Source organism: Paenibacillus sp. 01T442, assembly GCF_056398345.1.
Window position 1 is genome coordinate 115344 of sequence record NZ_JBFTPF010000004.1, and the last position, 115343, is coordinate 230686.

Annotated in this window: 92 protein-coding genes, 1 pseudogene and 1 riboswitch (2 of these 94 cut by a window edge); of the genes and pseudogenes, 74 read left to right on the forward strand and 19 right to left on the reverse strand. The window is 46.7% G+C overall.

Annotated features, from left to right (window positions below; translation table 11 throughout):
- Positions 1 to 89: the 5' portion of an S-layer homology domain-containing protein gene (locus tag AC1DLM_RS06030; protein ID WP_441989387.1), read on the reverse strand. It extends 1393 nt beyond the left edge of the window; the window shows 89 of its 1482 coding nt (coding positions 1–89); the start codon lies at positions 87 to 89; the stop codon falls past the left edge of the window.
- A gap of 209 nt (positions 90 to 298) precedes the next feature.
- On the opposite strand from AC1DLM_RS06030, the gene AC1DLM_RS06035 reads away from it, so the two are divergent.
- The 11 genes from AC1DLM_RS06035 to AC1DLM_RS06085 all read left to right on the forward strand — a co-directional run bounded on the left by AC1DLM_RS06035 (position 299) and on the right by AC1DLM_RS06085 (position 12567).
- Positions 299 to 1153 carry a helix-turn-helix domain-containing protein gene (locus tag AC1DLM_RS06035; RefSeq protein WP_441989388.1) on the forward strand — a complete coding sequence of 285 codons (855 nt, stop codon included), beginning with the start codon at positions 299 to 301 and terminating at the stop codon, positions 1151 to 1153.
- Positions 1154 to 1236: 83 nt separating this feature from the next.
- The gene (locus tag AC1DLM_RS06040) at positions 1237 to 2634 is read left to right on the forward strand and encodes an ADP-ribosylglycohydrolase family protein (protein WP_477569417.1); all 1398 of its coding nucleotides are present in this window, start codon (positions 1237 to 1239) and stop codon (positions 2632 to 2634) included.
- 5 nt (positions 2635 to 2639) lie between these two features.
- A complete protein-coding gene (locus tag AC1DLM_RS06045; RefSeq protein ID WP_477569418.1) occupies positions 2640 to 2909 on the forward strand; it encodes a hypothetical protein in 270 nt (89 codons plus the stop codon).
- 234 nt (positions 2910 to 3143) lie between these two features.
- Positions 3144 to 4271 (forward strand): amidohydrolase family protein, encoded by a 1128-nt coding sequence (locus AC1DLM_RS06050; protein WP_477569419.1) that lies wholly within the window; start codon positions 3144 to 3146, stop codon positions 4269 to 4271.
- Entirely contained in the window at positions 4268 to 4648 is a 381-nt protein-coding gene (locus AC1DLM_RS06055; protein WP_477569420.1) for a Rieske (2Fe-2S) protein, read from the forward strand. The genes AC1DLM_RS06050 and AC1DLM_RS06055 overlap by 4 nt, the downstream gene beginning before the upstream one ends.
- 123 nt (positions 4649 to 4771) lie before the next feature.
- Positions 4772 to 5656, forward strand: coding sequence for an AraC family transcriptional regulator (locus AC1DLM_RS06060; RefSeq protein ID WP_477569421.1), 885 nt, complete (start codon positions 4772 to 4774; stop codon positions 5654 to 5656).
- Positions 5653 to 7404, forward strand: a complete 1752-nt coding sequence (locus AC1DLM_RS06065; RefSeq protein WP_477569422.1) for a sensor histidine kinase — start codon at positions 5653 to 5655, stop codon at positions 7402 to 7404. The genes AC1DLM_RS06060 and AC1DLM_RS06065 overlap by 4 nt, the downstream gene beginning before the upstream one ends.
- Complete coding sequence (locus AC1DLM_RS06070) at positions 7385 to 8986, forward strand: response regulator (protein ID WP_477569423.1); 1602 nt, start codon at positions 7385 to 7387, stop codon at positions 8984 to 8986. Before AC1DLM_RS06065 ends, AC1DLM_RS06070 begins: the two co-directional genes overlap by 20 nt.
- Positions 8987 to 9152: 166 nt before the next feature.
- The gene (locus tag AC1DLM_RS06075) at positions 9153 to 10103 is read left to right on the forward strand and encodes an ABC transporter permease (protein WP_477569424.1); all 951 of its coding nucleotides are present in this window, start codon (positions 9153 to 9155) and stop codon (positions 10101 to 10103) included.
- A 24-nt stretch (positions 10104 to 10127) separates the two neighbouring features.
- Positions 10128 to 10994: a carbohydrate ABC transporter permease gene (locus tag AC1DLM_RS06080; RefSeq protein WP_477569425.1), complete on the forward strand. Its 867-nt coding sequence runs from the start codon at positions 10128 to 10130 to the stop codon at positions 10992 to 10994.
- 55 nt (positions 10995 to 11049) lie between these two features.
- Positions 11050 to 12567, forward strand: a complete 1518-nt coding sequence (locus tag AC1DLM_RS06085) for an extracellular solute-binding protein (RefSeq protein ID WP_477569426.1) — start codon at positions 11050 to 11052, stop codon at positions 12565 to 12567.
- Positions 12568 to 12645: 78 nt separating this feature from the next.
- Here AC1DLM_RS06085 and AC1DLM_RS06090 read toward each other — a convergent pair whose 3' ends face one another.
- Entirely contained in the window at positions 12646 to 13260 is a 615-nt protein-coding gene (locus tag AC1DLM_RS06090) for a biotin transporter BioY (protein ID WP_477569427.1), read from the reverse strand.
- A gap of 141 nt (positions 13261 to 13401) precedes the next feature.
- Between AC1DLM_RS06090 and AC1DLM_RS06095 the strand changes: the two genes are divergently transcribed.
- The 3 genes from AC1DLM_RS06095 (at position 13402) to AC1DLM_RS06105 (ending at position 17528) form a co-directional block, all read left to right on the forward strand.
- Positions 13402 to 14274 carry an energy-coupling factor ABC transporter ATP-binding protein gene (locus AC1DLM_RS06095; protein WP_477569428.1) on the forward strand — a complete coding sequence of 291 codons (873 nt, stop codon included), beginning with the start codon at positions 13402 to 13404 and terminating at the stop codon, positions 14272 to 14274.
- Positions 14265 to 15905 carry an ATP-binding cassette domain-containing protein gene (locus AC1DLM_RS06100; RefSeq protein WP_477569429.1) on the forward strand — a complete coding sequence of 547 codons (1641 nt, stop codon included), beginning with the start codon at positions 14265 to 14267 and terminating at the stop codon, positions 15903 to 15905. The genes AC1DLM_RS06095 and AC1DLM_RS06100 overlap by 10 nt, the downstream gene beginning before the upstream one ends.
- 579 nt (positions 15906 to 16484) lie before the next feature.
- Entirely contained in the window at positions 16485 to 17528 is a 1044-nt protein-coding gene (locus tag AC1DLM_RS06105) for a polysaccharide deacetylase family protein (RefSeq protein WP_441989393.1), read from the forward strand.
- A gap of 81 nt (positions 17529 to 17609) precedes the next feature.
- On the opposite strand, the gene AC1DLM_RS06110 is transcribed toward AC1DLM_RS06105, so the two are convergent.
- From AC1DLM_RS06110 to AC1DLM_RS06120, 3 genes are all read right to left on the reverse strand, one after another.
- A complete protein-coding gene (locus AC1DLM_RS06110) occupies positions 17610 to 18071 on the reverse strand; it encodes a hypothetical protein (RefSeq protein WP_477569430.1) in 462 nt (153 codons plus the stop codon).
- 196 nt (positions 18072 to 18267) lie between these two features.
- Entirely contained in the window at positions 18268 to 18783 is a 516-nt protein-coding gene (locus tag AC1DLM_RS06115) for a hypothetical protein (protein WP_441989395.1), read from the reverse strand.
- 28 nt (positions 18784 to 18811) lie between these two features.
- On the reverse strand, positions 18812 to 20938 hold the full coding sequence (locus AC1DLM_RS06120) for an ABC transporter transmembrane domain-containing protein (RefSeq protein ID WP_477569431.1): 2127 nt from the start codon (positions 20936 to 20938) through the stop codon (positions 18812 to 18814).
- Between the two features lie 234 nt (positions 20939 to 21172).
- Here AC1DLM_RS06120 and AC1DLM_RS06125 point away from each other — a divergent pair.
- Together AC1DLM_RS06125 and AC1DLM_RS06130 are read left to right on the forward strand one after the other, a co-directional pair.
- Positions 21173 to 21379 (forward strand): annotated as a pseudogene (locus AC1DLM_RS06125) (iron chaperone); the annotation flags it as partial.
- Positions 21380 to 21466: 87 nt separating this feature from the next.
- Positions 21467 to 22231 (forward strand): EcsC family protein, encoded by a 765-nt coding sequence (locus tag AC1DLM_RS06130; protein WP_477569432.1) that lies wholly within the window; start codon positions 21467 to 21469, stop codon positions 22229 to 22231.
- Between the two features lie 110 nt (positions 22232 to 22341).
- Here AC1DLM_RS06130 and AC1DLM_RS06135 read toward each other — a convergent pair whose 3' ends face one another.
- Complete coding sequence (locus tag AC1DLM_RS06135) at positions 22342 to 22914, reverse strand: GbsR/MarR family transcriptional regulator (RefSeq protein WP_477569433.1); 573 nt, start codon at positions 22912 to 22914, stop codon at positions 22342 to 22344.
- Positions 22915 to 23132: 218 nt separating this feature from the next.
- On the opposite strand from AC1DLM_RS06135, the gene AC1DLM_RS06140 reads away from it, so the two are divergent.
- The 4 genes from AC1DLM_RS06140 (at position 23133) to AC1DLM_RS06155 (ending at position 27526) form a co-directional block, all read left to right on the forward strand.
- Complete coding sequence (locus AC1DLM_RS06140) at positions 23133 to 24335, forward strand: quaternary amine ABC transporter ATP-binding protein (RefSeq protein ID WP_441989399.1); 1203 nt, start codon at positions 23133 to 23135, stop codon at positions 24333 to 24335.
- On the forward strand, positions 24332 to 25162 hold the full coding sequence (locus AC1DLM_RS06145) for an ABC transporter permease (RefSeq protein ID WP_441989400.1): 831 nt from the start codon (positions 24332 to 24334) through the stop codon (positions 25160 to 25162). Before AC1DLM_RS06140 ends, AC1DLM_RS06145 begins: the two co-directional genes overlap by 4 nt.
- A gap of 5 nt (positions 25163 to 25167) precedes the next feature.
- A complete protein-coding gene (locus AC1DLM_RS06150; RefSeq protein WP_477569471.1) occupies positions 25168 to 26055 on the forward strand; it encodes a glycine betaine ABC transporter substrate-binding protein in 888 nt (295 codons plus the stop codon).
- A 241-nt stretch (positions 26056 to 26296) separates the two neighbouring features.
- Positions 26297 to 27526 carry an NAD(P)/FAD-dependent oxidoreductase gene (locus AC1DLM_RS06155; protein WP_477569434.1) on the forward strand — a complete coding sequence of 410 codons (1230 nt, stop codon included), beginning with the start codon at positions 26297 to 26299 and terminating at the stop codon, positions 27524 to 27526.
- Between the two features lie 64 nt (positions 27527 to 27590).
- Here AC1DLM_RS06155 and AC1DLM_RS06160 read toward each other — a convergent pair whose 3' ends face one another.
- Entirely contained in the window at positions 27591 to 29882 is a 2292-nt protein-coding gene (locus AC1DLM_RS06160; RefSeq protein WP_477569435.1) for a helix-turn-helix transcriptional regulator, read from the reverse strand.
- A 287-nt stretch (positions 29883 to 30169) separates the two neighbouring features.
- Between AC1DLM_RS06160 and AC1DLM_RS06165 the strand changes: the two genes are divergently transcribed.
- The 4 genes from AC1DLM_RS06165 to AC1DLM_RS06180 are packed head-to-tail and all read left to right on the forward strand — an operon-like array spanning position 30170 to position 34593.
- Entirely contained in the window at positions 30170 to 31117 is a 948-nt protein-coding gene (locus AC1DLM_RS06165) for an ABC transporter permease (protein WP_477569436.1), read from the forward strand.
- A gap of 14 nt (positions 31118 to 31131) precedes the next feature.
- Positions 31132 to 32034, forward strand: coding sequence for a carbohydrate ABC transporter permease (locus tag AC1DLM_RS06170; protein ID WP_171637220.1), 903 nt, complete (start codon positions 31132 to 31134; stop codon positions 32032 to 32034).
- A 34-nt stretch (positions 32035 to 32068) separates the two neighbouring features.
- A complete protein-coding gene (locus tag AC1DLM_RS06175) occupies positions 32069 to 33709 on the forward strand; it encodes a type 2 periplasmic-binding domain-containing protein (protein ID WP_441989405.1) in 1641 nt (546 codons plus the stop codon).
- Positions 33710 to 33735: 26 nt separating this feature from the next.
- Positions 33736 to 34593: an MBL fold metallo-hydrolase gene (locus tag AC1DLM_RS06180; protein ID WP_441989406.1), complete on the forward strand. Its 858-nt coding sequence runs from the start codon at positions 33736 to 33738 to the stop codon at positions 34591 to 34593.
- Between the two features lie 43 nt (positions 34594 to 34636).
- Here AC1DLM_RS06180 and AC1DLM_RS06185 read toward each other — a convergent pair whose 3' ends face one another.
- Positions 34637 to 36079 carry an MFS transporter gene (locus AC1DLM_RS06185; protein ID WP_477569437.1) on the reverse strand — a complete coding sequence of 481 codons (1443 nt, stop codon included), beginning with the start codon at positions 36077 to 36079 and terminating at the stop codon, positions 34637 to 34639.
- A 154-nt stretch (positions 36080 to 36233) separates the two neighbouring features.
- Between AC1DLM_RS06185 and AC1DLM_RS06190 the strand changes: the two genes are divergently transcribed.
- The 5 genes from AC1DLM_RS06190 (at position 36234) to AC1DLM_RS06210 (ending at position 41481) form a co-directional block, all read left to right on the forward strand.
- Positions 36234 to 36680: an N-acetyltransferase family protein gene (locus tag AC1DLM_RS06190; protein ID WP_477569438.1), complete on the forward strand. Its 447-nt coding sequence runs from the start codon at positions 36234 to 36236 to the stop codon at positions 36678 to 36680.
- A gap of 234 nt (positions 36681 to 36914) precedes the next feature.
- A riboswitch (cyclic di-AMP (ydaO/yuaA leader) is annotated at positions 36915 to 37064 on the forward strand.
- A 100-nt stretch (positions 37065 to 37164) separates the two neighbouring features.
- A complete protein-coding gene (locus AC1DLM_RS06195; protein ID WP_477569439.1) occupies positions 37165 to 39000 on the forward strand; it encodes an APC family permease in 1836 nt (611 codons plus the stop codon).
- A gap of 45 nt (positions 39001 to 39045) precedes the next feature.
- Positions 39046 to 39306 carry a YqkE family protein gene (locus tag AC1DLM_RS06200; protein ID WP_056612190.1) on the forward strand — a complete coding sequence of 87 codons (261 nt, stop codon included), beginning with the start codon at positions 39046 to 39048 and terminating at the stop codon, positions 39304 to 39306.
- Positions 39307 to 39317: 11 nt separating this feature from the next.
- Entirely contained in the window at positions 39318 to 40286 is a 969-nt protein-coding gene (locus tag AC1DLM_RS06205) for a polysaccharide deacetylase family protein (protein ID WP_477569440.1), read from the forward strand.
- A 100-nt stretch (positions 40287 to 40386) separates the two neighbouring features.
- Complete coding sequence (locus AC1DLM_RS06210) at positions 40387 to 41481, forward strand: polysaccharide deacetylase family protein (RefSeq protein ID WP_441989411.1); 1095 nt, start codon at positions 40387 to 40389, stop codon at positions 41479 to 41481.
- A 54-nt stretch (positions 41482 to 41535) separates the two neighbouring features.
- Here AC1DLM_RS06210 and AC1DLM_RS06215 read toward each other — a convergent pair whose 3' ends face one another.
- Positions 41536 to 41751 (reverse strand): hypothetical protein, encoded by a 216-nt coding sequence (locus AC1DLM_RS06215; protein ID WP_056612196.1) that lies wholly within the window; start codon positions 41749 to 41751, stop codon positions 41536 to 41538.
- A gap of 150 nt (positions 41752 to 41901) precedes the next feature.
- Here AC1DLM_RS06215 and AC1DLM_RS06220 point away from each other — a divergent pair, with 150 nt between their 5' ends.
- Entirely contained in the window at positions 41902 to 43314 is a 1413-nt protein-coding gene (locus AC1DLM_RS06220) for a hypothetical protein (RefSeq protein ID WP_477569441.1), read from the forward strand.
- A gap of 459 nt (positions 43315 to 43773) precedes the next feature.
- On the opposite strand, the gene AC1DLM_RS06225 is transcribed toward AC1DLM_RS06220, so the two are convergent.
- Entirely contained in the window at positions 43774 to 44145 is a 372-nt protein-coding gene (locus tag AC1DLM_RS06225) for an iron chaperone (protein ID WP_441989413.1), read from the reverse strand.
- A 181-nt stretch (positions 44146 to 44326) separates the two neighbouring features.
- On the opposite strand from AC1DLM_RS06225, the gene AC1DLM_RS06230 reads away from it, so the two are divergent.
- From AC1DLM_RS06230 to AC1DLM_RS06245, 4 genes are all read left to right on the forward strand, one after another.
- On the forward strand, positions 44327 to 44461 hold the full coding sequence (locus AC1DLM_RS06230; RefSeq protein ID WP_441989414.1) for a hypothetical protein: 135 nt from the start codon (positions 44327 to 44329) through the stop codon (positions 44459 to 44461).
- 159 nt (positions 44462 to 44620) lie between these two features.
- On the forward strand, positions 44621 to 45400 hold the full coding sequence (locus tag AC1DLM_RS06235) for a sporulation protein (RefSeq protein ID WP_441989415.1): 780 nt from the start codon (positions 44621 to 44623) through the stop codon (positions 45398 to 45400).
- Positions 45401 to 45573: 173 nt separating this feature from the next.
- On the forward strand, positions 45574 to 46155 hold the full coding sequence (locus tag AC1DLM_RS06240) for an NUDIX hydrolase (RefSeq protein ID WP_056612210.1): 582 nt from the start codon (positions 45574 to 45576) through the stop codon (positions 46153 to 46155).
- Entirely contained in the window at positions 46152 to 46574 is a 423-nt protein-coding gene (locus AC1DLM_RS06245; protein WP_441989416.1) for a DUF1284 domain-containing protein, read from the forward strand. The genes AC1DLM_RS06240 and AC1DLM_RS06245 overlap by 4 nt, the downstream gene beginning before the upstream one ends.
- Before the next feature lie 31 nt (positions 46575 to 46605).
- Here the strand turns inward: AC1DLM_RS06245 and AC1DLM_RS06250 are convergent, their stop codons facing one another.
- Together AC1DLM_RS06250 and AC1DLM_RS06255 are read right to left on the reverse strand one after the other, a co-directional pair.
- Entirely contained in the window at positions 46606 to 47253 is a 648-nt protein-coding gene (locus tag AC1DLM_RS06250; RefSeq protein ID WP_441989417.1) for an SOS response-associated peptidase, read from the reverse strand.
- Positions 47254 to 47381: 128 nt separating this feature from the next.
- A complete protein-coding gene (locus AC1DLM_RS06255; protein ID WP_441989418.1) occupies positions 47382 to 48494 on the reverse strand; it encodes a GGDEF domain-containing protein in 1113 nt (370 codons plus the stop codon).
- 153 nt (positions 48495 to 48647) lie between these two features.
- Between AC1DLM_RS06255 and AC1DLM_RS06260 the strand changes: the two genes are divergently transcribed.
- The 17 genes from AC1DLM_RS06260 (at position 48648) to AC1DLM_RS06340 (ending at position 74625) form a co-directional block, all read left to right on the forward strand.
- The gene (locus AC1DLM_RS06260; protein WP_441989419.1) at positions 48648 to 50852 is read left to right on the forward strand and encodes an ATP-binding protein; all 2205 of its coding nucleotides are present in this window, start codon (positions 48648 to 48650) and stop codon (positions 50850 to 50852) included.
- 223 nt (positions 50853 to 51075) lie between these two features.
- On the forward strand, positions 51076 to 51654 hold the full coding sequence (locus AC1DLM_RS06265) for a Pvc16 family protein (protein WP_441989420.1): 579 nt from the start codon (positions 51076 to 51078) through the stop codon (positions 51652 to 51654).
- A 13-nt stretch (positions 51655 to 51667) separates the two neighbouring features.
- Complete coding sequence (locus AC1DLM_RS06270; protein WP_441989421.1) at positions 51668 to 52471, forward strand: carboxypeptidase-like regulatory domain-containing protein; 804 nt, start codon at positions 51668 to 51670, stop codon at positions 52469 to 52471.
- Positions 52472 to 52597: 126 nt separating this feature from the next.
- Complete coding sequence (locus AC1DLM_RS06275; RefSeq protein ID WP_441989422.1) at positions 52598 to 54331, forward strand: phage tail sheath family protein; 1734 nt, start codon at positions 52598 to 52600, stop codon at positions 54329 to 54331.
- A gap of 41 nt (positions 54332 to 54372) precedes the next feature.
- Entirely contained in the window at positions 54373 to 54807 is a 435-nt protein-coding gene (locus AC1DLM_RS06280) for a phage tail protein (protein ID WP_056612231.1), read from the forward strand.
- Between the two features lie 201 nt (positions 54808 to 55008).
- A complete protein-coding gene (locus AC1DLM_RS06285) occupies positions 55009 to 55380 on the forward strand; it encodes a hypothetical protein (protein WP_068664310.1) in 372 nt (123 codons plus the stop codon).
- Between the two features lie 20 nt (positions 55381 to 55400).
- Positions 55401 to 55574: a DUF6760 family protein gene (locus AC1DLM_RS06290; RefSeq protein ID WP_477569472.1), complete on the forward strand. Its 174-nt coding sequence runs from the start codon at positions 55401 to 55403 to the stop codon at positions 55572 to 55574.
- 17 nt (positions 55575 to 55591) lie between these two features.
- Entirely contained in the window at positions 55592 to 56041 is a 450-nt protein-coding gene (locus AC1DLM_RS06295) for a phage tail protein (RefSeq protein ID WP_441989423.1), read from the forward strand.
- Positions 56042 to 56294: 253 nt separating this feature from the next.
- Positions 56295 to 61841, forward strand: a complete 5547-nt coding sequence (locus AC1DLM_RS06300; protein WP_477569442.1) for a hypothetical protein — start codon at positions 56295 to 56297, stop codon at positions 61839 to 61841.
- A gap of 144 nt (positions 61842 to 61985) precedes the next feature.
- Entirely contained in the window at positions 61986 to 62612 is a 627-nt protein-coding gene (locus AC1DLM_RS06305) for a CIS tube protein (protein WP_441989425.1), read from the forward strand.
- 4 nt (positions 62613 to 62616) lie between these two features.
- A complete protein-coding gene (locus AC1DLM_RS06310) occupies positions 62617 to 63705 on the forward strand; it encodes a phage late control D family protein (RefSeq protein WP_441989426.1) in 1089 nt (362 codons plus the stop codon).
- Complete coding sequence (locus tag AC1DLM_RS06315; protein WP_441989427.1) at positions 63705 to 64430, forward strand: phage baseplate assembly protein V; 726 nt, start codon at positions 63705 to 63707, stop codon at positions 64428 to 64430. The genes AC1DLM_RS06310 and AC1DLM_RS06315 overlap by 1 nt, the downstream gene beginning before the upstream one ends.
- Positions 64431 to 64463: 33 nt before the next feature.
- Positions 64464 to 64865 carry a GPW/gp25 family protein gene (locus AC1DLM_RS06320; RefSeq protein WP_441989428.1) on the forward strand — a complete coding sequence of 134 codons (402 nt, stop codon included), beginning with the start codon at positions 64464 to 64466 and terminating at the stop codon, positions 64863 to 64865.
- A gap of 49 nt (positions 64866 to 64914) precedes the next feature.
- Positions 64915 to 67989 (forward strand): baseplate J/gp47 family protein, encoded by a 3075-nt coding sequence (locus AC1DLM_RS06325; protein ID WP_477569443.1) that lies wholly within the window; start codon positions 64915 to 64917, stop codon positions 67987 to 67989.
- Between the two features lie 59 nt (positions 67990 to 68048).
- Positions 68049 to 70283 (forward strand): putative baseplate assembly protein, encoded by a 2235-nt coding sequence (locus AC1DLM_RS06330; protein WP_441989430.1) that lies wholly within the window; start codon positions 68049 to 68051, stop codon positions 70281 to 70283.
- A gap of 498 nt (positions 70284 to 70781) precedes the next feature.
- Positions 70782 to 72899: a phage tail protein gene (locus AC1DLM_RS06335; protein WP_441989431.1), complete on the forward strand. Its 2118-nt coding sequence runs from the start codon at positions 70782 to 70784 to the stop codon at positions 72897 to 72899.
- A 37-nt stretch (positions 72900 to 72936) separates the two neighbouring features.
- Complete coding sequence (locus AC1DLM_RS06340; protein WP_441989432.1) at positions 72937 to 74625, forward strand: hypothetical protein; 1689 nt, start codon at positions 72937 to 72939, stop codon at positions 74623 to 74625.
- A 372-nt stretch (positions 74626 to 74997) separates the two neighbouring features.
- Here the strand turns inward: AC1DLM_RS06340 and AC1DLM_RS06345 are convergent, their stop codons facing one another.
- The 3 genes from AC1DLM_RS06345 to AC1DLM_RS06355 form a co-directional block, all read right to left on the reverse strand.
- Positions 74998 to 78129: a S8 family peptidase gene (locus AC1DLM_RS06345; protein WP_477569444.1), complete on the reverse strand. Its 3132-nt coding sequence runs from the start codon at positions 78127 to 78129 to the stop codon at positions 74998 to 75000.
- Between the two features lie 108 nt (positions 78130 to 78237).
- The gene (locus AC1DLM_RS06350) at positions 78238 to 79638 is read right to left on the reverse strand and encodes an MFS transporter (protein ID WP_441989434.1); all 1401 of its coding nucleotides are present in this window, start codon (positions 79636 to 79638) and stop codon (positions 78238 to 78240) included.
- Positions 79639 to 79701: 63 nt separating this feature from the next.
- Positions 79702 to 80301 carry a TetR/AcrR family transcriptional regulator gene (locus AC1DLM_RS06355; RefSeq protein ID WP_441989435.1) on the reverse strand — a complete coding sequence of 200 codons (600 nt, stop codon included), beginning with the start codon at positions 80299 to 80301 and terminating at the stop codon, positions 79702 to 79704.
- A gap of 321 nt (positions 80302 to 80622) precedes the next feature.
- Here AC1DLM_RS06355 and AC1DLM_RS06360 point away from each other — a divergent pair, with 321 nt between their 5' ends.
- The 8 genes from AC1DLM_RS06360 to AC1DLM_RS06395 all read left to right on the forward strand — a co-directional run bounded on the left by AC1DLM_RS06360 (position 80623) and on the right by AC1DLM_RS06395 (position 95797).
- Positions 80623 to 84549: a polysaccharide lyase family 8 super-sandwich domain-containing protein gene (locus tag AC1DLM_RS06360; protein ID WP_477569445.1), complete on the forward strand. Its 3927-nt coding sequence runs from the start codon at positions 80623 to 80625 to the stop codon at positions 84547 to 84549.
- A 138-nt stretch (positions 84550 to 84687) separates the two neighbouring features.
- Entirely contained in the window at positions 84688 to 87000 is a 2313-nt protein-coding gene (locus tag AC1DLM_RS06365; protein WP_441989437.1) for an AraC family transcriptional regulator, read from the forward strand.
- Positions 87001 to 87202: 202 nt separating this feature from the next.
- Positions 87203 to 88195: an ABC transporter permease gene (locus tag AC1DLM_RS06370; RefSeq protein ID WP_441989438.1), complete on the forward strand. Its 993-nt coding sequence runs from the start codon at positions 87203 to 87205 to the stop codon at positions 88193 to 88195.
- Position 88196: 1 nt separating this feature from the next.
- Positions 88197 to 89075, forward strand: a complete 879-nt coding sequence (locus tag AC1DLM_RS06375; protein WP_171632160.1) for a carbohydrate ABC transporter permease — start codon at positions 88197 to 88199, stop codon at positions 89073 to 89075.
- Positions 89076 to 89171: 96 nt separating this feature from the next.
- The gene (locus AC1DLM_RS06380) at positions 89172 to 90719 is read left to right on the forward strand and encodes a type 2 periplasmic-binding domain-containing protein (RefSeq protein ID WP_441989439.1); all 1548 of its coding nucleotides are present in this window, start codon (positions 89172 to 89174) and stop codon (positions 90717 to 90719) included.
- Positions 90720 to 90797: 78 nt separating this feature from the next.
- The gene (locus AC1DLM_RS06385; protein WP_441989440.1) at positions 90798 to 93128 is read left to right on the forward strand and encodes a glycoside hydrolase family 95 protein; all 2331 of its coding nucleotides are present in this window, start codon (positions 90798 to 90800) and stop codon (positions 93126 to 93128) included.
- Between the two features lie 13 nt (positions 93129 to 93141).
- Positions 93142 to 94323, forward strand: coding sequence for a metallophosphoesterase family protein (locus AC1DLM_RS06390; protein ID WP_477569446.1), 1182 nt, complete (start codon positions 93142 to 93144; stop codon positions 94321 to 94323).
- A 40-nt stretch (positions 94324 to 94363) separates the two neighbouring features.
- On the forward strand, positions 94364 to 95797 hold the full coding sequence (locus AC1DLM_RS06395; RefSeq protein ID WP_477569447.1) for an alpha-L-fucosidase: 1434 nt from the start codon (positions 94364 to 94366) through the stop codon (positions 95795 to 95797).
- 64 nt (positions 95798 to 95861) lie between these two features.
- Here the strand turns inward: AC1DLM_RS06395 and AC1DLM_RS06400 are convergent, their stop codons facing one another.
- From AC1DLM_RS06400 to AC1DLM_RS06410, 3 genes are read right to left on the reverse strand one after another with little or no spacing between them, the layout of a single operon-like run.
- Positions 95862 to 96680 carry an alkaline phosphatase family protein gene (locus tag AC1DLM_RS06400; RefSeq protein WP_477569448.1) on the reverse strand — a complete coding sequence of 273 codons (819 nt, stop codon included), beginning with the start codon at positions 96678 to 96680 and terminating at the stop codon, positions 95862 to 95864.
- A 16-nt stretch (positions 96681 to 96696) separates the two neighbouring features.
- Positions 96697 to 97560 carry an EamA family transporter gene (locus AC1DLM_RS06405; RefSeq protein ID WP_441989444.1) on the reverse strand — a complete coding sequence of 288 codons (864 nt, stop codon included), beginning with the start codon at positions 97558 to 97560 and terminating at the stop codon, positions 96697 to 96699.
- Positions 97561 to 97586: 26 nt separating this feature from the next.
- Positions 97587 to 98528 (reverse strand): metallophosphoesterase family protein, encoded by a 942-nt coding sequence (locus tag AC1DLM_RS06410; RefSeq protein ID WP_441989445.1) that lies wholly within the window; start codon positions 98526 to 98528, stop codon positions 97587 to 97589.
- 233 nt (positions 98529 to 98761) lie between these two features.
- Between AC1DLM_RS06410 and AC1DLM_RS06415 the strand changes: the two genes are divergently transcribed.
- The 3 genes from AC1DLM_RS06415 to AC1DLM_RS06425 all read left to right on the forward strand — a co-directional run bounded on the left by AC1DLM_RS06415 (position 98762) and on the right by AC1DLM_RS06425 (position 101861).
- Positions 98762 to 99532, forward strand: a complete 771-nt coding sequence (locus tag AC1DLM_RS06415; RefSeq protein ID WP_441989446.1) for a DeoR/GlpR family DNA-binding transcription regulator — start codon at positions 98762 to 98764, stop codon at positions 99530 to 99532.
- Between the two features lie 66 nt (positions 99533 to 99598).
- Positions 99599 to 100471, forward strand: coding sequence for an AraC family transcriptional regulator (locus AC1DLM_RS06420; RefSeq protein ID WP_441989447.1), 873 nt, complete (start codon positions 99599 to 99601; stop codon positions 100469 to 100471).
- Between the two features lie 112 nt (positions 100472 to 100583).
- The gene (locus tag AC1DLM_RS06425) at positions 100584 to 101861 is read left to right on the forward strand and encodes an FAD-dependent oxidoreductase (protein WP_441989448.1); all 1278 of its coding nucleotides are present in this window, start codon (positions 100584 to 100586) and stop codon (positions 101859 to 101861) included.
- Between the two features lie 143 nt (positions 101862 to 102004).
- Here AC1DLM_RS06425 and AC1DLM_RS06430 read toward each other — a convergent pair whose 3' ends face one another.
- The gene (locus AC1DLM_RS06430; RefSeq protein WP_477569449.1) at positions 102005 to 102925 is read right to left on the reverse strand and encodes an AraC family transcriptional regulator; all 921 of its coding nucleotides are present in this window, start codon (positions 102923 to 102925) and stop codon (positions 102005 to 102007) included.
- A gap of 173 nt (positions 102926 to 103098) precedes the next feature.
- Between AC1DLM_RS06430 and AC1DLM_RS06435 the strand changes: the two genes are divergently transcribed.
- The 12 genes from AC1DLM_RS06435 to AC1DLM_RS06490 all read left to right on the forward strand — a co-directional run.
- A complete protein-coding gene (locus AC1DLM_RS06435; protein WP_477569450.1) occupies positions 103099 to 104883 on the forward strand; it encodes a glycoside hydrolase family 35 protein in 1785 nt (594 codons plus the stop codon).
- A gap of 216 nt (positions 104884 to 105099) precedes the next feature.
- On the forward strand, positions 105100 to 106527 hold the full coding sequence (locus AC1DLM_RS06440) for a spore germination protein (protein WP_441989451.1): 1428 nt from the start codon (positions 105100 to 105102) through the stop codon (positions 106525 to 106527).
- Positions 106524 to 107597, forward strand: coding sequence for a GerAB/ArcD/ProY family transporter (locus AC1DLM_RS06445; RefSeq protein ID WP_477569451.1), 1074 nt, complete (start codon positions 106524 to 106526; stop codon positions 107595 to 107597). The genes AC1DLM_RS06440 and AC1DLM_RS06445 overlap by 4 nt, the downstream gene beginning before the upstream one ends.
- A complete protein-coding gene (locus tag AC1DLM_RS06450) occupies positions 107594 to 108712 on the forward strand; it encodes a Ger(x)C family spore germination protein (protein WP_477569452.1) in 1119 nt (372 codons plus the stop codon). Before AC1DLM_RS06445 ends, AC1DLM_RS06450 begins: the two co-directional genes overlap by 4 nt.
- 124 nt (positions 108713 to 108836) lie before the next feature.
- Positions 108837 to 109385 carry an NADPH-dependent FMN reductase gene (locus AC1DLM_RS06455; protein ID WP_477569453.1) on the forward strand — a complete coding sequence of 183 codons (549 nt, stop codon included), beginning with the start codon at positions 108837 to 108839 and terminating at the stop codon, positions 109383 to 109385.
- A 166-nt stretch (positions 109386 to 109551) separates the two neighbouring features.
- Entirely contained in the window at positions 109552 to 110097 is a 546-nt protein-coding gene (locus tag AC1DLM_RS06460; RefSeq protein WP_477569454.1) for a nucleoside/nucleotide kinase family protein, read from the forward strand.
- 114 nt (positions 110098 to 110211) lie between these two features.
- On the forward strand, positions 110212 to 110973 hold the full coding sequence (locus tag AC1DLM_RS06465; protein WP_436238771.1) for a sulfite exporter TauE/SafE family protein: 762 nt from the start codon (positions 110212 to 110214) through the stop codon (positions 110971 to 110973).
- Positions 110974 to 111063: 90 nt separating this feature from the next.
- Entirely contained in the window at positions 111064 to 111207 is a 144-nt protein-coding gene (locus AC1DLM_RS06470; RefSeq protein ID WP_171632188.1) for a hypothetical protein, read from the forward strand.
- Between the two features lie 106 nt (positions 111208 to 111313).
- Positions 111314 to 113245: an ABC-F family ATP-binding cassette domain-containing protein gene (locus AC1DLM_RS06475; protein WP_477569455.1), complete on the forward strand. Its 1932-nt coding sequence runs from the start codon at positions 111314 to 111316 to the stop codon at positions 113243 to 113245.
- 292 nt (positions 113246 to 113537) lie between these two features.
- Entirely contained in the window at positions 113538 to 114236 is a 699-nt protein-coding gene (locus AC1DLM_RS06480) for a hypothetical protein (RefSeq protein ID WP_477569456.1), read from the forward strand.
- A gap of 104 nt (positions 114237 to 114340) precedes the next feature.
- A complete protein-coding gene (locus AC1DLM_RS06485) occupies positions 114341 to 115039 on the forward strand; it encodes a pirin family protein (protein WP_477569457.1) in 699 nt (232 codons plus the stop codon).
- 33 nt (positions 115040 to 115072) lie between these two features.
- Positions 115073 to 115343, forward strand: partial view of a hypothetical protein gene (locus AC1DLM_RS06490; RefSeq protein WP_441989459.1) — the 5' portion only. It continues 59 nt past the right edge of the window; 271 of the gene's 330 nt are visible here — the first part of the coding sequence; its start codon is at positions 115073 to 115075; its stop codon lies beyond the right edge, outside the window.

Sequence of the window (115343 nt, forward strand, 5' to 3'; positions counted from 1 at the left end):
GCTGCTAGGGCATGGTAAGGAAGAATGGCGGATATTAGGGCAGTTGCTGAAATCGTGAGAGCGGCAAGAACTTTTTGTTTATTTTTCATCGAGAAACACTCCTCAAGTGGATTGGATTTGTTTGTTGCGCTGTTGTCTACAGGACTAATCTTACTAATTCAAGCATAACAATCGCATAAAAATGAGGAGTGAGACATTACAATTTCGTAAAAATGAGTAGCGGCATTTTTATTTTCCACAACATTTTTGCTAATGGTAAAATAGAGCTATCTTAATTTCGAAGGTGGACTGAAACCAATTGAAGCAGAAGATCGAATATGACAATCTCATTCCAATTAATGCGTATCTTTGGTGTCCAAAACCGTATCCACAACCTCTTCATTTCCATTCTAGCTTGGAAATTGGCTTTTGCCGGGGAGGGAGAGGGCAATTTATTTTTGAAAATAAACGATACGAAGTTCGCAAAGGCGATGTCTTTATTGTCAATAATACGGAGCTTCATATTGCTCAATCCGCACAGCACGATCCAAGCCAATATATTTTTCTGAATTTCGATCCGAGTCTCCTTTTTGAAGAAGATGAACGATTATTACTGCCATTTGCCTATCGTTCTGAGAGATTTGAGAACCATATTGGGGCTGGAACACCGCTTGCGGGGCAAATCGGGGTACTCATTCAACAGATTTATGAGGAGCTTGATGCAAAGGCTGAGGGTTATCTAACGCTTACTCGTTGCAAATTGCTAGAGTTGGGGGTTATCTTACTTCGCCATTACAGGAGTGCTTTCAGCAATGAGCAATGGAAGAATATGTCCAATTCGCAGCGCGAGATCAAAGAAGTGATGCTTTTTGTGAAAGAACGGTATCAAGAGCCCCTTCAACTTACCGATGTTGCTGAGCATCTAGGCTGGAGCACCGCGCGGACAAGCCGCCTTTTTAAGGAGCATACTGGCATCAGCTTTATTGCTTATATGACGCAGCTGCGCATTAGCGAAGCTAAGAAACAGCTTGTCACGAGCCTCGATAGTATCGCAGACATTAGCTTTTCCAGTGGGTTTCAGAGCTTGGCCTCCTTCTATCGAGCCTTTAATTTGGATGCCGGACTATCTCCTCAAGAATATCGTAAACAATTTGGCGTGAAGCAATTATTTTGAGAAGTGCGAAAGAAATTGAGAAGATTCGCTAAAGCCAAATTCGTATAATCAGCTTAAAATCTTATATTAAAGGTGGTTTTACGATGGCTGGCTGGGAAAAATTAAAGGGAATTGTACATGCGGAAATCAAACAAAGGGGAGAAGAGGGCTGCGATGTCAGCGGATTTCTAGACAAGTGGGCTGCAGCCGGAGATGACGAAGCGAGGCTGATGGCGGTTTATCACCAGTTGATGGAGCTTGAAATTAGCGCTGATTTTACATATACAGAGCCTTCAGATCTACCTGGCATTCTTGCGTTACGACCTGAAGGACCTAGACAACTAACAGTTGATAAATCCGAAGCCGAATGGCTCAACCAATTCCACGGTGCGTGGCTTGGCAGGAGTATTGGATGCGCATTAGGCAAACCGCTGGAAAATGGTCATTTTATGTACGGCAGTGGTGGGAGACACGGATGGAAAAATATCGAGCTATGGTTCAAAGGAGCAGATGCTTGGCCAATTAGCGGTTATACCCCAGGGAGTTCGCGGGCGTCTGCCGAGTACGGTTTGAATTTGAATGAGTGGTGCCATAAAAGCTTGAAAGAACGTATTCAGTTTATGGAAACCGACGATGATATCCGTTACACCGTGTTAGGCTTGATTCTTCTAGAGGAAAAAGGTTTGGATTTTGATAGCTGGGATATTGGCAAACTGTGGCATATGTATCTTAGCTATCAGCAGGTATGTACAGCAGAGACGCAAGCATATATGAATTTCGCTCAGGTAACCTCGCATATGCAAGGTGAAAAAACGGAGGACTGGGCACAGAAGAGTGATTGGGTGCGAACTTGGTTAAATCCGTATCGGGAGTGGATTGGAGCACAGATCAGAGCTGATGGCTTTGCTTACGGCGCGGCAGGAAATCCAGAGTTGGCAGCTGAATTAGCTTGGCGGGATGCTTCCTTTTCCCATGTGAAGAACGGCATTTACGGGGAAATGTTTGTGGCTGCCATGATTGCAGCAGCTTTTAACGAAACGGATAATGAACGTATTGTGGAAATAGGACTTAGTGAAATTCCAAGCAACTGCCGGCTGGCTCATGATATTCGCAAAGCAGTAGACATTGCACGCAGTGCAGTTGACCAATTGGATCTTGTCGATCGCATCTGGGAAGCGTTCAAGCACTATCATTGTGTGCATACGAACAATAATGCAGCCTTAGTTGCTGCGTCGCTGATCTTTGCGAAGGATGATTTTGAGCTGGCTATTACGACAGCCGTTCTAGGTGGTTGGGATACGGATTGCAACGGTGCTACTGTTGGATCCATTATGGGGGCGAAGCTCGGGGCTGATAAGCTTCCGGCCTCTTGGGCAGATCCGCTCCACGATACGCTATATTCAGAAGTGAGAGGGTTCCATCCGATCGCGATTTCGGAATGCGCGAATCGCAGCTATAAGGTATTTAAGAACATATCGGCTGAATATGAGGCTAGAAAATAGCTTTCATGAATGGAAAGACTAGCCTAATGGGCTGGTCTTTTTTACATATAAGCGTATATGTTTTAGGGGTAAGTGGTAAGGCGCAAGGGGTAAGCGAAGCTTACCCCTTACTTATGTTTGGTTCACAACTGGCAAAAATGCAAAAAGGCATCCTTTTCAGGGAAATTCCTTTCAACGCTTTAAATAAATGCAAAAAGGCATCTATTGCGGCCGAAAAGGTCAAAACAGAGCTGAAAATACAGAAATTGATGCCTTTTTGCATCGATTTCGCCTGAAATCGTGTATGTAATAGAGAAAAGTTGCTCTTTTGCATTTTTCAGTAGATGGAGAGTATGAGAGCCATCCTCTAGTCACATGTAGCCACCTTACAAAATCGCAAAAGATCAAGACACGACAGCATTGTTGTTTGGCCGCTGGAAACGTAACATTAAGGTCAAGAAGCAAGGATGTTTCGTAAATACGACCTCGCATCCTGTTATCTAATGAGAACTTTTGGAGGGGCGAACGATATGCCAACGAACACCGACACGAAGTTGCCAGCGGACCCGCGTCCGAAGCTGAAACGATCGATTATCGATTGCGACATTCATCAAGCAACGGGACTGGAGTCTATCAAACCTTACTTGCCGCGAGCGTATCAAGAACTTATGAAGCAATACKGGGCAGCGCTGCCGGGCGGCATGCACTTCAATGGCGGCGTAGGCGGCCGAATGGCTGACGCGTATCCGGAAGGCGGCGGTTCCGCTGGCAGCGATCTGGCCTTCATGCAAAAGCAGCATCTGGACCGCTACAATGTCGAATACGGCATTCTCACAGGGGAAGGCTATGCCGTGCATGCGACCCCTAACTATGATTACGCTGCTGCACTCTGCAGAGGGATTAATGAATATACGATTGAGCATTGGCTTTCGCAAGACAGCAGGTTGAGAGGTTCTGTCTTCATTGCGAAGCAGGCGCCGCAGCTTGCTGCGCAAGAGATTGACCGTGTCGGGGGCCGATCCGACATGGTGCAGGTGGTTGTTTCAAGCGGCGCTACACTGCCTTATGGAAATCGTCATTACGATCCGATCTACGGGGCTTGTGTTCGCCATAACTTACCCTTCACCATCCACGTTGGATTAGAAGGTGAAGGCATTAATAGCCCACATACGGGGGCTGGGTATGTGACGCACTACATTGAACAGCGTTGTGCGCGTCCCGCTGTAATGGGTGCACATTTGGCCAGCTTTATCTTCGATGGGGTGTTCGAGCGCTTCCCTACGTTGAAGGTCGTCCTGCAGGAAGCCGGCGTCTTGTGGCTAGCTCCATTCCTGTGGAAGCTCGATCAAGAATGGAAAGGACTGCGGGTGCAAACGCCTTGGGTTCGGAAGAAACCGAGCGAGTATTTCCGAGAGCATGTCCGTGTGACCACGCAACCGTTTGAGGAGACACCGAACCGTGAGATCTTCGATCATTTGTTAGAGAGCATTTATGCCAAAGAAACGCTCATGTTTTGCAGTGATTATCCGCATTGGGATTATGATTCACCGAGTCAAGCGTTGCCTAAACTGGAACCTGAGCTATGGGACAGCATCTACTATCAGAATGCAGCTAAGCTATATGGCCTGCCTCCACGCAAAACGGAGGAGACGAAATGAAGCGAAGCTCGCAGCACATCGTAGGGACGGTAGGGGAGATTCCGCCTGGTACCCATAAGATTGTGGAAGTTGAAGGACGTAGTGTCGGTATCTATAATATCAACGGAGTTTTTCATGCTCTGCGCAATATTTGTCCTCATCAAGGAGCAGAGTTGTGCAAAGGCCTGGTGACAGCCTACGTTTCTTCTGGAGGTCCAGGTGACTTTCAATTTGATCGCGAGGGTGAAATTGTGCGTTGCCCTTGGCATCAGTGGGAGTTTGATATTCCGACAGGCTGCATGATCACGGATGCGGCGATGCGCACCAAAACGTATGATGTCACGGTGGAGAAATTCGGTGTTTCGATTGATAACGATCTGATTTTAGTTCATATGTAAGAATGCAAAAACTTCTCTCAAACAGGCGAGATCCAACGGCCAAAGAGAGAGGTTTTTATTTCGCTTCTGCGCCATATTCAATCATCTTCAGCATTTGCTACAATAGAAGGGATAACGGATAGGATGGTGATCGGCGTGCAGGAAACCGCTAAGGAATTTTTTGAATCAAAGCTATTCGTCCCTGACGAATTCGCCAGAAAAGGCGGCATCTGGCCGCTCCGTCTTGGTCGAAATATCGCTAAGCCTAGTTATCAAGCAGGGCCCATGATACTTGAGTATTACAATATGCACTTTATTATGGAGGGGAAGGTAGAGTTCACCTTCAACAAAGAGCACATTATTTTGTCCAAAGGCGATGTGTTCGCGATGGTACCGGGCAGTACGATCCRTTATCGGCTAGCTCCGAGTGATACTACGTTACAGATGATTTGGATCTCCATGGATGGATCGCAAGCGCCGGAACTCTTTGCTGCTGCAGGCTTTAGCAAGGCCGCACCTTACCTGTACGGGGTCATGTCCAAGGAGCTTGAAGCTACACTTCGCCAGTTGTTCCTTCCCCGCAAATATGACATGAAACGGCATAACGAGTTATGTTCCATCCTATACCGGATTTTCGGTCTTATGGTTCCATCGGATCCTTCCGAAAAAAATCAGACCGGCAAAGAGAACTGGATCCCTAAAAGCGTTGCGTTTATGGACACCTACTATATGGAAAATATTACGGTTCGTGATGTTGCCGATTACGTAGCTCTACACCGCACTTATTTTTCGAAAATGTTTTCGGAGGAAATGGGGGTATCACCTGTCCAGTATTTGCATCGATTGCGAATGGAAAAAGCAGCCGAGCTGCTTTCCTCTAGTTTTATGATCAGCGAAGTTTCGTTATTGCTCGGCTATTCCGATGCCTACGCTTTCACCCATGCTTTCACCAAATATTACGGCAGCCCGCCGGGGAGTTGGAGAGCTGCACACCGAGGCTCAGGCATAGAGAGGAAGGTGCGACCGTGAAAAGCACACAGGGTGCGATTTCCTTACAGCTCAAGCTTACCTTAACTTTTTTGCTTATTCTCATACCACTGGTCAGTGTAAGTATATTTGCCAATAATTACTCGCAAGGCATTATGAATGTACAAATTAGTGACCGGACGAAAGGGGCACTCCTGACATCACTTGCCTATATGGAGCAAATTGCGAATACGATGGATCAGCAAACCCTATTGATCAGCTCCAACCCTAGTATCGTAAATATTTTTAGAGATATTGAAGACCCACTTAACCCCACTCATTTATATGATATTCATACAGTCATGCAGCAGCTGACTTCTCTTGCCAATATTAACGGTGCAATTCAAGAGGCCTATATTGTTCATGGGGCTAGCGGCAATGGCGTTTCGACAGCGCTGGGGGCGTTCAGATGGCCTCAGGTGAAAGAAGAAGGCTGGTTCCAGCAAGTCGTTCGAGGCATTGGTTCTTTGGTTATTTATATTCCTACTGCGGATTCCAGCGGGGATCAGAACGTATATTTGAAAGGCTCCAATATCTACTATATTAGGTTGCTCGATGCTTTAAGGGATTCGCCAGAGCCGAATGTTTTGGTTTTTGCTGTAAATAAATCGTCGCTTCAGAGTATCATTCAACATCTCCAAACGACCGAACGGATGAACATTTCTTTATATTATAATAACAGGCTGATTCTGGAGACCAACCCTGCATCTAAGCAAGCCTATGCTTCCGACATGTTCGCAATGAAAGAAACAAGCGGTGCGTGGTCTATTCAATTAGAGCAGCCAAAGGATGAAATTTTCGAACAATCGCATCGGTTGCAGCTCTTTACCTATCTTATTATTCTTCTTAGCGTGCTTCTTGCCGTGTGGACGGCCTGGCTGATTTACATTCAAATATTAAAGCCTTTGCGCCAATTATCAAGCGCTTTCAAATTCATTGGCAAGGGGGATCTGACCTATCAAATCAGGCATGATCGAAGAGATGAATTCGGACTCGTGATGAATGGTTTTAATCAGATGGCGGAGTCTCAGCGAGTTATGATCGAGGAGGATTATGAGAAGGAGCTGCGCTTAGCGAAGTCTGAGTTTAGTTTGCTGCAATCGCAGATCAATCCGCATTTTCTTTATAATACACTGGATTCCATCTATTCGGTTGCTGTCAAATTCAACATGAAAGAAATTAGCGAAATGGTCCTGAATTTGGCCAAATTCTTCAGAGTTAGCTTGGGAAAGGGACGGAATCATTTTACGTTAGAGGAAACGATGCAGCATCTGCTGTATTACATTCGAGTTCAACAGATGCGAACAGCACACTTTTCCGTTGAGATTGATTTGGAAAAAGGCTCCGTGAACATCCCTGTACTCAAATTGCTGCTGCAGCCCATTGTAGAAAACGCGATTATTCATGGACTTGAGAAATGCCCGTTTGAAGGCGAACTGCGAATTCGCTCCAGGGTTCATCAACATCTTTTATTCATCGATGTAGAAGATACAGGCATGGGCATGCCAGACGCCTTGCTGAAGCAAATCCAACTGGAGCTCAGTATACTGACAAGTAAGCTTTACCGAGTGCCGCAAGAAAGCCCGTCGAGTCAATTTTTTGGGATGAAAAATGTGAAATCGAGAATGAAGTTATATTATGGAGAAGAAGCGGACGTCCGAATTGAAAGTGAAGAGGGACTCGGAACAAAGGTTACCTTAATCATACCTATACGAGTGGGGGAAGAAGATCATGAAGCTGCTCGTCGCTGAAGATGAATTTCAAGTCAGAGAGCGGATTGCCTATGGAATTCCATGGAAAGACTATGACATTGAAATTGCCGGAGCTGTGGCAAACGGCAGGGAAGCCGTCGTGGCTGTAGAAAAGGACTGCATTGATATCGTTATTACAGATATTCATATGCCTGATATGAGTGGTCTTGAGCTGGCAAAGGTACTGAAGGATGAATATCCACATGTGAAGGTTATCATATTAACGGGTTTTGACCATTTCGAATATGCACGGGACAGCATCGATTATGGCGTTGTTAAATATCTAGTAAAGCCGGCGGAGAATGAGGTTGTACTGGAAACGGTGTTAAGAGCCAAACAGCTTCGTGAACAGGAATTGAATGATATTCATAACATAGTGCTTCTAAAGCAGCGATGGCAAGAGCATCTGCCGCATCTTAAACAGTCATTTTATAAAAATTGGTTGAACGGGCGTTTGTCTACGTGGGAATTAGAGAAACGCAGTCAGGAAATCGGCTTCTCCCTAGCAGGCAACATCTATTTGCCTGTCACGCTTGATATGGATCCGATCGCCGAAACCGATGTCCGTTTCCATTCAGGGGAGCGGCCCTTAATTCAGTATTCACTCTTTAACATTACCCGGGATGTCGTGGAGGATATGGACGGCATCGTTCTGCAGGATGATGACGGGTTGACGGCAATTATCTTCTTTGCCCCTTCAAGTGTAGAGGTATCAGGATTTCAACTCAAAGTGAATCAGCAGCTCGGCAGACTGCTTAGCACGGTTAAATCCTGTTTGAAGCTGACAGCCAGCGCTGGCCTTGGCACTTGTGTGGAAGATCAAGCCTTGCTGCCGATTGCCTATAAGCAGAGTAGAATGGCGCTGCAGGAACGCATCGTGCTGGGCAATGAAACCGTCATTCCTTATCGGAACGATGCGCCTTCGAAGTCAGTCTGGTTGAATATGAACGATCTGGAGAAGGACATTGAAATTGCTGTGGAAACGGGCAATGAGAGCAAGCGGGCAGAGCTTATCAACACGTTAATGGACATCGGTTTCTCGCCGAGCCATCCCATTGCCGAGGCGAAAGAGATGCTTCTTCGCATCACGGCATTACTGACGCGAATTGTCAATTCCCACGGGTGGAGTTTACGCGAAACGCTTGCCGAGGACTACACAGATTTTATGAACTTTAATCAGTTGCTGGCGAAGGAACAGCTCATGGAATGGCTGCATCGCATGATGGCGCGAATTAGCCGATCGATTAGTGAGCGTCGAAAATCGGGTACGCATATTACGGTGAGTGAAATTTTGGCTTTCGTTGATCGCCATTTATATGAGGAAGAGCTAAGTTTATATTTTGTCGCTGAGAAGATGTATATGAATTATGCCTATGCAAGCCGGATCTTTAAGGAGGTGACCGGCAGCAACTTCTCGGATAGCGTACTGAGACTACGAATGGAAAAGGCGAAAGAGCTGCTGGCAACGGGGAACAAAGTGTATGAAGTAGCAGAACGAGTCGGGTATAAGAATGGGAATTACTTCTCGCGGAGCTTTCAGAAGTATTGGGGAATCAAGCCGAGTGAAATGAACAAGTCATAAGTTTTTTGATGAAAAAAGACATTCAACACGAACTGTTGGTGTCTTTTTTTGCGTGTAAAAACGTAGAAATTGTGGTCATTAAAGTAGAAGGATTAGTCTACATTTTCAGTACCTGTCGGGATATAGTTAGTACAAGAGAAGAGCACGATAGCTAAGGAGATCACACATGATGAAGACAAAATCTTTGACAGTAAGCAGGGAAGTGAAGGTAACAAAAGGGAGGTCAATCAAGCTTCTGAAGTATTGGGATTTGTATCTCATGGTATTGCCTGCGGTCATCCTCATCCTCCTCTTCAAATATATGCCGATGTATGGCGTCATCATTGCCTTCAAAGATTACAATTTGATGGAAGGTGTGTGGGGGAGCGATTGGGTAGGATTTCAATATTTCCGTGAATTATTTACGTTTGATGAATTCCCAAGGGTAGTCAGAAATACCGTTATGATCTCCTTGATGAAACTGCTCGTAGGGTTTCCTATTCCCATTATTCTAGCCTTGCTGCTGAATGAGCTCAAATTCGTCAAGTTCAAACGAATGGTGCAGACGATCACTTATCTGCCTCACTTTGTTTCATGGGTCATTATTGGCGGCCTCGCCATTGATATGCTGTCTCCAAGCAGCGGGATCATCAATAGAATCATCGAAATGTTAGGCTTTGGGCCGATCTTTTTCATGTCGGATGAACGAATTTTCCGCTGGATTCTCGTGGGTTCAGATGTTTGGAAAGAAGCAGGTTGGGGAGCCATCATTTATCTCGCTGCACTGATAGGGATTAATGAGGAGCTATATCAAGCGGCTACCGTGGACGGGGCGAATCGTTTTCGACAAATATGGCATATTTCTCTTCCAGGTCTGAAGTCAACCATTATAGTCATTCTCTTGCTGCGAATCGGGTATATCTTAGATGCAGGTTTCGAACAAGTACTGGTTATGTATAACCCAACTGTCTATGATGTGGCGGATATCATTGATACGTATGTGTTTCGAGTGGGTCTAGGCTCTATGCAATTCGGTCTAACAACAGCAGCGGGATTATTCAAGTCAGTCATTGGCTGCGTACTTCTTATTTTGGCCAACGTATTTGCGAGGAAAATGGGGGAAGAAGGAATTTTCTAAGGAAGAGAAAGATGAGGGCTTGTCATGAAAAGAATTCGGAGAGAATCCATATTTAATTATCTAAATGTCATCCTATTGTCGCTGCTCTCATTATCAACCATTGTACCTTTGATTCATATTGTAGCGAAGTCGCTCAGTGGTGAAACGTTTATTCTAGCTAAAGAAATTTGGCTATGGCCGAAAGGCCTCAACTTGGCTTCTTATGAATATGTACTCTCATATAAACAGTTTTACATGTCATTTTGGAATTCCTTGATTATTACCATAGTTGGAACGGCAATCAGCATGGCTGTCACCCTATTGGCTGCGTTTCCACTCTCTAGGAAGAACTTTCCTTATAAAAGAGGGTTTATGTTATTCTTTGTCATCACGATGTTCTTCAGCGGTGGTCTAATTCCTACCTACCTGGTTGTGAAGCAATTAGGATTACTGAACACGCTCTGGTCAATTATGCTGCCACTTGCCTTGGCACCGTTTAATTTAATCTTGGTCCGCAACTTTTTTTTGAGCCTGCCTGAGGCATTGGAAGAGTCGGCGATTATGGATGGGGCTTCCAACATACGTATTCTTACTTGGATCTATCTGCCTTTATCGCTACCAACCATTGCAACGATCGCGATGTTTTATGCCGTCGGTTACTGGAATAGCTTTTTTCAAGCGATGATGTATATCACCGATAGAGGTTTGATGCCACTGCAAGTATTCCTGATGCAGATCGTGACCAACTCCAAGACGGGAGACATGACGACAGGCGGCGTGTTAAGTGAACTCACACCAGAATCGACAACGGCTGCGGCCATCATCTGTGTGGTATTTCCGATCCTCTGTGTGTATCCCTTCATTCAGAAATATTTTGTTAAAGGTGTTATGTTAGGTGCGGTCAAGGGATAATCCATGCCTTTATCCGAACTTTCATATATGTATAATTAAATAGGGAGGCGCGATCATGGTTTATAGAAAAACAGCGGCAATCAGTATGAGTGTAGTCATGTGTATGCTTGTCATGGCGGGGTGCAGCACAAGCAAGGACGCAGGCCAGACAGGAACAGAAAAGACTGCGACGGCAACAAGTGGGAGCGGGGGAGAGGTCAAAGCACTGAAGGATTTGAGAATTACCCGACTTTACCACGGTGTTATGGAGCAATTCAAAGGATCGGACACCATGAATAATAATAAGATTATTAATAAATTAAGAGAGAATTCGGGCTTTAATATTCAATATGAGTCACTTCCAAATGAAAATCCATCGCAGAAAACATCCATTATCTTTGCTTCTGGGGATGTGCCTGATCTTATCATGGTGAATGGCAAATCCGACTACTTTAAACTGGCTAAACAAGGTGCGCTCGAGCCTCTCGATGATTTAATTGCCAAGCAAATTCCGAATTTGTCCACGATGGCAAGTAAAGAGACGCTAGATGCTTTGAGGTATGAAGGGAAAGTGTATGCGATCCCATATCGAAATGCCTTAAAAGTAGGGAACGGTCTTATTGAGCGTGCGGATATTTTGAAGGAATTAAACTTGAATGCGCCAGCAACGATCGATGAGTTCTATTCAACCATGAAGACAATTAAAGAGAAGAAAAATATTACGCCACTAACGATGGCGACTTCAAGTGCAGGATCTTTCTTTGATGGATTTTTCCCTTTCTCCGCTGCCTTCGGCGTTTCTACACCTACAGTCGTAAAAGACGGGAAATTGAAATTCTCCTGGGTACAGCCGGAATACAAAGAATTCATAACAACACTTAAGAAGTGGTATGACGAAGGATTATTGGATCCCGAATTTGCAGTTAATAAAGATAGCAAAGATAAGTTAATTAACGGAACAGCGGTGTTCAATACGTTGTATTTCTCATCAGGCATTGACGTGGACAAAGCCCTGCAGGAAAAGAAAAATGGCGGCTCTGTACAGTTTATTGCACCTCCAGTTGGCAAAAATGGTCAATCGGGGATTCAAGATGCTTCGATTTCAACGCAGTACGTTGTGATTCCCAAACAAGCTAAAAATAAGCTGGGTGCAGCGCAATACCTGAACTTCTTGTACAAGCCGGAAACGGATATCTTGATAAATTATGGTATCAAAGGCGAGGATTACACAGAAGCAAATGGGGTATATACGCAGACGAAAGAACAAAGTGACAAAATTAGCTGGCGTTCGATGTACGGCTTAGGGGATACGGATTTTGGTATTGATGCAAGACTGAAAGCCAAAAGCTTGTTGCCTTATTATGAGCCTCAGCTAAAATTTAAAAAATCCCGTGAGGAAACGAACTTTGCGCCATCGATTGAAGCGTATGATACCAAATTCACAGAACTTCGTAATTATGTTGAAGAAAACTCAATGAAATTTATTATGGGTAAACGTGATTTGTCGGAGTTCGACAAATTTACACAGGAGTTTGATGCTAAGGGCGGGAAGACTGCAATTGATGCTTTAAATGAGTGGTTTACGAAGAAGTAAAAGAGTAAAAGTTAATAGATAAATGAAAGAGCCATCTTCAAGTAGATCAGCTACTTGAGGATGGCTCTTATTTGTGCATTAGTGAGTCAACGCATCCTGCGAATTCTCTGTCTTCACGATGCTATGTGAAGATGAACCTGTAAGGCGCTGTGGCGGGAAGACTTGGCGAACAGGTGCAATGATGAGTGCAGCTACGACCGCTTTAATCGCATCTCCAGCGAGGAAAGGATAGCATCCTGCGGCCATTGCATCTGCAAAGGAATAAGCAGGAACTTTATACATTAACCATGGTACGCCAGCTAAATATGCAAAAAGGGAACCGAAAACTTCAAGAACAAGAAATGCAGCAATATAGCCCTTGATGCCTTTCAGACGAATACGAGGTAAAATAAGACCAATGAGTAGGGCGCATATCGGCCAGATCATGATAAAGCCACCGCTTGGTCCGAGCACTTTGGCAATACCGCCAGTCCCAGCTAGAAGGGGAAAACCCAGTGCAGTAAGAACAACGACAAGGGCCATACTTAGAAATCCGTATCGTGCGCCTAGTAACYCTCCAGCGAGCATAACGGCTAATGTTTGAAGTGTAATGGGTACAGGTGACGTAGGAAGAGGAATTTTGATAAAGCTGAATAACACGAGAATTGCTGCAAATAATGCGCTGAAAATTACACCACGTAACGTAAGTTTCATATTGTTGATCACTCCTGTTTCTGGTATTGTTATTGTATTGTCAACCAAATTACTGGTTAACAAGTTGACAATACAGATGATAGCACAACTGCTAGAAAAGTGAAAGGAACTTTTTTACATATGCCAACAAGAGAAAAATTAATGTCATTAAAGAACGCTTCGATCGTCTATCGAATGGAATCAGGAGAAGGGCGGCGTGTATGGTCGGGCGTCTCGCTAGACATTCATAGAGGTGAGTGGATCGCTGTTGTGGGACCCAATGGGAGCGGGAAAAGTACACTTGCTAGCGTGCTGCTAGGCTTGAATCCGTTGTCGGAAGGGCAAGTTCAGCGTAGAACGGTCGATGTGACGCAGGCGACAAGAGGCGTGCTCCAATTGCCAGAAGCTCAATTCCTAGGAGAAACAATAGGGGAGGAACTAGATTTCTTGCCACAAGCGCAACAATTAATGGCTGAGGAACGCAGGAGCTGGTATACGGAAGTATTAGCTGCTGTAGGCTTGTCACTTTCTCCAGAGCGTACAATGGCTACCTTATCTGGGGGACAGAAACAACTTGTAAATCTCGCTGCTGCACTCGCAGCAAGTCCAGAGATTCTGCTTTTGGACGAACCGACGGCCATGCTGGATCCAGCATCTTGCAAAGAAGTTCGGGAAGCTGTGCGCCAGGCGCATCAACGTGGAACGACGATTGTATGGATTTCACATCGGTTGGAAGAGGTGGCGGATGCGAGTCGTGTTGTCGGATTTGGAGCAGGAAGGATTACCTTTGATGGGGATCCGCGTGAGTTTTTTTATGGGGAAGCTGTGGGGGAATCTGAGAAATCTGAGAAATCCGAGAGATCTGAGAGATTAAAGAAATTAAAGAAATTCGAGAAATCTTCGCCTTGTGTGGAACTTGGCTTTGATCCGCCATTTGTGATTCAAACGGCGATGCATCTGCTAGAACAGGGACTCACTCTAGACCCTCTTCCGCTGAACATGGAAGAATTGGCGGAGGTGATCTCATGCCGATAGCCTTGAAGGAAGTAGGGGTAACAGTTCCTGATCCACCTGAGGTGACACTGCTCCAGAACATAAGCTTTACGCTGCAGGAAGGATCCGTGACTTTGCTTATCGGTCACGCAGGGTCAGGGAAATCTACGTTACTGCAAGTGATGTCAGGTCTACTGAAGCCGCAAACGGGAACAATTACGGTCGATGAACAGCCGATTTGGCTGAAACCGATGAAAGCCGATCCCAAGCAATTGCTTCGCTTCGGCTTAACGTTTCAATTCCCCGAGCAGCAATTGTTCGCACGCAGCATAGCTCAAGAATTCGCTTATTCGCTTCGGCCGTATAAACTTGAAAAGGAAGAGCGGGATCGCCGCATTCGCGAGGCGACCCATGCGCTCGATCCGCATGGCGTCTTCGCCATGGATCGCTCGCCCTTCGCGCTCAGCGGCGGCGAGCAGCGCCGGCTCGCGCTGGCGACCACCTTCGCCACGGCGCCGGATTGGCTCCTCATGGACGAGCCAACTGCCGGCCTCGAGGCGGCCGCCGTGCGCGAGCTGCTGCGCATGCTGCGCGCGCGTGGCGGACTCGTCGTCGCCACGCACGATCTGGACACGTTCTTTCCGCTAGCGGACCGTGTCCTCGTTCTAGACCATGGCGAGCTCGTCTTCGACGGCTCGCCGCAAGAGCTCTGCCGCGCGCCCGAGGTGCTGGCGCGCGCCGGGGTTGGCCTCCCGAGCTGCGCGGAGGCCTCTGTGGAGATGGCGCGCGTTGGCATCGCCATCGCGCCGGATCTGCTCACGCCGGCGCTTGCCGCGTCGGCGATCTTGGCTGCGCTGCGCGAAGCGGGCAGCGCCAGCGCTTCTGCGCCAGCGGTGGCGCAGCCACCGCGGCCCGCGCAGCGGCCGGCGCCGGAACCACCCGCGCCGCAGGCGGGGTGGCTGGGGCTGGACCCGCGCGCGAAGTGGCTGCTCTACCTGCTGCTCACCATCGGCACGATGGGGCAGCAGGGGTGGAGTAGCCTCGCGGTGGCCGCGGTGCTCGTGGGCTGCGCGTTTCTCGGCCTCCCGCGCAGTGTGTTGCGCGGAATCCGCAAAATCGCAACGTCGTATGCGATTTTCTTGATCTTTTCCGTTGCGCTGGCGGGGATCGAATTCTCACCGCTTGGCTACTCGGTTGACAATGGTTGGAGCACCACCTTTATTCTGACGCGATTATTTGTCGTCTTGATGGCAGGCTGCTGGCTCGCCATGTCGACCCCCTATAGCCAGCTCGTGCAGGGACTGAACTGGGCATTGAAATATTTGTACAAAGTAAAGTTGCCCGTGGCATCCTTCTCCTTGGCGGTTTCGTTTGTTTTCCGCTTCATCCCGCTCATTATGCGGGAGTGGCAGCAATTCTCGATGATCGTGCGAGCACGAGGCAAAGCCTCTGTTCGCCCAGGTAGTGTTCGAGTGCGCGACATTCCTGCATTGGTCGTTCCACTTTTACTAGGAATGTTCCACAAAGCAGAGCAAATGACGGTTGCGATGGAGATGAAACAAATCGATGGCACAACGTTGCTTCTCCGGAAGAACACGCTGGAGTGGCGGAGAACGGATACGATCTTAGTGGTGATTGCTTTATTTGCTTGGGTGCTTTTGCTTTTTACTTAACAGTAGTAACAACCTAGCAGTATCAGTAGTGTCATTAGCCAACAAGTAGCAACAAGTAGCAACAAGTAGCAACAAGTAGCAACAAGTAGCAACAAGTATCCAACAAGTATCCAGCAAGTAAGATGCTAACGGACACAGCAGATGTTATTAGGTTATATTCGATTGCTTAGCTAGGCTAACGGACATGGATGACCTTATTTGACTGAAATCAGGGAACTTTCGGCTTGTTAGGGCCATTTAACGGCTATCGTGTCCGTTAGTTTCCAAAAAGCCCATCTTTGGGACAAATTACGTCACTCGTGTCCGTTAGAATTTGTACTTCTCTGTTCCTCCACTTCTCAGTTCCGCTTTTCAGTTCGTACGCAGTCCTCCGCTCCTTACCCTGTTCCACGCTTCTCCGTAACTCCGAGTTCTCCGTTCCTCAAACTGTCTTCACGCCTCTCGATTCGCACCTTGTCTATCTCTGCGCCACTAATCTCCTCCAACTCCCCACCCATTCTCAAAATCTAGGAATATTTTTCTCAATCACGGCTTACAAATAGAGTGATAGATGATTCCTCGAGAAATGGGTGGTTTGCTATGAACGTCCGAAGGAAGAGGTTCCTATTTTACACGGTACTAGCGGGGTTGTTTACGCTTCTTTTCCTCTTTTTCATCAGTGGTCTTAATTCTTCAACAGCTCCCACCCTCATAGAAGTACAAGCCGAAGAACTCATCCAATCTTCCGTGTCTACGCCTGTACCCGCTGAGGTTTCTTCCCTCCCACCGGACAAACCTGAGCAGCTACTCCCAGCTCAAGTGGACACAATTCCAACGGCGACGTCATCTGATCAGAGTGACGTGATTCCAGCACCAACACCATCCGTGCAAGAGTTGACAGCCCCACCTCAGCCAACTTCCGTTACCGTGGACACCTACATGCCCAATGGGGTTGTTACTCCATCAGCTTCATCCAAAGTCAGCATTCCTGTCCTCAACTATCATAGCGTCACAATGGATCCAGGAAATGTGGTCGTTATTTCTCCAGCCAAGCTAGAGGCGCAGATGAAATATCTGCACGACCATGGGTATACGCCTATTTCTCTCACAACATTCATTAACCTTATAGAAAAGAAAAGTGGTCATGCAGCGCCAGATAAGCCTGTACTGCTTACTTTTGATGACGGCTATGTGGATAATGTGGAGGAGGCGATGCCGATTCTGGCCAAATACAATTTCCCTGCTACGCTCTTCATGTCACCAGGCATGGTCGAGGACGCTGGTTATTTGAATTGGGAACAGGTCAAGCAGCTCCAACAAGCAGGTTGGGACATCCAACCGCATGGTATGACACATCCTCATCTGCCTAAGCTTTCTGCAGCACAACAAGTCTATGAGATCACAGAAGCTAGAAAGTTAATTGAGGAGAAGCTAGGCACACAAGCAGACGTATTCTGCTATCCCTATGGTGAATATAACGAAACAACGTTGAAGGTCTTGAAAGATCACGGCTTTCGGTATGCGTTTACGATCGACCAAGGCTACACAACCAATCAGCAGTCCCCTTACTTGCTCAAAAGGCTGTTTATCAACGGAGAAGAAAGCCTGAAAGCCTTCATCAACAAGCTCCCGAAATCCAATTAGGGAGACCATTTTCTATCACAATGAGACCAAAAAGGAGCTAACCCCTACAAATGGGCTAGCTCCTTTGGTGTCTTGCTCTAGTTATCTCAAACGGTGACAATAAGCCTCAAGTTCATGAAACGGCACCGTATAGAGGGCTAAGGTGTTCACAATGGTTTTCGTCGAGCCGGGCAGAGCAAGGAATTTGGCGAAAAGCCGATCCTGCCCCTCCTCGGCCGCGGAAGTCCAGAACTGAACCTGCCGGACGCCGGGATTGCCTGCTTTAATGGCATGTACCAGTGCACGTAGTCCTTGTACGAATAAAGATGATCTTCGCAGCTCTTTTTCAATAAAGGCGACCTCGATCTGACAAATATGCTGATCCTCGTAATCGCYGGGACCAGTGCCGTAACCGAAGCCGACAGCGCCGACCATGTCGTAGGACTCCTCGCTGATGATGAGCATGGCTTTACCTAGAAAGAGCGGACTACTGATGAAGCTGAGCTTCATGCCGAAAGTATAAGGCAAATTGAGTTCGTCATGATGGCGCAGCAGGAAGTTCATATAGGCCTCATGATCCATTTCAAATTCGCAGACTCGAAATTCGAAGGACATTACTGTGGTTGTACGCGAAGTGAATCGTTAACCTTAACGATTTTACCGAAGCCGCCGCCTTTTTTAGAACCTTTGTCGAGAGTTGGGGGTACTGGAAACATACGGATTGCCTCCTTTTTGTCGTAATTTGTTTTACCTTTTTCCATTATATCCTAGTAAATTTCTTTAGGGTATCCCTGAGATTGTTAATTTTCTCACAAAAAACGACCTCTTTGCCGTGACTGCCTTCGCGTTCGAAGCGTGATCTTGTAAATTTGGCATACAGCCGACAGAGATAGTCGTTCTCGGCCAAGGCGGCAAGCCTGAACTCCTGGACCTGTGGATGTCCCTCCATGATCTGATTTACCATATAATTCAGTCCTTGGATAAATAAGCGTGACCCTCGATAAGCTCTATCTGCAATGGCAATATCTACTAAGGCAACATCCTTATCCTGAAATTCCTGTTCAGGTGTTCCGTAGTAATAGGCTACGATTCCGACCACACGGTTATCGGCATCTTTTGCACAAATCAGATTGCCCTGAGTCACGTAGGAATAGATGAGAGTAACCATTTCTAACGTAGAATAAGAAGCATGCAGGTCGCGCTTATGGGATAACATGAATAAACTGGCCTTGGCGAAATCGTCATCACTGACACACTTTTGGTAACTTATCGTCATCTTGAATCTCCTTTCTGACTTCCAGTCATTATCCGATTCGTTTCTGAAGTGTTTGTTCCAGAGATTGTAGAATCTGCGGGTGTTCAGCCATTAAACGGTGAAAAGCTTCTTGTCTGACGGACAATAGCACCGAAGGCCCCATCGCCCTTACTGTTGCATTTCGAGGTACATTGTGAAGTAAGGCAATTTCGCCGAAATGATCCCCATCTTGCAGTACGGCGACCCGTCGTTCCCCACCATCAGGCATACGTTTTATAATTTCAAATTTACCACGGACAATAATGTAGAATTTGTTGCCCTCATCGCCTTCGCTCACAACATTCTCGCCTTCTTTACAGGTTTCAGTTGTAAATAACATAGCGATGTTCTTAAGCAGCGGGGGTGCAATACCTTCGAAGAAGGGAAGCTTGGCAAGCCTATCCATATCCACCGTGGCGTAGAGTCCGTCCTCAGATAGGTTAAATCCGAACTGCTTGTCCCAGAGACTGCGATAGAGATTGCTCTTATGAAGAAGCTCACGGTGGGTACCAGAGTCCACAATTCGCCCGTCATGGAAAACATAAATGCAGTCGGCGTTCTTAACTGAGGATAAGCGATGTGTCACGGATACAATGGTCTTCTCGGATCTAAGCCGATCAACGAGCTGATTAATGTCTGCTTCGGTAGCTGGATCCAATGCGGATGTTACTTCATCGAGCAGCAAAATGTTCGGCTTCCTTAGGAGCGCTCTTGCAATCGATAAACGTTGGCGTTCGCCACCTGATAGTGAGCCCCCTTCATGATGCACCTGTGTATCGTATCCGTCAGGCCAACTTGCAATGACATCATGGATGTTTGCCTGCTTGGCCGCCTCGATCATTTCATCTTCCGAAGCACCGCTATCCAATAGCAAGTTATCCCGAATGGTCGTATTAAATAAGAAGGTATCCTGCGTAACGAGTGTGGACTGTTTTCGTAAAGAAGCTTCACTTAGGGTGCGAATGTCGTAGTCATCCATAGAGACAGAGCCTTGCTTCGGATCATAAAAGCGGGACAACAGCTGCAGGGCAGTACTTTTGCCAGAGCCGCTGGTGCCAATGAAAGCGACATAGCTACCCGCTGCAATTTGCAAGCTTACATGTCGTAATTGATCGGACTCCTCGTTATAACCAAAGGTCACATCATCCATCCGAATCGAGGGAAGAGAAGAAGGCAGTTCTAGAGGATGGGGAACCTCCCGAACGCTGGGTTGATGATCCATAATTTCTTGGATGCGCCGAAAGCTAATATTGGAATCGATAAGGTTTGGGATGATGTAGGCTAAATTAGAGCCTGATTGTCCTACACTTAAGAATAAAGTGAAAAAGGCCATAAAATCGCCTATCGTCATCATGTCATGGAAGATCAAATAACCGCCGAAGCCAATCATAATTCCGTTCAAAATCAAAAGTGATATAAGCGGGAGCCGCTCCATCATGGAATTGGTAAGTTGCAATTTTAGGCCAAAGGAAAAGAGCTCATGCACCTGTTTACGGGCTCGCTCTTGAAACCTGGCTTGCAGATGTAAACTTTTAATCGTTTTATGTCCCTTAACCATCTCATCAATCGTATTCGTGAAACGTTCCTGTGCTTCTTTGTAGTGAATATTGGCGACTTCCGCGCGCCCTTGGAGGAGTCTTGGCCCGATAAACATCAGCATGGAGCCGGCAAGCATAGCTAGAGTGAGCTTCCATTCAATAGAGAATAGTAAAATGAGTCCAAGCAGAACACTTAAAGCTTCCTTCAGGAAAAATGGGAATGCGATGCGCACCACTCTTTCCACGGAGCCCATATCTGCCGAGAATCGGGTGACAAGATCGCCAACTCTGTATGTTTGATGGAATGGGAGCGATTGCCGCTGTAGGTGTGTAAACAGCTCGATCCGTAGTTTTTTGATGATCTGGCCGCCAAGATTTCCTAGTGCGTATTCTCCGCCAATACTTGCACAAATATTGAGAAAGCCGGTGCCAAGCAGTATGGTCAAGATGATTGCGAAATGATGAAGATTTTTGGGTATAAAAGCTTCGTCCACCAGATATTTCAGGCTCACGGGAGCGGCCACCGAATATCCGACTTCTAGGAGGAGGCAGAATAAAAAAATGCTGGTCAGTCGCTTATAGGGAATCCAAAGGTTCAAAAGGGTTCTTAGGAAATTCAGGAGTCATCGCCACCTTTCAATAGAATAAGATTACAGCACTTTTTTGGGGTTGTAAACGACACGATTTGTCATAATTCGGTAAAAGTAAACGGTAGGATAGAGCTTTATTAATTTATGTTCAAGTGTTTCCCGCAATCGCACGAGCCTAATGAATTCTCCCTCACCCAACGTGTATAATACAATTAACCATCCCTTTAAAAGGAGATTCCATGCATGAAAGAAACCAAAACAGCCTTCGAATCCATCGACGCCTACATAGCAACCTTTTCCCCTGAGCTTCAGGAGAAACTCCAAACGATCAGATCAGTCATTCAAGAGTCCGCGCCAGAGGCCACAGAAAAGATTAGCTATCAAATGCCTACCTTTGACCTGCATGGTAATCTGGTGCATTTTGCGGCATTTAAGAATCATATTGGCTTTTAGTGGAAAAGAATATTGAAAAAGCTCAGTCGAAACTAACGAAAAAGAAGTGAAAATATAAGCAATCTAACCAACGGTGGTGAAGTTATGGAACAGCCGTACACGATCTACGAACAGCAAATGAAGGGCAAGCTTAAACGTTGGGAAATCCGTCTGCAAAAGCAACCCAACCTGATCGAGCGCGCCTCCAAATCCGTTCAAAATCGCATCAATCAAGTGATTCCCGAGAAGATTCACAATACGATCACCGCGACGGTGAAAGGGATTGTGCAAACGACTTTGTTTGGCATTCATTATATGCCTGCGACGGAGCCGCTGAAGGGTGTATCCATGGCGGACCGCGATGCGAAAGCCGAGGAGCTGCTGTCACTGTACAAGAAAATCGCTGCTGCCGAGGGTGCAGGTGCAGGGGCTGGCGGTATTTTGCTTGGCCTTGCCGATTTCCCCATTCTAATCGGGATTAAGTTGAAGTTCCTTTTTGAATTAGCGCATATTTACGGATATTCGACTAGGGACTATAGAGAAAGATTGTTTATCCTGTATGTATTTCAGTTGGCGTTCTCCAGTTCGAAGAAGAAGCCAGCACTGCTTCATACGATTAAGAATTGGCCTGCAATTTCACAGACCTTTCCTCTAGCCGCCGACTATGCGAGCCAAGTGGATTGGCTGCAGCTGCAGCAGGAGTATCGGGACACGATAGATTTTCGCAAAATGCTTCAGCTCATCCCCGGCATCGGGGCTGTCGTTGGCGCTTGGGCTAACTTTGGCTTGCTGGAAGAGCTCGGGGTGGCAGGCATGAACTGCTATCGGCTGCGCAACTTGCAAGACAAAGCTAGGAACGCCAGCAAGTAATAATTGCATGACATTTATCTTGGTGCTCTGATTAAAATGGAACATAAAAAACCTGAACGACAGTCGGATTAATGTCCAACTATTGTTCAGGTTTTTCTTGTTGTGCTTATTCATGATTCATCTGAGGGTAAGTCTTTGGGAACCAGCTTGAAAATATCCCCCGACTCGAACGTATCGATCAGTCGATCAAGCCATTTGTAATAATGAATAGCTGAATCTATTTTATCTAAATCCTGTTTAACAACAGCTTGTAAAGGGAGACTGTCAGGAAATTGTTCGTTCAGCTTTCGGAACTCATTTTTGGATTTGGTAAGCGCAAGCAGGTTAACTTCTAAGGCCTTTCGCCATTTGAGGCTAAAGAAATCAGCGAAAGTTTGGAACCAGTCGGATTCAACCTCATATAGATCCTTACGGGAACCTTTTTCCCACACTTTATTAACCATTTTCAGATCAACCAGCGTCCGCACGCCTGTGCTCATGCTGGTTTTGCTCATTTCCATAGCTTTTCCCATTTCGTCTAATGTCATAGGCTTGTCTTGAAATAAAAGTAAACCGTATAAATGACCGGTAGATTCACTAACACTATATAAATCCATGTTATTTCCAATAGATTCTATGATTCGTTTTCGAGCCTTCTGTATGACGAGATCTTGTTCTACGCTAATGCCCTCTATATGATTCATTATCTCCTCACCCTACCTTTAGGTTTACATCGTTATTGTAAGAAACAATTTTGAAAAAGTAAAGAAAAACACCTACTAGGAATAGTATACTAAACTTCGTGAAAGTTTGTACAGTTTTTTCTGTTTGAACTGTTTGTACAGAATTTAAGGTTGACATAAATGATGATTATTCGTTAGACTTGTTGGACGACATGCAAACAGAAGAAAGGAGTGAGCAAATGTCGGTTATCCAAGTTAATCAGGTGACAAAAATATTTGGTCCCGATCCCGCATCTGTTCTTCCGTTGCTCTCACAGAAACAAACGAAAGAAAAGATTTATAAGGATACGAAGCATACTGTAGGAGTCAATGAAGCTAGCTTCTCTGTTGAAGCAGGTGAAATATTTGTCATAATGGGGCTCTCAGGCAGTGGTAAATCAACATTGGTTCGACTTTTGAATCGGTTGATTGAGCCAACGAGCGGAAGTATCACAATTCACGGTAAGGACATTGTTCGCATGAATGATGAGGAGCTTAGAAATGTCAGACGAGAACAAATCTCAATGGTATTTCAGAAGTTTGCCTTATTTCCTCATCGAACAGTCGTTGAGAATGTGGAATACGGGCTAGAGGTTCAAGGGTGGGATAAGCAAAAAAGGCGTGTGAAGGCGCTAGAGTCTTTGAATTTGGTAGGATTACAGGCTTGGGCAGACAGTAAGCCTTCGCAATTAAGCGGCGGCATGCAGCAGCGGGTTGGGCTTGCGCGGGCTTTAGCCAATGATCCGGATATCCTTTTGATGGATGAGGCTTTTAGCGCATTAGACCCTCTTATTCGGAAGGATATGCAAGATGAACTCGTAGAGTTGCAAGATAAAATGAAGAAGACCATCATTTTCATTACACATGATCTGGATGAGGCTCTTCGTATTGGAGATCGAATTGCGCTAATGAAAGACGGCGTTATTGTCCAAATCGGCAAACCAGAAGAAATTATGATGAACCCAGCAAATAAGTACGTCGAAAGGTTTGTGGAGGATGTTGATCTATCCAAGGTACTGACCGCAACGACAGTCATGCGCCGGCCTGAGACCATAGGCCTTGATAGAGGGCCGCGTGTGGCGCTGCAGCTCATGAGGCAAAGCGGGATATCTAATTTATTTATTGTAGACAAGGGCAAGAAGTTAATTGGTGTTATAACAGCGGAGGATGCTTCGGGTGCTGTTCGCTATGAGAAGAGTCTCGAGGATATTGTGATTCGAGATATACCAACTGTCGGCCCGGATCAACTGCTGCATGAATTATTTGAAGTTTGCAGCAATGCCAAGTATCCTGTGGCAGTCGTGGATAGCGATGGGAAAATTAAGGGTGTTATTGTTCGCGGCGATGTTCTTGGGGCTCTTGCAGGTAACGTTGTGGCAAGAGAGGATGTGAATAACGAATGACTAAAGTTCCATTGGATGATTGGGTTGAGAAGGTTGTTGATGGGTTAGGAGCTAACTTATCATGGCTCTTTGATTTCATGTCACTCCTCATAGAGGGAGTTGTGGATGCATTTTCTGCCGTTTTTCATTTCCCTCCAGCGCTGGTACTTATCGCTTTGATTACGATTCTTGCTTATTATCTTGGCAAATGGCCATTCGCGCTATTTGCCGCCGTAGGATTGTTATTAGTCGATAATCTTGGCTTGTGGGAACATACGATGGACACACTGGCTCTGGTTATGACCTCAGCAGTCATTTCCATTCTCATTGGTATTCCTTTAGGCGTATGGTGTGCACAAAGCAACCGAGCACGAGGGATCATCACACCAGCGCTTGATTTCATGCAAACCATGCCTGCTTTCGTTTATTTAATCCCTGCCGTTACCTTTTTCGGACTGGGTGTGGTACCTGGGGTCATTGCATCCGTTATTTTTGCTGTACCACCGACGATTCGGCTGACGAATTTGGGTATAAGGCAGGTTGCTGAAGATTTGGTTGAAGCCGCAGATGCTTTCGGTTCAACCCCTATGCAAAAATTAGTAAAGCTGCAATTTCCGTTAGCGATGCCGTCTATTATGGCGGGAATTAATCAAACGATTATGCTTGCGCTCTCGATGGTTGTTATTGCTTCCATGATTGGGGCGCAGGGGGTAGGGGCTGATGTGTATAGGGCTGTTACTCAAATCAAAATTGGTCAAGGCTTTGAAGCCGGATTGGCTATTGTTGTATTAGCTATTTTACTTGATCGCATCACACAATTATGGATGAAAAAAAAAAGGAGTGTTTAAAGATGTTGAAGAAAGCCGCTAAGACATTAATATTCGCTAGCTTGACCAGTTTACTTGTCGTGACAGGCTGCTCGAAAAATAATGCTTCAGAATCTAGTGTAGGCAGCAGTGTGAATCACAAAATTATCGGAATTGACCCTGGTGCAGGATTAATGAAGCAGACGGATCAAGCGATGAAAGCCTATGCGCTTACCGATTGGAAATTAGTTGAAGGCTCTAGCGCAGCCATGGCGGCAGCGTTAGATAAAGCGTATAAAGCGAAGGAACCGATCATCGTGACGKGGTGGACACCTCATTGGATGTTCGCTAAGTATGATTTGAAATATCTGAGAGATCCTAAGGGTGCATTTGGTAAGGATGAAGAGATTCATACGATTGCGCGCAAAGGTTTGAAGGAAGCAGCGGCGTCAGCATATGCAATGCTAGATCGATTTGAGTGGACGCCGGAGGATATGGCAGTGGTCATGTCAGCTGTGGTTGACGGTAAGAAGCCCGAAGACGCAGCTGCGGATTGGGTTGTGGGCAATGCAAGTAAAGTGGATACTTGGGTGAAAGATCTTTCGCCAGAACAAGGTAAGAAGCTGAAATTAGCTTATGTGGCTTGGGATTCGGAGATTGCCAGCACGAATGTCGTGAAAACCGTATTGGAAATGAAGCTCGGGTATAAAGTAGAGATGCTGCAAGTAGAAGCCGGACCGATGTGGGCTGGACTTGCTGATGGAAGCGCTGATGCGATTGTGGCTGCATGGCTCCCGACTACGCATAAGGATTATTTCGAGAGGTATGCCGCTAAACTAGAAGATCTTGGTGCAAACTTAAAAGGGACCAAATTGGGTCTAGTTGTACCTGCCTATATGACAATCAGTTCTATTGAAGATTTGAAAACGAAATAGCCTAAATAGTAGAGCGAAGTCTATCGATAATCTTATCGATAGACTTTTCAAATTATAGGGGGGACAATCCCAGATAATTAGGTCATTGGGAAGTGATATTTGCAGAACACGCGCATACACTAGAAGAGAGTCGGTTACCGGCTCACCTTGTGATAAATTGTGATTATTTTCACAAGTATACATGTGATTATTTTCACAAGTATACATGTGATTAATTTCACAACAGAGGAGTGTTGAGGCAATGAGCAAACCCAGAATCGTGATCCTAGGCGCAGGCTATGGCGGACTTGTCACAGCGATAAGGCTGCAGAAGAAGATGAAAAGAAATGAGATGGACGTGACACTGGTCAACAAACATGACTATCACTTTATTACAACGCATCTGCATATGCCGGCTGCCGGTACGGATCATCATGATAACGCACGCGTGACTATTTCGGATTTGATTGATGAGCGGAAAATTCGATTCGTGAAGTCGACAGTAAGAGAGATTGTACCTAGTGAGAAAAAGATTGTGCTGGAAGATGCGACGCTGGACTATGACTTCCTCGTGGTAGGACTTGGGAGTGAGACGGAAACCTTCGGGATCCCAGGTATGCATGATTATGCCATGTCGATCAAAAGCATTAACAGTGTCCGCTTTATTCGGCAACACATTGAGTACATGTTCGCCAAGTCCAAAATGGCTCCGAAGCGCAAAGATTATCTGACCTTTGTCGTTGGTGGCGCGGGCTTCACGGGTACGGAGTTCGTCGGGGAGCTGGCGGATCGCATTCCTGTTTTGTGCAAAACGTATGACGTCGATCCGGCAGATGTCCGGATTTATAATGTGGAAGCTTCCTCGTCGGCGCTGCCTCCCGGGTTGCCGGAGGATTTGGTCGAATATGGTATGGAAGTGATGCGCCGCAAAGGGGTGCAGTATAAGCTATCGACCGCGATCAAGGAATGCACATCGGAAGGGGTTATTCTAAGCAACGGCGAGTTCATTCGCGCGGGCACGGTAGTCTGGTCGGGAGGAATACGCGGCAATTCATTGCTGCAGGAGGCGGGTTTCGAGGTCCAGCGGGGCCGGGTCAAAGTGGATAGCCGCTTGCGCTCCTATCAGTTCCCGGAGATCTTCATCACCGGCGATTGCTCGATCGTCACGAGTCCAGAGGGTACCCCTTATCCGGCCAATGCGCAGATTGCTGTCCAACAGGGCTATAATGCTGCTAGGAATCTCATACTGACGGTTCGTGGCAAAGAGATGAAGCCATTTGTCTATGATTTCAAAGGGACGGTAGCAACCTTGGGCCGCGGTGAAGCCGTTGGTTTACTCAAAGTGAAGAAAGTAAAAGGMCGCTTGGCTTTATTTATCAAAAAAATGATCGATGCCCGTTACCTGTTTCTTATCGGCGGCATTCCACTCATTTGGAAGAAAATGATTTGGAAGCAGAAATCCACGACCCGCAATTATCATGTCCCCAATTAACGCGCGTATAACGTAAAATCCCCTTCAAGTAGATACTTGGAGGGGATTTTCAGCCTTTGTACCACTAATTATAGCGATTGGATCGATATTGACTCGGAGACACGCCTTCTCGTTTGCGAAAAGCTCGCGAAAAATTATTCTCATCCACAAACCCAACCTGCTCAACAATTTCCTTAATGGAAAGATGGGTAGTTTCGAGCAACTCTTTGGCTTTCTCGATGCGAATTTTTGAGACATATTGCATCAAGGGAAGACCATTTTTATTCTTGAAATAGCGTGTTACATAGGATGGTGTAAGGGACAGCTCATCGGCAACGGTAGAGAGGCTTAGATTAAAGTCCATATAATTCTGGGATACGTACTCTAACATAGACGCATATAAGCGATTATTATTGGCATCTTCTCCTAAGCTGTCTTGGATGCTGCGTGCTGCATCAAGAAGACTAGCGCAGGCTTCTGCAACGGTTTTGGACTGGAATTCTGCCAGCGATTCTAGTTTGTATTTGATCGCTTCGCGATGGGAAAGCGGAATATTATTGACGAGTTGGTTTAATGTGAAAATGATTTGTTGAAACGTTAGGCGGAAGGTTGGAGCATCCTCCAACCGAGTAAATCGTTCTTCCATCTCATGGATTAGCAGGTGTAGATCCTCTGAGTTCTTGGAGCAGAGCACAGCATGGAGCGCATCTGCTGAGTCAGAAATTTGCTGCTTATCGATCGTCGTATGATCGATTTTCTGCTGAGACCACTCAGAGGGTGTGATGATGGATTGTTTACCAGCAAAAATCCGATATTCAGCAAGCGATGTTGCCGAGTTGAAAGATTGATGCAAGTCATTCGTAGGTTGAGGTTCTCCTACCATACAGGATAACGAGAGGGCAAAATGCCTATTCATGAACGCGATGATCTGCTCGGAAAAAGCGCGACTGCGAGCTTCCCATTGATCCGCAAACTCGTTGTTCCACGAAACAATGCCAACAATTCCATTATCGATAGCCAAATCAAGTGCATAATTGACGCCGTGCACACCTGATAAATTTTCCAAAACGTTGCAAATGGTATATTTCATCAACCACTGTTCACTAAGCGGCTCTTTACTTACCTTTGAATTGTAATCATCAAAAATAATGACAAGTACACTGCTTGTCTGCCGTGTATCAAATAGTTGATGCAGGGCACTTCGGTTATCTTGCGTCGTATTATCTACGTTCAACTTCCCCATTAATACTGCAAGCAGCAACTGGTTCCTCGTTAAAACCTCCTGATTATGCATCATATTGGACAAATGGATGCTCTCATCCCTCATCTGCTCGATATAGCGAGTAAGTTGGTCTAATTCATCGGTATTGCCTTTCGTCAACTTGTCCGATGGCAAGGTAGGGAAACGGTTAGATAACTCTTGGATCGGTTGATAATTCTTGCGGGCAGACCTGAAGCAAAGCACGATTCCTAGAGCCAGCGATATGAGAAATATGATTAGTGAAATCGTGAGTGCCACATCATACTCGTGAAAATAGTCACTACGACGAATGGCGTTCACCACATGAATGTTCTGTTTCGACGATGTTTCCTGCATGAAGAGATAGCCAGGGATCCGTGCTTTTGAGTTTTGTGCTGCTCTTTCAAGTTCACTCCACGCTAAATCAGAAGATCCTTTTACATACAGAAAAGGCATATTGGATTGGTCAAAGGCAATCAGGCTGCTACCACTGTCAATGGTTCGTTGGAAATTACTTACCAGGGCCGGATAGTTCAGTTTGTAGATCATAATCCCACTCGAAAAGGGCGTGCTGTCAAGCGGAACTAGGAGAAGCAGAACTTGTTCCTTACCGTCAGGATTATTTTCATTGGCTAGTGAGGACAGAAGTATGGGTGATCTTAGCTGCTCCAACTTGCTCTGTAAAATTTCTGGCGAAATTCGGCCATCGCTGACGAGCCGGCTATAGCTCTCAGGTGAGTAAATTCCCGTATCGGTAAAAATCGTGTTTTTAAGCGAGCTGTAGGCTGTGTTTCGATAGAACAAACCAATGGAATCAAGATCTGCAGACAGTGCCTTTAACTTTTCAAGTTCATCGGCAATTACATACGGATATTGCAAGGATTCTTGTAATTGATAGGGAAGCAGTTTGGTATCCCGTGACAAGGTTAATGTCAATTTCTGCAGGTCTAATATGCGCGTATCCAGCAAACTGGTCGTATTGGCCATAGATCGATGGGTATTATCCATCAGCCGATTATAGGTATTGGATAGCGAAATGATATTGGTCACTAAGAATAACAGACCGGTTACGGCCAGAATCAGAAGGTGCCCTAGAAGAAATTTTCGATAGAGCTTGGACTGAATCGCTTTCCGCAAAATAAACACATCCCCTGGTCGAATAGGTCTTGATTTCTTACGAGTATATAAATTTTGCGCTATGTTATCAATTCATGGAGGGCAAAAAGCTGAAAATTGACTAGGTATTGAGAAAAATGCAGGGTGCCATTTATGTGCTAAAACCATTTTTTGCTGTGAAAAGCCGATTATCAATTGTTGTAGGGGGTTCCAAACTTACGTATACTCGGAGCCATAGGAAACCGATTCAGGCGCCGAATCGATTCTGGATATTCACTTTTCTATCGTTCGACGAAGGAGGCAGCTATATGACTGCGAAGACCAAGGCTGCACATGCACCCTCACCTAGGTCTAACCATAGAAGGTTTGGGCTGCGAAACAATTGGGATTATCTAATCTTTGTCATCCCTGTTGTCCTTTACTTTCTAATTTTTTGCTACGGACCTATGTATGGTGTACAACTCGCATTCAAACGCTTCAATCCCATCCACGGCATCATGGGTAGTCCTTGGATTGGTTTGGATAACTTTGAAAGGCTTTTCAATTCCTTTCAATTTTATCGCATTGTGAAGAACACGCTGGTTATTAATCTATTTAAAACACTGATCAGTTTTCCCATTCCAATTATGCTTGCCCTTATGTTCAATGAGATGAGAAAAGAGAGATTGAAGAAGACGCTGCAGACGATCACTTATGCACCGTACTTCATCTCGACGGTCGTCTTTGTCGGTATTATCAATTTATTTCTCGGCGGGGAAAATGGGTACTTGAATCATTTGCTGGGGATGATCGGAATCGAATCGATTCCTTTTTTAACTAGTCCTGACTACTTTCCTGGTGTCTATATCGGTTCTGACATCTGGCGGAATAGCGGTTGGAATTCCATTATCTTTATCGCTGCGTTAGCGGCTGTAGATCCCCAGCTGCATGAATCAGCGCAAATCGATGGGGCTAGTCGGTGGAAGCGGATGATTCATGTGAATCTGCCGTGTATTATGCCAGTCATTGTCATTCAATTTATTTTGCTCATGGGGAAAATGATGACTCTCAGCTACGAGCGTATTCTTCTTATGCAAAATAGCTTGAACATGGAAACCTCAGAGGTCATTTCCACTTACGCTTACAAGACGGGGCTAATCAATATGGATTATGGATTCTCTACCGCTGTGGGCCTCTTTAACAATGTCATCAACATCATTTTGCTGCTTGCGGCCAACAAGATTGCCAAACGATATAGCAGCAGCAGTCTGTTCTAAAAGGAGAGGTGAACATGGAGGTCGTTTCCCACAAAATTCGAGAGTCTAACGGAGATCGGATCTTTCTGGCGATTACTTATGTACTTATCGGGATTCTGGTGTTAATTGTGCTTTACCCGCTGATCTATGTCGTTAGTGCCTCATTCAGTGATCCTAAACTGGTGATCGCGGGCAAGATAGGATTGATCCCGAGCGGATTCAATGTGGAAGCCTATCGACGGGTATTTACGAATACGGAAATATGGATTGGCTATCGAAATACGCTGATCTATACGACCATAGGAACGTTAGTCAATATTTCACTGACTATGATGGGCGCTTATCCGCTGTCACGCAAAAATTTCCCTTGGCGTCGCGGGCTTATGATATTCTTCACCATTACGATGTTTTTCAGCAGCGGCATGATCCCCATGTACCTGCTTGTTAAGAATTTGGGACTTTATAATTCGATGTGGGCATTAATATTGCCAACGGCGATCAGTGTATACAATATGATTGTAGCTCGTACGTTCTTGGAAACCAACATTGATGAGCAACTCTATGAATCGGCCTATATGGATGGCAGCGGCAACATCCGATCGTTTTTCTCCATTGTGCTGCCCCTAAGTGCACCGATCATGGCTGTTCTTGTCTTGTTCTATGCCGTGTATCATTGGAATTCCTATTTCGAGGCGATGATATATTTGAAAGAACGTTCGCTGTATCCATTGCAGCTCTTCTTGCGGGAAATTCTAGTTATGAATCAGTCTGATAACGTGATGATGGATTCGATCGAGATGGATACAAGCAAATTTCTAGTTGCTGAAGGTGTCAAATATGCTGTTATTATCGTATCCAGCGGACCGATTCTTATGTTGTATCCCTTCCTTCAAAAGTATTTCGTTAAAGGGATGATGATTGGTGCTCTTAAAGGTTAATGTGATAAATAAATTGAGGAGATGACTAACGAATATGAAAAGAAAATTAGTCTTGCTGACAGCTGCCATGCTGATCACGTCAATTCCAGTACTAAGCGCTTGCAGCGATAAGGATAAAGGTGCAGAGCCTGTTACAACTGGTGCAGCGAATAAAGAGGCGAATATCAATAAAACAGGTATGCCAATTGCAAAGGAGCCAGTTCAATTGAAAGGGCTTGTCTCCAAATATGAGTTGGTCAAGGATTGGAACGAGCATAAAGGATTGAAAAATTATGAAGCGAAATCCAATGTCATCATTAAATGGGATACGGTACCGCAAAATGCGTTTGATGAGCGCAGAAATTTGATGTTTGCCTCCAATGATCTTCCGGACTTTGTTATGCGGGCGAATTTGTCGCCGCAATTGATTACTTCTTACGCAGCAGCAGGTCAGATTATCCCGTTGGATCCTTTGATTGAGGCGGGCTATGCGCCGAATCTGGCAGCGCTTATGAAAGAAAATGATGGGATTCGCAAATCGATTACTTCAGCTGACGGCCATATTTACTCGCTTCCGAATATTAGCGAAGCAGATGGACGTATCTCTTCCTCGTGGATCAATAAGAAGTGGCTGGACAAGCTTGGGCTTCAAATGCCGACAACAACGGACGAATTTTATAAGGTGTTGAAAGCTTTTAAGGAACAGGACCCTAACGGGAATGGCAAAGCAGATGAAGTTCCGATCTCAGGGTACAAAGAGGGCAATAAGAACTACGGTGATCAATTTATTAAATCGTTCTATGGCAGCTGGGGATTCGGAGCGAATTCCGGGATCATCGCACCTTTCATGGATGTTGATAACGGGGGCAAAGTTCGTTATATCGCAACGGACAATACCTTTAAAGACATGATTACCTTCTTTAATAAGCTCTGGCAGGAAGGTTTAATCGATAAAGAAATTTTATCGCAGGATATGAAGCAGGAGATCGCGAAGGTTGATGATGAGCGTGTCGGCTATGTAGCGAAGGGCAACAACAATTTGTGGATGGGCAAAAATCGGAATAATTACGTGCAGAACCCTCTCCTAAAAGGGATCGACGGCAAAGTGTATTGGACGGGCATCTCCCCGAAAGTTCGGGATTTAGGTTCATTCGTGATTACGAGCAAAAACCCGAACCCAGCAGCAACACTGCGCTGGGGAGATTATTTCCTGAGTGAAGAAGGGACGGCTCTGGCTCGACTTGGTATCGAAGGCGTTACGTATACGATCGGCAGTGATGGATTTTATAAGCTGAAAGACGAATTTGCCAAAAATCCGAACGGACTCACAGTGGATGAGGCGCTCTCGGAATATACGATTTTCCAAGGTGGTGGCATTCCACAGCGTGTGACGCAAAAGGTTGACCAAAGTGCTGCTGTTCTACCAGAAATGATTGCGAATAAAGATGTCATTCGTCCTAACTTGGTGCCTGACGCGAAGTTGATGATTCCTACTTTTACCGAAAAAGAGAATATCGAATTAAGCTCATATGCAACGGATATCGAAGCTTATGCAGATGAGAATATTGTTAAATTTATTACTGGCGCTAAACCGCTTAGCGAATGGGATAAATATGTAAGCACGTTAAATAAAATGCAGCTTGATAAATATCTGGCGATCTATCAAGCAGCGTATAACCGCTGGAATCAGAAGTAATCAGTGTATAGGAGGAGGGACAAACCATGAGGTTTTACGGCACAAGCGCAGCCGAAGGCATACCGAACCCATTCTGTTTCTGCTCTGTTTGCAGTCATGCACGCAAGGTAGGAGGAACAGAGATTCGCCGACGTTCGATGTTCCGAATCAATGAGGGGATATGTATTGATTTGGGCGCGGATTCTTTTCAACAAGCAATCGAATATGGCGACTTTACCAAGCTTCAGCATGTCTTAGTGAGTCATACCCATGAAGACCATTTCAATTATATGATGATGAATGTTCGAAATATGTCGATAGAACGATTGAAGGAGCCGCTGCATTTCTACTTTACAGATCAAGCCTACGAAATCGTGGAATTCTATCGTCAAAGCCGACCAATCATGAAAGGCATGACTTCTGATTTGGAAGCGCGCGGCGTAGTGGCTTTCCATAAGCTTGAGTTTAACCAACCCGTTACCATTTGCGGTATGAAAGTAACGCCGCATCGCGGGAATCACATCGGCAATATGGGGGAAAGCTGTGCGAACTATCTGATTCAGAATGAGGATGGTCAGAAGCTTTACTACGGCGTGGATACAGGCTGGTACTTGCCGGAAACGTTCAAGCTGCTTGAAAATGTTTCCCTTGATGTGTTGATTAGTGAATGCACTTTTGGGCTAACTAGTGGTAGGGGCCTCCATCCAAACGGCCATTTGGACGCCTTTAGCTGTATGGAATTATTTCGCAAACTGTTAGAGCAAGGGACTTTACATGCTAACTCTCGCATTTATCTTACCCATATTAACCACTTTACCTCTACACATGCAGATCTAGTAGGCTGGATTCAGGAACAGCAATTCCCATGTCCGATTACGGTCGCATGGGATGGCATGGTCATATGATTAAAAACGCGCACCGATAACGTATCGGTGCGCGTTTATGCTTTTATTCAGTTGCGGTTGCAGCCACAACTGGGCTTCCTACCGAATCCGTTGTGACGAGTCCCGTAAGCCTCTTTTTTGCATAGCTTCTGTATAGAATCGAGCTTCCTATCGTTATAAGCGCAACCACCGCCATCCCCCAGATGAGGTTGTCAAAAGCACGTTCAAGCGGCAGGGCTTTCTGCCAGACCAGTGCGCTCCCCGAGAGCGCAACGGCGAACGCGCCACTAAAAAATTGCAGCAATTGGAACAAGCCCATGCCCGAGCCGATGCGATCTGTGGTCAATTGCCGGGAGAGCTCATTGGATACAGCGCTGGAAAGTGTCGTAAAGCTGATGCTGACTAGGATGTAGAGTGCAGCAATCCAGTAAGAGGAATAGCTTGCAGTCAGGGCAAGCCCTACGGTTGAAACTAGCATCAACCATGGTACGTAGCGGAGTAACGCCGTATTCCCATAGCGGTCAATGATGCGACCCACACGGTTGGAGACGAGCATAGCCAACAAAGCGCCAGGGAAGAGCAATAGTCCCGAAGTAAGCGGAGCTAAACCGAAAACCCGCGCAAGCATCTGTGGCGCAAGGAACAAGAAGCCAAAGCTGATCATATAGGAAAACACGCCGATTGCGCTGAGCGCCATATAGGGTCTGTCGCCGAATAGGGCAGGCTGCACGAACGGTTGTGAGGCTCGGCGAATGCGCAGAGTGAATAGGGCAATCGCAATGACGCCTGCTAGGAGTGCGATCAGACTCTTAGACGTAAGGAAGAGCAGCAACCCCGTCGTCCCAATCCCGAGGAGCAGAGCACCGATGAAATCGAACGAGCCGCTTTCTGGTTTTTCTTTTGGCAGCAGGATGAGAAAGATAGGAATAAGCAGCAGCGTGACCGCTGTAATGACGAACAGGAAATGCCAGCCCAAATACTGAACGATGGATCCCCCTGCGACGGGGCCTAGTCCCAAGCCAAGTGAAGCTGCGGAAAGGATGAGCGACATGGCTCTGCCTCTACGAGACAACGGAATGTAGCGGGTTACGAGTACGATACCAAGCGAAGGGATCGCACCTGCGCCGGATGCTTGAATCAACCGCGTAAACAGCAACAGTCCGAAGCTGTCCGTGAACAACCCTAGAATGGAGGCGCCGCCTAGCGAGAGCAGGGCAATGACGTAAAGCCTGCGAATAGGCACGAAGTCGGACAAGCGGCTGTAGGTGATCGATGCGATGGCGAAAATGATTGAATACCCCGTAACAATCCACGATGCCGTTGAAGGACTGAGCTCGAATTGTACGGAAATTTTGGGCAGAGCCAGATTGAACATCATCGTGTTCATGATGACAAGTACAATCGTAAAACAGAGCAACCATGAGACAGGCGTTTCTCGTAAGCGGCCAGGCATCTCAGGTTGAGCATGTGTTGTTCCTTGAGCTGAAGAGGTTGCGTTGTCTGACATGGTACACCTTCCGATCTAAACTATAATATATTTTGTGACAGTTTATCATGGCGGGTAGGGTGTGTCAATGAATTGGCCTGTATTAAATCAGTAAAGGGTTGAATATTTATACATATAATTGTATTATCATTCATAAAACACATGGAGGAATACGATGGGACACGTGATAAGAAAAGTGGAAATTGAAGATTTGGAGGTATTAACAGAGTTGATGTATGTCTATATTGTAGGCTTTTATAAGAAGCCACAGCCGTTAAGAACTGATATTCATCGACTGATTAGTAACTTGCTTCAGGAACAAGGCGGTATACAGTTTGTTGTCGACCAAGAGGGAGAGCTCGTAGGCTTTGCGACCCTGTATTTTTCTTGGAGTACGATGAAGGCAAATCCCATTACGATCATGAATGACCTCTTCCTTCTCGAGTCTTACCGGGGGACCGCAGCAGAAGAAGACTTGTTCCAGAAGTGCCAAATCTACTCCAAGGAAAACGGCTATGCCTTCATGTCATGGATCACCGCGCCTGACAATCATCGTGCACAACAGTTTTTTGACAAAATGGGCGGAACTCGCGTGGATTGGGTGAATTACACGATTATTTAAAGGAAGCGGTTCATCCAACAGAATGTTCGCACGAACCAGTAACTTTGACGGACTGAAACCTTGTTAATAAGTTAAAATACCCTGATTACCTACGAGAATGGAAGATAATCAACGAATCAGGTAATTGTAAGCGAATTATCGGGTGAAACGTGAGGTCGGAGAGTGCTTTTTACGTTTTTTCCCTCCTTTACTATGTTGGTAGAAGAGAGTAGTATTCAACACGTACATGAACAGTTGAATATTTCGCTTAATTTTCTTTTAAGAAAAGCGGGGGAACCACGAGTAACATGGGGTGAATAACGGTACGGATTCAGTACCTTTTAGGGCAGATTTCTCGCGGCCCGAACCCGGCAGCTAACCTCGTAAGCGAACGTGAGAAAGGAGAACGTGTGTTCAAAACACAAGGTCGATCCTTGTGTTTTTTTGCGTCCATTTTTCAAAAATATAGTATTGATATGGCTTTAATTGGAGGAACAACGGCGAAATGACAAGTGATTCATTGAAAAAAATTGTGTTCGGTAAGCCGCTAAAGTCGAGTGAGATTGAGTCGGAGAAAATGCCTGTCTGGAAAGCCCTCCCTATCTTGTCGTCAGATGCCTTATCATCCGTATCGTATGGGACGGAGCAAATTCTGTTAGAGCTCGCGACAGTGGGGGTTGCAGCTTTTGCCTTCTCATTGCCGATTGCGGTTTCGATTATTGCTTTGATTCTACTGCTCGTGTTGAGCTATAGACAAGTGATCGAAGCGTACCCGATGGGCGGCGGCGCCTATATGGTGACGAAAGAAAATTTAGGCATGGTGTGGGGACGTCTTACCGGTGTCTCTCTGCTAATCGACTATACCTTAACCGTAGCCGTTTCGATATCGGCTGGTGTCCAGGCGATTACCTCGGCATTTCCATCGGCTGTACCGTACATTGTTCCGCTGACCATCTTACTGGTTTGGATTATGGTCTGGCTGAACTTGCGAGGTACTTCCGAATCAGGAACGGTATTCGCGATTCCAACGTACTTTTTTATTCTTTGTATCCTTTTGTTAGTGGGTAAAGGTATTTTCGATTTACTGACAGGATCTATGAATACACATGCGATCGAATTCGCACCAAGCGCAGCAACGAACTCATTAACCTTGTTCGTACTTCTCAAAGCGTTCTCGTCCGGTTGTTCAGCTGTAACGGGGATCGAAGCGATCTCCGATGCCGTGCCGCATTTTAGAACGCCATCTGTCAAAAATGCCAAACGAACACTCCTCTCACTAGGCGGTCTGTTGGCCATCGTGTTCGGTGGTGTAACGCTGATTGCCTTAGGGTATGGGGTGGCACCGGATCATAACGGTCATACATCGGTTCTTTCGATGGTAACGGAGCAAGCCTTTGGCCGAGGTGTGATGTACTACGCGACGCAAATCGCGACAATGCTAATCTTGGTGCTCGCTGCGAATACAAGCTTCAATGGCTTCCCGATCTTGGCGTCCATCATGGCCCAAGACAAAAACTTCCCGCGCATGTTCTCCTTCCGTGGGGATCGGCTTTCGTATCACTATGGCATTATTACGCTAGGCGTATTAGCCAGCCTGTTATTGATTGGCTTTAAAGGTAAAACCGATGCACTTATTCCGCTTTATGCGATTGGCGTATTTTTATCTTTTACACTTGCTCAGACGGGGTTGGTTCGTAAATGGCTCAAAGAGCGGGTATCTGGCTGGATCGGGAAGTTGATCATTAACGGCCTGGGTGGTATTGTCTCCCTTGCGGTTCTTATCATTTTCTCCGTTACCAAATTTAGCGAGGGTGCTTGGATTGTCATTATCATTACACCGATCCTCCTCTGGCTCATTACGAAAATTAGTCACCATTACGACGACGTAGCCAAACAGCTGCGGATTGATATCACACAAGACCGTGTGTGTACCAAAGAGCCGGTCATTATCGTACCTGTGGCTGGGATTCACAAAGCGGTAGAGCAGACCCTGAACTATGCCAAATCGCTCTCGCCTAACGTCATCGCGTTCTATGTCTCCTTCTCGGATGAGGACGAAGAATCGATGCAGGAGAAGTGGCAGATCTGGGATCCAGGTGTTCGACTCGTAGTGTTCAAATCACGCTACAGAACGATTCTGAAGCCGCTGGCTGAATTCATTGATCGCATCGACACGCATATGTCGGAGAAGCAGTCGATCATGGTTATTCTCCCGCAATTCATGCCGAAGAAATGGTGGCACCGTCTGCTCCATAATCAATCTGCGGCGCGGATTCGTTCGAAGCTTCAAGCCGATAAGGATATCGTTGTTGCAACAGTGCCGTATCATTTACATCAATAGAAGTGTACAATAATAGGGAGAACTTGTAGACGAGGTGACCTTATTATGGTGAAAAAGAAAGCAAAGATTACGCCAGCTGCGGCTAGCGTGCAAGATAAACCTGCAACGCTGAAGGATCTGCTGCGTCCGGAAATACTGGAAGGGCTCAAAGCCCAGGCTGACGCGATGAAAGCGGAAGAGCAAGCGAAGAAGGATGCAGAAAGAGCCAGGGTAGAGGCTGCTCGCAAGGCGGAAGAGAAACGTCTTGAGAACGATTTTGCCTATCAGCTGGAGAAAAGTAAATTAGACTGGCGGAAACATAAATGAGGGGGCGCACGATGTGCCTCCTTTTCTTTATAAGTGCGATGGTAGCGTTTGCAGGATGTGAGGTGGAGCAGCGTGCTGCAGAAGTGGAAACGGTGATTGATTCTACATCTACATCTATAGGAACACCAACATCAACACCAACACCAACACCAACACCAACACCAACATCAACACCAACATCAACATCAACACCAACATCAACATCAACACCAACACCAACACCAACACCAACGCTTGCACCAACAGCCGCACCTCCTGTCCCAACCTTCACGTCAGTGGAACAATCATTGATCGCTCGTTATGCTTCTGTGATACCAACGAAGTGGGGGGAGCGTGTCCCTGGTGTGAAAACACGCTTACATACGAAGGACAAAGTGATTGCTCTTACCTTTGATGCCTGCGGCGGGAAGGAAGGCAGTGGCTATGATGAGAAGTTGATCCAGTATTTGATTCAGGAGCAGATTCCAGCTACGTTATTCATCAATGCAAGATGGATTGCTGCGAATCCGTCAACCTTTCAAGATTTGGCATCGAACCCTCTGTTTGAGATCGAAAATCATGGCACTGAACACCGCCCCTTATCTGTGAACGGCAAGCTGGCTTATGGAATTGCGGGAACGAAGAGCGTCAAAGAAGTCATTCATGAAATGAATGACAATGCGGATCAGATAGAGAAGCTGACAGGGAAAAGGCCCCTATTTTTTCGATCGGGTACGGCATTTTACGATGAGGTCGCGGTATCAGTTGCGCATGATTTAGGGTTCGAGCTAGCGGGATACTCCGTACTTGGGGATGCTGGAGCGACGTATAACACGGAGCAAGTGTACAACGCTATATCGAAGGCTCCGAGCGGGTCCATCGTCCTTGCGCACATGAATCATCCCGAGAAGGATACCGCTGAGGGTGTCATCAAAGCGATTCCGCAGCTGCGTAAATTAGGCTATAACTTTGTAAAGCTTTCGGCTATGCAACTGACCTGATAATAAGAGGAAGTGGTGTAATAAATAGTTTACAGGAAAGCGTTTTCATGATACTATTTGCCTAATTTATTATCATCTCATCTATGGGGTTGTTGTCAGCATGAATAGACTAAAATTGGGAAATCCAACGAATTTGGCGTTTACTGTTCTTTTAATTTCTAGCGTTTTATTGTGCCTCTATGTTGTATTGCCAATGTCGTTGCCGAAGTCTTTCGAGCAGACCATAACACCAGAACAAGCAATGAGAGAAGAACAACATGTGCCTTCTTATGAACAGCTAGCAGAACCAGTTGCTGAACAGGAACTAGAAGTAAAGCAAGAAGCAAAACAAGAGGTAAAACAATTCGCACAACAGCTAGAACTCGAAACGCAACAATCGGGGCAGCGTCAAGTAAATGCACTAGCTTTTGACCAAGCAGATTATAGTAAACAAAAGGTTCATTATACCGACAAAGTCATCGTACTCGCCTATCATCACATTGATGAAAAAGAGAACGGGATTACAATTTCTCCAAAAAGGTTTAGAAGTCACCTGCAAAGGTTGAAGAAAGAAGATTACAATGTCATCTCCATGGAACATTTTCTGCATTTTATGAAGGGTGAGGCTAAGGTTCCCCAAAATGCGGTTGTCATCACGTTTGATGATGGCTATGAATCCTTTTACACTCACGCGTATCCTGAACTACTTAACTTTGGTTTCCATGCTACTAAATTTATCGTTGTTGATTCTATAGATCACCCTAAGGCACCGCGTCTAACATGGGATCAGATGAGAGAAATGAAGCAGAACGGGATGAGTTTTTACTCTCATACGTACGATCATCATGACAAAGTCAAGGCGGGTTCTGGGAATACACTGATGCCAATGCTTACAAATCCGATTTATTTGGAAAATGAAAAAAGAATTGAAACGGAAGATGAGTATCGAAAGAGAATTAAACAGGATCTGTTAAAGGCTGAAAACCGTATCGAGGAAGAGTTAGGACCGCAGTATCGTCTACTTGCCTTTCCTTTTGGTGCCTATAATGAAACGGTCATTGGGGTAGGAAAGGAATTAGGCATTGAACTTTTCTTTACGACCAAAGAGGGGATCAATACCAAAGGAAGTAATGAGATTTATAGAATCCACGCAGGGACGGCGTACATGTCAGAAGATGATTTGATGTGGCGAATGAAGTTATATCATAAAAAGTAAAACAATAGCTGGGAGCCGCATTGAAGCGGCTTCTTTTTTGTTCCCAACAGAGTCCTATCTTTTTTTCATCTCAAAAAACTCACAAGCTGCCCGATCATAATAGGTCAAATCGCTGACGCGCGTTTGCACAACGACTGTCGTATCACTGAAGCGTAGAACAACCGCATTGGAATCGACAATATGGTCATCTTTAAAAATCCGAACAACACCCTGTCGGTCAATGACCTCCTGGAAATCTGAATCCGTATGTAAACGTTGATTCCTTGCCATGAATGTATGATCCCCTTACCTCATTAAAATAGTTCCTTCTATTGTACCACAAGGTGGCAAAATGCCCGAATTTAGACGAACGCCTACGCCTAGCCGAGCATAGAATGTAGCACCAATTGCTGCTTGGGCTGAGAGGGTGTGTGGTGCAGGATGGATATTCAACTTTTACCGATTCATTGGGTCTATTTAGTGTTCATTGGTTTCATTCTTACGCTTCTTATTAAACGTAGAGACACGACGATGATTTGTGTAGTGGGGATTTTTACATTAGGGTTGTTAGCAACGGAAACGTTGAGCGGCTCTGTATCGGGTGTGTTTAATAGCTTTATTTATGCAACCAAAGAGTTAATGGGGACGATTATGATTATCTCCATTATCGTGGCCATGAGCCGCGTCTTAATTCGCACGGGTATTAATGAAACAATGGTGGCCCCGCTGACCAAATTTCTGAGAACGCCAGCATTAGCCTTCTGGGGTATCGGCATCATTATGATGGTGACATCCTGGTTTTTTTGGCCTTCACCTGGGGTAGCTCTGATTGGTGCTGTGCTGTTGCCCGTCGCTGTTCGCGTTGGCTTGCCGGCACTCGGTGCTGCGATGGCAATGAATCTCTTCGGACACKGGATTGCACTATCGGGGGATTACATTATTCAAGGGGCGCCTAAATTGACAGCGGATGCAGCCGGTTTGCCAGTTGCTTCTGTCATGGAAGCGAGCATTCCGCTCGTCATTGTGATGGGACTTGTTACGACGATCACAGCTTTTTGGCTGATGCGGCGCGATATGAAGAACGGTAAATGGCTCAGCGGGCTCATCGATAGCCGATTAGAGGAAAGCGGCGGGCTTGTTCCTGTTGACGAAGAGAGCAAATTGCTGATCGGAGAGCGCTTAAAGCGGACGCTAGCTATCGCAATCCCTGTGCTGTTCGCTCTAGATGTTATTGCCATGTTTGTCTTGAATTTGCAAGGTGGTGATGCAACCGCTCTCGTGGGTGGTACAGCGGTGTTTATCTTAATCGCAGTCACTTTAATCGCTCACCGCAATGCGGGTGTGGAGAAAATCACTTCCTATTTAATAGAAGGCTTTGTTTTCGGCTTCAAAGTCTTCGGACCTGTCATTCCGATTGCAGCCTTTTTCTATCTGGGTGACTCCGCGATTACGGATCTTTTCGGCAAAATACTGCCAGAAGGTTCACACGGAATCGTGAACGATCTTGGCGTGGCACTCGCAGGTGTCGTGCCGCTCAATGGAGCCATTGGTGCCGTGACGCTAACCGTCGTCGGCGCCATTACCGGCCTCGATGGCTCCGGCTTCTCGGGTATTTCCTTGGCGGGCTCCATCGCGCAGCTGTTCGCGACCGCCATTGGCTCTGGTGCAGCGGTGCTGACCGCGCTCGGGCAAGTGGCCGCCATCTGGGTCGGCGGCGGGACCTTGATCCCGTGGGCGCTCATCCCAGCCGCGGCGATCTGCGGCGTAAGTCCGTTCGAGCTCGCGAGACGGAATCTGAAGCCCGTGCTCATCGGCTTAGCGGTGACAACGATCGTGGCGATGTTTTTGGTTTAAGTAGCGTGCGAATTGTGAAGAGCACGACAGGGAAAGGCCCCTAAGCCATGTATGTGGCGGGGCCTCTTTTTGTCATTTTTATCATCTAATCTCGATTCTGACTCCAGAACGAGTCCCAGAACCAGCCGCAACCCCGACCCCAATCTACTCCAACCCCAATCCAACCGCTATCCCACCCCGTTCCACACAGCCTCTAAATCACCAAACTCGCGCCATGAACACAGCTGTGAAACTAGAGAAATGCAATAATACAACCTTTTATCTCGAGTTAGCCACTCTATCTGAAATAAGTGCAAATAGGCATCAATTTCTGCTGTCAATCGACAATTGGGTACCTTTTCGGTCCAAAAGGTTGCCTTTTTGCATCAATTCGCCCATGTTCAACCGTTTCCTCCGGGAAAAGATGCCCTTTTGCATCTTTGAACATCCAAGCTCGCACTTAGTGAATGCAGAATGGTACTATTTCCGCCAAAAAGTTGAACAATCTGCCTTATCTGCCACATTAAACGCGATCATTTTCTCAAGTAAGGAATAATCAACTGGACTATTCCACTTGATACGCACCAATTCCTTCGTGTGATCGTAGCCAGCTTGTACAATATCATCCGTGAACTGAATAATCCCCGCCTTTTCAGGCGCAATAGCCAAATGAGGTTTGGCTACGCTAAACCCAATAATAAATGTGCCGTGGTCGGTGAACATTGGTTGATTCCACGCGATTTTTGACTCCAAATTCGGGAACTTCTTGGCTACCCAAGTTAAAACTTCCTCCGTTCGATCCCGATGTTGCGGATTATCGATACGCCCTAAAAACTCTGCGAAAACTTCCATGGTATTCCTCCCTAAATTGACATGCATAATCCTATTAGTAAGCCCAAAATTGCATAAATAATCATAGATTTTCCACGATAAGAACAATTTTAGATTAGTGCTTGAACCTTACGTTACGTAATGATTTATACTACAGTTAGCGAAAATATTTCAAACCTATTCATTTTTGGAGGGATTAGACATGAGTCAAATTAATGAAATAAACAAAACCGCAGCACAAGTCGGTGACCGTGAGATTGTGATCAACCGTGTAATGGATGCTTCACGCGAGCTTATGTTTGAAGCTTGGACGAAAGAAGAGCACCTGTCGAAATGATGTAATTAGGATACCACAAAACGGAATTACAAGCCCCAATTCGTGGTAGTTGAAAAGGATAAATTAACCAGTTGTAACCATTTTTGACTTAAACATATGAAACCACTTGGGCCTCATATCGTATCATGAGTATATGAATGACAAGGAGGAAATTTACACATGTCCATATACAAGCGCATGCTCGCGAGCGTCGGGATCGGCGCGGCCCAAGTAGATCTCATGCTCCATCAAGATACGGTGAATGCCGGGGAAATGATCAGTGGCGTCGTTAGGATTCAAGGTGGGCGCGTTGATCAGCAAATCACTGATGTGTACGCCTTCGTTATGACGCGTTACCTGAAGGAGCAGAACGATACGAAGATCCAAATAGAAGCTCCTGTGGCTAAGTTCCAGCTTACAGGGGGATTTACCGCCCAGGCAGAGCAGGTCTATGAGTTACCTGTCTCGTTCCAGCTCCCTAACAATACGCCAGCAACTTTGGGAAGAACCCCTGTGTGGATACAAACGGGACTTGATATTAAAGAAGCGATTGATCCGAAGGATCAAGATCAGCTTCAAGTAAGACCACATCCACATTCCGAGGTTGTACTCGAGGCTGTCAATGAACTCGGGTTCCGACTCCGTGAGGTGTCATGCGAATATGCGCCATCTATTGGTAGAGAGAATGGAGTACCTTTCGTTCAAGAATTCGAATTTGTCCCCACCATGCAATTCCGAGGCCAACTGGATGAATTGGAAATCATCTTCTTCCCGGACGAGGACGGCGTCGACTTGCTGTTGCAGATCGATCGCAAAGCGCGCGGGTTAGCCGGCCTATTTGCCGAAGCAACGGGTACGGATGAAAGGTTTGTAAGGGTACGATTCGACCGCAATCACCTAGATTCCGGAACTAGCTACGTTGCAGATGAATTAGCCGAATTAATCCGCAGGTTCTTATAAGATTTCATAAGCATCATAATAGTGATAAACGATAAGGAGCCTTTCCCGTTGAGGGGAGGTTTTCTCAATTTCGTGAATTCAGATCATGCAATATAGGGTTGCCTATTGTCCATCTTTCGCAGTATCCTTGCATATAGATGAGTAGACGATGAAGACCAAGGGAGCTGAGACAGATGGAAGTCAAATTTTGCAGTAGCTGCGGAGCTGCCATGGAAACGCGTGATGTGGATGGAACGGAGAGACGGGCCTGCACAGCGCCAGAATGTAGTTTTGTTCATTGGGGCAACTATAGCATCGGTGTCGGAGCACTTGTGATGAAGGATGAGAAAATATTACTTGTGCGCAGAGCACAAGAGCCAGGGAAAGGCCGTTGGACGAACCCTGGTGGCTATATTGAGCAGCATGAATTGATTCAAGATACGATTGTGCGAGAAGTTATGGAAGAATCAGGCGTCGAAGCATCCGTCTCACGACTGGTTGCTGTGCGCGATCTGCCGAGAAGCATACATAACGTGTACATTGCCTTCGAAATGTCCTACATTAGCGGAACCCCTCAGCCGGATGGCGTCGAGGTAGATGCGGCAGGCTTTTATAGCCTCGAAGAAATGGCTTCTATGCCAGTGGCAGATTTCACGAAGTGGCTCATTGATGTCGCCTTGCACTCCAAAGGGGACGGTCTTATTGAGGATAAAGAACCTGCCATTCCGATGGCTGGATACGGCTTGTATCGTGTGCCTAAGGTTAACAACGTATGATCGAACTTCGCGGACATCACTTGCTCTGTTTGTTAGGCTACCGAGGTATGGGGTATTCCCCAGCATTTTGTGAAAATATGACGACGGTCTATGAGCAGCTGCGCACAGAGCCTGAGACGATGATTCGCGTTGTGCTTGGACCTGATGATCTGTGCGCTGCGTTTCCGCAGGATCAAGTTGCCCATTGCGAGAATCGGACGGTGTACCAGCGAGATGCGGAGATTGTTGCTAAGCTTGGCTTGGAGGTGGGGATGGAGCGTACTTGGTCCGTCATTTGCGGTCAAGTTGCTCTTGAAGTAAAGCCAGCAGACATCAGCAATCTCTGTGCGACATGCCGTTGGGAGTCTTACGGCGTTTGTGCAGATGGCGTACGTATTATAGGGGAAGGCGGCGCATTGCCGCCTGTACCGAAGAAATAAAAGGACTTGCGCGTAAGCGCAAGTCCTTTTATCATACAAAAATACTGACATCGGAACCTATCTCCAGCTTCTCAGCTGGGGAAGAGAGAATGTTTGCGACCATCCGCATCTCATCGATAGGTTGTAGATAGGATCTTAACTGGCGACTATCCCTCTGGTCGGGCTGCAGCCACTTCTCCATCTGTTCCTCATCAAGAATAGCCGGCATGCTTGTGTGGTACGGCGAGACAACGGAATTGGATTCCGTCATAAGCATCATGCACGTGCGAAGTTCCTCTCCACCTGAAGGGGCTTGCCAAATGTCGTATAGCCCAGCAATGCCGAACGTGCCGCTCCGCATTTTGAAACGAATCCACTCCGTCTCCTTACCTTCGGTTCGCCCCACGTAGAAACTGCTGCAGGGGATGACACAACGTTGTTTTTTGACGATGCGCTCGAACACGATATTGGAGAAAATGGAATTGCGATCACCGCATACAGCATCCTTMGCCCAGAAAGGCATCAAACCCCAGCGGAATTCATCTAATATACGTTCTCCCTTGCGATTGATCATCACGGCAGATACAGATTCAGTTGGGCGCACCTCATACCGATTGGAACTGTAGGATAAGAGCCGATCGACGCGGAATTGCTTCATAACTTCGTGAACATCAGCCAGAACGGCTATAGAATGACACATGATTATCACCTCATTTGATTTTGGTTAGTGTTTTCCTAAAGCAACCAATTCATGTATGAGGCTTAACACTTTTTTCCACGACAGCTCAAATGAAAAAACCAGCAGCACTTTGCTCCTGGTTGTAAAGGTTACTCGGCTATAGGTATTTGAATGTCCGCAGCATGTACATGTATGCGGTTCTTGCCGTTGCGTTTGGCTGTGTACAAGCATTCGTCGACAAGCTGGAACCAAGCCTTTTTCATCGTATTCCGATTATAGGTTGCAAGTCCAATGCTCATCGTCAGTTTCTGATCAGGCATTTCAGGGATGACCGTGTCGCGTATCGATTCCATAATTTTTTCGCAAATGGCTAGTACATCTTGATGCGATTTCCCAACGAACAATACGGCAAACTCCTCGCCGCCATATCGAAAGGACATATCATCTGGACCAAGCACTTCTTTAAGAATGGAGCCAATTGTTTTGAGAACAACATCGCCAACCCAATGTCCATAATTATCATTAATGAGTTTGAAATTATCGATGTCCATCAAGGCAAGTACTAAGGGTGTATCATGTGGCATATGTGAAATGAGGTGGTCCGTATGCTCTTGAAAAGAACGGTGATTAAACAACTCGGTAAGCGCATCAACCTTGGAAAGACGATCAATCATGACGTTACGAATCAGCAGATCTTGCTCGCGTATGACGGAGTGTTTAAGCTTGGCGAGCAGGTCGAGTCCACGGCTCATAACGGTAAAACAAAGAATAAAAGTTGACGTCAAGATGGTAAGCGAGGCGATAACTTCGTAAGGGTTCGTTGTTTGTTCTTGTAAGTTTTGAATAGATATTAGAATCAATAAACAAACAACACCGAGACTGTAGGCGAAAATAACATATTTTTTATGAAAATAAACCGAGGCTAATAAAATTGGCATGCAGAGCAGCTCAAAGCTGCGTGTCATTTCTGGAATGCAAAGGATGAATATACTAACCATGGTCATAGTCCATATGATCATGATAAACTCACTATAGTTCTTCAAATAGTGCATCGACAAATAGCCTACACCCATAAGAAGAAGCAGTAATATTGTAGGGAAAAGCTGAAAACGCACAAAGCTATTAAACCAATCCGACGGCTGCTCATTAATTTCAAAGCATAGAGCAATCGTAGCAGCTACTTCATAAATAATGAGGATCCACCATAACGTTAGAATGAGTTTTCGATTCCAAGTCGGATCATGTGTTGGAAATTGTTCCATCAGAAGGTGGCCACTTTCCTTTCAGGGCAGTAGATGTCGAAATGATTTGTGCCTTATCCTGATATTGTAAAGAATAACCCCCTCTTTACGCAAGCTATTAATGATGTTAAACGATTTGTTTTGAAAAAAAATATATAGTCATTGGAGAGGCCTATGACAGCTCTAGGGTATGTGCATGCGTGGGAACATTATAAGGACGAGCTTCAACTGCTAGATAAGAAGCTGGAGCTTCTCTATAAGCGACGTCAAAAGCTTACACCTGATCCGCAAACAGATTCATTCCGCGGGATGTTTGTATCGGAGGATGAATTTATTCGTCTCATTGGCGGCTTTGGCAGTGAAGAAGAGATAGATGAGGATGAACAAGACGTACTCAGTATGATAGAGCAGCTTGAGAGTGCCATTGTAAGTCGCCTTGCAGAAAGCCGCAAGGGGGGCACATTTCTGCCGTTGGCTTATTTATCGAGAGTCTTCGGCTTCTCATCTATAGAAGAACGCATCGTCATGCTGGGGCTTGCTGTGGAATTAGATCGGAAATATGAACGGATTTTTGGCTTTCTATTAGACGATCTAACTAGCAAAACGCCAAATATTAGCTTAGCGCTGCAAATTGCTTGTTCAAGTCCGGAGGACATGAGGGCTGCTCGTACGACTTTTATGGCACCTGACGGTAGATTGGCTCGCTATGTGCTGCACCCAGACACATTGGTCGCCAGTGGTCAGACGCTGTTATCTAGACCCTTACAGCTGGATAAACGGATTGTGACCTTCCTACTGGATTCAGGGGAGCTAGATCCAAAACTTAAGCCAGCTGTCGAGATGATCTACCCAGATGATGAGATCTCCCCATTGCTGGTGCAGGAGGATTTCCAGCAGCAATTACACGGATTCATTACTGACATGTATCAAGCGCCTGCAGCTGAACGCAAACGGCTTGCCTTCCATCTCTGGGGGAATGCTGGTTCTGGCAAAAAGCTGCACGTGAAGCATCTCAGCCGCTCCTTCCATAAGCCGCTGCTATTGGTAGATCTTGCTGATGTGCAGCTGCATGCTGCGAGCTTTGAAGATCAGGTTAGCGTTATTATCCGAGAAGCGATTCTTCATCAAGCCATCCTGTGCTTCACACGGCTGGAGGTGCTTTACCCTGCAGAGCCGGACTTGGCTGCACAGCAGCGGCTCGGGCGGTTCCATGAGCTGCTCGACGGCTATGGCGGCATGGTGTTTCTCTTAGCCGGGCGATTCAACCGGCTAAGCTGGAAGCCCAAGGAGCGGCTGCTCCTTGAGCATGAACTTACCGTGCCTGACGAAGGCGGGCGCGAGCGCCTTTGGCGGGCATTCGCGGAGGAGATCGGCGCCGGCGCGGATGTGGACTATCGGGTGATGAGCGGTAAATTCCGCTTCACCCCGGGGCAAATACGCCGCGCGCTCTCGCTGGCGCGCGGGTACTCGTCCTGGCAGGATGCAGCTGCCAGAGATGGTGGTTCAGGCGCGTTGCTGCGCAGCGACGCGCTGTATAAGGCGTGCTACCAGCAGGTGCAGCACAAGCTGGAGCGCAAAGCGACCCGCATTGAGCCTCGCTATGGGTTTGGGGATGTGATCCTCCCACCCGAGCAGAAGGATCAGCTCCGCAATGCGTGCAATCAAGTGAAGTATCGCGGCGTCGTGTACAACGATTGGGGTTTCGAGAAGAAGCTGGCCTACGGCAAAGGGCTCAGCATGCTCTTCGCCGGTCCGCCGGGCACCGGGAAGACGATGTCGGCACAAGTCGTAGCTGGTGACCTGCAGCTTGAGCTGTATAAGGTTGACCTCTCGCAGGTGATCAGCAAATACATCGGTGAAACCGAGAAGAACCTGCACGAAATATTCGAAGAAGCGCAGCTGAGCAACGCGGTGCTGTTCTTCGATGAGACGGATGCGCTTTTCGGGAAACGGTCCGAAGTGAAAGATTCACACGACAAGTATGCGAACATTGAAACGGCTTATTTGCTTCAAAAAATGGAGGAGTACCAAGGGATCACGGTGCTCGCTACCAATCTATTAAATAACATTGATGAGGCCTTTCTGAGGCGGATCAATTATGTCATTAAATTTCCATTTCCGGATAGTGAATATCGGGAGAAAATTTGGCAGTCGATGTTTCCGCCAGCTGCACCGCTTAGCCATGATGTGGATTTCAAATATCTCGCACAGCGATACGAGATTGCGGGAGGGAATATCAAGAATGTCGTTCTCTCTTCTGCATTTTTGGCAGCTGAAGCGGGTGAATCCATCCGAATGCAGCATATTATCAAATCAATTCGGCATGAGTTGCAGAAATCGGGTAAAATTCTCGCACGACAGGAGTGGGAGGATTACTAGAACAGGCAGATAAAGGGCAATTTTACAATTTTGTAAGATTGTCCTTTGTCGGTTGTATACACCGATTTTCAGCCAAAAATCGCCATTTTTCGGGACAAAAGCTTAAATAAATACTAGAATCCTATAGTCAACCTGACGGTTTAGATTTATAATAGAAAAAGATACACAAAGTGACAGATTAAGCATCTTTTTTACAAGATTTATAGGTATTTAGAGGCAGGAAGTGACACTCATAGGCAATTATTCTGTCATCGCTGATGTAAGTGCATCTTTAGTCAAGCTACTTAGAGAAAACATGACCCCAGATCCCATTCCGCAACCAGAAATGATTGGTCTCGCATCGCCTGTAGATAAAGGTGATTTCTATCTTTCACTCTATCTTTATAATGTTCGTGAGAGCGGCAATAATCGCCAAACCCATATGATTGCTAGAGGGACGAACGAAATACAGTTTCCTCCGATGGTTGTCGATTTAAGTTACATGGTTACGGTACAATCGCCGGCTGAGCTTTCTTCGCGAGCGTTGGATGAGCATCGCATTCTAGGCAGAGCGATGCAAGTATTCTACGATCATTCCATCCTTCGAGGTTCGATGACAGTGGGCACATTAGCTGAGCAAGATGAAGAAGTTCGTATAATCATGGATCCTTTTAAAGGCGAGAGCCTCATGAATATGTGGAATTTCTCAGACACCCCTTACAGACTCTCCGTTGCTTACACGGTGGGGCCTGTACATATTGATTCTACGCGCATCAAAACAACAAAAAGGGTTTCGGAAACCGATTTTCGTATTCAAGGTTAGGAGGATTCCACACGTGGATCAGATTCGAATTTCACAATTGAGATCCCGCGTTTCCCTGGTTGTGTGTGTGATTGACGCACTAACCTCTCAAGCTCCTCTTGGCAACACGACCACAGTTCACCTAGAAGGCACCCGTTCGAAAGCAATTCGTAAATCGAATGGTTCCTATATATTCAACGATTTATCCCCCGGCGAATACCGTTTATCGGTACATAGCGAGTATTATTTTCAAGAACAAACCAACATCACAGTTAACGCACACAATTTTATCGAAGTTGTTCAAATGAAACCGTTACCTTCGTACCCTTTTTCTCAAGGGGCAGGACTGATTCGCTTCATGCTTCAGAACGCAGCTGGCTCTCCAATTCGCAATGCTCACTTACAGTCAACCGTGCTGACGGAGGACTGTGCACGCGCGCGCGTTATGGTGGATCAAGCCGACAAAGGTGCTAATGAAATGGCATTAGGTTCATTTACAGGAGGCATTGTAGTTGGTGATGTGTACCTGCTGCGAGGGAGAGGTTCCCAACCGGCGGAAGAAGTCATCCGCATTTCCGAAGTGCTGGAGCACCAGAAACGGTTTCGACTTGCGAATCCATTGACGAAATCGTATTCTCGTGGCGCGATGCTGCTTCCCATTCAAGAAACCCGTAGTACGGAACGTGGAGAGGTTGTGATTGCTTTTCGAGGTAATCGGATCCCGACGTTTCATACCGAGTTGGTTATCACGTATGGGATGGATAGCGAGCATAAGATCAAGGATCTCGCAGTAGTAGAAGGCACAACAACTAACCTTGGCACGATACATCTCGCGTAACCCTAATTAGTAGAATGGACACGTCCATCTTCTATACAAAATGACAAGCAGAAAGGAGAGAACTGGTTTCATGTCTTTGGCCATATTTAATAAGTAAGCAGTGCCATCTGACTGAACTGGGGAACAATGGCTGACTATTTATCACCTGGAGTCTATGTGGAAGAGTTTGACAGCGGAGCACAACCGCTTGAGGGTGCAAGCACAAGTACGGCCGGGTTTATAGGGCTTGCGCAAAGAGGTGAAATTGAAGGTGTCCCTCAACTGGTTACGAGCGTAGCTGATTTCCACCGTTTATTCGGGAGCTACTTGTCCGAGAATGAATTCGGCGAATATCGTTTCCTTTCTTATGCAGTAGAGCATTTCTACTTAAACGGAGGTAATCGCTGTTTCGTAATGCGTGTAGCGCCAACTGACGCGAAAGTAGCAACGAACAAAGCGGCTTCGAATAAAGAATCAGCAATTATTGAGATTGCTTCCAAGAACCCTGGAACATGGGGGAATCAAGTTCGTATCGTGGTTGTGCCAGCTAGCAAAGCCAAGACGCAAATCTATGAAGTGCTAGGTGAAACACAATATCGCGTGAAAAACAACGCTGGCTTTAACGTTGGCGACGTTGTTGCTTTTGAAGCAGCAGGCGTGAAACAATACAGCAAAGTTGTCGCTTCCCAAGATAACATTATCTCTCTGTCTGAGGCTCTTGATGGCGATGTAGTTGATAGCGGACTACTTCCATCTAAAGTATTAACGACAAGTGAATTCACGCTTCACGTATTCTATGGTGACGAAGCTGAGACGTATGAGAAGGTATCCCTGAACATTACGGCAGCGAATCACATTGAGAAAATCGTTTCCCGTTCCAACATTATTACGGTGAAGGACTTGACAGAAGGTCAAGATCTTGGCGCAATCGCTCCTTTCGAGGTGCTTTCCGGCGAGAACGAAACAGCTGGCAAATTCCAAATCGCTTTGTCTGGCGGCAGCAACGGTTCCATCGCGAATGTAACGCCTGATATTTACATGGGTGTTGACCGTGGTCCTGGTAAACGTACAGGGATTCAGTCTTTCATCGATAACGATGTCGTGTCCATCATTGCGATTCCAGGTGTAACTGAGCCGACGGTTCAATTATCCCTTGTAGCGCACTGTGAAAACTTGGGCAGCCGCTTTGCGGTTCTCGATATTCCACGCGAGAAAACCAAGGTAGCGGATGTTATGACACACCGCAACATCTTTGACAGCTCTTATGCAGCGATGTACAACCCGTGGTTGCAAGTTTTCGATCCATTAGATAAACGCAATATTTACATACCGCCATCTGGTTCCGTCATCGGTATCTACTCCCGTTCCGACCAATCCCGTGGTGTTCAAAAAGCGCCAGCGAATGAAGTTGTTCGCGGAGCAGTTGGCCTAGATTGCCAATATAACAAAGGCGAGCAAGATATTCTAAACCCACAAGGCGTTAACTTGATCCGTCATTTTGCTGGACAAGGTATTCGTGTATGGGGTGCTCGTACAACATCGTCGAACGGTTTATGGAAATATGTGAACGTAAGACGTTTGTTCATCTTTATCGAAGAGTCCATCAAGAACGGCACGAACTGGGTTGTCTTCGAACCGAATGACGAACAGCTTTGGGCACGTGTACAGCGGACGATTGATGCGTTCTTGACGCGGGTGTGGAGAGATGGTGCTTTGATGGGCGGAAGTCCTTCTGAAGCGTTCTACATTAATATTGGCCGCAGCACAATGACACAGGATGACATCGATAATGGTCGACTGATCTGCGTAATCGGGGTTGCTCCGGTGAAACCTGCCGAGTTCGTGATCTTCCGTATTACTCAGAAAACAAGAGAAGAATAGTCTAACGTTAGATATTACGCATATTAGGAAAGGGGTATATTATGGCTGGCGAACGTAGGGATCCATACCGCAATTTTAGATTTAGAATTGAAGTAGAAGGTATTCAACAAGCTGGATTCAGCGAAATTTCTGGATTTGATGCTTCCTTATCGGTAATTGAATACAGAGAAGGAAACGAAACCATCACGCCTCGGAAACTTCCGGGTCTTGCTAAATACGGTAACATCTCATTGAAATGGGGAGTTACAGACTCCATGGATATGTACAACTGGATGTCAGAGTCCATTCAAGGTAAAATCTCCCGCAAAACGGTTACGATTATCGCGATCAACGAAGAGGGCGGAGATGTAGCTACTTGGCAGGTTATCGAAGCATGGCCATCCAAGTACTCAGCACCAAGCTTCAAAGGGACTGGGAACGAAGTTGCCATCGAGAGCTTAGAACTTGCACATGAAGGTATGACACGTACGAAGTAAACGAGGATAAACGAAACCGTCGTCCATTAGGGACGAAAGCGTTTGTCAAGGTTGATACGAAGTGAAAAGTATATAGATTATACTTTTGCTATCTACGATAGTTAGAGTAGGTGCCGGAGCGAATACCTCCGGTTCCTGACTCTTCTTTTTGTTAAAATAGAAGAATTTATTGTTTGTAACCACGAAGGAGGTAAAGACATCATGGCTTTCAAAACAGAATATGAATTTGAACTTCCTAGAGGGTATGTAGATGACAATGGTACGCTTCACAAAAAAGGTGTTATGCGCTTAGCGACAGCGGCGGATGAAATTTTACCGATGCGTGACCAGCGTGTTCAGCAAAATCCAGGCTATTTAACGATCATTTTGCTTACACGTGTCATTACAAATTTAGGGGACTTGCGTGCGATTGATACTCGAGTCGTTGAGAAGTTCTTCACAGCAGATTTAGCATTCTTGCAAAACTTCTATCGTCAAATTAACGAAATGGACGCACCAAGGGTTCATACTAGCTGCCCAAAATGTGAGCATGAGTTCGATGTGGACGTGTCTTTTTTGGACGAGATGGCGTAACGGGCTACCCCATTGACAAAATATATGAAGAAGTAGGCWTCATTGCTTATTATTTTCATTGGTCACATGATGAAATTATGTCCATGGAACACCGTGAACGCCGTACGTGGTGCGAGGAAATTTCCCGCATCAACCGTAATTTGAACGAAGAAGATAAAAAACAGCCAGACAATCCGTTTGATGTGTTTCGGTAAGAGGTGAGTAACAAACAATGGCAAAGAGTTCATCCAAATTGCATAATGTAGGCGGCAACTTTCGTTTTCTCGTTGAGCTCGATGGATTGATCGTCGGAGGTTTCTCCGAGGTGACGGGCATGAAATCAGAGATCGAAGTAAAACCGTATTGGGAAGGTGGCTTGAACACCCATCCACACTACATGGTTCAACATACGAAGTACCCGAACATTGTGCTCAAGAGAGGTATCAGCAACGCCAGCGAATTGTGGGATTGGTACAACAATGCTGCACAAGGCAAAATTAGTCGCAAGAATGGCTCTATTCTTTTGTACAACGTCGAGGGCAAAGAGATGTGCCGTTGGGAATTCACAAGCGCATTTCCTGTGAAATGGAACGGACCAGACCTCAATGCAGGCAGTGCCAATGTGGCGATCGAGTCGATCGAATTGGTGCATGCAGGGTTGAAGACGATTTTTAAGAAGTAAGATGATGCCATAACGTTATTCGGTTCACTAGTACATTTTCAAGTAAAATAGAATGATGGTATAACGCTATTTCTACTTTTTAAGTTGATAATGAGCCTGTAGAAGAGCAATAGCACCTTACCATAACGTTATTTGGATAGATTCCGTATTTTTCCGTGAAATAAGATGATCGCAGAACGTTATTGCTACAGTAAAACTTAAGATTATGCTTACGAAGTCAGTTTTCTGACGAAAACTTTTAGGGGGATTGTTCATGAACTCTCGACAATCGCATAAACCCCGTGGGAACAAGAAGAAGGGTTCGTTACGCTTTGCTGAAGGTAAACGCACGAATACTGTCGGCCAGACTTCTCGTCAAGCGAAGCAATTTGCCTCTGGCATTATGGGGAAGTATGGATTCGATCGGAATAATTATTTAGGTATGTTTGCTCTTATTTTTAAGGGCAAGGGATTACTGACAGACAAAGAAATAGCATCTATCAAGGACCCGAATGATCGGGCATGGATTCTGCAATTACAGCTACAACTGCAAAGCTTGAAACATCCAGAATCAGCACCTCTAATAACAAAGCAGCAAACGATTCAGCAAATTCAGAAATTAGTACAACAAAGTGGATATCGGTTACCAAAGCAAGTCCTTATAGATGAAAGTCTTCAGGATGATAAAAGAGTGTCCTCTGAACATATGTCTGCAGCCGTTGATGCGCCTGTCAAGAAGAAGAGGGGACGTAAGAGCAAGAAGGAGAAGGAATTAGCAGCCCAAATCCTAGCGGAACAAGAAATGATTCATGCTGCTAAACGTAATCTTGCACAGTCTAACCAAGAAACAATTAACGTCGTTAATAAACGAAACTCACCGATTATGCAGCGTTCGATGAGGCAGCTCGTTGCTTCGATAGGTATGTTAGCTCATTCTACAAGCAGCAAGATGAATCAACCGAGCCCTATGGTGAATGGCGTTCAACATACAGGTCACAGAACAAATAGTAGCCAGAAAACAGTGAATTTATTATATAAACAAACTTTGCGTGACAACAAGGATAATGGTCTAGTCCGTTTAAGTGAGCAGGATGGTCATCCAACAGCTAGGGCGAATCATTCTAACGTTGCTCAGCATGTGGAAGCCATTCGGAGTACTTCCGTTTGGCTTGAACAGTTCCAATCTGGGAAGTTGAGTTTGGGACGAAATGACGATGAGGCTGGTGCCCGTTTATCTAGGCAGAGCATGCTGCAGTCGAATCCTTCTTTTCTCAATGTGGCTAAACTGATTTTGCAAGAGGTAACGCAGACGCCAATGAGTCACCGCGGGTTGACACAGCAAGGTTCGCACAAGATGAGTGATTCTGAGATGCCAAGATCTAGCTCTACAGATTCTCAAACCATTGGAATTAGAAGATCGTTAAAGCTGGGAGAAGGTCCTTTTTCGGAAGAGTCATCACCAGGTACAGTTCGCTTTATTCGTAGTTTGCTGAGCAAACATGCTGAAGGGCAGGATGCTCAAGTCAGCAAACGACAGCCCGCTGAGCAAGATCAGGTGGAAGGCTCTATACGCACAAGAAGAAGTGAATCTTCCATTGCGAAGGGTTTTCTTTCTTCCAGCCTACAACCAATGGCGATAAATGCTGCAAGCTTAACATCAAAGTTACCTAGATCTATGCATGCTTCTGCAAGCCCATCTACTCCTAGTCGTTCTAGAAATAGGGGAGTTGATACKAGCACGAAGATTTGGCGTACGACAGGTGATCAACAGGAAGACGCTAAACCACAGCCGTCTTCACACGTGTTGCAAGAGCAAGGCACATTAACGGAAGTCGTCCAGAGATTACAACAAGAACGTAATGAAATACGGCTACAAGAAGCGGCATTAAGTCAGTCGCCAGTGATCGAACAACTGCGTATTCAGCAAGAGCAGCAGGAAGTGCAACAGCGGGTACAACGGGAAGAATTGCAAGGGCAACAAGAAGTGTTGCAACGAATACAAAGAGTAGAACCACGAGAGCAGCAGGAAGCTCATGAACAGTTTACGCAAGCTCAGTCACAAATTTCACAAGAGAATGAGCAGACTACTAATCTAGTGCGTGAGCGGGAACGACAAGATTTTCAGCAGCGACAAGTTAGAGAGAATCATCAGGAATTGCCGGAACTACATGCAACGCAAAACAACCAAGTAGTTGGCTTACAACGTGAGCCTCAGGTAAGTCTAGGGGCGCAGGTAAACCTTGAAGAACCAGTGCAACAAGCTAAGCTAGAGCAACAAAAGCAGGGTGTGGATATTGCAGAGTCCGTGATTTTGCAACCGCTTGAGCAACCTGTTAAGCGAAAAAGAGGACGACCACGCAAAAATAGCAGCGTCCAACAGACAAATACAGAAACAACGAAAGAAACAATCGTTGGATCCTCAGAGATCGCGCCTACTCCTATGGATGAGCAATCCTTAGAGAAGACGACATCCGATTCTGAGACTGTGGGATTGCCAGAGCAGGAAAGAGTAGCATCCGAACCTGTTCAGGTTGTGACAGCATACCCAAGTCAGGTGTACAGAAAACCTGCACTTATGGAAAATCGTCCAAAAGCTCAGAAAATTCAAAGCAACGAGAACTGGTTGCAGCAGCTCGTTACTATACAAAGACAACCCTCTTCTAATAACGATTTTTCCATTAGGAGTACAAATAGTGTTAACAAAGATGGCTTGCAAGTCGTAACGAATAAGGCTTCAGCCCAATTATCAGTAAACGTAGTTAAGCCTGATATAGGTTCAGATGTGTTGGCTAGATCTACAAGTAAGCTTAGAGATCAGCGCATAGGAGAATCCGCCATAGTTCCTAGGAATACTAGTCGAACATCGATTGGAAAGGAACAGCGAGGAAGTAATCGGCTGCACCGTCAGCAGGGAAATCGAAGCGTAGATAGTCAAAGCTTACCTATCCAACGAGAGMAGGATGTATCAGAAAGTAAACCGCAAAGAGCAATTCCTGTAGAGACCAGATTGAGGGATGAATTCCTTCCTTCTGCTGCTACACAAGGGTTACAAGAAGACAAAACTAGACAACATCCGATTAAACAAGAAGACCAGATTCAAAGCAATAGGCTAGTGGTGAGTGACAAGCAACCCACTGAGAAGTTAACCTCTGAGATTTCAGCTAAAATGGCAGAAGCGAGCGTTCGATCCATAGGAACGTTGCTTTCAACACCCATACAACAGAGAAGCACAGAAAATAGAGAAGTTGTTCGTTTATTACGCACTACTTTACGCCAATCCGGAATAAGCAACAACAGGATGGCAGATCCACAACAGTCTGGTTTACGAGAGGACCATGCAGGTTCGGGTCCACAAGGGATGACAATCCGCCAAACCTTAGCTGCAGAAATCGCAGCAAAGGTAGCACAAAGCAGCTTGACCTTCGTGAATTCAAGCAAAGCGGCCATGAATGGCCCTCAGTTGCTTCAACGCAGATTACGCCAACCAGTTAGTTTGGTGCAAGAGGGTGGCAGTCTGATTTCAACAGAAGCGTCGAGGGAGAATAGGCTTCACAGTGCTGTGGGAGCAAGTGAAATACAACCAAGTGTCAGTGAACAGGCTACTGACAAACCAACGAATGAAACAGCGGTTGTTKGGATCGTTCAGCCAGCTAGTTATATTCCTCTTGATATAGTTAGGAGAGCAGGAAGCCCATCTCGAGTTAATCAGGTGAAGGAGCAGCAAGCTAGTATACAGCGAAAAATCGACTTAGGACAGTTTATAGCTCGAAAACCAAACCTTAGCTCTCGCAACCAATCATCTTCAACAAGCAGCGAGGGTGATTCTACGATTGCGCGCACAACTGGTGCATGGATGAGAAGTCAGCTTACGCTACGGGCCGGGCGAATCGAGAATGGTACGGTAACAAGACGAGCTAGTGAATCACATGATACGCAGTCATTGGAAATGACTAGTGGTGCACAGCAAAGAAACGTGCAGCAGTTAGCTGATGCGGATCTGAAGGACGAGAGACAGTCGAATAGCGTTGAAGGCGTTGAACGAACAAGAGAAGCTGTGACAGGGGAAGTAGGAGCACGCGCTTTTTCGGTCAGTGAGAATCCAATTTCAACTAGCAGAATGACTGATGCACATATTGAACCACAAAATTCCGATGCTGCTACACAGATCCAATTGAGCCGAATAGATGGCGAGGTCGACACACAATTTAACCAGCCGGCAAGAGAGGTTGTGCGAGGGCAGCTTGTACAACAACCGACTTTTGTTGAAAATAGCAGACAATCGAATCCGAACAACAAATTTGAACACCTCCTGCAAGCCAGAAGTATAAGCAACTCAGTATTAGGAAAGCTCGTTCAGCGTTCACTAGGGAGTACGAACGGCCTTCAGGTAAGAAGAGCTAATCAAGCAGCAGACAACGTTCAATCACCTAGAGTAATAGGTGAAAGTGAATTCGCACGTAGAAATCTCGTGCAAAGATCATCTGAGAACGAAATTAGGCGGAATGCAGGACAAGTTGCTATACGTGGGACTGAAGGACGGATGGACAGAACGGTTGATTCAGCGCCGATTCGTTCCGTGCAACGCGCTTCTGGTAGATCAACAGGTTCATCTCCGATTAATCGATCTGTTGATCTTACAAACCATCAGACGCTTAGTCAGAATATGTTGGGAAGTTCGAACCGGATATCAGGTACAGCAGGTATTGGTACTGGCAATCTAATTCAACGGGCGAGTGAGAGTAGAATTAGGCAATTAATCAATAAAGCATCTGCCCAGGATATCAGGCAAGGAGTTTTGCAGGGGGCTGATGGTGAAGTATCACCAAGTCGTAGAGCAATGAACTGGACCCGGGCGCAAGCCGAACATCTTCAGCGACGCATAGTCGTCGATGGCAGTGAGCGAGCGCCTATGCGGGAAGCACATGGTTCGGAGCATCGCTTGGAAGCGGAACGCTTGCAAGTGGATTCGGCGGAGCAAACCATCAGGGCAATGGTGAGCGCGCAGGTAGAAGAGCGCGCACAAGGGTTAGAGCCTGCGGCCGCTTCGCGGGCCGCAGAGACGGTCTCGGTCGCGCGCGCCGCACGCGTGCCGAGGGCTCGCCAGAGCACGAGCATGACACCGCGTGTCATGCCGCTGCTGGCGAGCAGCGCAGGAGCGCTTCGCGCTGCTCCTGCGGGGATGGCTGCGGCTTCGCCTGCCGCAGCGGAACACCGACTGCCCGCCCGCGGGACGGGCAGTCTTATACAGGCGGCTTCCTCTGGCGGAGCCGCCGCAGCAACAGCTGGCGCGCTGAGCGGCGCCAGCATCACGAACAGCAGCAGCCAAGGCTGGGCTGCTGCTGCATTAACCAAGCCGCTGCCCACGCAGGTGCAGCGGCTTGCCAGAACCGTCGGCGGCATGCAGGGCAGCGCCGACCTGCACCAAGGCACGCCAGTGATGAGCGTGCCGATGCAGTCCCGCACGCAGCAGCCGTCCATTGGCGCAAGCCACCAAGGCACAGCAATGATAAGCGTGCCGATGCAATCAGCAAGTCAAGAGCATCTCGCTTCACCACTCAGCATGCTGGAGCATAAACAAGCACCAACGAGTCAGCTTGCGAACGCGCCGCTCGACATGGACTGGCTGCGCACCAAAACGAGCGCAGACTCAGAACCAACACCAACAGTGCCAGTCGATCAGACGCCGCCGGAGCTAAGTGAAGAACAGCTGAAAGAGCTGATTAAACAGCTTCCACAGCTAGATATCTCCAAAATCGCGGACAAAGTGTACCGCGAAATCGAGAAAAAAATGAAATTCGAACGGCAACGCCGAGGTATATAAGTTTCACATAGTAAGTCGGCTATATAGCTCTATATGAAGTGGAGTTAGTCGATAAAACCGACTAACACCATCACAATGTACTCGCACCAAGAAAACGGTGTAGCCAGTTATTTTATATCAATATGACAGAAAGGACAGATTCCTATGGCACTCAAGAAAGCAATGATTATCGTTCACAAAGGCAGTAAAACCGAAAATGTACAGGTCATGTTCAATCCGGGCGAGTATACAATCGACACTGGTAATGAGTATTCTTGGAAAACAGTGCCGGGTCTGTCCATGCCAATCGCTCAATTCGTGAGCGGGGGGACGTCGTCACTCACCATGGATTTTTTCTTTGACACCTATGAAAAAGGGACAGACGTCCGTCAGTTGACGACGAAAATTTCAGGACTACTTGATGTTGAGAAGGAGATCCATGCACCGCCACTTTGCCGGTTTGTATGGGGCTCCTTGGATTTCAAGGGAGTCGTTGTGAATGTGAATCAGCATTTTACCATGTTCTTGGATACAGGCATTCCAGTTCGCGCTAAGCTGAAGGTGACGTTTAAATCTACCCTAAGCAAGAAAGATCAACTGAAGCAAATTCCGCGTCATTCGGCAGATCGAACGAAGTTGAAGATGCTTAACCAAGGCGATCAACTGTGGACGATAGCTGCTAATGAGTACGAGGATCCAACGATGTGGCGAGAAATTGCCAAGGCGAATGGGATCGATAATCCAATGAAAGTAGCCACGGGACGCCGCATTTCAGTTCCGCGGTTGGATTAAGCCGATGGCCTTAGATCTGGATACGAGTTCTTTTACCTTTGACGACCTGGCCAAAAAATATGGTGATTTTTACGCCCCTTATTACGATATTAAAGTGGATGGCACGAAATTGTCGGATGATATCGCACTAGATAATCTACGTGTGGAGACAACGATTGATGGTACGGCAGACTCTTTTTCTTTTCGAGTAGCTAACGCATACGATATTACAAAGAATGATTTCCAATGGCTATCTACCTTCACATTAGGTAAAGCCATTGATATTGGCTTAGGTTATGTAGATAAATTCACACCTGTTTTTACGGGACAAATTACTTCCGTCGTTGTAGATTTTCCAGAAGACGGCGCCCCTGGTCTCGTTGTGCGTGGGATGGATATTTCTTATCTCATGATGAAAGGGACGAAGTCTCGCTCTTGGAATAAGAAGAAATACAGTGACGTCGTTGAAGAGATTGCCAAAACATATGGGTTCAAAACAAACGTGGATGCCACAACAACGGAATTTCCGGCACTTTCACAGAGTCAGATCAATGACTATCACTTCATTCAAAATTTAGCGAATTTAGTTAACTATGATTTCTTCGTTGTGGGGAAAAATTTGTATTTCCGTAAGCCATTAACGGCCATGACTGCCGTGATGACGCTGGAAATGGGGAAGACACTCCGCAGTTTAATGATAGATCACAATTTAGCCGAGCAAATTACGGGTGTAACCGTGCGAGCTTGGGATAATAAAGAATTAAAAGTCATCGAAGGCAAGTCTGCCAGCGTGACGAAGCTCGGAAGCAACAGCAAAACAGGCAAGGATATTTTAGGCTCAAAAGGTGAATTCATCGAGCATATGTATACGAATGTAACTTCTGTGGAGGAAGCGAAAAGCTACGCAGATGCGATATTAAATCGCCGAGCTATGAAGCTGGTTAGCGGCAGCGGGGAATGCATTGGGATTCCAGAGATTCGCGCCGGACGCTATATCAAGCTCAGTGGTGTTGGCAAGACGTTTGACCAATCGTATTATATTACGGGAGCGACCCACATTTTCGATGATGAAGGTTATACAACTCGTTTTCAACTGGGAGGGAATGCGGTCTAATGTTCAAAACTCCCGATATAACAATTGGTGGTATATCCGACTTTGCCAGCCAGAAGATTGGCGGCGTCATGGTGGCTGTGGTTACGAATAACACCGATCCTGATAAAATGGGGCGTGTGAAGCTTAAGCTGCCGATGCAAGAAACCGAAACGGAGACAGACTGGGTCCGTATCGCGACGTTAATGGGCGGTAAAAACATGGGCAGTCTTTTTATTCCTGAGGTGGGAGATGAGGTGTTGGTTGCCTTTCATATGGGTGAACTTCGAATGCCTTTCGTTATCGGAATGCTGTGGAATCCTAAAAATATGCCTCCTCCTCCAGCAGATAAAAATGATCTGCGCATGATCAAGACACGTTCCGGTCATGAGCTTTCCTTCAATGATAAAAGCGGTGATGAGAGTATCACGCTAAAGACGAAAAAAGGTCAAATCATTGAACTAAAGGACAAAGATGACAGTATTTCGATTGCTGACTCCAGCGGGAACAATAAGATTCTGATTAAAGGCGGATCGGCGAATGAAATTTCGGTCGTCAGCCAAACTTCGAAGATCACTTTGAACGCCAAGGGCGAGGTCGGCATTGAAAGTACGAAAGAAATCAAAATTAAATCTACACAAATTAACATAGAAGCATCCGCTACCATGGCGCTGAAGGCAGGGGCAACACTGGACCTGAAGTCAGATGGGATCATTAACATCAAAGGTAGTATGGTGAAAATTAACTAGTGTCAAAATCAATTAGCGAGAGGGCGTGGCGAGATGTCGGAAGCATTTTTGGGACGAGGATGGAAATTTCCGATTCAGGTTGATCCTGCAACAGGAAGAATCCGAATGTCCGAGTATGAGGAAGACATCGCTGAAGCGATTCGCGTCATTTTGGGCACCACACAAGGTGAACGCGTCATGCGCCCTGCTTTTGGGTGCGGCGTTCAGGAATTTATTTTCGGTTTAACCGATGATACGACGCTTCATTTGCTGCAAACGAATATTGAAGAAGCCATTCGCAACTGGGAGCCGAGGGTTCACGAGGTTGAAGTGAAAGCCATTCCAGAAGCGGATGACCCCGCTAAAGTCATGATTCATATTGCTTATCAAGTACGTACAACGAACAACTTGTTTAACCAAGTTTATCCGTTTTATTTATTTGAAGGTTCCAAATAGAAAGAGGATGCGGAAGCGATGACGATACGTGCAGAGAGGAGGTGGAGCTGTGCAACCTCCCAAAATTGATCCCAGAGACATACCTGATCTGATCGCCCAAATGAAGGAAATGGCGCCGTATTATACGCCGGAGTGGCGATTTACACCTGAGAATCCAGATCCGGGTTCAGCCTTATTCCTGATGTTTGCGGATATGTTTCACGACAATATTAAACGATTGAATCGAGTACCGAMGAAGAACCTGATCTCTTTTCTAAACATGTTCGATGTCACGCTGCTTCCAGCAAGACCGGCTAGCAGTTACCTGACATTTGCATTAAATGAAGGAACGAAAGAATCTGTGTTTATTTCGGCGGGGACACAAATTGCCGCTTCAATAGAGGCCGATACGATTCTATATGAAACGGCACGCAGCGCCTTGCTGACGCCGGCCGTTCTCTCGAGTATGTATGTGACGAGTCGTAAACAGGATATCATTGTCCGGATCACGGATGACTTCTTACTTGCTAGTCGTCAAGGTTACGCGATGCCGAAGAAGCTATTCCGGTTGCAGGATGGAGACAATTTACAGGCGCATGCCTTGTATTTGGAGCACAGTTCCCTTTTCACGGTAACCAACCCGGCACAGATTGAGATCGAATTCCGTAATTCGACGAAACGGTTTGAGGAGTTCGGGATGGTGAGTCAACTCGCAGATCCCGAGCTTACGGAATGGCTGTATGCAACAGCCCATGGTTGGAAAGCATTTGATGCCGTCAAGGCGCAGGGCAATCGGGTTATTTTGCTCAAAAGTGTCCGTGAAGAGCTTGCGCTCAAAGAAGTGAATGGCCAAAGCGGTCGCTGGATTCAATGCCGATTAAAGCCACTCCAATCTGGTGGTACGACGCTTGCGGACAGCAGGCTTTCTATGGATCATATCTCTTTCAAAACAGACTATGTAGATACACTCGAAACGGGCGGTATTCAGCCTGATCAAATGTTTTACAATGATATTGATGCGGATCCTTCGGGGTTCTATCCATTTGGTGATCAATTCGCTCTATATGGCTCCTTTTATATTGGCAGTCAGGAAGTGTTTACGAAAACCAATGGTGACATTAAGTTGAGCTTCGGGCTGCAGGCGATTGAGAATCGTTTTGGGGCGGAAAACGCAGATCAAGTTGACTGGAAAATGGTCATGAAGAAGAACAAGTTCGATAAAGCACCTGTTGTGCATGTGACAGTTCTTCAAGTGGCTTGGGAATATTGGAACGGAACAACGTGGGTGCGGCTTGATGTGGGCAAGGATGCGGAGAAGCTCTTCTACTACCCCGTGCAGCAAAAGGTTCGCAAGGAGGTTGAGTTCCGCTGTCCGCCTGATCTTCAGGCTACCTATGTGAACGGGAATGAGAATCGCTGGATCCGAGCACGGATCTTACATATCGAAAATGCGTATATCGCGCAGGCTTTATATTTATCACCTTGGATTGACGACGTAGCTCTGACGTACGAATATGAGGATCGTCTGTATCAAGCAGATCGTTGTTTGTCCTTCAATAACACAGTTTTCGAGGAACGGACCAAACATAGCCGTCAATTGGCAGGCGGATTTGAACCTTTCCAGCCTTTGGAAGGCAACCATCCAGCGTTATGTTTCTCTTTTGATACACCGCCTGTGAAAGGTCCTATTTCGATATTCGTCTCGATCAAACAACAACGATTCTCGGAGCATGACGTCCCTATGTTAGAGTGGGAGTATTTGCGAGCAGGTTTGCTCCCAGGTACGCCACCGGAGTGGGTGGCACTCAAGGTTATCGATGAAACGAATGGTTTGACGCAAAGCGGCACAGTGCAGTTCGTGGGTCCATCTGATTATGCAGGCGCTTCACTATTCGGTCAAGAGGGCTACTGGATTCGGGCTACGAATCGGGATGATATCTATGATGATGTGACGGGGCGTGTACAGATTCCGACGATTCAAGGCGTATATATAAATACGGTTCATGTCCTCCAGCAGGAGACGATTACAGGTGAAGTTCCTGAGGTCAAAGGACTGGAAGAAACGGAATATCAGCTCAGCAGACAAGGAATCGTATCTGAGGAAATATGGGTGGATGAGACGGAGTTCATTACAGAAGAGGATATCTCCGAGTACGAGTTATCTGGAACGCCACTCATGGACATTCGCCGGGATTCAGAGGGCAATATTCTGCAGGTATGGGTTCGTTGGACCTCTGTTCGTGATTTGACGTTATCGAGCAACCGAGATCGGCATTATGTGATTGATCATACCTTTGGACGCATACGTGTAGGGGATGGTGTTCACGGGATGCACCCGCCGAAGGGCGGACTCGAGCAAATGAAAGTTACCTACCAAGTTACAATGGGCCAAATCGGCAATGTCGCTGCTCGTCAGATCAATCAGATGCAGGATTCGATTGCTTTCGTGGGTGAGGTGTATAACCCTGAGCCCGCGTCGGGTGGCTGTCAGGCCGAGAAACTGGAGTCTGCGCTAGTCCGAGGGCCAGAGATGTTGAAGCATCGTAACCGAGCTGTTTCGTCCAAAGATTACGAGTGGCTGGCTAGAGAAGCCTATCCGAACATTGCGAAGGTGACGTGTATTCCGAATCGGAATGCGTATATGCAGAAAGAAATCGGAGCGATGACGCTTGTTATTTTGCCAAAAGAAGGCCAACAGGGCAGTTCAACGTTTCCTGAGCTGAAAAAACAAGTAGAACGATTCATTCTGGGGCGTGCCTCAAGCCTGGTTGCTTTCCCGGAACGCTTGCAGGTTATTGAGCCGGTGTATATGGAAATATCGGTTTCAGCTATTGTCGCTGTTGAGGGAATGGACACGGTCGTTCTCACGGAAATTCAGGCGATTGAGAAATTAAATCGATTCCTTGACCCGTTAACGGGCAATTTTGACAATAAAGGTTGGGCCATCGGTGCGCAGATTCACCCTTCCGTCTTTTACGCGTTGTTGAAATCGATTCGGGCAATTAGCCATGTCGAAAAGCTGTATATGACCGTATTCAAAATTGAAGACGGCGAGCGCGTGGAGCTGGATGTTAATCGTCTGCCTTCGCTGCCACATAGCATTATTGTGAGCGGAAAGCACAAGGTGGTTGTGAACGTACTTTAGGAAATAGATGATATTACGATGCTAGTTTTCAAACGAAAACTTTTAGGAGGTGAGCACAAGTGCTGCCAATTCCCAATTTAGATGACCGGATGTTTGAACAAATGGTAATGGAGGCTCGGAAGTCGATTCCGAAGCTATTCCCAGAATGGACAGATGAGAATGAGCATGATCCTGGGATTACGCTGTTGGAGCTGATGTCATGGATGACGGAGATGCAACAGTATTACTTAAATCGGGTGACGGAGCGCAGTGAACGCAAGTTTCTGAAGCTGCTGGGAATTCGTCCACGCGATGCGGTGTCTGCAGTATGTGATGTGACGTTTACTGGCGCTACGCATCAACTTGTGCTCCCTAAAGGGACGCCGTTGTCCGCGATGGATCTGCGTTTTGAGACGATGGGAACGGTACAGTTAGTTCCAGCTGCATTGGAGAAGGTGCTCGTACGTACGGAAACGGCGGCTGCCGATTATACATCGAACAATCAGGCCAAAATTGCTTACTATGCTTTTGGTGCTGATGCCCGCAAGGGAGCTCATCTGTATCTCGGTTTTGATCAGGCATTGCCAATGGACACCGAGGTTTCGATCTATTTTAATCTGTTTGACCGCTATCCCGTGACTGTAAGTCATCATGCAGAGAAGATGGCGCCAATGATTTCATCAGCCAAAGTTGCTTGGTCATTCGCAGGTGCAGGTGGAGATGGGCAGTCGGAGAGCTGGCTGCCGATTGAGGCAAAGAGCGATACCACAGTTCACCTATCGCAAAGCGGAGAATTTAAGTTTTACATCACATCGGAGATGAAGCCGATGTCCTTGTATCCGGCTGATGACCGTGGCCGCTATTGGATCTGCTGTACACTGGAGGAGGACGGCTATGAGCTGGCTCCCAAAATTGAGAAGATCACGCTCAATGCCGTTAAGGCAGTGGAGCAGGAAACCTTTAGCGAGGTGACGGCTTTCAGCAGCTCGGGCGAGCCAAGGCAAAGCTTCGAGTTGAGCACGTATCTTGCTTATAACGGCCTGCACACTGTACAGGTGCTGGATGAGCAGGGCCGTTGGCGCGACTGGCACACGGTCGCTGACTTAAGTGCCTGCGGGCCAACAGATCTCTGCTGCGAGCTGCAGCAGGATTCGGCCCGTAGGACGACCCGTCTTCGCTTCGGCGACGGGGTGCACGGCAGTATCCCGCCGCAGGGTGCGCAGCGGGTGCGGCTTGTTGCTTATACGGCTGAGTTTGACTACAGCCGGTATGTGGGAGGCAGCAAAGGTCTGCCTGGGCAGACCTTTGAGATCAGCCGCGGGCGATTGTACAAGCCTAGCAGCATGCTGCTGCAGGTTGGCTCCCGCCCGCGGGGCGAGGATGTCTTCGTCTGGGACGACTGGACGGCCGTGGATGACTTCGATAACTCGAAGGGGGCGGACCGCCACTACGTCTACGACGCCGCCGCAGGCACGATCCGATTCGGGAATAACGAAGCGGGGTTAGTGCCGCGCAAGTCCGGGGAACCGAACATTCGGTTCCTGGCCTTGCAGGCAGGCGGGGGCGTGCGAGGCAACGTGAAGGACGGCCTCGTGACGGGGTTCACGGCTTCGCCAGGCGTGAGCGTGACGAATCCGTTCCCGGCGCGTGGCGGCCTGGAAGCGGAGACGCTCGCGCAAGCGAAGCTGCGCGTGCAGCGCGAGCTGGCTGCGCCAACGCGCGCGGTGACCGCCGAGGACTACGAGGCGCTCGCGAAGGCGGCGCCGGGTCTCCGCGTCGCGCGGGTGAAGGCAATCCCGCTGTATAAGCCGGGAATGCGGGATTTCCCGCGGGTATCGGCGCCGGCGCAGATGACCGTGGTGGTTGTACCTTACAGCGAGAGCGACAAGCCGAAGGCTGGCAAAGGCTTCTTGCAGACGATCAAGCTGCATCTGGATCGGCATCGGCTTCTGACAACGGAGCTGCATGTCATTCCAGCGGAGTATATTAAGATCACCGTCCACGCCGTTGTGGTGATGGAACCGAAGTATAAGAACGAGCAACGGCGCATCGCGCTCGAGCTCAAAAATCTGCTTCAACCTATGGATCATGGGCAGGGTGCGGAGGGCTGGCGCTTTGGGCGAACCGTGTATAAGGGAGATATTTACGGCGTCATTTCCCGCATCAAAGGTGTCGTCTATGTGCAGGATATTTGGCTCGATGCCGAAGGCACGGGCTTCCACAAGGACAGCGCAGGGGATATTCATATCCCGCCTTATGCGTTAGTCTACTCTGGCAATCATGAGATCGAGACGATCAGTCAGACAGATTTGTAGGTGCCTAGCTGGAAAATGAATGATTAGCGCTCAGTTGAGTAGCTAGCTTTCAAATAGATGTGAAATATACAGCTAATTTTGCCGTATTTCCTGGGACTTAGCGATTAGATGAAAAAAGTACAGCTAATATGAGCAAGATTGGCGGTTTGATGGATTTTGGCGGAAATTAACTGTAGGAAATCCATCTAATGCTCCTAAGTGGGGAGAATCAGCAAAATTAGCTACATAAAATCCATTTAATTTGTTTGGGGCGACGGGGAACAGGTTAGGCGGTAGCGGTAGAGTTAGAGGTAGTTGTAGTTGTAGAGGTAGTTGTAGAGGTAGTTGTAGAAGTAGAAGTAGAAGTAGAAGTAGAAGTAGAAGTAGAAGTAGAAGTAGAAGTAGAAGTAGAAGTAGTGTGGATAGTTAAGTAGCTAAAGAAGTAGGTAGCCTAGCACTTAACAGTAGTTAAAGTTGAGGTAGCAGTTGAAGTAAACCATAGAAAAGAGGTGACGAACGATGCAGGATGGACAAACGTTTTTTTCGCTAAACAAGAAAATGGATTGGGAAGAGGGCTTTGATGCGAATGTTCATATGGTGGAGCAGGGTTTTTCGATTCAGCAGTCGGAGAAGTACAGCATTCATCGCATCGTTCGCACGGATGAGCTTGAAGGGATTCCGCCTATTCGCGACATGACAGTAGGGCCTGGGCGGAAGCTAATTTTGCTGGATGAGTCAGCGAATGTGTGGATTTACGATGATGAAAGTCGACACAGGGAATTACTGTTTCGTCATGGTCACGACCTATTCAGCTCGGAAGCGATGCTTGCATCGATGTCGGATCTTCTAGTGATTGCGGATGCGACCGAGGGCACGGAGAGAAGACTTGCTGTCTACTCCATCTCCAATGGTCAGACCATGTGGGCGGTTCAAGATTGGGAAGGTATGAGTTTATATCCACTATCCCTGAATACGAAGCTTCAAACTGCGAATACGCTATTTATAGCGGTTCCTTTGGACATTGCGGTTGGTATGAATGGAAGTCCCGAAGTCCCGAAGGACGGTCGGATTGGCATAATACAGTGGAACTCGGCTGGTGAGGTGATACGTGTGTATGAACATGACGCCCATCGTATGCCGGAGGCCATTCCGATTTCGAAGCTGCAGGAGCGCTATTTTACTGCGGCGGCAGATGGCACGATTGCCCTGCTGGATAACCAGCTTCGGTCGGTTACGGTGTTCCATGAAGATGGGCGAGAGCCGTTCCATTTCCAATTGGAGCAGGAGGGGCGATTTGCCGGCATTTCCATTGATACGAATCATAATCTCTATATAGGGGATAGCGGTTACGCGCAGCAAGAGGGTGTGACGGAGCGGTTTATTTTAAAATATCGCGGCAACGGTACCACCTTGGATAAGGTAACAGGCTTCCGTGGACGAACGGATAAATTAGTACGGGATGGGCGCAATCGCCTGTACGTGTTCGATCGAATGAGCGGTCAGATTAGCTTGCTGGACCTTCGAGCTCGAACGATGCTTCTGGAGGACACGCAATTACCGGAGGCCGTGTACTTCTCTGCGGATCTCGATACGACGGAGACGGAGACGACGTGGCACAAAATACGGTTGGAAGCAGATATCCCAGAGGAGACGCAGGTTCGGTTTTCGTATTATGCCTCGGATGAAAGTGAAGGGATGGTGGACGGGGATTACGTAAATCTCACTAGCTATTTCACGGATCCAGATATCTCGGTCAAAGAAAAGCTAAGAGCGACGCGCGACCTTTGGTCAGAGCCGATTCTGAATCCCAAAGATGCGCTGCTGATGAATGCGAAGGGGCGATATCTCTGGTTCAAAATCGAGCTGATCGGCAGTGAGCAGAAATCACCGTTTATTCGCAAGTTGAGGGTGTATTACCCTCGCACCTCATTGATCGCTTATTTGCCGCCGATGTATCAACAGGATGAGGAGCATAGCCCTTTCTTGGAGCGATTCCTGGCGATGTTTAGTACGTTTTTTGACGATATGGAGGATACGATTGATCGGATTTCGGGCCATTTTGATCCGGATGCGGTGTCGGGACCGTACTTGGAATGGTTGGGCGGTTGGCTTGCTATTACGGAGCACGAGGCTTGGGGCGAGAAGAAGCTGAGAGAGCTGATCAAGCGAGCACCAGAGCTATACAAGCTGCGGGGAACGCGCGAGGGCTTGATGAATATGCTCCACATTTACACGGGCGCTGAGCCATTCATATTGGAGTATTTTCAATTTAAGCAAATGCAAGAAACGTCAGAGCTGCGGCAGCTTTTCACCCAGTTATATGGCGATAATCCTTACACCTTTTGTGTACTGCTGAGGCCAGAAAGTGTGCGTACAGATGAACAGCGCTTAGTGATTGAGCACATTATTGAAGATCAGAAGCCTGCTTATACCGAGGGCAAATTGATTGTGCTGCAGCCTTGGATGTATGCAGATATGCATACCTACCTAGGTATTAATACGTACTTGTCTGAGCCTACTTTATTAACCCTCGATCAGCGCTCGTCGATGCCTTACAATACGGTGCTGATTGATGTGGATCGTGATAAACGGATGGATATACATACGCGCTTGGGACTAGATTCCGAAATCGAATAATAAAAGAAATTGAGTCAGAGAAGGTGAGGGGATCGTTATGAAAAAATCACGTTATTACCCGTTTGAACGTAATCGGTATTTCTATGGGAAGCTGCTGACGGTCAGAGATTTCGAGTCCGAGCAAAAGTATTTTAACGATAAACGCAGAATGATGAACCGACTTCTACATGGTTCTGGTGTTGTAACTGGCTTGCAGGTTGTAGCGGTGGATGAGAAGTCTGTTTCGGTCGAAATGGGTGCCGCCATTGATGCCTTAGGACGGGAAATTGTCGTGCCATCTCCGATGACGATGAAGCTGTCTATGATGGATGGGTTCAGCAATAATCAGTATGCTAAGAACGTTTACCTGTGTATTGCCTATGATGAAAAAGAAAAAGAGCCCGTCCACGCTGTAGCGAACTCTTCCGTCCGTTCGGACGAAATTAATGATTATAATCGTGTGTTGGAAAGCTATCGTCTGTTCATCCGGGAGGATGCACCAGACCCAGCTTCATTGCCGCTGGCTACGCTGTCAGATCAGACGGTTGTACTGTATCAGGATAAGCAGGTACGCGTCCTGCAAACGACACCGCGCTATGTGAATCCGGGGCAATTGTTCGAGATGACACTGCGTTTTGAGAAAACGCTGAAAGCGGGCAGAATGACCTTCCAATATGAGCTTGATGCTCATCGTGTAGAGGCGATCAACGGGACGACCATTGTGTTCCAAGAGCCACAAGATGCACAAGAGAGCGAATATGAAATGAAGGTGCTGCTTCGTGCCGATAGTACGGCTGCGGCGAAAGCATCCGTCGGTGTAAAAGCGGGAACTGGGGCTTTGAAGCTGGATGATAGACAACTCGAGCTGCAAGCGCAATCCATTGGCGAGATTAGCATCGTGAACGAAGCGGTGAAAGAGCGGTTAATGTCGGATTTCGTGAAGCAATCCTTGGAAGCATCTTTGGAAGCTCCATCGGAGCCGTGCATTTATTTGGCCAAAATCTGTTTGATCCAAGTCGGACCGACTTATGTCATAGAAAGTGTTGAGCAAGTACCGTTCGGTGAATACGTCTACAATACGTCCGTTATGTACCGACTCGGTCAAGCCAGTCAGTATCGGGAAGAAACCTCGGGTCAATTCGTAACGAAGTCCAAAGTGAAAACCTTGGCTCCGGGACAAATGCCAGAGCTGAATGTCAATTACAACCCCTTGATCAGCGAGTTGTCTTTTGATCTAGGTATTCCAGCTGGCGGTGGCAGCGGGATTGCAGGCATTGTAAGCGGGTATGTCGACATACCGATTGAACCTTTCACGAAAATTGCCGTTTCACCATTCGGGCGTGCGATGAAGAGCTTCTACTCAGGTGAGATTGTACACGGACTCGGCGAGGGAAATGTGTTGATCATCACAAGCTTAGAAGAGCAAAGCGGCAATGCGTTCTCGGATATTCTTTCTAGTGGAGACCGCGTATATGGCGGGGCTTCGGAAGTGTTCAAAGGTAGTGAGTTTGAGCCAGATGCACCTGAGGTGAAGATCGGAACAATCGCGTACCCGCAGAAGGGTACATTCCGTATCGGCGTGAAAGTGCAGCAATCGGGTGAGCAAGGCAATGTACGTGTGCGCTGGTGGGCATACAGTGCGGAGATGGCAGGCGTCGTGCAAGGTAGTGGCGGAAGCGGCGATTCCTTGGACGAAGCGTTGTCAGCTATGAGAGAAGCGGCTTCGGCAGGTAGTGACGCGGAGTAGCATGCAAAAAGACCGTCCTGAACAAGTGAGCCTTGTTCGGACGGTCTTTTTGACGTCGCGGTGTCGTCAGAGGCAATTTCTTAACGGACATGGTTGCCGCTATTTCTCGTATACGGTGGCGGTCACGGTGATAACGGACATGTGTGACGCTATTTGGTAAAAAGGAACAAGTTGGACTAGCAAAATGGTGGGATAGCGTCGTTGCTGTCCGTAAAATCAGAAAAAGGAGCAAATAGTGCGGAATAACGCCTCCCATGTCCGTTAGGATACGGGGGATGCCATCTTGTGTGGTTGAAAATGCAAAAAAACCATGAAAGACGGCTGTACGGCCGCCTTCCATGGTTTTTTGTAGTTGGGCTTAGAGCGCAGCCCTTATTGTACTTTGTCCAACAAACGGTAAATCACAACCGCTGCTTGTGCTCTAGAGGCGTTATCCGCAGGTGCGAATTGTCCTCCTGTCGTTCCGCTGAGTAGGCCTAGGGCAGAAGCGATTCGGACATAGGATCTAGCCCATGTACTAATCGTGCCTTCGTCGGCATATTTGACTTCTTGTGTGGTGACGAGATCTTCAAGCTTTTTGCCTGTGGCATGTAAATAAGCGTTGACCATAGTGAGAGCCATTTGTTCCCGTGTGATAGGAGCATCCGGAACAAAGGTGTGCTCGCTCATGCCGCTAATAATACCCGCTGAATAGGCGGCATAGACGGAATTCTGATACCAAGCATCCGCGGAAACATCTTGGAATATGTCTGTTTTGCTACCTGCTTGTAATTTTAATGCTTTAGCGATGATGGTGACGAATTGTGCTCTTGTTAATGTTGTATCAGGTTGGAAGGAGTCTTGATCGATACCATCGATAATCCCTTTGCCAGCCAGGTTTTCAATTTCTTTTTGTGCCCAATGATCCTTAATGTCCTTAAGGATTGTCTCGTTTTGCTTCTCGAGAACAGCATATTTGGAGAAATGGGCAAGTGAAGCCGTCATGGTGCCATCCGAATTAAGAGTGCCGGCGATCGGCGTCCAAGCACCTTGTGCTTCATCATAGAAATAAACGCTTAGTTTATGAACATCTTTGACCTTTTTGGCATCAAAAGGAATAGTAACCTTTACAGGTGAAGCAAATGAATTAATTTTCGACCCATCCTCGGTTACAGAGAAATCATAAGTAGCGGATGCTGAAGTGAAATTCGGGATGGATGTATTGGTTTTGCTTGATGTAAATAGGATTTTGCCAGTCGAAAGCTTGATCGGCCAAGCATTTGGTGGAATCTGCATGTTGATATCATTAGCCGCAATAACGATGGGTCTGTTCATTTGCGAAGCTTTTTGAACAATATCAGCATCCATCTCGACGGAGAGGACATCCACATTTTCTTTCGTTTTGGCATCAAGGGTTAAGTCTGACAAAGCTTTATTTAATAAGATTAATAAATCAACGTGTGCTGGTTTGAACTCATACGCCATTTTCCCATCGGCATTGAGGAAGGGAGGTTGTTGTGAGCTGCCGCCGCCTCCACCACCACCGCCGCCACCGCCTACAGGGGTAATCGTATACTGATAGTACGCATCATTACTGAATACATTATTATGTTTAGTAGCAACAGTTAAGTTAGTATTTTCACTAAGTGATAGCTCACCACCTGTTATTGGAAAAGTAGAAATAAGTGCGGCCTTATTTGCCTGTTCGAGCTTATAATAAATGGTACCAGTCGTGTATGAAGAGGTGAGGGTAACCTTCTGAGTTCCTTTGTACGTTCCAGGAGCTAAGCTAACCTGTGGTGCAGTTGGTGGATTGTAGAAAGTAAAGGCGTTCGAACGGTGAATATAAACGCCACCAGAAGGAGCGGGTTCTTCCCATGTCCCGAAAATATAAAAGTCATGCACAGGATCGTTATTTGCCATCGTAGCTGTTAATCTTTTTTGACCTATTTGAAGGTGATCCCAAGCAGGTGCAACAAAGTCATAAGTTGTATCTTTCTCTCTGTCATCTGTCGTTGCATTAAAAGCTCTCGCTTCAAGGTACACTGAATAGGTGACATTGACGACGCTATTCTGAACATTGACCAATTTAAAGTCATAATTGACTGTAGGATTGGTTGGGAAATTCGCAGCTGGAGGAACCGAAGTGATTTTTAGCCTAGGCACTTCAAATGCGCGAATGCCATTAATGAGACCAGTACCATAAGCCATCGTTTGCGAAACATAGTTATATGGATAGTGGATGGATGGTTCATAGATATTTACCTGCAACGATTGTAGAGCGGTTGGCTGTGCTGACGTCTGAAGAATGAGACGAATGTCTTCTGCCTCCAGATTATGATTAGCAGCTTTCAGTAAAGCAGCCAGTCCTGTAACAAAAGGCGTAGCCATGGATGTTCCTGACTTATAATCATAGCTGCTGCCAATAATTGTGCTATAGATATTAACGCCGGGTGCGACGACATCTATTTTGCCTATATTAGAGAAATCCGCAATCGCAAAGCTTAGATCAGAAAGTTGGGCTACAGCACCAACACTTATCACTTCTTCATAGGCTGCTGGGTAGCTAGTAAAATAGGCAGTACGGTGGGTATCTGTAGTATCCCAAGGTTGCGTAGAGTATTGACCTATTTCATCCTTCTTCCAATTGTTACTGTCGTTGCCTGCGGCTGAAACAATCACAGTACCTTGATCATGAATTGTTTTAATAATGTCATGTATGGCTTTACTGTTTCCATAACTGCCCAAACTCATATTGATCACATCAACTGGATGGGTCTGCAAGTATTGGAAAGCTTGGTACAAATAGCTCGTATCCCCACCACCAGTACTATCAAGAACTTTAAGTGGCATAATTCGGACGCCTTGAGCGACACCTACATCGGCGCCGCCATAAGGCTGCGCTGCAATAATACCTGAAACATGTGTGCCGTGACCATTATCGTCTTGAGCATTGTTATCATTATTTACAAAGTCGTAACCTTGACCTTGGATTATAGCATTTTGTAGAGCTGGATGTGTCATATCAATACCAGTATCCATCACGGCCACTTTGACACTCTGATTCTGAGTGAGGTTGGAGTATGTACCCATTTGATCGACGTGTGACGCAAGCTTCCCCCAAGTCCGCTTATATCCCTCAGTTCCAGAATAGACCGATTGTGAGACAGTGGGTGATACATCCGTCGCAATCAAATGCACCTTATAAACCGGCTCTGCATACTCCACATTCGGGTCCTTTTGAAGTTCAGCGACCTTATCTGAGACAGATTGCTCATCGCTGAAATTGAGCGTTGTCCAAGCAGAAGCGGAGTGCGCGGACAATGCCTGTATACCGTTAGCAGCAGGCTGTTGCTTGTATTTCACAAGCACCTTCCCCGGAACGATGTCGTTCTCATTGAAGGAAGGCGCAGTGGATGTGCTGGCTAGATCATTCGGTTCTTGAGCATAGCCGAGTGTGCCAAGGGAAAGATTGAAGACGGTAAAGAGTGAAACGAGTGCAAGGAGTAACTTTCTTTTATGCAAAACCATGACTTCCCCCTAGTAAGATGTAATATGAATACGAAATAATAGATTCATTTCATATTTTACATGTAGAGAGGGCGGAGCTTTGTCGGAATTTGTCGACGATCTCTAAATATTCGATAAAACACTGGGTTGAGTCGCGTTTACTCGACGATTCTGTCTTCCGAACGAAACATAATACAGACCGAGTATGATAAGCTGTGAACCGACCAACACGACATAGATATTGCTAAAAATAGTACCAGATCCGTGGCTGAAAAGTGGATTCCAGCTAGTCATCGAAGCCGACCCTAGATCGACGGCCTTGCTATACAGACCGATGGCGATACCTTGCCCGATGAAATTGGCCATTGACATCATGCCCATACCTACGCCAACCTGATCCTGCGGTAGGGTCCGGGAAACGGAATTGTTCACCGCAATGACGATGAAGGATTGACCGACATTGCCCAGAACCAGGAAAACGGCAATAAGCATCGGCGAGCTACCAGTAAATGTGGCAAGCAGCAGGAAGCAGGCTAGCAATAAGCTGGAAGCCATGTAGGCAACATGCGAGTTACCTTTGGCATCGGCAAGCTTGCCACCTTTGCGACCAAATAGGGCAGACGCGACAGCGGCAGGAACCAAGGCAAAGCCAATCCAAACCGAAGGTAGGTGTTGAACATCCGTTAACAGCAAGGGACTGAGTACATAGAGCGAGCAGCAGCTTCCGCTAATGAGGAACGAAAGTGTAAGCCCGAGCGTGTATTTTCGATTTTGAAAAAGCTTCGGTGCAATAAATGGCTCACCCGCGGTACGAATACGCACCATGAATAATCCAAGAACAAGCAGTGCGCCGAGTAAAAGCCAGACGCTGTTCGTCACGCTGAGCAGTAGTAAAGCAATGGTGACACCTAACAATCCGCCGCCAATCCAGTCGAACTTGCTTGAACTTACTGGCTGTTCATTGCCTAGATATTTGCGGTAAAAGGGAAGTGCGGCTAGCACAACGAGAGAGACGGCGAAGAGCCAGCGCCATTGAAGTGTGCTTACAAGTAAAGCCGCGACAACGGGGCCCAGTGCATTACCGAAGGCCAGGCCGACCGCAGTCATGCCAAGGGCTGCTCCTCTTCGTTCCAGTGGGAAGAACCGCAAGGGAATAATCATCGACATTGCAGGTATAACGGCGGCGCCAGAAGCTTGCAAACATCGACCGACGAGCGCCATGGCGAACGTTTGCGAGGTCAGACCGATCAAGGAGCCTAGCGCAAACAAAAGGAGACCGAAAGTGACTAAATCTTTTAACCTGTAGCGATCTGCCAGCTTCCCATAGGTGACTGCGCTGATGGCATATATCAAGATATAAGCAGAAGAAAGCCAGCTTACCTGAGAAATCGTCAGATGAAATTCGGTGCTAATTTTKGGCAGAGCAATATTGAACATGACGCCGCTCATCATGGAGAGGGCCATCGTGAACATGAGGATGCGCATTAATTTGTCAGCGGTTTGCAAGGGTGCTTTGGTTGCCATTAAAGGACACAACCTTTCTAAGTTAGACTGTCAGTACTGACTGACATTGGGGCGAGAAAAAAACTAGGGCCGTAAAGCCCTAGCAAATAATTGGATACTCTCTTGCACGAAGGGAGCTAAGGTAATGCCAGGATAACTTTTTTGAGCATCAAGATCATTCATAAAAGCTCCGAAATGCATCATAATAAAGGTAAAGGCATGCAGCTCAGGGTTCGTTGTGACGATTTTCCCTTGTGCGGACATTTCAATGAAATAGTTCGTTAGGATCTCCAGCAACTGCTGCGGATGCTTCTGGGTACGATCACGAAATCCGGGCAATTGGCCTTCATCTTCTTTGAGGCTTATTTGAATCATTTTTCGATTACGGTTCATGATCTCATGGTAGGTCGTGCTAACGAGAAGAAGATCTGTCTCCAAATCCCAAACAAGCTTCTCAGCAAACAGTTTCTTCATCTCTTCTGCATAATGATAGCGGTCGAAAGCAGCCTCTAGAAGCTTCTGTTTCGTGCCAAAATGGCGAAATAACGTCTTCTCGCTAAGGCCAGCCGCGGTGGCAATTTCCAGCGTCGTTACGCCGTTATAGCCTTTTTCTGCGATTAAATGGAGCGCAGCTAATAGCAGCTTATCTCCGCTTCCCATTTTGCTGCTACTGCTGTCGTCCATGGTATCCCTCTTCCGAAACAATGTCAGTACTCACTGACATTTATGATAAATGGGTTAGCGGTTAAAGTCAATGAAGATTTCTGATTAGACTTACTGACAGGCAAACAACGCAAATTAGGATGCTCAAAATTGGATATGAAGGATCTTACTATGTTAAAAAAAGTGCATTGAATCGATAGAGAAGCCTGTAACAACGGGGTTCTCTTTTTTTCGTCTCCGACAATGTAGTCAGCAATAATTGGTCATTGTCACGGAACAACCAGTCAGGTAGGATCGGAGTTGTGTAAGAGCTGGATAGAATGAGATCGGGAGGATGAATTGATGAAGAAGGTTAAAAAGAAAGTGAGTATGCTGTTAGCTGCTAATTTGCTTTTTAGTGTGGTTGCCTCAACTGTCCCATTTTTTGAAAGCGCAACCAATCAGGCGAAAGCCGCTGCGGTGAATTTGATGACGAACGGAAGCTTCGAACAGGCGACAACGGCCACGGATGCTAATTGGAGCAGCGCGAATGCTCCTGTGGGCTGGGGGCTATGGATTCCTACTGGAAGCGGGAAGGCCCCAAATAAAACCGTCAATGTCACGTTTGATTCAACGATAGCCCATGAGGGAACTAAGTCCGTATTGGTAGATGCATTTGCAACAAGCAGAGTCTCCATTAATCAGACGGTAACACCGGTGACCGCGGGGAAATCCTACCGCTTGAAAATGTGGTTGAAAACGGAGAATGTGACAGGTACAGGAGTATACTTCAGAACACAATTTTATAACGCAAGCAAAGTTGGAGATGGTCCCTCAACCCCCAAATTGTTAGGTACGAACGATTGGAAGATGCAACAGGTTTTTATGACAATTCCATCGAATGCAACCAAATTGGTCATCGAACCATTTCTGGAGACAGGTATGGGGAAAGTATGGTTCGATGAAGTAAGTCTGGAGGAATATAACGGCGTAACAGGAATTGCTTTGGACCCAAGCGCGATATCTATGACAAAAGATACAACGACTACGCTCACTGCGGTGCTCACTCCCTCGAATGCAGTGGACAGAACGGTGATGTGGACGTCAAGCAATCCAGGTGCAGTCACAGTGGACAGTAGTGGAAACGTGACGGCCGTAGGGGTTGGGACGGCAACCATTACCGTTGCGACACCAGATGGGACGATTTCAGCACAATGTACAATCAACGTGGAATCAGCGGAAATGGCAGCATCGTACAATGCGCTTCGACAGAAATGGAACGACAAGCTAACGGGCGGTGCCCTGTTCAATCCTGCTGATCCAGATATGGCGGCTAACCTCACTAAACTGGCAGACAGTGTATCGAATGCTGCTCAAATAGGTTTATGGGACACATTGATTAAAGTCGGTAATCGGACAAATCTATGGAGTGATTTGACAAGTACAACAGATTCGAGCCAGATTAGTACGGGGTATGCACGTTTAAAAACGATGGCATTAGCCTACTCCATGCCAGGGACGCCCTTGTATCAAAGCACTTTGTTGCGAGATGATATCGTGAGCGCTATGGAATGGATGTATACGAACCGATATAACGAAAACAAGAACCCCTATGGGAATTGGTGGGACTGGGAGATTGGGGTCCCGCAAACCTTAAATGATCTCATCGTGCTCATGTACGGGCAATTGACTCAGGGGCAGATCACTAAGTACATAAAGCCGATTGATAAGTTTTGTCCAGATCCCAAAGTTGGCTCCGTTCTTGGTGTCAAAGGAAGCAAAATGACGGGGGCTAATCTGTTGGATAAAGCATTGGTTGTAACGGTTCGGGGTGTAATCGGGAAAAACAGTGCAAAGATTATACAAGGACGCGATGTGATGGGTCCAGAATTTGTTTACGCCGATCATGGGGACGGTGTTTATGAAGACGGCTCGCTTGTTCAACACACCAATATAGCGTATACGGCGGGATACGGAGCAGTTTGGCTAAGCMGAGCCGCAGATATGACCTTCTTGTTGAATGGCTCTCCTTGGCCGGTAACGGATCCCAACGTCAATAACGTGTATCAATGGGTGTCAGATACGTTTGAGCCTGTCATATATAAAGGTCTCTACATGGATATGGTCAATGGCAGAGGTATGTCGAGGCAAGCTTCAGGCAGCGCCAGAGGCACGATTACAACGTTGCTTCGCTTAGCCGAAGGGGCGCCAGCGGATGTGGCGTTATCCATTAAGCGAATGGCGATGGCGTGGATTTTGGCGGATACGACATATACCAATTATTTCGATGGCTTATCTGTTTACGATTTGAGTCTTGTCAAAAATCTCTTAAACGATGCCTCAATACAGCCTCGAGGAGAATTGCTGAAAAACCAAGTATTTGCTGGTATGGACCGGGTTGTTCATTTGCGTGAGGGATATGGTTTCGGAGTCAGCATGTTCTCTAATCGTATCTCGGCTTTTGAAAAAGGGAATAACGAGAATCTAAAAGGTTGGTATACGGGGATCGGTATGACGTATCTTTACGATCAAGATCTAGGCCAATATCGTAATGATTTCTGGCCGACTGTAGACTCGTTTCGTTTGCCAGGAACGACAACGAACGGCTCTGGCAAAGGCGTGACGCCAGGTGAATGGACCTCGTACATGAACGCGAAAGAGTGGGTGGGTGGATCGACGATCGATGGGCTTTACGGCGCTTCAGGCATGGACTTTTCCTTGGCCAAAGTGACCGGAAGCGACCTGCAAGGTAAAAAATCGTGGTTTATGTTCGATGATGAAATCGTTGCATTGGGCGCAGGTATTTCAAGTACCAGTGCTGGACCACAGCCTGTAGAAACGATCATTGATAACCGCAAGCTGAGTGATGCGGGTGATAATGTGCTCATCGTGAATGGCGCAGCCAAAACAAGTCAACTCGGTTGGTCGGAGAACATGGGGAACGTCAAGTGGGCTCATTTGGCTGGAAATATGCCGGGAACGGATATGGGCTATTATTTCCCAGAGACGACAAGCGTTTATGGACTGCGTGAGGCCCGAACTGGCAAATGGAGCGACATTAACAGCGGCCAATCGGCGACGCCAATCACTCGGAATTACATGAGCCTGGCCTTTGAACACGGGGCAACGCCTTCGAATGCTGCGTATTCGTACGTGATGCTGCCACATAAAGACACTGCGGCAACTCAGCTTTACAGCAATGCGCCCGATGTTGAAGTATTAAGCAATACGACAGATGTGCATGCGGTTAGAGAGAAGAAGCTCGGTATTACGGCAGCGAATTTCTGGAATCCAGGTACAGTTGATTTTATTACAGCACGTAATCCATCATCTGTCATGGTGAAGGAATCTGAAACGGAATTAACCATTGCCGTATCCGATCCAACACAAAAGCAAAGTGCGATTACGCTTGAACTGAACAAAGCTGCGTTATCCCTCGTACGAAGTGATGATACGGTTACGATTGTACAAACGTTGCCMACGTTAAAGCTCCAGATCAACGTAGCAGGTTCAGTAGGCAAAACACACGCCGTAACGTTCAAGAAGGATGCGACAGCACCAATTACAACAGATAATGCAAAGCCAGATTGGCAGCGCAATGCCCAGACTGTGACTTTGACTGCAGGCGACGAGGGCAGCGGCGTGCAGAAGACGTTCTATAGACTGGATGGCGGCACGTTTATGGAAGGGAACTCGGTTACGATCGCTGAAGATGGCGTACATGAAATCCAATATTACAGCGTGGACAATGCCGGCAATCAAGAGGGGATCCGAACAGCGATTGTAAAAATCGATGCAACGGCTCCCGGCATCGTTCCAACAGTTTCGATGGCTGTCTACTGGACGGCTGGCGGCAGCCTGAATTTCGATATTTCCGATCCTGTTAGTGGCATAGTGGGGAAGTCGCTTCAATTGAACGGTACTGAAGTAAGCATCCCTTACACGTTCAGTCCTTTAAGTCTGCCTATTGGCGATCATGCTGTAGTCGTTACGGCAACTGACACGGCTGGGAACGAATCAAGATCAGCGTACACGCTAAAAGTAGTCATGGATGTAGGCCATTTGGATGAGTTAGTAAGTTATGCGTATCAGCAAGGTTGGATTACCAATCAAGGCATATATAATAGCTTGCTAGTCATGATTGATGTTCTTCAAAAACATTTGAATCAGGCACTAGTACAGCAAGCATTCAATGCGTTAGAAAATCATATTCGTGCGCAATCAGGCAAAAAGATCGAAGCAGCATTTGCTGAGAGGCTGTTAAACGCTATTGCCTTTTTAAAGTCATAAAGTAATCAAACTCATTTGAACGGTTACAACCCGACTTTGTCTGCTAGACGAAGTCGGGTCATCTTTATTCTCAGAAGACTTGATTTTATAGGTATAACCGATTAAAATGCTCATTATTCCGTTAATGAGGTGATTGCCATGCGCAAAATACTTACGAATTTTTGGAAGCGTTTTTTTCACCGTAAAACGATTTTTCGCAATATGATCACCTTGTCATTGTTCGCTGCGATTATTCCCGTTCTCGTTGTTGGGATTGGGAGTTATTTATATTCAGCCTCCGCTGTACAAAGTGAAGTGAATCAATCGAATGTTCGGATTTTAAATAACGTATCCTCGACGATCGATTCGACGTTGGATCGGATTCAAAACAATGCGATTCAAATGCTGCTGGGTTATTTTTTTAGCTCGAATTTGACTGAACTGAAAAATACGAATTATGCGGGCTTCTATTCCCGCAGTTCTAGTGAATTATCTGCGCTGATGAATGGGAACAAAGAAGTTGGCGACGTTGCGATGTACGTGCCGGATGAAGGATATTTGATCTCACCTATTTATGGGGGGAGGCGAATTGAAGGTATAGCAGAGCGCGAGGCGCTGCTGAAAGAGCTTGCGACCAATGATCAGCTCAAATGGGTCAGTGGACCTTATTCTTCAATACCAGGATATAACGACAATGGTGTAACGTTAATTGCCAAAATGCCGCTGCTTGCTAAACAGCCTATCGGGCTCATGTTTATACGGATTAATGAAGAGCTGTTCCAAAATATTATGAAACGTTTTATTAGCTATAAAGGTGAACAAATGTTCATCTTGGACGACAAGGGAGCGCTTATTACCTCCATGGGTGGAAGTGAGGTTCCCCCAGGTTTATTTGATCGCGTTACTCAAAAGGGTTCCGAGCAGCGTTTCCAGTTCGCCTTTAATGGAATCGAATATATGGCGACCCCGATTACTTCTTCTTTTAACAAATGGCAATATATCAATATGGTTCCGATTGATCAATTGAATGCGAAATCAAATGGGATTAAATTAATCACACTGGTTATCGTTCTTATATGCTTGGTGTTGGGTGCGCTCATTACGCTGTGGGGTACACGTCGTGTCTATCGTCCCATTCAGAATCTTGTCGCCTATGTCAAAGACGGACAAACCGATGAAGTGGAAACCGATGAAGTGGGCTTCGTGCACAAACGATGGGCCGAGCTCAGCAGTACGGCTAATGACATGCAGCAACAACTTAGTGACCAGCTGCCGCTTATTCGTGAAATCTTTGCTTTGCAGCTCTTGCAAGGGCGATTCCTCTATTATTCCGAGGATCAACTGGCCTCCATGCTTCGGAGGTATAACGTGCCTGCAGATAAGGAAAGCATCGTGATCGTAATTGCCTTCGATTTGCAGTCAGAAGGAAAGGTTCGTTTCCAAGAAAATGACCGTGAGTTAATTGTTTTTGCTGTGAAAAATATAGCGAGTGAACTTATACAATCCCATGGGATGGAGGGCATAGGCATCAATCTGCTGAATGATCAGGTTGCTGTTTGGCTGTATAGGGATCCGCTGCAAGCGGAAGACGATGAGTCCGACATCAAACAATTTGCCGAGCGATTGCGGTTGCTTGTATCTGACTATTTGCATCTGCAGGTTACGATTGGGCTTAGTGGAAAAAGCGAGCAAATTAGCGAGTTGCCTGAACTATACGAAGAGGCGCTGCTTGCGGTTCGTTCTCGTATTATTGTTGGCGGCAATCAAGTCATAGCTCATACGAGTGGTAAAAGTCATTCCGACATGCATTATCGGTATCCGTTGGAAATCGAAACTCATTTCGAGAATTCCTTGCAGCTTGGCGATCGTGATGAAGCGGTCAGGATGATGGATGAGTTTGCAAAATCGATGGGCGCTGCGATTCAGAAGCCTGAGCTCATTCAAATGTCGTATTATCGACTGCTAACTGCTGCGATTCGTACGGCCTACATGCTCGGATTGGATACAGCGCAATTATTTGGCGAGTCGAATGAAGATCCGTATCTTCATATCCGCAATATCAGTACGACCTACGAACTGAATGCCTGGTTTAAAGAGCAATTGGTCGAGCCCATTGTTGCTTATGTGCATGGCAAGCAGCATCAGGAGCATGAGCAGCTGATTGCGAAAGTGGTTCGGTATATGGAGGAGAACTATCATTTTGATTTGTCGTTGGATCAATGTGCGCAAATTTGTGGATTAAGTCCGCAATATTTAAGCAAGCTGTTCAAAAAGAAAAAGGATCTCTCCTTTATTGAATATTTGACCAAGGTAAGGATTGAGAAGTCCATTGAGTTGCTTCGTACGACGGATTTATCGGTGTCAGATGTGGCTGAGCGAGTTGGGTATCAGATGAAGAACTTTATCCGGGTATTTAAAAAGCAAATGGGTGTGACGCCAGGTCAATTCCGTGGATCAGACGAGGAAAATTAGAATGCCCAAAAATCGTTATATGGATTCATTATGAAGCAAAAAATGAGGAAAATAGGAAGAGAACCCCCGTAGTTACGGGGTTTCTCTTTTTTTGTCTTTTGAGAAAAACGTGAATAAGAATTGGTCATTGTCCCTATGACTTACGATCAGGTACGATCGTTTCAAGCAAAACAACGAGATGCCAACGTAATAATGAGAGGTGATGACATTGTCACATAGTCAGGTGGAACAGTTTCAGAAAGCGATCCCGAGTGGACTAGAAGAAAGAAAGACATCTAAGAAATCAGGAGTACACGAGTGGCAAGTCGCGCTAAAGCGTGACAAATATCTATATGTATTGGCAGCGCCAGGATTACTATTTTTCCTCATATTCAAGTATGTACCGTTATGGGGATTATTGCTTGCTTTTCAAAATTACTCTCCTTATTTAGGTTTTTGGGATAGCGAATGGGTTGGATTGAAATATTTTCATGAGTTTTTCACGAATCCCGATTTTATGCTGTTGTTTCGAAATACGATGGCGATCTCACTTCTGAATATCGTGTTTTTCTTCCCCATTCCCATTGTGGTTTCCTTATTGCTGAATGAGGTGAAGAGTTTACCCTTTAAGAAATTCGTACAAACGGTCATCTATTTACCTCACTTTTTATCATGGGTGATCATCGTCGGCATTTGTTTCCTGATTCTGGGCCAAAGCAGCGGGGTCATTAATCAATTAATCGTCGAGTTCGGCGGGCATAAGATTGAATTCCTATCGGAGCCTAATTATTTCTGGGCCATGCTCACAGCTCAAAGTATCTGGAAGGAAGCGGGTTGGGGGACGATCATCTTCCTGGCTGCCCTTGCAGGGATTAACTCAGAGCTCTATGAAGCAGCGCAAATTGATGGTGCGACAAGATGGCAGCAGATGAGGAATGTTACGATTCCCGGCATCAAAAGCACGATTATTGTTTTGTTAATCTTACGTTTAGGCCAAGTCATGGATGTAGGCTTTGAACAAATATTCCTTATGGCAAGCGGACCCGTATCGCAGGTGGCTGACGTATTTGATACGTATGCCTACCGCGTTGGTATTCAACAAGGTCGGTTCAGCTATGCCACGGTTGCTGGATTATTCAAATCGGTTGTAGGACTCATACTGGTTGTTTCAGCAAACCGTGTAGCCAAGAAGTTCGGGGAGGAGGGACTTTACTAATATGGATAATCAGATGGGTTCTAAGATATTTAATGTCCTAAACTATACGGTATTAACGATTATTGGACTTGTTACACTACTGCCATTCATTTATGTTGTAATCATTTCATTTACTGATCCTACGGAGTACTTGACGAAGTCGCTGGTCCTGATACCTGAGAAATGGAGCTTATCTGCTTACGAGTACATTTTCTCCACGAACGCATTCGTTCATGCGATGGGGATAAGCGGAATACTCGCTGTGTTCGGTACCTTACTAAGCTTAATTGTTACAAGTGCGCTAGCCTATGTGCTTTCCCGTAAACGCTTGAAAGGGAAGAAGTTCTTCCTTGTTGCGATCCTCATGACGATGTTGTTCAATCCGGGCATGATTCCGAACTACTTGCTCGTAGATAGTCTTGGTTTAATGGACTCCATTTGGGCACTGATCTTGCCGGCATTGACTAGCGCATGGTACGTCTTCCTGATGAAAAATTTTTATCAAGAGATACCAGACGAACTGGAGGAAGCTGCCAAAATGGATGGATGCTCGGATATCGGCGTATTCTTTCGCATTATGCTGCCAATCTCCGTCTCAGCCCTTGCCGCTTTCGGGTTATTCTACGCTGTAGCGTATTGGAACACGTACTTTAGTGGCGTACTTTACATCAATAGTGACAGCTTGCGTCCGTTGCAGGTACTTCTTCAAATGTTGCTCATTTCTGCATCGCAAATGGCTGACCCTTCGATGGCTGCTATGCTGGAAAGTGAACGTACTGTGCCACCACAGGTGATCAAGATGGCTGCCGTTGTAATCTCCTCCTTACCGATTGTCATGGTGTATCCGTTCTTACAGAAATATTTTGTTAAGGGTATGATGGTTGGTTCCGTGAAGGGGTGAGCGAAACATGCTTGAGAGGGGTGATGCGGGTAAGTAATGGAAATGCAGGTTACTAATTCTGATTGTATAATAAGCATATAAACGGGAGGTCTTTACATGAAACCAATGGTTAAAAAATTGGCAGTACTCTTAACAGCAACAGGGCTAGTCGCTTCCTTAGCGGCTTGTGGTAAAGCGAATGAATCTGGGCCAGCAAGTTCTTCAGCAGCGAGTACAACTGCAGCATCAGCTAAACCTGCGGCACCGGCGGATATTTCCATCACGACACTTGCTTTCGCTGCTGCACCTACAGGTGAGTTGGAAGCAGTAAAAAAGCTGAATGAGAAGCTAAACGTCAACCTAAAGTTAAATTGGATTCCAGCAGCCCAAATTTCAGAAAAATTGAATGCACTTCTTGCTTCCCGCGATTTGCCTGATGTTCTATTCGTAGAAGATTTTAACTTAACGCCTGCCTTCTTGAATGCGATTGATCAAGGCGCTTTCTGGGATCTAGGTCCTTATATTAAAAACTATCCAAACTTAGCTAAGTATCCAGAAAACGTATATAAGAATGCTTCTTTGAAAGGTAAATTGTACTCCCTTCCACGTGTAAGACCGTTGGATGGCCACGAGTCCATGCTAATCCGTAAAGATTGGTTGGATAAGCTAGGCTTACAACAACCGAAAACGATGGATGAGCTGGCTACAGTTCTCGAAGCCTTCGCACAGAAAGATCCAGACGGCAATGGCAAACCAGATACTTATGGTGCAGTCATTCCAGGATCACCTGGACCTGCTAGTTATCTGCTCTCCATGTTTGGCACGGGCACGAAGTGGAAAGAAGAGAACGGCAGTCTAATCCCGTATTGGTATACACCACAAGCCAAAGAAGCACTAGCTTTCTGGAACAAATCATTTAAAGCAGGCGGTATTCTTCCTGATTTCCCTGTTCTCAAGGCAGCACAAATTAAAGATATGCTCGTTCAGGGCAAAGCAGGTGTAGCATTTGCCAACGTGATTGATGCCTATAAATATAACTTGGAATTGCAAAAGGTAAATCCGCAAGCGAACCTTATTGCTGTGGAATTACCAAAAGCACCAGATGGCAAAGCATATTATGAGCAAGCAAGTGGTTATTATGGACAATTCCTGATCAATAAGAAATCGGTTGATGAGGCGAAGCTGAAGAAAATCCTAGAAGTCTATGATTATACAGCTTCGGTTGAAGGTTATAATCTTGCTACTTACGGCATCCAAGATGTTGACTATAAAGTGAAGCCTGACGGGAGCGTTGAGCAAACCGAAGAAGGCAAGAAAAAAGGATATTCCGGTGATACGACAGGCCAATGGGTAACCGGTTACTTTGATAAATATTCGAGAGCCAAAATCTCAGGTATTCCGACAGATGTTTACGAAGCCAATAAAAAAGTGGTTGATGCGATTTCCTCTATCACAGATCCGACTTACGGCTTAATGAAGTCAGCGCCATTTAAGGAAAAGGGAGCAGACTGGGATAAAAAGCTGAACGATATGATGGTTAATGTGGTTTTTGGAAAAAATACGCTTGAGGATTGGGATAAACTGGTAAAACAGTTCAAAGATGATCCAAGCTTCCAACAGCATCTCAAAGAAACGAACGAGTTCTACAAAGAAAAATCTAAATAAGTCTGATGAAATGAAAGGACCCGATCGTGCCTGTTGATGGCGTGGTCGGGTTTCTTTTCAAAAAGAAGGGTGATCCTTATGAGTCGGCAACAGCTGAAGTTATGGTATCGGAGACCTGCAGAGAACTGGGTAAACGCTCTTCCAGTAGGGAATGGCAAGCTTGGGGCTATGATATTCGGCAGAGTGGAGCAAGAACGGATTCAGATCAATGAAGACTCCCTCTGGTATGGCGGACCCAAGAAGAGGGAGCAACCTGACGCCCATAAACATCTAGAGGAAATTCGCAGGCTTATGTTCGAGGGTAAGCCGCAGGATGCCGAGTATTTGGCACGTATGGCGATGACACCAGGGCCCAAATACTTTGCACCCTATCAAACACTAGGTGATATAAACCTTTATTTTCGACAATCAAATGGGGAAACCACCAACTATAGGCGTGAATTGGATTTGTCTACGGGGATTGCTAAAACTTCGTACACCTTGGACGGGACGACGTATCACAGGGAGATCTTCGTAAGTGCCATTGATCAGGTGCTTGTTATTCGTTTAAGCTCGGATCGACCTGGAGCAATCAGCTTCTCAACGAATTTGAGCCGACGTCCATTTGAAGGCACGTCAGGTAAAGAAGGTGCGGAAAGCATCGTTATGCAAGGGCAATGCGGGCCAGATGGCGTTCAGTATACAACGGTATTGAAGGCTGTAGCAGAAGGTGGGAACGTGCAGATTATTGGCGATTTCGTCTCTGTGGAAGCGGTAGATAGTGTTACTTTGTATGTGGCAGCTGCAACGACGTTTCGACATCCCGAACCGCTTGTCGTGTGTCAATCTCGTATAGCAGCAAGTGTTGCCAAAGGATTTGAGGCGGTTCGAGAGGACCATGTGAAGGATCACCGTTCGTTGTTTGAACGTGTCCAACTTGAGATCGAGGATTCCAATGAAGCTGAAGTGGAAGCTTTGCCAACGGATGAAAGATTAGTCAGAGTCCAGGAGGGCCAAGCGGATCACGGACTCATTTCGTTATTCTTTCAATATGGCCGCTACTTACTTATGGGCAGCTCAAGACGAGGCTCGCTGCCTGCCAATTTGCAAGGCATATGGAATGAGAGTCACACACCGCCTTGGGAAAGTGACTTTCACTTGAACATTAATTTGCAAATGAACTACTGGCCGGCTGAAGTGTGCAATTTGGCTGAATGTCATGAGCCAGTATTCGATCTGATGGATCGACTAATGGAGAACGGGCGAAAGACGGCTAGGGAGATTTACGGTGCCAGAGGCTTTGTGGCGCACCACACCACGAATCTGTGGGCGGAGACTGACATATGCGGCATTTATGTGCCTGCTATTTTCTGGCCGATGGGCGGGGCATGGATGTCCTTGCATTTGTGGGAGCACTATCGTTTTGGTGGAGATAGGGATTTTCTAGGTGCAAGAGCGTACCCGATAATGAAGGAAGCAGCGCTGTTTTTCCTTGATTTTCTCATCGAGGATGAACAAGGTCGTCTAGTCACGGTTCCTTCTCTTTCGCCGGAAAATACGTATCGATTGCCGAATGGCAATGAAGGCGTTCTAAGTATTGGACCGTCGATGGATTCGCAAATTATTCATGCCCTTTTGGCAGCTTGTATAGAGGCAGGGACGGTTCTAGATACGGATAAGGAATTTCTAGAGGAACTAGAACAAGTAAGGAATCGATTACCAGAACCCGCAATTGGCAAACATGGCCAATTGATGGAATGGGCGGTCGATTATGAGGAAGTGGAGCTCGGTCACCGCCACATCTCACATTTGTTTGCCCTGCATCCAGGTGAGCAGATTACCGTACATCATACACCGGATTTAGCCGAGGCTGCTCGACGGACGCTAGAGAGGCGGCTTGCACACGGAGGCGGTCATACAGGGTGGAGCCGCGCATGGATCATCAACTTCTGGGCGAGATTGCATGATGGCGAGAGGGCCTACATCAATTTGATGGAGCTGCTTAGTCATTCTGTGCATACGAGTCTGCTTGGTGACCATCCCCCTTTCCAAATAGATGGCAACTTTGGCGGTACAGCGGCTATCGCAGAAATGCTCCTGCAATCGCACAGGGATGAAATCTTGCTTCTGCCAGCCTTGCCGAAGGCATGGCGTCATGGTCGAGTTAGCGGCTTGCGCGCGCGGGGCGGCTTCGAGGTTGAGATCCAGTGGCAAGATGGCCAGCTGAAAGAAGCCGTGCTGCATGCCACACAGGATGGCTTGTGTACAATCCGCAGCGAATCCCCCCTTGTGATCAATAGGGAGGAAGGGGATGTGCTGGTGGTGAACTCTATAGATGGTTCGGTTTATTGCTTTACGGCRGAGGCAGGAATAAGGTATTCGGTTCAATGCGCTAATATAGACTATTCAATTCCTTCTACATCGAAATAAGGAGAGGAAAGAAATGGTGAAGAAACCAAGCCTCAAGTTCGTCGTCTTAACAGATACCCATATTAAAGCGAATTTAGAGGGGACTGAAGCCCAGAATTTTGATCGGGCGCTCAAGGATATTATGGCAACTTCCCMCGATTGTCAGGGGATCATGCATGTCGGTGATATCACGGACAATGGGGAGCGAGCGGAATTTGAGATCGTGGAGCAGATTTGGAAAGCTAATATGGAGGGGCTGCCGCCAATCCATTTTACTTACGGCAATCATGATGTGCGTTGGAAAGATCTTGATAGGCAGATGTCGTTATTTAAAGATCATACGGGGATTCACCATGCTTACTATGACTTGTGGTTGGAAGGGTATCATTTTATATTCCTTGGCACTGAAATTGGCTTGAAAGACTGCGCTTATTTATCAGAGACCCAGCTCAAGTGGTTAGATCAAAAGTTGTCCGAACATGAAGTGACAGAGAAGCCGGCATTTATTTTTGTTCATGAGCCCCTATTGAATACGGTTGCAGGGTCCCAAAGTGAGTTCGGATGGAATGGGATCAGGCAGGATGCAGAATTAAAGATGACACTAGCCAAACACCCGCAATCCATTGTCTTTACCGGTCACACGCACTGGGAGCTGGGCGCAAAAGAGACGATGTATAACAAGAAGTATGCAACCCTGTTTAATGCAGCTTCTGTAGCCTATTTATGGACGGATGATGACGTCTTGAAAGAGGGCTCACAGGGTTTTTTCGTTGAAGTCTACGAGGATAAAGTCATAGTAAAAGGAAGAGATTTTTCATCAAAATCGTGGGTTACTGATGCGGAATATACGGTACAACTGCCAGTGACGATTCCTGTGGTGGATCTGACGGTAGATCCGGATTGTACTCTTCGTAATCCTGCAATGAATATGAACAAGTCTGTCTTTCAGCCAAATGAACCAATTGAGGTTACTTATGTAGGTTCGCTAAGAGAAGATGCCTTCGGCATTTATCGAAGAGGAGCTAAACCGAGTGAGACAGAACGGATTAGTCCTATTGTCCACGTACAGACCAAAACGTTCGGCCAGCCAGATGGAAAGTTGATTTTCAGTGATCTGGATCTTCCAGTTGGAAGTTACGATATGATTTATTTGGGTGAAACGCTGAATACAGAACTCACTCGTTTGCCTTTCGATGTAGTGGTAGAAGCAAAATAAGCAGAAGAAGATCATATTATGTGTGAGGAGCAATATAGAGATGCCAGTATCCATAGAAGAAGCAGTAAAGGTAGTTCCCACGTCACGCCAATTGGCTTGGCAAGAGATGGAATTCTATGCTTTTATACATTTCGGTATGAATACATTTACGGGGAGGCAATGGGGGGATGGAAACGAGGATCCAGAATTGTTTCACCCTACGGCATATGATCCTGCACAATGGGTCGAGGCATGCCGATCAGCAGGAATGACAGGCATCATCTTGACCTGTAAGCATCATGATGGATTTTGCCTCTGGCCAAGCGCCTATACAGACCATTCAGTGAAATCCAGCTTATGGCAGGATGGGCAAGGCGATGTTGTCCGTGATGTAGCCGAAGCTTGTCGTGTGCAAGGATTGAAATTTGGTGTATATGTCTCGCCTTGGGATCGTCATGAGCCTAGTTATGGGGACTCACCCGTTTATAATGCTTATTTTCAAAATCAATTGCGAGAGCTTCTTACGCAGTATGGTGAGATCTTTTGCGTGTGGTTTGATGGTGCTTGCGGCGAGGGCAGCAATGGGAAAGTGCAGGTGTATGACTGGGAGGCTGCTTACCAAATCATTCGAGAGTTGCAGCCGAATGCTGTCATCAACATCTGTGGCCCTGATGTTCGCTGGTGCGGCAACGAAGCCGGACATACGCGCGAATCCGAATGGAGCGTAGTACCTGCGTATTTGAAAGATACAGAGAAAATACACGCAGATTCCCAACAGACAGATGACCCTGCATTCGCACAACGGATCAACACGGAGGTTGAGGATTTGGGAAGTCGGGCTATTTTGGCACAGGTAGATAACGTCATCTGGTATCCATCTGAAGTCGATGTATYGATCCGACCACAATGGTTCTACGATCCAACGGAAGATGATAAAGTCAAAACCGTAGAGGAATTGATTGATCTATATGAAAGCACGGTGGGTGGCAACAGTGCGCTGCTACTCAATATTCCACCTGATCAGCGCGGGCTGATACATGAGACTGATGCCAGGCATCTGCGTGAGTTGGGGCAATGGCTTCGCGGTACATATACAACAAATCGGGCTGTAGGGGCGAAGGTGAGGGCGTCTCAGACCGGGGATAGTGATGTTGATATGGAGGCTCATCCTGTCACAGATGGACGTTCTGATACGTATTGGTGCCCTCCAGATGGGGGCGAGCATGCCGAACTGGAGATTGATCTTGGCGAGGAAGTATCATTTGATCGTATTGAGTTGAAGGAGTATATCCAATTAGGACAAAGGATCGAACATTTTCATCTGGCTTATAAGGACGGAGAAGAATGGAAGCCATTATATGAAGGTACAGTGGTTGGATATAAGAAAATATGCCGAGTAGAGCGGACTATTGCGAGATATTTACGTCTTGAGATTACGGAATCACGTGTGCATCCGACGGTAAGTCACTTCGGTGTATATGACTCGGGAGCGTGAATCGCTGCACCAAAAAGGAGTTAGGCCGCATGTAGCTGCTTAACTCCTTTAATTATTAATGGCTTTAAAGAGCGTGGAACAATCCCTGAGGCAACGTGCCTTCCCAGGACGCGGGGACATCCAGTCCGAGTGCATGTATGACAACGGTTGCTGTGTCGGCAATGGTGACATTGTCGAGTCGGGTGCCAGGGGCAATGCCAGGACCCGTGCAGCCCCAGAAGATGGTTTTGTCCATCGGATGATCACTGCCGTGATTGAACGTGCTCTCACCGCCGCCACCGTGATCGGTGACCGCAATGATGAGACTATCGCTCATGAGTCCAGCCGACTCTAGGGCATTCAAAATGACGCCAGTGTGACGGTCTGACTCTTCGATAACGCGAAGTTGTTCCGGCATATTGTACCCATACTTATGACCCGCTGCGTCAGGTAGGTCCAGTTGCACATAGAGCAGCTTGAAATCTGGGTTTTCATGGATGTAGGCAGCTATAGCTTGGACTAGCTCATCATCAGGTATTGACATTTTATGGACGCCGATCGAAGACTCAATAATCCCATCATTAATGGGCTTCCAGGCGCTGTAAGCTGCTAGTTTAGCAAGTGGGAATGCTTCTCTAGCAACGCGGAAAATAGACGGATAGGGTGAATCGTCAGGGAAGGCTTCTACTTCTGCTTTCGTGTTCGTAAGTCCATGTTTCACAGGATTAACGCCGTGAAGCAGTGTTCCCCAACACTCGGCACTGATCGTTGGCGATGCGGTTTGTGCTTCGAGCGTAGAGGCGCCTGAATCGAACAAACGATCCAAATTCGGGGTATGTGCATCACGGACAAAGTTGCCGGCGCCATCCCAACCAATAATAATGACACGATTACAGGTGCTCATGAATGTTCCTCCCTCTTCAGCCCCAAAAGCTGATCATAAGAATGCCAATTAAGATAAGAATAGAGCAAAGAATGCGTAAAGTTCCCTGTTTTTCTTTGAGGATAACGATGCCTAGCAGGGTTGCGAACACGGTCCCAATCTCGCGGAGCGGGGAGATTTGGGCAACAGGTGCGTATTTCATGGCGAAGAGAAATAATAAATATGATACTGGATTGAGAATTGCGCCTAGAGCAATCATTTTGAAGTTTACTTTCCACTCTCTGCGCAGTTGTTTGGAAACAATGACAAGCGGTGTGAGCCCTGCAACGAATCCGATATTCGTTACTTCTAATAAGGCGATAGGTGAGATATGTGCGAGATTCAGCTTATCGACAAGTACGTAGCAAGTCGTGCACAAACCTACACTTAGCGCCATTAGGAAGGGCTTAATTGATTTGACAGACGTCTGGCCAGTAGAACGCGCACTTGTGAAGATACCGCTGAGTGAAAGGAAGCCAATCACCATGCAAAGCAGTCCCGTCCATCCGAGGGGCGATAAGGATTCGCGTAGAAATAGGACACCGACAATTGGGATAAATAAGGTGTTGGTACCTCTCATAATCGGATAGATCTGCGAGAGATCGCCCATATAGTAGGTGCGTGAGAGCAAGAGGGCATAAACAGCTTGTAAAGCGGCAGATAGTAAAAGTAGTCCGTATGCAGATAAGGTTAAGGAAGTAAGCCATAATTCTCTGATTAAGTAAGGAAGTAGGATTACGGTCGTGACCATGATGATGGACCATAGGAAAACGCCTTTGTTCAGGCTGCTTTTGGTAAACATACTCCAGATGGCGTGTGCAAGTCCTGAAGTAATAACGAGTACAATCGACGCAGTCAACAAGTGATCAGCTCCAAACGAAAGTGAGGTTACAGCGTTGGTGAGTGTTCGGGTTGATCACGGATGACGGTGCCGTCAGCGAGTCGCAGCCACGTTTCAAATGCACGTTCACCTTCACGGAGGCGAATCATTCTAGCACCGCGATGAAAGCCATCTTTGCCATATGTATTGTAGCCAGTTGCTCTGCCATAACAGAGACGAATCCCGTGAAGCTCTCCCCAGTAATCATTGATGTGGTCATGTCCACAGAAGGTTCCAACGACATTGCCCATTTCAACCATAGCGGCGAACAATCCCGAATTAACGTGAGCACAGCAGACATTTTCGTGTTTGTTCCCATAGCAGGTCGCACGCTCCCATACGTGCTGGTACTCGGGAAGCGGGATATGAAAAAAAGCGAGTGCAGGCAGCTCAGGCTGCTCGTTACGGGACTGTTCGGTATACCAGCCGATTTGATCATGGTGAATCCAGTCATAGCCTGGAATCTGAGCGACTGTAGAGCGACTTCCTGAATCGAAAAAGTATAAGCTCGCTGCAGGCTGTCCGTCACGGCCACTGAGGGGAAGGCGGTAGTTGCCAACGCCGCTAAGCTCGGCAGGACCAGCTTGAGTCATTGAACAGGGATACGTGAGAAGGCTGTTCATGAGCTCTTGTCTTGTGATGAGGGTTTCGGTGTCGTGATTACCGAATACCACAGCCCACGGAATTTGGCGAGCTTCGGCAGCTTGCACGGCGTCGCGGAAAGCTTTAAGAGGTTCTTCACAGTGGTGTTTACCTTCCGCAACAGGGCCTGTGTAAATGATATCTCCGGTAAAAACAACAAGATCAGGCTGCTCTGCATCCAGTATTTCCTCCATCAAACGGAGGGTTTGTTGATCTTCCTTGCTGCCATCGATCCAGTGTAAATCTGTAAATTGCGTAATCGTAAATGTGGAATCTTCACGAAAAGTCAGCTGTTGCTGCTTGAGCATGAGCATAGCCCCCAATTTGAAATTTGGTTGTGGAATCATGTTGATTCAATTAATAATGTTGTTGTTTGTTGACAATTGTAAACTGGTTGAGCAAAGCTGTCAACGAGCAATTTTCGGTTGAGGAGGGGGATCGAGTTCCCCCTGATTGACACACCTAGCACGAACCCCTAAACTAATGAAAACAACATAAAACAACATCATAGTTTAGATATCGGTCATGTTAGGAGGCCATTATGTCATTAACTTATGAAGATCGCAGGTTGACGATTCTTCATCATCTGGAAATGGAAGGAAAAGTACAGGTGCATCACCTGTCTGAGCTTCTTACCGTTTCGACGGAAACGGTGCGTCGGGATTTGGACCGCTTGGAAAAGGAAGGCAAACTGCGCAAAGTGTATGGCGGCGCCGTCAGAATGCGCATCGAGATGGTCGAGCCTCCCTTTTTAAATCGTGTACAAATGATGAAACCAGAGAAAGCAGCTATCGGGAGATTAGCTGCGTCCCTCGTTCAGGATGGGGAAACGATCATGCTGGATAATGGGACAACCACGATTGAAATTGTCCCCTTTTTGCACGACAAGACGAATGTGACGTTAATTACGAACTCCATCCCGATTCTCAACCTGGCCATGGAAACGTTCCGCGGACGTATTATTTTTGCTGGGGGAGAAGTCAGTCAAGAGTGTCGGGCTGTGACAGGCTCGCTGACTGATCAACTGCTCGATCAATTTAAAGTAAACAAAACGTTTATTTCAGCTAGCGGCATCTCATTAACGGATGGAATTACTGATTTTCATTTGGATGAAGCGGTGATCTCGCGCAAAATGATGCAAAGAGCGGAAGAGTGCATCCTGATCGCAGATCATAGCAAATTCGGCCTGTCTACGTTTGCCAGAGTCGCGAAGCTGGAGGAAATCTCGATGGTGATCACCGACGCCGGCTGCCCACAGGAGTGGGTCGATACGATTGAGGGGCTTGGTATTGAGGTACGGATAAGTGAGTAATGGTTTATAGTATCTTCTACAATAGAAGCATGATCTCAACTTACCCACTGAAGGAGCTAACATATCATGTCTGCCGATTCGATTTTAACCCAAGAGCTGCAGCCTCATATTCGCTATGCGGACTTCCTGCACTATCATCCATGGAAGACACCTCCACGAATCATCACTGATTATATGCTTCTTTATGTCCAGGAAGGCTCATTCCGGTTATCGATCGAAGGGGAGACGCATCAGCTTATGGCAGGTCAGTTCTGTTTCATTCAGCCCGGCATCGTTCACCAGATGGAATCGAATTCGCCTTCCATCACGTTCATGGCGCTGCATATGGAGTTGTTTCATTTCTCGGTTGAAAATCGTTTAGAGATGATTGTACCAGTGGATCACGGATATAACCCTGATTTGATTACTGTACAGCCCAATTTAGGGGTGTTTGTAGATATCACTATTCCTTTCGTATTAAAACTATCCAGACCGGATTGGATGCTGAACGCTATGCAGCAAGCCATCACGCACTGGAATCGTAAAAACGCTCTAGATCATTTGCAAGCGCAAGTATACGTGACGGAAATTGTCCTTGAATTAATAAGAGAATACACCACACGGCCCATGTCCGAGCTCAATCGTTCGACAGCGTTGCACTGGGTGCCTGCCTATATGCAGTACCGGTTGTCGGAACCGATAAGTGTGGAGGAAATGGCCCAAAAGGCGCTCATGTCCCGTTCGTATTTCTCTATGCATTTCCGCAACCAGTTCGGACTTGGCCCTCATCAATTCTTGCTCAAGCTGCGGCTGGACAATGCGACTGATCTACTGCGAAGCACCGTCTTATCGCTTCAGGACATAGCGGACAGCTGCGGATTTTCGAGTGTCCATCATTTTTCCAAAATGTATAAACTGCGGTTCGGATACCCTCCAAGTCAAATCAGAAAGCAATCGTGAAAAAGACGTTTTGATATAAATACCATGCATTTTGACAAAGCCATAAGGCCTCTTCGCGCCCTATAATGAAGCCAGTAATGAACACTGGATTTGATAACAAAGGAGTAGAGCGATGAGTGAGCAAGCCTCTTATGATTTTCAAAGAAAAGTAAAGACCTATGCATCAGCAGATGTCATTGTCATTGGCGGTGGCCCAGCAGGAACAGCAGCTGCGATAAGTGCAGCAAGACGAGGGAAGAAAGTCATTTTGCTCGAAAAATCAGCGCAATTAGGCGGCATGGGGACCCTTGGCAACGTAAGTATTTTCATGCCAATCGGGAACGTCACCGGGATATACCGAGAGCTGATCTCGGAAGTATTGGCGGAATATTTGCCAGAACAGCATGATGTATCGATTGCCCCGCAATATTCGCCTTTTATTTTACGACAATATTTAAATGAGAAGATGAAAAAAGAAGGAGTTCAAGTCATTTACCACACGGAATGTGTGGGAAGCGTGAAAGAAGGTTCTCGTTTAAAGGCGGTTATTGTCTCAACAAGAGAAGGGCTTCAAGCGTTCGAGGGACTGCAATTCATTGACTGTACAGGTGATGCCCGTGTAGCGATCGATTCCGGGGTGTCGTTTACGTCAGGTAGAGATGAGGATGGGCTCACGCAGCCAATGACGCTGATGTTCATGATGCAGAATACGGGCAAGCCTATTAAGCCGATTTTGCCAGAGGGATGTTATCACTACAACGAGATCTCAGATCTGCCGCAAGGTCGTCATCTCTTCTGGGAGCGTAATTCAGAAGGCCTGCTCTTGGTTAATATGACCCGAGTTAAAGGGAACGGTGCGAAGATCGCCGATGTCAATTACGCAGAAACGGAAGCACTTCGACAAGTCTTCTCAATCGTTCATTATTTGCAAAGAAACGGTTTTGAAACGTATGCGCTTTCACATGTTCCTAACCAAGTCGGCGTCAGAGAAACGAACCAAATTCGTGGACTTTATACGTTGACCGAGCAGGATGTGGTCGAGGGACGTCGCTTCCAAGATGTCGTGGCGCAGACGAATTACGAGATTGATATTCATAGCCCTGATGGTAAAAAGACAACCGATGAGCGCGAGGTTCATGGTTACGATATTCCTTATCGTTGTATGGTACCTCATGACGTGGAGAATCTGCTTGTCGCTGGTCGATCGATCTCTGCTACGCATGTAGCGATGTCGTCTATGCGCGTGCAGCCGACGTGCTATGCACTAGGGCAAGCCGCAGGAATCGCGGCAGCCATTGCGCTGGATGAAGATTGCCCAACCCGCGATATCTCTATTCATGTTCTACATGATGCACTGCAAGAGCAGAACGTTATGCTTCTGAAATTAGCAACTTACGCTTCTCCTGAGTGAAGGGGATAGCGTCGACAGAGCTACAATCTCACCGTTACTCATGAGCGAGGAAAATAGGGAAAGGCCAATAGGAGGAACGGAGTCCGTTCTCATATTGGCCTTTAGTGCGTATTGGGCTGCTGATGGGGCTGCAATGCACCAATCTACTGCACCGAATGGTGCTTCGGCCGGAACTCGCTTGGTGACTGGCCAGTCCAGCGGCGGAATTGCCGCGAGAAGTGGCTGGCCGATTGAAAGCCAAGCTTGTCGGCGATAAGATTCATCGACAGATGGGTCGTAACGAGCAATTCTTTGGCTTGCTTCAGCTTCAACTGGCTGACATACTGGCGCGGTGATAGGCCGTACACCTTGGAGAACAGCTTGCTGCACTGGCTGCGGCTCATGTTCAGCTCTTTGGCGATCCCCGCGACGGAAGCTTCCTCGCCGAGACCTAGCGACAGCTTCTCCTCGATCGCGTGGGCGACGTCAGTTGAGAACAACGACGCATCGCGGTTCGTTGCACTCGTACTTTCACGCGTTGTTTTCACCACTGCGCTCTGCTGGGCGCGAAGCAGTGCGAGCACATCATGAATGATGAGCAGCGTATAAGACTGCAGCAGCAGCTTATCCTCGAAGAGCAGATGAGCCTGCTCAGCCCCTTGATCTAACAGCTGGTTGCGCGTCACAACGGCTTCTAATTCGCCTACGTAGCTGCGTAGCTTGCTCGTGGAGGCGTCCTTTTGACGGATCAGCTGGTAGGGTGTTGCCGCTAGTAGACTGCGGATTTCCGTATCGTCGAGATCGAAGTGGACATTAAAATACCCATAATGAAAAGCCGATTGGTTGGCGGATTGATGTCGGACACCAGATTTAATAAGCAGCCAGTCGCCTGCGAACATGGTGATGGATTGGCGATTAATCTCATGCAAGACTTCACCCTCCGAACAATACAGCAGCTCAAATAAATGATGATGATGCCTCGGATAGGCCCATCCTGGGGGCTGCAGTCCAAAATGACAACCGACGACCTGCAGCGTTTGAATCATATTCGGAAAACGGTAATTATCCCTATATAAATCCTCCATACGGATTGCCTCCAGTTAGCGTTCGTTCGTTGATTTTGATGCCTCTATCATAGCATCCTTCGGCACATTTGGTATAGAACTTGCGCTATTTGGAGATTGAGTGGAACAGCCAGAATCAGCGATGATGAGAGAAGAAGAAAGACCATTCATACGGATAATTCGGAGGGATCATCGTGGCGATTTTAACAGCAGGAAACAAGCAATTTTTACTAGATGGGGAGCCCATCCAACTCTTGTCAGGCGCCATCCATTATKTTCGCGTAGTGCCAGCCTATTGGGAAGACCGATTGTTGAAGCTGAAAGCATGCGGTTTTAATACGGTTGAGACGTATTTACCTTGGAATTTACATGAACCGAAGGAAGGCGAATTCAATTTCAGCGGCCTCGCGGACGTGGAGGCATTCGTACAGCTAGCAGGAAACCTGGGTCTACATGTGATCGTGCGGCCTAGTCCTTACATTTGTGCGGAGTGGGAGTTTGGTGGGCTGCCGGCTTGGCTGCTGCAATATCCTTCGATGAAATTACGTTGTATGGACGCTATGTATTTGCAAAAAGTCGATCGCTATTACGACGAGTTGATTCCTCGTTTGAAGCCGCTGCTGAGCACGAATGGCGGGCCGATTCTGGCGGTGCAAATCGAGAATGAATATGGCAGCTACGGGAATGATACCGCTTATTTAACCTATCTAAGAGACGGCTTAATCAGCCGTGGCGTGGATGTGTTGCTGTTTACATCCGACGGTCCCGAGGATGGGATGCTGCAAGGCGGAACAGTGCCGGGGACACTGGCTACGGTTAATTTCGGCTCACAGCCGGAAGCGGCTTTCGAGAAATTCCGTCAATATCGCGAGAATGAGCCGTTTTTTTGCATGGAGTACTGGAACGGGTGGTTTGACCACTGGTTGAAGCCGCATCACACGAGAGATGCTGGTGACGTTGCAGATGTGTTCGATCGGATGCTGCGAGCGGGTGCATCGGTCAATTTCTATATGTTCCACGGTGGAACGAACTTCGGATTCTACAACGGTGCAAACTATCAAGAGAAGTATGAAGCGACAATTACTAGCTACGATTACGATTCACCCTTGTCCGAATGCGGTGATGTGACGGAGAAATATAGCGCTGTGCGTAAGGTAATTGCCCAGCATTTGGGCATAACGGTAGAAGAACTTCCCGCGCTGCCTGCGCCAATTCAGAAGAAGAGCTATGGGCAAATTGCGATGACAGAAAAGGCGGATTTACTAGAATCTCTGCCTTATCTGACGAAACCAATCCAACACATCACGCCAGTGTCGATGGAGCATCTCGGACAAGATTATGGCTTCATCGTCTATTCGACGAAAGTGTCTGGACCTCGAACCGGCGAAAGCTTGCACCTGCAAGAAGTACATGATCGTGCGCAAGTCTTCTTAGATGGCGTGTACCAAGGTACGGTAGAACGCTGGGATCCACGTCCACTCCAGATGGACATTCCTGCTGGGGGAGCGAAGTTAGATATCGTCGTTGAGAACATGGGACGTGTTAATTATGGTCCGCGACTTCGAGATTGCAAAGGGATCACAGAAGGCGTGCGAATGAATAATCAGTTCCTTTTTGACTGGACGATTTATCCACTCCCATTAGACAATATCATGGCGGTTCCATTCGTTCAGACGACGGGAGAAGTCCTTGCAGGAGCCAGCGTAGATAGCGAATTCCTAGATCATCCGACTCTCTATCGCGGGGAATTCCTTGTAGATGGAACAGGAGATACGTTCGTCAAGTTAGCGGGCTGGTCCAAAGGTGTCGTTTGGATCAATGGCTTCAACCTCGGCCGCTTCTGGGAAAAGGGCCCCCAAAACACGTTGTATCTGCCAGCTCCCCTACTAAAAGAAGGGCGCAATGAGATCATCGTATTGGAACTGCACCACACGGAGAATGCCATCATTGAACTGACGGATACGCCTGATTTGGGCTAGTACCCTAGAATACGAAGCACCTTCGGCTGCGATTGCGGCTGGGGGTGCTTTTGGGTTATGTGCTGCGCATGCTTGGCTCCGGTTTTAAAATGCTTTGTCACCTGAAGCAGCACCGTCTGGGCACAAGCCTAGGCGGTTTTTTCTCGTTTTTCTATCTGGATAATCCCCCGAAACTGGTAAATACTAACGGAAATGTAGTTGGACGGAGGGCGCGGTATGGAAATGCAGCAGGATTCTCTTCTGATCTCTGATGAGATCGAGACGAATATACAAAACCTATTCCAGTATTTCCATTCTTCCGACGATGTGCGCTCCAGGGAATTCACCATGCAAAGCCTAAGGGGAAGTCTTCTTTATTTATCAACCATTACAGATACAGATAAGCTGCAGTCAGACATTCTCAAACCATTGCTGCAATCTCACGCAGGTCGTCTTGAGGACATACTTCCTATTTTGGATATTGAGCTTGTCACCGATTTGAAGACTGCAGCAGCAGGGATGCTTCAGGGCAAGTGCGCTATTCTGCTGGAGCAAAGAATGGATATTGTTTTGGTAGATGCAAGTTCAAGAGTCGTACACAGCGTGGGTGAACCACAAAACGAACAAACGGTTCGTGGATCGCATGTCGGTTTTGTGGATGACGTTTATGTCAATGGGCAGCTAATCCACCAACGATTGAAAAATGCGAACCTAGTTGAGCGGCATTTCACCTTAGGCTCCGAAAGCCCGACAAACGTCAAGCTGTTATACATGTGTGATATTGCCGACATGACAGTTGTTGACGATATAATCGCCAACCTGCTCACAAATCAGGCTACCTTCATTAAATCGTCTGGACAAATTACCGATCGTTTGGAAAGCAGTCATTTATCACCATTTCCACAATTACTATTTACCGAAAGACCCGACACGACCGTTTCGCATTTAATGGAAGGACGAATCGTACTACTCGTAGACGGAAGCTCGTTCGCGACAATTCTGCCTGTCACGTTCTTTATGTTTTTTCAAGCGGCAGATGATTTTAATGCCAGGTGGTGGAATGGGACCTTTTTTAGATTCCTCCGGTTAATCAGCGTTATGATCGGTATCGCGCTACCATCCGTATACATATCCATTGTTTCTAATCATTTCGATATCTTGCCGATTGATTTGGTGTTTTCATTGAAAGCCTCGTTGGAAAACATCCCATTCAATCCGCTCATGGAAGCAATGTTCATGATTACCGTGCTAGAGTTGCTCAGGGAAGCCGCGATCCGATTGCCGAAATCAATCGCAGCTACGCTGTCTATCGTCGGAGGTCTCGTGATTGGAAGTGAAGTTGTGAATGCCAATTTGGTTTCAACGACGATGATCGTTGTCATTTCATTGACAGCAGTAGCTTCATTCAGCGTACCTTCACATGAAATGCGCCTTGCTATTCGTCTTATCTCTTTCCCCATCATGATTGCTTCTTCGCTGCTAGGTTTTGCGGGTATTGCCTTTAGCTTCTGTCTCTTGTTCATGCATCTAAGTAAACTCGAAACATTTGGTGTGCCTTATTTCTATCCGTTCACTCCATTCGAACCAAGACGCATTCTGACTACGCTTGTTCAGTTGCCAAGACGGATCTTCCGCCGTAAAGCGTCGGATAGGAGGGCATCATGACTAGGGTTCAATTATTTGCCTTCATTTTGCAAACGCAGATCGGTATCGCTGTGCTTTCTTTCCCTTATGATTTGCATAAAGCCGCGGGTGTAGATGGATGGATTTCTGTTCTTGTGGCTGGAGCCTGCGTTCAACTCATTCTGGTAGCTTACGCATTGTTATGCCAGAGATTTCCCCGGCAAAATCTATATCAATTTGTTCCTATCATTTTGGGCAAATGGTTCGGGAATGTGATCAACGTGGTGTATATCTTACATTTTACCTTTACGAGCTGTCTGATTTTATTGATGGAAATGACGTTCGTAGAGTTATGGATATTACCCCACACGAACCCGGGGCTCATCATCGTTGCGAATTTTATTGTTTGCTTATACATGGCCAAGGAGAATATTCGGATTATTGCCCGTTACAATGCGTTAATTACCCTATTAATTTTTGTGATGCTGGTGATCATGATGACGAACTTTAGCACAATGGATTACCGCTATCTATTGCCTGTTGGGCAAGAAGGGCTACATGCCATATTGTTGGGAGTAAAAAGCTCTTTGCTATCCTTTTTAGGTTTTGAAGTGGTTTTAGTGCTGAATTCTGATATTCAAGCAAAAGGAAAGAGCTTGATTCCTCCCATTCTGTGGGCAAATGGATTGGCAACTGCCTTCTTTCTGATCATGGTTCTCATCTGTTATATAAATTTCAGTCCAGAATCGATTAACTACATTCCACAGCCCGTGCCGTACTATCTCAATGGAATTTCCCTGCCGTTTCTAGAACGATTGGATCTGCTTTTTCTATCTATCTGGCTGGTAAAAGTAACGTCAACACAGATCAGTTACCTTTACAGTGCAGGGAAGGGATTGGGGTACTTATTTCATCGCAATGAGCACCGTAAAGCAATCTATTATCTTGTCCCACTTGTCTGTTTAACGGGGATATTCTGGCGATCGGAGAATCAAGTCCAGTTCTTAGAGCAGATTACTCAATATGATAGCTTTATCATTCTCGGGATTCCGATCGTGCTCCTACTAATAGCCTGGATGAGAGGGAAAAGGGGACGGATGCCATCGGTATGAGAAAATTAGTGATTAGCTGTCTTAGTCTCCTAATACTATCAGGATGCAACTATCGAAATGAGCTCAAAAACCTGCAGCTCATCTATGCGGCCTCGATTGATATGAACGATCAGCACGATATCGTCACTACCGTAACCATTCAATCGCCTGGTGGTAAGGAACGAACGGCACCCGTTCATGAGGTGATAACGGCATCGGGACCTACGCTGCAAGATGCGTTATTCAAAAAAATTGGGTTGCAAATCGCAGGCCCGATAGGTACCTCCAAAAATCAAGTCATGCTGCTCGGCGAGAAGGTGGCAAAAAAAGATTTAGCGCAAATGCTGGACTCGTCCTTTCGGACTTCAAATGTTCCTATGCTTGCTAAAGTGGCTATTGTTCGCGGGCAAGCTGGCGACTTGATTCGCATCGATCGAATTGGGTCTGCAACGGCAGGTGAATATTTGCGGAAAATCCTTCGAAGTGCTAGCTATGAAACGATCATTCCTGCAATGACGCTGCATTCACTCTACCCCATGCTGCATGATCCAGGGCGGGACCCCGCCATCCCGATTCTGAGGAAAGAGACTGATAAAGCTGTGGTTGACGGCTTAGCTCTTATGCATGCTCGCAAATTTACAGGTTATTCTTTATCCCCAGAGCAATCGATGTTGTATCTATTAATGAACGGAGATAAGGGTGATATTTGTGTGATCACAAGAGATATTAAGGAGGAAGCTTCCAAAGACAAAGACGAACCTTCCGATTATTTAGCACTTAACATATCGAACTTAAAGCGAAAAAAAGAGGTCTGGATTGACGCGGAGGGGCAACTACAGATTCAACTCAACCTGAAGATGAAGGGCAGAGTTATTGAATATGCCAGGGATGACCTAGCCGACAAGAAAAAGGTTGAACAATTGAATAAGCAGTTCTCCGAGGTCATAACAAAAGAGGCCAATGAGATATGCAAGAAGCTTCAGCAGGCAAATTCCGACGCTTTGGGCATTGCGCGGGATGTGATGGCTTTTTATCCGAATGAATGGAAAAAGATGGACTGGGAGACCGAATATCCGAAAGCGAAATTTCAAGTTTCGATGAAAGTTGAGATTGTGTCACATGGGATAATTAATTAAGAGCAGGTATCCTAAAGTATACCTGGTACCTTAAAAGTGCCTACTTCCAGTCGTCCGAATTAATCGTTATACTGATGAAGTTACGTTAAGTAAGTAATTCACTTTATTTTAGGAGGTAACAAAGATGTCGAACGAGCAACTGAAAATTGGTATTATTCTTGGCAGCACCCGTCAAGGTCGTGTTAGCCCGCAAGTAGGCGAATGGGTTAAGCAAATTGCTGATGAGCGTGGAGATGCTGAGTACGAAATAGTTGATATTGCCGAGTTTAAACTTCCTTTCTTCGGTGAAGGTACAGGGGAAGAACCCGGACTTGCAGCATGGAATACGAAGCTTGAAAGCCTGGACGGTTTTGTATTCGTTGTCCAAGAATATAATCACAGCATTACAGGTGCTTTGAAAAATGCATTGGACTCCGCACGTGAGCCTTGGAATAACAAAGCCGCTGGTATCGTGAGTTACGGTTCAACAGGTGGTGCTCGTGCAGCTGAACATCTGCGTGGCATCCTAGGCGAGCTATTGGTAGCAGACGTTCGCGTACATCCGACGTTCTCCTTGTTTACAGATTTCGAAAACTTCTCCGTATTCAAACCAGCTGATCTGCACAAAGGCAACGTGAATGCGATGCTCGATCAAGTGAAAGCTTGGAGCGGCGCGTTGAAAACGTTGAGATAAATAGTGACATAGAAATACCCCACAGGGATGAGCTGTGGGGTTATTTTATTTGTGGAGAAGTCACATCAGAAGATCGGCGGCTTTTTGTTATGTATTGTAATAGGCCCCTAACGAGGAAGTATGATAAGCTAATATGGATATTTATTCCTATTGGAGTGTGACGTTCGTGATGAAGAAGCCGCGAGTACTATCCGTTTCAGGCGTATCTGGTGGAGGTAAGACAACGACAATCAATCACTTGATTCATAGATTAGATCGTGCTCAGGCCCTCTATTTCGATGATTACGATTTTGAGAATTGCCCTGATATATGTGAGTGGGTGGAGGCGGGGGCTGATTACAATGCCTGGGTGCTCTCCCCATTCATTACAGATATTCAGCTGCTGCTCAAAGACCAATCACTCGACTATATTGTCCTCGATTATCCTTTTGCCTACTTGAATGATGGCGTGCGTGACTTTATTGATTTGGCCTTTTATGTTGACACTCCATTGGATATTGCCATGGCCAGACGCATCTTACGCAATGAGCAAAAGCATGCGATGCACGAACTGCAAAGTGATTTGAAGAATTATTTGGCCAGGGGAAGAGCCGCTTATTTGGAAATGGAAAAGACGGTGAAAGTCAATTCGGATGTGATCATTCAAGGGGATTTGGCTACTGATCTCATCGTTGACCAGATTATAGAGGAACTACGGAAGTATTCAGTTTAACCTTTGATTATTTTACCTTAGGTAAATTCTTGCTTGAACGGGAACATCGTGCGAGAATAGGTGTTGGACAAACAAACCATACTTATTCAAACACAAGAGGAGTTCATTCACATCATGCTGCATTTGAGTTGGGAAATGATGATTTTCGTTATCGTCGGCGGGTTCTTGGCAGCCTATGTAGATTCGGTTGTTGGGGGAGGCGGGCTTATTTCGGTGCCAGTCTTACTGGCAACAGGAATGCCGCCAGCGCTGGCGTTAGGCACGAATAAATTAGCGGGGACGATGTCGTCGCTGACAAGCACGATTTCATTTATGCGGACAGGGAATGTTGATCTCAAAGCGGTGCGCGGATTGTTCGTGCTTTCCTTGGCTGGAGCGGTGTGCGGGGTATTCGTGCTGCGGCAAATCCCTTCCGATTTTCTAAAACCACTGGTCGTGGTGATGCTGATTCTAATTACGATTTACACGATATTCCGCAAAAATTGGGGAGACATCTCGACTTTCAGTCAGTACTCGGCGAGGACGGCTTTCTTAATGGGCTGCGCAGCGTTCGTCTTAGGTTTCTATGACGGTTTTTTTGGCCCAGGAACAGGATCTTTCCTGATTTTCGTATTTCTGATGGTCGGCTTCGATTTCGTCAAAGCAGCGGGCAATGCCAAAATTCTCAATTTCGGCAGCAACATCGCAAGTTTAATTACGTTCATGGCGCTGGGCTCCATTAATTATTGGATCGGAATCCCAATGGGCTTGGCGATGGTGTGCGGCGCATTACTCGGCTCTCGTATGGCGATCCGTAAGGGATCGGCGTATGTGCGGCCGCTTTTTATCACGGTATGTGTGCTGTTGGTGGGTAAGCAAATTTGGAGCTTGATGTAGGGGCAGGACGATGGATGGAGCCCATTGCGAATTGACCGATGGTTATGGTACTATTTTAGCAGAGTGTACATTGAAGGAGGTGAAGGTAGGATGAATCGAGAGTTCGTGAACAACCGTGTGAGCCAGTTACCCATTGCGATGGCTGGCATCGTTCATGCAGAAGTCAAAGACGCGAGAGGTCTGTCCACTTATGCGCATACGGTTTACCAACTCACGAAAAGACGCCTACCTTAACCCTCTACGGGAATTATCCGAAAGGTCGTAGGAATTTTCCTGCGGCTTTTTTGTGTTAGCTGCGTGCAGGTCAGGGTCGTCTTCAAACCAAGGAGGATCCTTTATCATGTTAATTATTAATGGTCAAAATATAAAAAAATACCACGGTGCCCAGCTGGTGCTAGAGGATGTTACGTTTGAGATTCATCAAGGGGAACGTGTTGGACTTGTGGGTCGCAATGGTAGCGGGAAATCAACACTGCTGCGCCTAATTGCCAAAATGGAGAAGCCTGACGAGGGGCAGCTAACGGTGCGTAAGGATACGGGGATTGGATATTTGGCCCAAATCCCAAGCACTTGGGAAAGCTTCACGGTGTACGATGTGCTGGCTGCAAGCTTCCAGGAGCTGCTTGCGTGCCGAGCGACGATGCGGGAGCTGGAGAGCGAAATGTCGAGCCAAGCGGTCATGAACGATGAGAAACGTATGGATCAACTGCTATCGCGATATGCAGTGCTGCAAGAGCGATTCGAACGCGAAGGCGGCTACGAGCTGGATGCACGCATTGATCAAGTGGCGAATGGGTTGCGGATTGCGAAGGGGTTTTATGAGCGAAGCTTTGCCTCTTTGTCGGGAGGAGAGAAGACGAAGATCACGTTGGCTTCCCAGTTAATCGGCAAACCAGACCTGTTGTTGCTGGATGAGCCGACGAATCATTTGGATTTGGCAGGTGTGGAGTGGTTAGAGGATTACCTCAAGCATTATGACGGCGCTTGTATCATCGTCTCCCACGATCGTTACTTTCTGGATCTCGTTGTCACGAAAATCGTGGAATTGGAAGATGGCGAGTCGACTACGTATCACAGCTCTTATTCGGGCTATGTGAAGGAGAAGGAAGTGCGTCTGCTTCAGCAGTTTGCGGATTACCAAGAGCAGCAGAAGGTAATCCGTAAAATGAAAGAGACGATCAAGCAGCTGATCGAATGGGGGCGTATCGGCGGCAATGAGAAGTTTTTCCGCCGGGCGTTCTCCATGCAGAAAGCGCTGGATCGCATGGAAAAGCTCAAGCGTCCTGTGCTCGATCCGAGGGCGGCTGATTTCGATTTGAAGCCGGAGGATCGCTCAGGCCGCAAGGTGTTGCGCTTCGAGAATGTCACGAAGAGATACGGGGAGAAGACGCTGCTAGAGCAGGCGAGCGGCTCACTCGAATACGGCGAGAAGGTGATGCTCGTCGGGCATAACGGCTCTGGGAAAACGACGCTGCTGAAGATGCTGCTCGGTGACGTGCAGCCGGATGGCGGGGAGCTCGAACTTGGGGCTCGCGTCGACATCGGCTATCTAGCGCAGCAAGCGTATCCGGCGGATGACAAGAAATCCGTTCTCGCGTATTTCTGCGAGGAAGCGAAGCTGGAAGAAGGGGAAGCGAGGGGGCGGCTGGCTGCGTATTTATTTTATGGCGCGGATGTGTTCAAAGCGGTGAGTTCCTTGTCTGGCGGCGAATGGACGCGATTGCGACTAGCCCTGCTTGTGCTGCGCAAGCCGAACCTGCTCATCTTAGATGAGCCGACGAATCACATGGACATCGCTTCGCGCGAAGCGCTAGAGGATGCGCTGGAGGAATTCCCAGGCACGGTGCTGGCGGTGACACATGATCGGTATTTTATGAATCGGCTGGCGCGAAAAATATGGGAGTTGGATCAGGGGAAGATCACCGTGTATGTAGGTGATTTTGATGCGTATAAAGAAAAGAGCGGCGAGCTTCGCGCCCGGGAAGCGATTATGGCCGAGGAACGCGGCAGGCTCACCTCCGTTGACAAAGTGAAGGTGAAACAGCCAGAGGCTTCCGCGGTTAAGCGGGGGAAACCAGCGGCGGCGTCTGAGAAAGCCGCTTTGGAGAAGCGGATCGCGGGCGTAGAAGCGGAGTTGGCCGCGTTGGATGAGCGGCTGCAGCAGGAAAGCGAAACACGGACACCGGCGGAGCTCGCGGAGCTTTGGGAGAAGCGGGAAGTCGTGCAGGGGCAGTTGGATGCGCTGTATGAGCAGTGGGTGTTGGAGGAGTAACCGTAGCTGTAACGGTGAAAAACACGCTTACAGCTGCGGAATGTGCCAGAAACGCCTGCCCCTCGCGCTGTAACGGTGAAAAACACACTTACAGCTGCGAAATGTGCCAGAAACGCCTGCTCTCCGCGCTGTAACGATGAAAAACACGCTTACAGCTGCAAGATAGTGATACTCGGCAAGTAGTGCCTATTGCTCATGACTCCTTTTCCGAGCCAATCGCTCGAAGGAACTAACCGGAATCCATTTTTCATGTGATAATGTAAGATATCTGTGTTAGGAACGAGGTGAGAACATGAGTAGGAACACTATGCTTGTCGGGCTGGTTTGGGTCGTTCTCGCGATCCTATATTATAGTGCTTACGGTATTGTGATTCAGGTGTTAGATGTTAGGGAGAAAGGTTTTGATCTCATTAACACCACAATCAGTGTACTGCCTTTGCTAATATCCCTAGCCATTACGTATGTTCTTGTGCAAATGTTGCGGCTACGCCAATTGGTAAGAACCCTCATCTTGATCACGCTTATTCTCCTACTGGCCGTTCCTGCAAGCTTGTCGTTGAACAGACTAATAGACCAGCAGATGAAGAAAGTTGATCCGATTGGGTATCAAGCGCTAGCGGAAAATTTCCATAAACAGATAGATTCCGTTCGAAGCAGTGGCAAATCAACTACGATGAATGTAAAAGAATTAACCAACTTTGCTTGGGATAAGCTCTATTTGTTCGGTCCTTATACAACACACACTCAGATCAATGAGCGGTTAGGCTACACGTGGACCCACAATTCGTTACGATTATCAGACGATAATTTGTATCTTATTGTTTTTAGTTTAGATGGAAAAGTTGTGCAATATCTGGATCAAACAACTCCGATTCTCGGTGATTTTAACACGATTTATACGCCAGAACGAGGCGTTGTGCAATTTTCTAGCTCAGGTACCGATAGCAATGAACCTAATCAACCTCACATGCAATTCCTTGAACGCAAGTAATTTGCCATCGTCACAAAACTGGCTTAGTTCCGCCATTGTTCCGACATGGAGTCCGTACCCTGAGTATGATAAGCTAGAGGTACTAATAGAAGGAGGCGATTGCTGTGATCCAAGTTTTCCCGGCCGACACGCGTAATTCAACTGATTTGGGGTGGCTCAAGAGCCACAAAAGCTTCTCTTTTGGCGACTATTTTGATGAAGAAAATGTCAGCTTTGGTGTCATGCGTGTGTGTAATGACGATGATATCGCAGCAGGACGGGGCTTTGGCCCACATCCCCATAGTGACATGGAGATCGTCAGTATCGTGCTCAGCGGAGCGATTAAGCATGAAGACAGCCTCGGCCACGTAGCCATTACGGCTTCCAATGGTGTACAGCGGATGTCCGCGGGCAGCGGCGTGATTCATGCCGAGTATAATGCATCGGAAACGGAACCGATGAGTCTATTTCAGCTATGGTTTATGCCTGCGAAGCGAGGAATAGAGCCTTCTTTTGAAAATGTGACGTATGAGCCGGAGGCGATGATTAATCATCTGTTGCCGGTTGTGACACCTGAGGGAGGCCCTCATATCGCGAAAATCCATCAAGACATGAGCATCTACCTGAGCAAGCTGGATGCGGGTAAAGAACTTCAGTTCGAGCAAGGCGAGAATCGCCGTATTTATCTCATGCTCGTGAGCGGGAAATGCTCGGTCAACGATGCGGTACTCGAAACAAAGGACAGCGCGCGTATCCAAGCGGAGTCTTCCCTGACGATTCGTGCGCTCGAAGATACACATTTCATGCTTATTGATCTGCCATAAGGCGATAATGGAGAGATAGAGGAGGTTGCAGCGATGAAGGAAACGTTTCTAGTGAAGCATGCGGTTGGCGGTCGCGCTTTTATCGATACAAGCAAGCAGTCTGTGCCCTACACGTGGGAGCAGCAAGGCGAACAGTGGTTGTTCCGTGTTCAGATTGATCAGCCGGAGCGGATTGCGGAGCTTTTGAAATGGAAAGAGGAGCTCAACGTATTTGTTTTCCAAGAGTTTGAGAATGAGCCTACACGGAAATTATGGTTCTATGTCGGTGATGATGCGGTTCAGTTTGCGGAGGACAAAGGCGAGC

Excerpts from the sequence above, each read along its gene's own strand:
- AC1DLM_RS06335 (WP_441989431.1), top strand. The coding sequence starts at position 70,782 with ATGCAGGATGGACAAACGTTTTTTTCGCTAAACAAGAAAATGGATTGG.
- AC1DLM_RS06145 (WP_441989400.1), top strand. The coding sequence starts at position 24,332 with ATGACTAAAGTTCCATTGGATGATTGGGTTGAGAAGGTTGTTGATGGG.
- AC1DLM_RS06255 (WP_441989418.1), bottom strand. The coding sequence starts at position 48,494 with ATGGAACAATTTCCAACACATGATCCGACTTGGAATCGAAAACTCATT.
- AC1DLM_RS06180 (WP_441989406.1), top strand. The coding sequence starts at position 33,736 with ATGAGGTTTTACGGCACAAGCGCAGCCGAAGGCATACCGAACCCATTC.
- AC1DLM_RS06190 (WP_477569438.1), top strand. The coding sequence starts at position 36,234 with ATGGGACACGTGATAAGAAAAGTGGAAATTGAAGATTTGGAGGTATTA.
- AC1DLM_RS06285 (WP_068664310.1), top strand. The coding sequence starts at position 55,009 with ATGGCTTTCAAAACAGAATATGAATTTGAACTTCCTAGAGGGTATGTA.
- AC1DLM_RS06165 (WP_477569436.1), top strand. The coding sequence starts at position 30,170 with ATGACTGCGAAGACCAAGGCTGCACATGCACCCTCACCTAGGTCTAAC.
- AC1DLM_RS06440 (WP_441989451.1), top strand. The coding sequence starts at position 105,100 with ATGGAAATGCAGCAGGATTCTCTTCTGATCTCTGATGAGATCGAGACG.
- AC1DLM_RS06040 (WP_477569417.1), top strand. The coding sequence starts at position 1,237 with ATGGCTGGCTGGGAAAAATTAAAGGGAATTGTACATGCGGAAATCAAA.
- AC1DLM_RS06375 (WP_171632160.1), top strand. The coding sequence starts at position 88,197 with ATGGATAATCAGATGGGTTCTAAGATATTTAATGTCCTAAACTATACG.
- AC1DLM_RS06295 (WP_441989423.1), top strand. The coding sequence starts at position 55,592 with ATGGCAAAGAGTTCATCCAAATTGCATAATGTAGGCGGCAACTTTCGT.
- AC1DLM_RS06075 (WP_477569424.1), top strand. The coding sequence starts at position 9,153 with ATGATGAAGACAAAATCTTTGACAGTAAGCAGGGAAGTGAAGGTAACA.
- AC1DLM_RS06210 (WP_441989411.1), top strand. The coding sequence starts at position 40,387 with ATGAATAGACTAAAATTGGGAAATCCAACGAATTTGGCGTTTACTGTT.
- AC1DLM_RS06085 (WP_477569426.1), top strand. The coding sequence starts at position 11,050 with ATGGTTTATAGAAAAACAGCGGCAATCAGTATGAGTGTAGTCATGTGT.
- AC1DLM_RS06450 (WP_477569452.1), top strand. The coding sequence starts at position 107,594 with ATGAGAAAATTAGTGATTAGCTGTCTTAGTCTCCTAATACTATCAGGA.
- AC1DLM_RS06425 (WP_441989448.1), top strand. The coding sequence starts at position 100,584 with ATGAGTGAGCAAGCCTCTTATGATTTTCAAAGAAAAGTAAAGACCTAT.
- AC1DLM_RS06070 (WP_477569423.1), top strand. The coding sequence starts at position 7,385 with ATGAAGCTGCTCGTCGCTGAAGATGAATTTCAAGTCAGAGAGCGGATT.
- AC1DLM_RS06380 (WP_441989439.1), top strand. The coding sequence starts at position 89,172 with ATGAAACCAATGGTTAAAAAATTGGCAGTACTCTTAACAGCAACAGGG.
- AC1DLM_RS06095 (WP_477569428.1), top strand. The coding sequence starts at position 13,402 with ATGTCATTAAAGAACGCTTCGATCGTCTATCGAATGGAATCAGGAGAA.
- AC1DLM_RS06305 (WP_441989425.1), top strand. The coding sequence starts at position 61,986 with ATGGCACTCAAGAAAGCAATGATTATCGTTCACAAAGGCAGTAAAACC.
- AC1DLM_RS06100 (WP_477569429.1), top strand. The coding sequence starts at position 14,265 with ATGCCGATAGCCTTGAAGGAAGTAGGGGTAACAGTTCCTGATCCACCT.
- AC1DLM_RS06235 (WP_441989415.1), top strand. The coding sequence starts at position 44,621 with ATGTCCATATACAAGCGCATGCTCGCGAGCGTCGGGATCGGCGCGGCC.
- AC1DLM_RS06480 (WP_477569456.1), top strand. The coding sequence starts at position 113,538 with ATGAGTAGGAACACTATGCTTGTCGGGCTGGTTTGGGTCGTTCTCGCG.
- AC1DLM_RS06340 (WP_441989432.1), top strand. The coding sequence starts at position 72,937 with ATGAAAAAATCACGTTATTACCCGTTTGAACGTAATCGGTATTTCTAT.
- AC1DLM_RS06205 (WP_477569440.1), top strand. The coding sequence starts at position 39,318 with ATGTGCCTCCTTTTCTTTATAAGTGCGATGGTAGCGTTTGCAGGATGT.
- AC1DLM_RS06055 (WP_477569420.1), top strand. The coding sequence starts at position 4,268 with ATGAAGCGAAGCTCGCAGCACATCGTAGGGACGGTAGGGGAGATTCCG.
- AC1DLM_RS06455 (WP_477569453.1), top strand. The coding sequence starts at position 108,837 with ATGTCGAACGAGCAACTGAAAATTGGTATTATTCTTGGCAGCACCCGT.
- AC1DLM_RS06230 (WP_441989414.1), top strand. The coding sequence starts at position 44,327 with ATGAGTCAAATTAATGAAATAAACAAAACCGCAGCACAAGTCGGTGAC.
- AC1DLM_RS06135 (WP_477569433.1), bottom strand. The coding sequence starts at position 22,914 with ATGAATCATATAGAGGGCATTAGCGTAGAACAAGATCTCGTCATACAG.
- AC1DLM_RS06280 (WP_056612231.1), top strand. The coding sequence starts at position 54,373 with ATGGCTGGCGAACGTAGGGATCCATACCGCAATTTTAGATTTAGAATT.
- AC1DLM_RS06175 (WP_441989405.1), top strand. The coding sequence starts at position 32,069 with ATGAAAAGAAAATTAGTCTTGCTGACAGCTGCCATGCTGATCACGTCA.
- AC1DLM_RS06080 (WP_477569425.1), top strand. The coding sequence starts at position 10,128 with ATGAAAAGAATTCGGAGAGAATCCATATTTAATTATCTAAATGTCATC.
- AC1DLM_RS06320 (WP_441989428.1), top strand. The coding sequence starts at position 64,464 with ATGTCGGAAGCATTTTTGGGACGAGGATGGAAATTTCCGATTCAGGTT.
- AC1DLM_RS06315 (WP_441989427.1), top strand. The coding sequence starts at position 63,705 with ATGTTCAAAACTCCCGATATAACAATTGGTGGTATATCCGACTTTGCC.
- AC1DLM_RS06410 (WP_441989445.1), bottom strand. The coding sequence starts at position 98,528 with ATGCTCAAGCAGCAACAGCTGACTTTTCGTGAAGATTCCACATTTACG.
- AC1DLM_RS06105 (WP_441989393.1), top strand. The coding sequence starts at position 16,485 with ATGAACGTCCGAAGGAAGAGGTTCCTATTTTACACGGTACTAGCGGGG.
- AC1DLM_RS06465 (WP_436238771.1), top strand. The coding sequence starts at position 110,212 with ATGCTGCATTTGAGTTGGGAAATGATGATTTTCGTTATCGTCGGCGGG.
- AC1DLM_RS06240 (WP_056612210.1), top strand. The coding sequence starts at position 45,574 with ATGGAAGTCAAATTTTGCAGTAGCTGCGGAGCTGCCATGGAAACGCGT.
- AC1DLM_RS06115 (WP_441989395.1), bottom strand. The coding sequence starts at position 18,783 with ATGACGATAAGTTACCAAAAGTGTGTCAGTGATGACGATTTCGCCAAG.
- AC1DLM_RS06470 (WP_171632188.1), top strand. The coding sequence starts at position 111,064 with ATGAATCGAGAGTTCGTGAACAACCGTGTGAGCCAGTTACCCATTGCG.
- AC1DLM_RS06475 (WP_477569455.1), top strand. The coding sequence starts at position 111,314 with ATGTTAATTATTAATGGTCAAAATATAAAAAAATACCACGGTGCCCAG.
- AC1DLM_RS06445 (WP_477569451.1), top strand. The coding sequence starts at position 106,524 with ATGACTAGGGTTCAATTATTTGCCTTCATTTTGCAAACGCAGATCGGT.
- AC1DLM_RS06045 (WP_477569418.1), top strand. The coding sequence starts at position 2,640 with ATGAATGGAAAGACTAGCCTAATGGGCTGGTCTTTTTTACATATAAGC.
- AC1DLM_RS06275 (WP_441989422.1), top strand. The coding sequence starts at position 52,598 with ATGGCTGACTATTTATCACCTGGAGTCTATGTGGAAGAGTTTGACAGC.
- AC1DLM_RS06185 (WP_477569437.1), bottom strand. The coding sequence starts at position 36,079 with ATGTCAGACAACGCAACCTCTTCAGCTCAAGGAACAACACATGCTCAA.
- AC1DLM_RS06370 (WP_441989438.1), top strand. The coding sequence starts at position 87,203 with ATGACATTGTCACATAGTCAGGTGGAACAGTTTCAGAAAGCGATCCCG.
- AC1DLM_RS06260 (WP_441989419.1), top strand. The coding sequence starts at position 48,648 with ATGACAGCTCTAGGGTATGTGCATGCGTGGGAACATTATAAGGACGAG.
- AC1DLM_RS06365 (WP_441989437.1), top strand. The coding sequence starts at position 84,688 with ATGCGCAAAATACTTACGAATTTTTGGAAGCGTTTTTTTCACCGTAAA.
- AC1DLM_RS06400 (WP_477569448.1), bottom strand. The coding sequence starts at position 96,680 with ATGAGCACCTGTAATCGTGTCATTATTATTGGTTGGGATGGCGCCGGC.
- AC1DLM_RS06245 (WP_441989416.1), top strand. The coding sequence starts at position 46,152 with ATGATCGAACTTCGCGGACATCACTTGCTCTGTTTGTTAGGCTACCGA.
- AC1DLM_RS06355 (WP_441989435.1), bottom strand. The coding sequence starts at position 80,301 with ATGGACGACAGCAGTAGCAGCAAAATGGGAAGCGGAGATAAGCTGCTA.
- AC1DLM_RS06415 (WP_441989446.1), top strand. The coding sequence starts at position 98,762 with ATGTCATTAACTTATGAAGATCGCAGGTTGACGATTCTTCATCATCTG.
- AC1DLM_RS06200 (WP_056612190.1), top strand. The coding sequence starts at position 39,046 with ATGGTGAAAAAGAAAGCAAAGATTACGCCAGCTGCGGCTAGCGTGCAA.
- AC1DLM_RS06215 (WP_056612196.1), bottom strand. The coding sequence starts at position 41,751 with ATGGCAAGGAATCAACGTTTACATACGGATTCAGATTTCCAGGAGGTC.
- AC1DLM_RS06170 (WP_171637220.1), top strand. The coding sequence starts at position 31,132 with ATGGAGGTCGTTTCCCACAAAATTCGAGAGTCTAACGGAGATCGGATC.
- AC1DLM_RS06195 (WP_477569439.1), top strand. The coding sequence starts at position 37,165 with ATGACAAGTGATTCATTGAAAAAAATTGTGTTCGGTAAGCCGCTAAAG.
- AC1DLM_RS06310 (WP_441989426.1), top strand. The coding sequence starts at position 62,617 with ATGGCCTTAGATCTGGATACGAGTTCTTTTACCTTTGACGACCTGGCC.
- AC1DLM_RS06130 (WP_477569432.1), top strand. The coding sequence starts at position 21,467 with ATGGAACAGCCGTACACGATCTACGAACAGCAAATGAAGGGCAAGCTT.
- AC1DLM_RS06430 (WP_477569449.1), bottom strand. The coding sequence starts at position 102,925 with ATGGAGGATTTATATAGGGATAATTACCGTTTTCCGAATATGATTCAA.
- AC1DLM_RS06225 (WP_441989413.1), bottom strand. The coding sequence starts at position 44,145 with ATGGAAGTTTTCGCAGAGTTTTTAGGGCGTATCGATAATCCGCAACAT.
- AC1DLM_RS06420 (WP_441989447.1), top strand. The coding sequence starts at position 99,599 with ATGTCTGCCGATTCGATTTTAACCCAAGAGCTGCAGCCTCATATTCGC.
- AC1DLM_RS06140 (WP_441989399.1), top strand. The coding sequence starts at position 23,133 with ATGTCGGTTATCCAAGTTAATCAGGTGACAAAAATATTTGGTCCCGAT.